This window comes from Paraburkholderia sp. UYCP14C, from assembly GCF_004197395.1.
GTDB lineage: Bacteria > Pseudomonadota > Gammaproteobacteria > Burkholderiales > Burkholderiaceae > Paraburkholderia.
This window is the reverse complement of sequence record NZ_SELS01000004.1, coordinates 1-115,343: the sequence shown is the minus strand read 5'-3', so window position 1 is coordinate 115,343 and position 115,343 is coordinate 1. Positions and strand designations below refer to the sequence as shown.

The 115,343-nt window shown below is 63.7% G+C and carries 96 protein-coding genes and 1 pseudogene; 65 read left to right on the top strand and 32 right to left on the bottom strand.

Features of this window, described 5'->3' with window-relative positions:
- The first annotated feature begins 171 nt into the window (after nt 1-171).
- From aspT (EVC45_RS04910) to EVC45_RS04895, 4 genes are all read left to right on the top strand, one after another.
- Complete coding sequence (gene aspT, locus EVC45_RS04910) at nt 172-1,854, top strand: aspartate-alanine antiporter (RefSeq protein WP_129956911.1); 1,683 nt, start codon at nt 172-174, stop codon at nt 1,852-1,854.
- A 134-nt stretch (nt 1,855-1,988) separates the two neighbouring features.
- Nucleotides 1,989-3,671 carry an aspartate-alanine antiporter gene (gene aspT / locus EVC45_RS04905; RefSeq protein ID WP_129956910.1) on the top strand — a complete coding sequence of 561 codons (1,683 nt, stop codon included), beginning with the start codon at nt 1,989-1,991 and terminating at the stop codon, nt 3,669-3,671.
- Nucleotides 3,672-3,808: 137 nt separating this feature from the next.
- On the top strand, nt 3,809-5,473 hold the full coding sequence (locus EVC45_RS04900; protein ID WP_129956909.1) for a bifunctional aspartate transaminase/aspartate 4-decarboxylase: 1,665 nt from the start codon (nt 3,809-3,811) through the stop codon (nt 5,471-5,473).
- A gap of 150 nt (nt 5,474-5,623) precedes the next feature.
- A complete protein-coding gene (locus EVC45_RS04895) occupies nt 5,624-6,847 on the top strand; it encodes an alanine--glyoxylate aminotransferase family protein (RefSeq protein WP_129956908.1) in 1,224 nt (407 codons plus the stop codon).
- Nucleotides 6,848-6,959: 112 nt separating this feature from the next.
- On the opposite strand, the gene EVC45_RS04890 is transcribed toward EVC45_RS04895, so the two are convergent.
- Nucleotides 6,960-8,171: an MFS transporter gene (locus EVC45_RS04890; RefSeq protein ID WP_129956907.1), complete on the bottom strand. Its 1,212-nt coding sequence runs from the start codon at nt 8,169-8,171 to the stop codon at nt 6,960-6,962.
- Between the two features lie 389 nt (nt 8,172-8,560).
- Here EVC45_RS04890 and xdhA point away from each other — a divergent pair, with 389 nt between their 5' ends.
- From xdhA to xdhC, 3 genes are read left to right on the top strand one after another with little or no spacing between them, the layout of a single operon-like run.
- Nucleotides 8,561-10,078 (top strand): xanthine dehydrogenase small subunit, encoded by a 1,518-nt coding sequence (gene xdhA, locus EVC45_RS04885; protein ID WP_129956906.1) that lies wholly within the window; start codon nt 8,561-8,563, stop codon nt 10,076-10,078.
- 34 nt (nt 10,079-10,112) lie between these two features.
- Complete coding sequence (xdhB, locus tag EVC45_RS04880) at nt 10,113-12,482, top strand: xanthine dehydrogenase molybdopterin binding subunit (RefSeq protein WP_129956905.1); 2,370 nt, start codon at nt 10,113-10,115, stop codon at nt 12,480-12,482.
- A 24-nt stretch (nt 12,483-12,506) separates the two neighbouring features.
- Entirely contained in the window at nt 12,507-13,145 is a 639-nt protein-coding gene (gene xdhC / locus EVC45_RS04875) for a xanthine dehydrogenase accessory protein XdhC (protein ID WP_129956904.1), read from the top strand.
- 90 nt (nt 13,146-13,235) lie between these two features.
- Here xdhC and EVC45_RS04870 read toward each other — a convergent pair whose 3' ends face one another.
- From EVC45_RS04870 to EVC45_RS04845, 6 genes are all read right to left on the bottom strand, one after another.
- Nucleotides 13,236-13,532, bottom strand: coding sequence for a hypothetical protein (locus EVC45_RS04870; RefSeq protein WP_129956903.1), 297 nt, complete (start codon nt 13,530-13,532; stop codon nt 13,236-13,238).
- Nucleotides 13,529-14,011, bottom strand: a complete 483-nt coding sequence (locus tag EVC45_RS04865; protein WP_129956902.1) for a DUF2778 domain-containing protein — start codon at nt 14,009-14,011, stop codon at nt 13,529-13,531. The genes EVC45_RS04870 and EVC45_RS04865 overlap by 4 nt, the downstream gene beginning before the upstream one ends.
- Before the next feature lie 9 nt (nt 14,012-14,020).
- Entirely contained in the window at nt 14,021-14,503 is a 483-nt protein-coding gene (tssD, locus tag EVC45_RS04860; protein ID WP_129956901.1) for a type VI secretion system tube protein TssD, read from the bottom strand.
- Between the two features lie 290 nt (nt 14,504-14,793).
- Nucleotides 14,794-15,762 carry a LysR substrate-binding domain-containing protein gene (locus tag EVC45_RS04855; protein WP_129956900.1) on the bottom strand — a complete coding sequence of 323 codons (969 nt, stop codon included), beginning with the start codon at nt 15,760-15,762 and terminating at the stop codon, nt 14,794-14,796.
- A 200-nt stretch (nt 15,763-15,962) separates the two neighbouring features.
- On the bottom strand, nt 15,963-16,619 hold the full coding sequence (locus EVC45_RS04850) for a 2-hydroxychromene-2-carboxylate isomerase (protein WP_129956899.1): 657 nt from the start codon (nt 16,617-16,619) through the stop codon (nt 15,963-15,965).
- A gap of 160 nt (nt 16,620-16,779) precedes the next feature.
- Entirely contained in the window at nt 16,780-18,183 is a 1,404-nt protein-coding gene (locus EVC45_RS04845) for a TAXI family TRAP transporter solute-binding subunit (RefSeq protein ID WP_129956898.1), read from the bottom strand.
- Between the two features lie 603 nt (nt 18,184-18,786).
- Between EVC45_RS04845 and EVC45_RS04840 the strand changes: the two genes are divergently transcribed.
- Nucleotides 18,787-19,125 (top strand): BON domain-containing protein, encoded by a 339-nt coding sequence (locus EVC45_RS04840; RefSeq protein ID WP_129956897.1) that lies wholly within the window; start codon nt 18,787-18,789, stop codon nt 19,123-19,125.
- 351 nt (nt 19,126-19,476) lie between these two features.
- Nucleotides 19,477-19,725 carry a hypothetical protein gene (locus tag EVC45_RS04835; RefSeq protein ID WP_129956896.1) on the top strand — a complete coding sequence of 83 codons (249 nt, stop codon included), beginning with the start codon at nt 19,477-19,479 and terminating at the stop codon, nt 19,723-19,725.
- Between the two features lie 24 nt (nt 19,726-19,749).
- On the opposite strand, the gene EVC45_RS04830 is transcribed toward EVC45_RS04835, so the two are convergent.
- A complete protein-coding gene (locus tag EVC45_RS04830) occupies nt 19,750-20,538 on the bottom strand; it encodes a sulfite exporter TauE/SafE family protein (RefSeq protein ID WP_129956895.1) in 789 nt (262 codons plus the stop codon).
- A 299-nt stretch (nt 20,539-20,837) separates the two neighbouring features.
- Nucleotides 20,838-21,491 carry a LysE family translocator gene (locus EVC45_RS04825; protein ID WP_129956894.1) on the bottom strand — a complete coding sequence of 218 codons (654 nt, stop codon included), beginning with the start codon at nt 21,489-21,491 and terminating at the stop codon, nt 20,838-20,840.
- A gap of 178 nt (nt 21,492-21,669) precedes the next feature.
- Here EVC45_RS04825 and EVC45_RS04820 point away from each other — a divergent pair, with 178 nt between their 5' ends.
- The 4 genes from EVC45_RS04820 to EVC45_RS04805 all read left to right on the top strand — a co-directional run bounded on the left by EVC45_RS04820 (nt 21,670) and on the right by EVC45_RS04805 (nt 26,667).
- The gene (locus tag EVC45_RS04820; RefSeq protein ID WP_129956893.1) at nt 21,670-22,563 is read left to right on the top strand and encodes a LysR substrate-binding domain-containing protein; all 894 of its coding nucleotides are present in this window, start codon (nt 21,670-21,672) and stop codon (nt 22,561-22,563) included.
- A 282-nt stretch (nt 22,564-22,845) separates the two neighbouring features.
- Nucleotides 22,846-23,862, top strand: a complete 1,017-nt coding sequence (locus EVC45_RS04815; protein ID WP_129956892.1) for a hydroxymethylglutaryl-CoA lyase — start codon at nt 22,846-22,848, stop codon at nt 23,860-23,862.
- Entirely contained in the window at nt 23,859-25,103 is a 1,245-nt protein-coding gene (locus tag EVC45_RS04810) for a CaiB/BaiF CoA-transferase family protein (RefSeq protein WP_129956891.1), read from the top strand. Before EVC45_RS04815 ends, EVC45_RS04810 begins: the two co-directional genes overlap by 4 nt.
- 61 nt (nt 25,104-25,164) lie before the next feature.
- Nucleotides 25,165-26,667, top strand: coding sequence for an MFS transporter (locus tag EVC45_RS04805; RefSeq protein ID WP_129956890.1), 1,503 nt, complete (start codon nt 25,165-25,167; stop codon nt 26,665-26,667).
- 29 nt (nt 26,668-26,696) lie between these two features.
- Here EVC45_RS04805 and EVC45_RS45510 read toward each other — a convergent pair whose 3' ends face one another.
- Nucleotides 26,697-26,846, bottom strand: a complete 150-nt coding sequence (locus EVC45_RS45510; RefSeq protein WP_168991408.1) for a hypothetical protein — start codon at nt 26,844-26,846, stop codon at nt 26,697-26,699.
- An 877-nt stretch (nt 26,847-27,723) separates the two neighbouring features.
- Between EVC45_RS45510 and EVC45_RS04800 the strand changes: the two genes are divergently transcribed.
- From EVC45_RS04800 to gmd, 6 genes are all read left to right on the top strand, one after another.
- On the top strand, nt 27,724-28,719 hold the full coding sequence (locus EVC45_RS04800; RefSeq protein ID WP_168991413.1) for a GlxA family transcriptional regulator: 996 nt from the start codon (nt 27,724-27,726) through the stop codon (nt 28,717-28,719).
- Between the two features lie 90 nt (nt 28,720-28,809).
- The gene (locus EVC45_RS04795; RefSeq protein ID WP_129956889.1) at nt 28,810-30,411 is read left to right on the top strand and encodes a sugar phosphate nucleotidyltransferase; all 1,602 of its coding nucleotides are present in this window, start codon (nt 28,810-28,812) and stop codon (nt 30,409-30,411) included.
- A 54-nt stretch (nt 30,412-30,465) separates the two neighbouring features.
- Nucleotides 30,466-31,851 (top strand): undecaprenyl-phosphate glucose phosphotransferase, encoded by a 1,386-nt coding sequence (locus tag EVC45_RS04790; RefSeq protein ID WP_129956888.1) that lies wholly within the window; start codon nt 30,466-30,468, stop codon nt 31,849-31,851.
- 40 nt (nt 31,852-31,891) lie between these two features.
- Nucleotides 31,892-33,034, top strand: coding sequence for a polysaccharide biosynthesis/export family protein (locus tag EVC45_RS04785; protein WP_211193368.1), 1,143 nt, complete (start codon nt 31,892-31,894; stop codon nt 33,032-33,034).
- Between the two features lie 49 nt (nt 33,035-33,083).
- Nucleotides 33,084-35,327: a polysaccharide biosynthesis tyrosine autokinase gene (locus EVC45_RS04780; protein WP_129956886.1), complete on the top strand. Its 2,244-nt coding sequence runs from the start codon at nt 33,084-33,086 to the stop codon at nt 35,325-35,327.
- Between the two features lie 116 nt (nt 35,328-35,443).
- Nucleotides 35,444-36,562, top strand: a complete 1,119-nt coding sequence (gene gmd / locus EVC45_RS04775; RefSeq protein ID WP_129956885.1) for a GDP-mannose 4,6-dehydratase — start codon at nt 35,444-35,446, stop codon at nt 36,560-36,562.
- A gap of 224 nt (nt 36,563-36,786) precedes the next feature.
- Here gmd and EVC45_RS04770 read toward each other — a convergent pair whose 3' ends face one another.
- Together EVC45_RS04770 and EVC45_RS04765 are read right to left on the bottom strand one after the other, a co-directional pair.
- Nucleotides 36,787-38,715 carry a hypothetical protein gene (locus EVC45_RS04770; protein WP_129956884.1) on the bottom strand — a complete coding sequence of 643 codons (1,929 nt, stop codon included), beginning with the start codon at nt 38,713-38,715 and terminating at the stop codon, nt 36,787-36,789.
- 80 nt (nt 38,716-38,795) lie between these two features.
- A complete protein-coding gene (locus tag EVC45_RS04765; RefSeq protein WP_129956883.1) occupies nt 38,796-39,440 on the bottom strand; it encodes a hypothetical protein in 645 nt (214 codons plus the stop codon).
- A gap of 260 nt (nt 39,441-39,700) precedes the next feature.
- On the opposite strand from EVC45_RS04765, the gene EVC45_RS04760 reads away from it, so the two are divergent.
- The 3 genes from EVC45_RS04760 (at nt 39,701) to groL (ending at nt 42,491) form a co-directional block, all read left to right on the top strand.
- Nucleotides 39,701-40,090, top strand: coding sequence for a hypothetical protein (locus EVC45_RS04760; RefSeq protein WP_129956882.1), 390 nt, complete (start codon nt 39,701-39,703; stop codon nt 40,088-40,090).
- 416 nt (nt 40,091-40,506) lie between these two features.
- Nucleotides 40,507-40,797, top strand: a complete 291-nt coding sequence (groES, locus tag EVC45_RS04755) for a co-chaperone GroES (RefSeq protein WP_008923887.1) — start codon at nt 40,507-40,509, stop codon at nt 40,795-40,797.
- A 53-nt stretch (nt 40,798-40,850) separates the two neighbouring features.
- Nucleotides 40,851-42,491, top strand: a complete 1,641-nt coding sequence (gene groL / locus EVC45_RS04750; protein ID WP_129956881.1) for a chaperonin GroEL — start codon at nt 40,851-40,853, stop codon at nt 42,489-42,491.
- 199 nt (nt 42,492-42,690) lie between these two features.
- Here the strand turns inward: groL and cysC are convergent, their stop codons facing one another.
- The 3 genes from cysC to EVC45_RS04735 all read right to left on the bottom strand — a co-directional run bounded on the left by cysC (nt 42,691) and on the right by EVC45_RS04735 (nt 45,743).
- Nucleotides 42,691-43,329, bottom strand: coding sequence for an adenylyl-sulfate kinase (cysC, locus tag EVC45_RS04745; protein WP_129956880.1), 639 nt, complete (start codon nt 43,327-43,329; stop codon nt 42,691-42,693).
- Between the two features lie 26 nt (nt 43,330-43,355).
- A complete protein-coding gene (locus tag EVC45_RS04740; protein WP_129956879.1) occupies nt 43,356-44,567 on the bottom strand; it encodes a sulfotransferase family 2 domain-containing protein in 1,212 nt (403 codons plus the stop codon).
- A gap of 312 nt (nt 44,568-44,879) precedes the next feature.
- On the bottom strand, nt 44,880-45,743 hold the full coding sequence (locus EVC45_RS04735; RefSeq protein ID WP_129956878.1) for a hydroxymethylpyrimidine/phosphomethylpyrimidine kinase: 864 nt from the start codon (nt 45,741-45,743) through the stop codon (nt 44,880-44,882).
- A 383-nt stretch (nt 45,744-46,126) separates the two neighbouring features.
- Here EVC45_RS04735 and EVC45_RS04730 point away from each other — a divergent pair, with 383 nt between their 5' ends.
- From EVC45_RS04730 to EVC45_RS04695, 8 genes are all read left to right on the top strand, one after another.
- Nucleotides 46,127-46,297: a rubredoxin gene (locus EVC45_RS04730; RefSeq protein WP_006047743.1), complete on the top strand. Its 171-nt coding sequence runs from the start codon at nt 46,127-46,129 to the stop codon at nt 46,295-46,297.
- Between the two features lie 366 nt (nt 46,298-46,663).
- Nucleotides 46,664-48,070, top strand: coding sequence for a hypothetical protein (locus EVC45_RS04725; RefSeq protein WP_129956877.1), 1,407 nt, complete (start codon nt 46,664-46,666; stop codon nt 48,068-48,070).
- A 310-nt stretch (nt 48,071-48,380) separates the two neighbouring features.
- On the top strand, nt 48,381-48,959 hold the full coding sequence (locus EVC45_RS04720) for a YqgE/AlgH family protein (protein ID WP_129956876.1): 579 nt from the start codon (nt 48,381-48,383) through the stop codon (nt 48,957-48,959).
- 10 nt (nt 48,960-48,969) lie between these two features.
- On the top strand, nt 48,970-49,410 hold the full coding sequence (gene ruvX, locus EVC45_RS04715) for a Holliday junction resolvase RuvX (RefSeq protein WP_129956875.1): 441 nt from the start codon (nt 48,970-48,972) through the stop codon (nt 49,408-49,410).
- Complete coding sequence (gene pyrR, locus EVC45_RS04710; protein WP_129956874.1) at nt 49,397-49,936, top strand: bifunctional pyr operon transcriptional regulator/uracil phosphoribosyltransferase PyrR; 540 nt, start codon at nt 49,397-49,399, stop codon at nt 49,934-49,936. The genes ruvX and pyrR overlap by 14 nt, the downstream gene beginning before the upstream one ends.
- Before the next feature lie 68 nt (nt 49,937-50,004).
- Nucleotides 50,005-51,030: an aspartate carbamoyltransferase catalytic subunit gene (locus EVC45_RS04705; RefSeq protein WP_008920711.1), complete on the top strand. Its 1,026-nt coding sequence runs from the start codon at nt 50,005-50,007 to the stop codon at nt 51,028-51,030.
- 56 nt (nt 51,031-51,086) lie between these two features.
- A complete protein-coding gene (locus EVC45_RS04700) occupies nt 51,087-52,367 on the top strand; it encodes a dihydroorotase (protein WP_129956873.1) in 1,281 nt (426 codons plus the stop codon).
- A 38-nt stretch (nt 52,368-52,405) separates the two neighbouring features.
- Nucleotides 52,406-53,263: a 1-acyl-sn-glycerol-3-phosphate acyltransferase gene (locus tag EVC45_RS04695; protein ID WP_129956872.1), complete on the top strand. Its 858-nt coding sequence runs from the start codon at nt 52,406-52,408 to the stop codon at nt 53,261-53,263.
- Between the two features lie 36 nt (nt 53,264-53,299).
- On the opposite strand, the gene EVC45_RS04690 is transcribed toward EVC45_RS04695, so the two are convergent.
- A complete protein-coding gene (locus EVC45_RS04690) occupies nt 53,300-54,169 on the bottom strand; it encodes a symmetrical bis(5'-nucleosyl)-tetraphosphatase (protein ID WP_129956871.1) in 870 nt (289 codons plus the stop codon).
- 196 nt (nt 54,170-54,365) lie between these two features.
- On the opposite strand from EVC45_RS04690, the gene EVC45_RS04685 reads away from it, so the two are divergent.
- The 13 genes from EVC45_RS04685 (at nt 54,366) to EVC45_RS04625 (ending at nt 69,066) form a co-directional block, all read left to right on the top strand.
- Entirely contained in the window at nt 54,366-55,277 is a 912-nt protein-coding gene (locus EVC45_RS04685; RefSeq protein ID WP_129956870.1) for a GDP-mannose 4,6-dehydratase, read from the top strand.
- Nucleotides 55,278-55,676: 399 nt separating this feature from the next.
- Entirely contained in the window at nt 55,677-56,738 is a 1,062-nt protein-coding gene (gene rfbB, locus EVC45_RS04680) for a dTDP-glucose 4,6-dehydratase (RefSeq protein ID WP_129956869.1), read from the top strand.
- Nucleotides 56,739-56,748: 10 nt separating this feature from the next.
- On the top strand, nt 56,749-57,642 hold the full coding sequence (rfbA, locus tag EVC45_RS04675) for a glucose-1-phosphate thymidylyltransferase RfbA (RefSeq protein ID WP_129956868.1): 894 nt from the start codon (nt 56,749-56,751) through the stop codon (nt 57,640-57,642).
- The gene (gene rfbC / locus EVC45_RS04670; RefSeq protein ID WP_129956867.1) at nt 57,627-58,178 is read left to right on the top strand and encodes a dTDP-4-dehydrorhamnose 3,5-epimerase; all 552 of its coding nucleotides are present in this window, start codon (nt 57,627-57,629) and stop codon (nt 58,176-58,178) included. The genes rfbA and rfbC overlap by 16 nt, the downstream gene beginning before the upstream one ends.
- Nucleotides 58,179-58,187: 9 nt before the next feature.
- The gene (rfbD, locus tag EVC45_RS04665) at nt 58,188-59,114 is read left to right on the top strand and encodes a dTDP-4-dehydrorhamnose reductase (protein ID WP_129956866.1); all 927 of its coding nucleotides are present in this window, start codon (nt 58,188-58,190) and stop codon (nt 59,112-59,114) included.
- A 277-nt stretch (nt 59,115-59,391) separates the two neighbouring features.
- A complete protein-coding gene (locus EVC45_RS04660) occupies nt 59,392-60,807 on the top strand; it encodes a mannose-1-phosphate guanylyltransferase/mannose-6-phosphate isomerase (protein WP_129956865.1) in 1,416 nt (471 codons plus the stop codon).
- A gap of 1 nt (nt 60,808) precedes the next feature.
- Entirely contained in the window at nt 60,809-61,627 is an 819-nt protein-coding gene (locus tag EVC45_RS04655; RefSeq protein ID WP_129956864.1) for an ABC transporter permease, read from the top strand.
- 4 nt (nt 61,628-61,631) lie between these two features.
- The gene (locus EVC45_RS04650; RefSeq protein ID WP_129956863.1) at nt 61,632-62,408 is read left to right on the top strand and encodes an ABC transporter ATP-binding protein; all 777 of its coding nucleotides are present in this window, start codon (nt 61,632-61,634) and stop codon (nt 62,406-62,408) included.
- Between the two features lie 204 nt (nt 62,409-62,612).
- The gene (locus EVC45_RS04645) at nt 62,613-63,995 is read left to right on the top strand and encodes a phenylacetate--CoA ligase family protein (RefSeq protein ID WP_129956862.1); all 1,383 of its coding nucleotides are present in this window, start codon (nt 62,613-62,615) and stop codon (nt 63,993-63,995) included.
- The gene (locus EVC45_RS04640) at nt 63,992-65,569 is read left to right on the top strand and encodes a polysaccharide deacetylase (protein WP_129956861.1); all 1,578 of its coding nucleotides are present in this window, start codon (nt 63,992-63,994) and stop codon (nt 65,567-65,569) included. Before EVC45_RS04645 ends, EVC45_RS04640 begins: the two co-directional genes overlap by 4 nt.
- Nucleotides 65,566-66,687 carry a non-hydrolyzing UDP-N-acetylglucosamine 2-epimerase gene (gene wecB, locus EVC45_RS04635; RefSeq protein WP_129956860.1) on the top strand — a complete coding sequence of 374 codons (1,122 nt, stop codon included), beginning with the start codon at nt 65,566-65,568 and terminating at the stop codon, nt 66,685-66,687. Before EVC45_RS04640 ends, wecB begins: the two co-directional genes overlap by 4 nt.
- Nucleotides 66,680-67,933 (top strand): glycosyltransferase, encoded by a 1,254-nt coding sequence (locus EVC45_RS04630; protein ID WP_129956859.1) that lies wholly within the window; start codon nt 66,680-66,682, stop codon nt 67,931-67,933. Before wecB ends, EVC45_RS04630 begins: the two co-directional genes overlap by 8 nt.
- Nucleotides 67,930-69,066 (top strand): glycosyltransferase, encoded by a 1,137-nt coding sequence (locus EVC45_RS04625; protein WP_129956858.1) that lies wholly within the window; start codon nt 67,930-67,932, stop codon nt 69,064-69,066. Before EVC45_RS04630 ends, EVC45_RS04625 begins: the two co-directional genes overlap by 4 nt.
- 51 nt (nt 69,067-69,117) lie before the next feature.
- Here the strand turns inward: EVC45_RS04625 and EVC45_RS04620 are convergent, their stop codons facing one another.
- From EVC45_RS04620 to EVC45_RS04605, 4 genes are all read right to left on the bottom strand, one after another.
- Entirely contained in the window at nt 69,118-69,531 is a 414-nt protein-coding gene (locus EVC45_RS04620) for a GtrA family protein (RefSeq protein ID WP_306770756.1), read from the bottom strand.
- Nucleotides 69,524-70,474, bottom strand: a complete 951-nt coding sequence (locus tag EVC45_RS04615) for a glycosyltransferase family 2 protein (protein ID WP_129956857.1) — start codon at nt 70,472-70,474, stop codon at nt 69,524-69,526. Before EVC45_RS04615 ends, EVC45_RS04620 begins: the two co-directional genes overlap by 8 nt.
- 182 nt (nt 70,475-70,656) lie before the next feature.
- Nucleotides 70,657-71,004, bottom strand: a complete 348-nt coding sequence (locus EVC45_RS04610) for a hypothetical protein (RefSeq protein WP_129956856.1) — start codon at nt 71,002-71,004, stop codon at nt 70,657-70,659.
- Nucleotides 71,005-71,382: 378 nt separating this feature from the next.
- A complete protein-coding gene (locus EVC45_RS04605) occupies nt 71,383-73,479 on the bottom strand; it encodes a hypothetical protein (RefSeq protein WP_129956855.1) in 2,097 nt (698 codons plus the stop codon).
- A gap of 241 nt (nt 73,480-73,720) precedes the next feature.
- On the opposite strand from EVC45_RS04605, the gene EVC45_RS04600 reads away from it, so the two are divergent.
- On the top strand, nt 73,721-74,938 hold the full coding sequence (locus EVC45_RS04600; RefSeq protein WP_129956854.1) for a glycosyltransferase family 2 protein: 1,218 nt from the start codon (nt 73,721-73,723) through the stop codon (nt 74,936-74,938).
- Between the two features lie 505 nt (nt 74,939-75,443).
- On the opposite strand, the gene EVC45_RS04595 is transcribed toward EVC45_RS04600, so the two are convergent.
- The 3 genes from EVC45_RS04595 to EVC45_RS04585 form a co-directional block, all read right to left on the bottom strand.
- Nucleotides 75,444-76,604 carry a methyltransferase domain-containing protein gene (locus tag EVC45_RS04595; RefSeq protein ID WP_129956853.1) on the bottom strand — a complete coding sequence of 387 codons (1,161 nt, stop codon included), beginning with the start codon at nt 76,602-76,604 and terminating at the stop codon, nt 75,444-75,446.
- A gap of 77 nt (nt 76,605-76,681) precedes the next feature.
- A complete protein-coding gene (locus EVC45_RS04590) occupies nt 76,682-77,755 on the bottom strand; it encodes a zinc-binding dehydrogenase (RefSeq protein WP_129956852.1) in 1,074 nt (357 codons plus the stop codon).
- A gap of 42 nt (nt 77,756-77,797) precedes the next feature.
- A complete protein-coding gene (locus EVC45_RS04585) occupies nt 77,798-78,754 on the bottom strand; it encodes a class I SAM-dependent methyltransferase (RefSeq protein ID WP_129956851.1) in 957 nt (318 codons plus the stop codon).
- Between the two features lie 513 nt (nt 78,755-79,267).
- Here EVC45_RS04585 and EVC45_RS04580 point away from each other — a divergent pair.
- Genes EVC45_RS04580 through EVC45_RS04565 form a run of 4 tightly spaced genes read left to right on the top strand, consistent with a single transcriptional unit; the run spans nt 79,268 to nt 82,818 of the window.
- Nucleotides 79,268-80,257, top strand: coding sequence for a glycosyltransferase family 4 protein (locus EVC45_RS04580; RefSeq protein ID WP_129956850.1), 990 nt, complete (start codon nt 79,268-79,270; stop codon nt 80,255-80,257).
- A gap of 49 nt (nt 80,258-80,306) precedes the next feature.
- Nucleotides 80,307-81,317: a glycosyltransferase gene (locus EVC45_RS04575; protein ID WP_248295033.1), complete on the top strand. Its 1,011-nt coding sequence runs from the start codon at nt 80,307-80,309 to the stop codon at nt 81,315-81,317.
- Nucleotides 81,318-81,322: 5 nt separating this feature from the next.
- Entirely contained in the window at nt 81,323-81,913 is a 591-nt protein-coding gene (locus EVC45_RS04570; RefSeq protein ID WP_129956848.1) for a histidine phosphatase family protein, read from the top strand.
- Nucleotides 81,910-82,818 (top strand): hypothetical protein, encoded by a 909-nt coding sequence (locus EVC45_RS04565; RefSeq protein ID WP_129956847.1) that lies wholly within the window; start codon nt 81,910-81,912, stop codon nt 82,816-82,818. Before EVC45_RS04570 ends, EVC45_RS04565 begins: the two co-directional genes overlap by 4 nt.
- Nucleotides 82,819-82,901: 83 nt before the next feature.
- Here the strand turns inward: EVC45_RS04565 and EVC45_RS04560 are convergent, their stop codons facing one another.
- From EVC45_RS04560 to EVC45_RS04545, 4 genes are read right to left on the bottom strand one after another with little or no spacing between them, the layout of a single operon-like run.
- A complete protein-coding gene (locus tag EVC45_RS04560; RefSeq protein WP_129956846.1) occupies nt 82,902-84,017 on the bottom strand; it encodes a glycosyltransferase in 1,116 nt (371 codons plus the stop codon).
- Nucleotides 84,014-87,268 (bottom strand): glycosyltransferase family 4 protein, encoded by a 3,255-nt coding sequence (locus EVC45_RS04555; RefSeq protein ID WP_129956845.1) that lies wholly within the window; start codon nt 87,266-87,268, stop codon nt 84,014-84,016. Before EVC45_RS04555 ends, EVC45_RS04560 begins: the two co-directional genes overlap by 4 nt.
- Nucleotides 87,261-89,456 carry a glycosyltransferase family 2 protein gene (locus EVC45_RS04550; RefSeq protein ID WP_129956844.1) on the bottom strand — a complete coding sequence of 732 codons (2,196 nt, stop codon included), beginning with the start codon at nt 89,454-89,456 and terminating at the stop codon, nt 87,261-87,263. The genes EVC45_RS04555 and EVC45_RS04550 overlap by 8 nt, the downstream gene beginning before the upstream one ends.
- Entirely contained in the window at nt 89,453-90,424 is a 972-nt protein-coding gene (locus tag EVC45_RS04545; protein ID WP_129956843.1) for a glycosyltransferase, read from the bottom strand. The genes EVC45_RS04550 and EVC45_RS04545 overlap by 4 nt, the downstream gene beginning before the upstream one ends.
- A gap of 509 nt (nt 90,425-90,933) precedes the next feature.
- Here EVC45_RS04545 and EVC45_RS47565 point away from each other — a divergent pair.
- The 4 genes from EVC45_RS47565 to EVC45_RS04530 are packed head-to-tail and all read left to right on the top strand — an operon-like array spanning nt 90,934 to nt 94,985.
- Nucleotides 90,934-91,065 (top strand): hypothetical protein, encoded by a 132-nt coding sequence (locus EVC45_RS47565; protein ID WP_306770755.1) that lies wholly within the window; start codon nt 90,934-90,936, stop codon nt 91,063-91,065.
- Nucleotides 91,062-92,021, top strand: coding sequence for an SDR family oxidoreductase (locus tag EVC45_RS04540; protein ID WP_129956842.1), 960 nt, complete (start codon nt 91,062-91,064; stop codon nt 92,019-92,021). The genes EVC45_RS47565 and EVC45_RS04540 overlap by 4 nt, the downstream gene beginning before the upstream one ends.
- A gap of 49 nt (nt 92,022-92,070) precedes the next feature.
- Nucleotides 92,071-93,093: a glycosyltransferase family 4 protein gene (locus EVC45_RS04535; RefSeq protein WP_129956841.1), complete on the top strand. Its 1,023-nt coding sequence runs from the start codon at nt 92,071-92,073 to the stop codon at nt 93,091-93,093.
- A gap of 11 nt (nt 93,094-93,104) precedes the next feature.
- On the top strand, nt 93,105-94,985 hold the full coding sequence (locus EVC45_RS04530) for a nucleoside-diphosphate sugar epimerase/dehydratase (protein WP_129956840.1): 1,881 nt from the start codon (nt 93,105-93,107) through the stop codon (nt 94,983-94,985).
- Nucleotides 94,986-95,050: 65 nt separating this feature from the next.
- Here the strand turns inward: EVC45_RS04530 and EVC45_RS04525 are convergent, their stop codons facing one another.
- The gene (locus EVC45_RS04525; RefSeq protein WP_129956839.1) at nt 95,051-95,743 is read right to left on the bottom strand and encodes a phosphatase PAP2 family protein; all 693 of its coding nucleotides are present in this window, start codon (nt 95,741-95,743) and stop codon (nt 95,051-95,053) included.
- A gap of 275 nt (nt 95,744-96,018) precedes the next feature.
- Nucleotides 96,019-97,119 (bottom strand): glycosyltransferase, encoded by a 1,101-nt coding sequence (locus EVC45_RS04520; RefSeq protein ID WP_129956838.1) that lies wholly within the window; start codon nt 97,117-97,119, stop codon nt 96,019-96,021.
- Nucleotides 97,120-97,525: 406 nt separating this feature from the next.
- Here EVC45_RS04520 and EVC45_RS04515 point away from each other — a divergent pair, with 406 nt between their 5' ends.
- From EVC45_RS04515 to gmhB, 6 genes are all read left to right on the top strand, one after another.
- Nucleotides 97,526-99,085 carry a methyl-accepting chemotaxis protein gene (locus EVC45_RS04515; protein WP_129956837.1) on the top strand — a complete coding sequence of 520 codons (1,560 nt, stop codon included), beginning with the start codon at nt 97,526-97,528 and terminating at the stop codon, nt 99,083-99,085.
- Nucleotides 99,086-100,004: 919 nt separating this feature from the next.
- Entirely contained in the window at nt 100,005-101,141 is a 1,137-nt protein-coding gene (locus EVC45_RS04510; protein WP_129956836.1) for a DegT/DnrJ/EryC1/StrS aminotransferase family protein, read from the top strand.
- Nucleotides 101,142-101,416: 275 nt separating this feature from the next.
- Complete coding sequence (locus EVC45_RS04505) at nt 101,417-102,451, top strand: dehydrogenase (RefSeq protein WP_129956835.1); 1,035 nt, start codon at nt 101,417-101,419, stop codon at nt 102,449-102,451.
- Complete coding sequence (locus EVC45_RS04500; RefSeq protein ID WP_373682990.1) at nt 102,436-103,035, top strand: SIS domain-containing protein; 600 nt, start codon at nt 102,436-102,438, stop codon at nt 103,033-103,035. Before EVC45_RS04505 ends, EVC45_RS04500 begins: the two co-directional genes overlap by 16 nt.
- Complete coding sequence (locus EVC45_RS04495) at nt 103,032-103,769, top strand: nucleotidyltransferase family protein (protein ID WP_248295031.1); 738 nt, start codon at nt 103,032-103,034, stop codon at nt 103,767-103,769. Before EVC45_RS04500 ends, EVC45_RS04495 begins: the two co-directional genes overlap by 4 nt.
- Complete coding sequence (gene gmhB, locus EVC45_RS04490) at nt 103,759-104,376, top strand: D-glycero-beta-D-manno-heptose 1,7-bisphosphate 7-phosphatase (RefSeq protein ID WP_129956832.1); 618 nt, start codon at nt 103,759-103,761, stop codon at nt 104,374-104,376. The genes EVC45_RS04495 and gmhB overlap by 11 nt, the downstream gene beginning before the upstream one ends.
- Here gmhB and EVC45_RS04485 read toward each other — a convergent pair.
- Nucleotides 104,354-105,658 (bottom strand): hypothetical protein, encoded by a 1,305-nt coding sequence (locus EVC45_RS04485; RefSeq protein ID WP_129956831.1) that lies wholly within the window; start codon nt 105,656-105,658, stop codon nt 104,354-104,356. The genes gmhB and EVC45_RS04485 overlap by 23 nt on opposite strands.
- 191 nt (nt 105,659-105,849) lie before the next feature.
- Between EVC45_RS04485 and EVC45_RS04480 the strand changes: the two genes are divergently transcribed.
- On the top strand, nt 105,850-108,054 hold the full coding sequence (locus EVC45_RS04480; protein ID WP_129956830.1) for a polysaccharide biosynthesis tyrosine autokinase: 2,205 nt from the start codon (nt 105,850-105,852) through the stop codon (nt 108,052-108,054).
- On the opposite strand, the gene EVC45_RS45505 is transcribed toward EVC45_RS04480, so the two are convergent.
- The gene (locus tag EVC45_RS45505; protein WP_168991407.1) at nt 108,045-108,242 is read right to left on the bottom strand and encodes a hypothetical protein; all 198 of its coding nucleotides are present in this window, start codon (nt 108,240-108,242) and stop codon (nt 108,045-108,047) included. The genes EVC45_RS04480 and EVC45_RS45505 overlap by 10 nt on opposite strands.
- Before the next feature lie 148 nt (nt 108,243-108,390).
- Between EVC45_RS45505 and EVC45_RS04475 the strand changes: the two genes are divergently transcribed.
- From EVC45_RS04475 to EVC45_RS45490, 6 genes are all read left to right on the top strand, one after another.
- Nucleotides 108,391-109,371: a glycosyltransferase gene (locus tag EVC45_RS04475; RefSeq protein ID WP_168991406.1), complete on the top strand. Its 981-nt coding sequence runs from the start codon at nt 108,391-108,393 to the stop codon at nt 109,369-109,371.
- A gap of 14 nt (nt 109,372-109,385) precedes the next feature.
- Complete coding sequence (locus EVC45_RS04470) at nt 109,386-110,822, top strand: DUF6418 domain-containing protein (protein ID WP_129956828.1); 1,437 nt, start codon at nt 109,386-109,388, stop codon at nt 110,820-110,822.
- On the top strand, nt 110,819-112,054 hold the full coding sequence (locus EVC45_RS45500) for a lipopolysaccharide biosynthesis protein (protein ID WP_168991405.1): 1,236 nt from the start codon (nt 110,819-110,821) through the stop codon (nt 112,052-112,054). Before EVC45_RS04470 ends, EVC45_RS45500 begins: the two co-directional genes overlap by 4 nt.
- The gene (locus EVC45_RS45495) at nt 112,051-113,286 is read left to right on the top strand and encodes a glycosyltransferase (RefSeq protein ID WP_168991404.1); all 1,236 of its coding nucleotides are present in this window, start codon (nt 112,051-112,053) and stop codon (nt 113,284-113,286) included. Before EVC45_RS45500 ends, EVC45_RS45495 begins: the two co-directional genes overlap by 4 nt.
- Nucleotides 113,287-113,489: 203 nt before the next feature.
- Nucleotides 113,490-114,782 (top strand): glycosyltransferase, encoded by a 1,293-nt coding sequence (locus tag EVC45_RS04460; RefSeq protein ID WP_129956826.1) that lies wholly within the window; start codon nt 113,490-113,492, stop codon nt 114,780-114,782.
- Nucleotides 114,783-114,998: 216 nt separating this feature from the next.
- A complete protein-coding gene (locus EVC45_RS45490; RefSeq protein WP_168991403.1) occupies nt 114,999-115,169 on the top strand; it encodes a hypothetical protein in 171 nt (56 codons plus the stop codon).
- On the opposite strand, the pseudogene EVC45_RS04455 reads toward EVC45_RS45490, so the two are convergent.
- Nucleotides 115,166-115,343, bottom strand: a pseudogene (locus EVC45_RS04455) (IS30 family transposase); the annotation flags it as partial. The gene EVC45_RS45490 and the pseudogene EVC45_RS04455 sit on opposite strands and share 4 nt — an antisense overlap.

Genomic DNA, 115,343 nt, shown 5'->3' with positions numbered 1-115,343 from the left:
GTTTTTCTGCTTCCCGCTATCGGCCATTTGATGTGCCATGCATCGCGCCTGCTGCGCGCGCGACGTCACCATCGCGTCACCTGCGTCACCTTGCGTCAGACGGTTTGATTCGGTTTTCGAGCGGTTGGTGTTCTGTTTTTCTTTAATCAACCAGTAAATCGTCGAGCCAACATGATTGGTGAATTGCTGAGATCGCAACCCGAAATCGCGCTTTTCGCGTGTCTCGCCATTGGCTATTTCATCGGCTCGTTTCGTATCGGCCCGATTCAGCTCGGCGGCGTGTGCGGCACGCTGATCGTCGCGCTGGTGCTCGGGCAGAGCGGCGCGCGCATCGCCCCCGACCTGAAGAACATCGCGTTCGCGCTGTTCATCTTCGCGCTCGGCTTTACCGGTGGGCCGCAGTTCTTCGCGAACATCGGGCGCGGCTGGCGCTATGGGCTGCTGTCGGTGATCGAAATCGTCTCGGTGCTGCTGCTGATCCTGATCGCGGTCAGCGTGATGCGGCTCGACGTTGGCACCGCGGCCGGACTGCTCGCGGGCGCGGCGACCGAGTCGGCGGTGATCGGCACCGCCTCCGAGGCGATCGCGCGGCTCGGTCTCGGCGACGCGGCCACGCAGCGTCTGCAGGCCAATATCGTGACCGCTTACAGCGTCAGCTACCTGTTCGGCCTGATCACGATCGTGCTGTTCACGAGCCAGTTCGCGCCGCTGCTGCTGCGCGTCAACCTGCGCGAAGAAGCCGAGCGCGTGTGGCGCAAGCTCGGCGGCGAAGGCGCGTTCAGCGAGGGGCAGAGCGCAGCGGCGCCGGCGCTGGTCGGCCGGGCGTTTCGCATCGGCAATGCGGCTGGCCTGACGGTGCGCGGGCTCGAGGAGCAATACGGCTACAACCTGACCGTCGAGCGGATCGAGCGCGACGGCGCGGACCTGCCGGTCGCCACGGAGACGCGGCTCGCGGCCGGCGATGTGGTGCTCGTCGCCGGCCGCCGCGCCGCGGTCGTCGCGGCGTCGGCCGGGCTCGGCGAAGAGGTGCTTGGCGCCGATTTCGCCCAGGTGTTCGCGCAACGGCTCGATGTGGTGCTGACGCGGCCCGACGTCAACGGCATGACGGTCGCGCAGCTACGTGCGCAGGCCAAGCCGGAAAACGCGCGCGGCGTTTATATCGCCGCGATCACGCGGCTCGAATCGACGATTCCGGCGCTGCCCGGCACCGAGCTGCATCGTGGCGACGTGCTGACGCTGGTCGGCGCGAAAACCGACGTCGAGCGCGGCGCGAAGCGGCTCGGCTACGTACTGCCGCCCACCCAGAAGACCGACTTCGTCTATCTTGGCCTCGGCGTGCTGGTCGGTATGGCGATCGGGCGGCTCGGCGGCACGATCGGCGGCGTGACGCTCGCGCTCGGCACGGGCGGCGGCTGTCTGCTGTCGGGGCTGCTGTTCGGCTGGGTGCGCTCACGCCATCCGCTGGTCGGCTCGCTGCCGTCGGCGGCCGCGCAGATCATCAAGGACTTCGGACTCGCGACGTTCATCGCCGCGGTCGGGCTGTCGGCCGGGCCAGACGCGATCAAGCTGGTGCGCGAATACGGACTCGCGCTGCCGCTCGCCGGCATCCTGATGGTGCTCGTGCCGGGGCTGCTGTCGCTGTGGATCGGCCGTGCGCTGCTGAAGCTCGAAGCGCCGATGCTGCTCGGGGCGATCGCAGGCCAGCAGTGCAGTACGCCGGCGATCAGCGCGCTCGTCGGCGTGACCGGCAACTCGACGCCGGTGATCGGGTACACGATCACCTACGCGCTCTCCAACATCCTGTTGCCTTTGATGGGGCCCGTGGTGGTGGGTCTCGCCGGCAAGCTCGGCTAGCCGGACTTGCCGCAGCCGCATGCCGCGCGGCGTTTCGCAGCTCGCGGCAAATCAGGCGCTCGCGCGGCACAGGCGCGCGCCGTACCCGTACCGGGTATCACCAACGAACCCGCCAACTACCTAGCGAGGGAACGATGGACTGGCTACACAACATCTTTCACAAGTCACCGGAGATGGCGCTGTTCCTGTCGCTCGCGGTCGGCTATTTCATCGGCCAGATCAACTTCGGCAAGTTCCAGCTGGGCGGCGTGGGCGGCTCGCTGCTGGCGGCGGTCGTGATCAGCCAGGCGGGCGTGACGGTCGACAACGGCGTGAAGGCGGTGATGTTCGCGGTGTTCATCTACGCGGTCGGCTACGACTCCGGGCCCGGTTTCTTCAATTCGCTGAACCGCAAGACGCTGCGTGAGATCGCGATGGCCGTGTTTCTCGCGGTCAGCGCGCTGATCACGGTGGTGGTGTGCGCGAAGCTGTTCCATCTGAACAAAGGGCTCGCTGCCGGGCTCGCGGGCGGCGCGCTCACGCAGTCGGCGATCATCGGCACCGCGGGCGACGCGATCGCACGGCTCGGCCTGCCCGGCGATCAGGTCAAATCGCTGCAATCCGATGTCGCGATCGCGTACGCGGTCACCTACGTGTTCGGCTCGCTCGGCGCGATCATCGTGTGCGTGAACATCCTGCCTAAGTTCATGGGCCAGGGCTTGCGCGAAGCGTCGATCGAGGCGGAGCGCGAGCTGTCGTCGGGCGCGCCGACGCGCGGGCCGAGCCAGGTGGCCGCGCTGCCCGAACTGGTCGGGCGCGCGTACCGGATCGACTTCAGCGCCGGCAAGACCGTGCAGGCGGTCGAGTCGTTGCACGGCGAAGGCCTGACGATCGAGCGCGTCAAGCGCGGCAGCCAGCAGATCGAGCCGACGCCCGACTTCGTGCTGCAACCCGACGACGTCGTGCTCGTCGTGGGCCGCCGCGAGGCGGTCGTCGCGTTCGGCGCGAAAGGCAACGAGGTCGGCGACGCCGAGGACATCGGCGTGGTGATGCAAACGCGCGAAGGCGTGTTCACGCGCAAGGGCATGAATCACACGACGATCGCGGCGGCGCGCCAGCTGATCGATCGCGACACGCGGCACGGCGTCTACGTGCAGAGCATCTCGCGCGCCGGGCAGCCGTTGCCGGTGCTGCCCGATACCGAGCTGCAGCACGGCGACGTGATCACCTTCTACGGCTCGCCGAAAGACACCAAACGCGCAGTGGAAACCGCCGGCTACGAGCTGCCGTACAGCAACAAGACCGACTTCATCTACATGGGCGTCGGTCTCGTGATCGGTCTGCTGATCGGGCTGATCGTCGTCAACGTGGGCGGCGTGCCGCTCACGCTCGGCTCGGGCGGCGGCTGTCTGCTGTCGGGTCTCGTGTTCGGCTGGATGCGCGGCAAGCATCCGATGTACGGCGTGATGCCGTCGGCCGCTTCGCAACTGCTGAAGGACTTCGGGCTCGCCGCGTTCGTCGCGGTAGTCGGACTGAACTCGGGCTTGCAGGCGGTCGTCACCGTCAAGCAGAGCGGCATGACGATTTTCCTGCTCGGCGTGTTCGTCACGCTGTTCCCGCTGCTGCTGACGATGCTGTTCGGCCGCTACGTGCTGCGCTACAACAACGCGGCGATTCTGGCCGGCGCGCTGTCCGGCTCGCGCAGTGCCAACCCGGCGTTCGGCGGCGTGCTCGACAAGGCCGAAAGCGCGGTGCCGACCGTGCCGTTCGCGATCACCTATGCGATCGCGAACGTCGCGCTAACGCTGCTCGGGCCGCTGGTGATCGGGCTCGTGTAGCACGCTGATTGATCGCACGTTTGGAGCATCTTTAGCGCACGGTGATCGAACGCGTTCCGTATCGATCTCGATAGCCGGCCGCAACCGGGACCCCTCGCCACGCCGGCGTGTTTCATCTCTTCACTGGAGAACGCATCATGGCAAAAGAGAAGGGCGACAAGAAACGCACGAGCGTGGACGCGGGTCTTGCCGCGCTGAGTCCGTTCGAGCTGAAGGACGAACTGATCAAGGCCGCCGGCGGCGGCGCGGTCGATCGGCCCGCCAACATGGCGATGCTCAACGCGGGCCGTGGCAACCCGAACTTTCTCGCGACGATCCCCCGCCATGGCTTCTGGCAGCTCGGCCTGTTCGCGATGCGCGAGTCCGAGCGCTCGTTCGCGTACATGCCGGAAGGCGTCGGCGGTTTTCCGCGCCGCGAGGGTCTTGGAGAGCGCTTCGATCTGTTCCTGCGCGAGAACAAGGGCGTGCCCGGCATCGACTTTCTGCACGGCGCGGTGTCGTACGTGCGCGATCAGATCGGGCTGTCCGGGACCGATTTTCTGTATGAGATGTGCGAGGGCATTCTCGCGTCGAATTACCCGGTGCCCGACCGGATGCTGAAGCTGTCGGAAATCATCGTCGGCCAGTATCTGCGCCGCGAGATGATCGGCAAGCATCCGTTCATCGGCGAGTTCGACATCTTCGCGGTCGAAGGCGGCACCGCGGCGATGACCTACATCTTCAACACGATGCGCGAGAATCATCTGATCAAGGCGGGCGACACGATCGCGCTCGGCATGCCGATCTTTACGCCGTACATCGAGATCCCGGCGCTGAACGACTATCAGATGAACGTCGTGCATATCAATGCCGACGTCGCGCACGGCTGGCAGTATTCGAAGAAAGAGCTCGACAAGCTGCGCGATCCGAAGGTGAAGGCGTTCTTCCTCGTCAACCCGAGCAATCCGCCGTCGGTGAAGATCGACGACGCGAGCCTCGAGTACGTCGCCGACATCGTCAAGGAACGGCCCGATCTGATCCTGCTGACCGACGACGTGTACGGCACGTTCGCCGATAACTTCGTGTCGCTGTTCGCGCTCGCGCCGAAGAACACGATCCTCGTCTACTCGTACTCGAAGTATTTCGGCGCGACCGGCTGGCGTCTCGGCGCGGTGGCGACCCATCGCGACAACGTGCTCGACAGGCTGATCGGCGAATTGCCGGCCAGCGCGAAGAAGGAGCTGCATCATCGTTACGAGTCGATCACGACCGAGCCCGACAAGCTGAAGTTCATCGACCGGCTCGTCGCCGACAGCCGCACGGTCGCGCTGAATCACACGGCCGGGTTGTCGACGCCGCAGCAGGTGCAGATGGTGCTGTTCTCGCTGTTCTCGCTGATGGACACGCCCGATGCGTACAAGAACGCGCTCAAGCGCCTGATCCGCAAGCGCAAGCAGGCGCTGTACGAAGAAGTGGGCATCGCGTTCGAGGACGACGATCCGAACAAGGTCGACTACTACACGATCATCGACATCGAATTCCTCGGCGAGAGAGCCTTTGGGCGCGAGTTCGTCGACTGGCTGCTGAAGAACACCGAGCCGTCCGAGATGCTGTTCCGGCTCGCGCGCGAGGCGCGCGTGGTGCTGTTGCCGGGGCGCGGCTTCGGCACGCAGCATCCGTCCGGGCGCGTGTCGCTCGCCAATCTGAACGAGTCCGACTACCGCAAGATCGGTCGCGCGATGCGCAGGTTGATCGAGGACTATGTCGAGCGCTACAACGCGGCAACCGGCAGCAAGCTCGACAAGACCAAGGTGATGAAGTAACTCACGCGGGCCGCGCGTCGCGCGCCCGCTACCCTGGCCAAAAAGCTTGCGCAATCGCGCGGTTCAGTGAATGATCGGACGAACGGCCTCGAGCGGCGCACCTGCCGCGAGGCCGTTCGTTCCTTTGCGCTTCACATTCACCCACCGATCATGCCGACTTCAACCTCCACTACCGTTGTCTCGTCCGTCCCCTGTCCGGTTGTCGAATCGCTCGACGCCATCCTTCCCGAAGAACCGCTGCTGATGATGGGCGCCGGCCCCGTGCCGATTCCCGCCGCGGTCGCGAAGGCCAATGCGATCGTGATCAACCATCTGGGCGGCACGATGGCGAAGGTGGTCAACCAGGTGAAGACGATGGCGCGCTACGTGTTCCAGACGCAGTCGAAGTGGGTGCTCGGCGTCGCGGGACCGGGATCGGGCGCAATGGAGATGGCGATCTCCAATCTCGCGTGGGAAGGCACGCGCATGCTGTGCATCAAGAACGGCTTCTTCAGCGACCGCATGGGCGAAATGGGCCGGCGCGTCGGCGCGCGCGTGAGCGTGCTCGAAGTCGCGGACCGCACGGTCGCGAGTCTCGACCAGGTCGCCGAAGCGCTGCGCCGCGAGCGTCCCGAGGTCGTCACGGTGGTGCAAGGCGAGACCTCGAACACCGTGTGGAATCATCATCTGAAAGACATCGCCGCGCTTGCGAAGGAAGCGGGCGCGCTCGTGATCGTCGACGCCGTCTGCACGCTGAGCACGATGCCGCTCGAAATGGACAACTGGGGCATCGACGCGGTGATTACCGGCGGCCAGAAGGGCTTGTCGTCGATTCCGGGCGTGTCGCTGATCGCGTTTTCAGACGCGGCGTGGGACCGCGTTAAAGGCCGCACGGCGCCCAATACCCACTGGTGCCTCGACGCGTCGCTGGCGGAAAACTTCTGGCACAACGCCGGCTATCACTACACGGCGCCGGTGTCGGGCGTGCTCGCGCTGCACGAGGCGCTGCGGCTCGTCTGCGCGGAGACGCTGGAGAAGCGCTTCGCGCGCCATCTGAAATGCTCGCTCGCGTTGCAGCAGGGCGTCACCGCGATGGGGCTGCAGCTTTATGCGCCGGAGAATTGCCGTCTGAATTCGGTGGTCGGCATCGAGGTGCCGGACGGCCTGAGTCCCGCCGACGTCTGCGCGCATATCTCGCGGCAGCATCAGGTGGAAATCTCCGGCTCGTTCGGTTTGCCGATCGTGCGGATCGGCCAGATGGGCGAGCAGTGTCGCGAGCACAACCTGTTTCGCACCGTGCATGCGCTCGGCCGCACGATGGTCGATCTCGGCGTCAAGGTCGATTTGCCGGCAGGTGTCGCGGCGCTCGAGCGAGGATTGAGCGAAGGGAGGTGAGCATTTAAGGGGGCAGGCGCTACCTGCTCCCTGTGCTCAATGAGAGGACTTTCTGTCCCGCGCGTAGGTGTGGAAGCAGGTGCCGCTCCCCACGGAGCAACCTGCACACACGTTAAGACGTCGCAGGCCCACTGGTTAGCCTGGCGTCGCGCAGATAAAGCACGGTGGAAAGCACCACCGCCGCCGCTGCGGCAATCGCCGCAAACAGAAACACGGAGCCGTAGCCGAACTCGCCGGCGATATAGCCGGCGAGCGGCCCGGTGATCCCCAGCGACAGGTCCAGGAACACCGAATAGGCGGACAGCGCCGCGCCGCGGCTTGCCGGCGGCACGAGCCCGACCGCCTCGACGCCGAGCGCCGGGAACACCAGCGCAAAGCCGAAGCCGGTCAGCGCGGCGCCCGCGAGCGCGATATGCGGCTCGGGTGCAAGCCACAGCATCAACAGACCCGCACATTCGAACGAAAACGACGCGATCGCGACGCGAAAGCCGCCGTAGGTCTTGATCGTGTTCGCGAACAGCAGGCGCGCGCCGATGAACAGCGTGCCGAACAGCGTCAGCGACAGGGCCGCGTTCGGCCAGTGCTTCGCCGCATAGAACAGCGTGATGAAGGTCGCGATCGACCCGAAGCCGGCCGAGCCGAGCGCGAGGCCCATGCCGTGCGGCAGCACGCGCGTGAACACGCTGCGATACGACATGCGCTCGCCGTGCACGAGCGGCACCGGCGCGATCAGACGCGCGAGGTAGTAGCCGAGCGCCGCGAGCGCCATCACCAGAATGCCGAGCGCGGTAAAGCCGATCGAGCGCGAGATCAACACGCCGAGCGGCGCGCCGATTGCCAGGGCGCCGTAGGTCGCGATGCCGTTCCACGAAATCACCCGGGCGTTGTTGGAGGTGCCGACCCGGCCGATTCCCCACAGGATCGCGCCGGTGCCGCACAGGCTCTCGCCGAAACCGAGCACGAGACGGCTGCACACCAGCACCGCGAGGCTCAACCCCGGCCACTGGCCGGTCAGCGCCGCGAGCAGCAGCAGCACACCGCTCGCCCCGCAGCCGAGCAGACCGATCGACACCGTGCGCTTCGGCCCGAGCGTATCGGCCGAGCGGCCCGCGAGCGGGCGCGACGCGAGCGTCGCGAGGTACTGCACGCTGATCGCCGCGCCGGCCAGCACCGCGCTGTAGCCGAGGTCGGCGTGCACGTAGCCGGGCAGCACCGCGAGCGGAATACCGATCGTGAGATAGCAAAGAAAGGTGAAAAAGACGACCGGAATGATCTGCAGGGTCGTCGCCAATTCGCTGCGGGCGGGCGCTGAGTCGGTAGACATCGGGAAAACGAGACTTGAAATCGGCGGGAAGGCGTGATTCTCCCATGGAACCGATTCCCTTGCAGCGCGTGCCTAAAAAATGGGACGAATAATTGGCGGCTTGTGACTCGATAAAGGTCCGTTTTTGCGCCGCCAGCGCGCGATTTTTGGGCCGCACCGCCGGGCACGTCGAGACCGGAGATGTCAATTAATCCACAAAAAAACTAAAAAAGCGGCAAAAACGTCCGATCAACATAAGTGTTGCCTTGCGCAAATCCATCTCGATATCGCGCGAAGAATATGTCCCCCATGCGATCCGAGCTATGGGTTGCGTTTATTGACGGTGATAGCTTTCAAACCATCGACGCGGCGGGTCCGCGCGAACCCAGATCAGACGAGAGCAACGAGACATGACCGAGCCGATTCGCTTCTATCACCGCAACGCGATCCGCGAAATCCAGGACGCGCCCGTCACCCGCACGGTGCTGCAGTATCTGCGCGAGGACGCGCATTGCACCGGCACCAAGGAAGGCTGCGCCGAAGGCGACTGCGGCGCCTGCACCGTCGTGATCGGCGAGCGCAACGCGGCGGGCGGCATCGACTTCAAGGCGGTCAACGCCTGCATCCAGTTCGTGCCGACCCTTGACGGCCGCGCGCTCTTCACGGTCGAAGACCTGCGCCAGCCGGACGGCTCGCTGCACCCGGTGCAGCAGGCGATGGTCGACTGCCACGGCTCGCAGTGCGGCTTCTGCACGCCGGGCTTCGTCATGTCGATGTGGGCGCTCTACGAGAAGCACGGCCACGAACATAGCTGCGCGAACCGCACGGTGCCGTCGCGCGAGGCGATCGGCAATGCGTTGACCGGCAACCTGTGCCGCTGCACCGGCTACAAGCCGATCGTCGATGCGGGCGAGCGCATGTTCGACGCACCCGCGCCGAAGGCGCCGGTCGACGTGAAGGCGCTCGCCGACACGCTCGCGACGCTCCAACGCCGCGACACGTTCCAGTACGAGCACGCGGGCCAGCGCTTCGCCGCGCCGCGCACGGTCGCGGCGCTCGCGCAGATCAAACAGGAGCAACCGGCCGCGCGCATTCTCGCGGGCAGCACCGACATCGGCCTGTGGGTCACCAAGCAGATGCGCGAGCTCGGCAACCTCGTCTACGTCGGGCAGATCGCCGAGCTGCAAAAGCTCGAAACGAACGAAGACTGGATCGAGGTCGGCGCGGGCGTCAGCGTCGAAAAAGCGTATGCCGAGATCGCGAAGCAGTACCCGGAGCTGACCGAAATGTGGCAGCGCTTCGCGTCGCTGCCGATCCGCAACGCCGGCACGCTCGGCGGCAACATCGCGAACGGCTCGCCGATCGGCGATTCGATGCCGGGGCTGATCGCGCTCGGCGCGCGCGTGATCGTGCGGGGCGGCGACATCGAGCGCGAGATGCCGCTCGAAGACCTGTACCTCGCGTATCAGAAGAAGGACATGGCCGAGCACGAGTTCGTCGTCGGCCTGAAGGTGCCCACCCGCGGCGGTGCGCGCGCGAACCTGCGGTTTCGTACCTACAAGCTGTCGAAGCGCTTCGATTCGGATATCTCGGCCGTGTGCGCGGCGTTCTCGTTCATCGCCGACGGCGACGTGATCCGCGAGCCGCGCATCGCGTTCGGCGGCATGGCCGCGACGCCGAAGCGCGCGCTCCATGCCGAAGCCGTGCTGCGTGACGCCGAATGGCACGAGGCGACCGCGCAGGCCGCAATGCTCGCGCTCGGCAACGACTACGCGCCGCTCACCGATATGCGCGCAACCAGCGACTACCGCCTCGAAGCGGCGAAGAACACGCTGTACCGCTTCTGGCTCGAAACGCGCGCGCAGCAGCCGCTGCTGAAGAGCGCACTCGACGTGCGCGCGGTCGCGCCGGCCGGCGCGAGCGTTTGAGCGCCGCGCTTCCAAGGATACGGAGAACCCAACAATGAACCAGCAAGCCGAACCGTTCCTGAAAGAGGTTCAGGATCTCGCCGACTTTACCCAGGTGCACGTGTCGCGTCCGCACGAGTCCGCGCATCTGCACGTGAGCGGCCGCGCCACCTACACCGACGACATCCCCGAGCTGGCCGGCACGCTGCACGCGGCGCTGGGGCTGTCGGCGAAGGCGCACGCGAAGATCGTGTCGATCGCGCTCGACAAGGTGCGTGCGACGCCCGGCGTCGTCGCGGTCTTCACCGCCGACGACATCCCCGGCGTCAACGACGTCGGCCCGATCGTGCATGGCGACGATCCGATCCTCGCCGATGGCGTCGTGCAATACGTCGGCCAGCCGATGTTCATCGTGGTCGCGAGCTCGCACGAGGCGGCGCGTCTTGGTGCACGACGCGCCGAGGTGGTCTACGAGGAACTGCCGGCGGTGCTGACCGCGCAGCAGGCGCGCGCCGCGAACCAGTTCGTGCTGCCGCCGATGAAGCTCGCACGCGGCGATGCCGGCACGAAGATCGCGCGCGCGACGCGTCGCGAGGCCGGTGAGATGCTGCTCGGCGGCCAGGAGCAGTTCTATCTGGAAGGGCAGATCTCGTACGCGGTGCCGAAGGACGACGACGGCATGCACGTCTACTGCTCGACCCAGCATCCGACCGAAATGCAGCACCTCGTCGCGCACACGTTGGGCGTTGCCTCGCACAACGTCTTGATCGAATGCCGGCGCATGGGCGGCGGCTTCGGCGGCAAGGAATCGCAGTCGGCGCTGTTCGCCTGCTGCGCCGCGCTCGCCGCATGGAAGCTGCTGTGCCCGGTCAAGCTGCGCCCGGATCGCGACGACGACATGATGGTGACCGGCAAGCGCCACGATTTCCATTACACGTATGAAGTCGGTTACGACGAGCAGGGCGTGATCGAAGGCGTCGCGGTCGACATGACCTCGCGCTGCGGCTTTTCGGCAGACCTGTCGGGCCCGGTGATGACGCGCGCGCTGTGCCACTTCGACAACGCGTACTGGCTGTCCGACGTATCGATCGACGGCTTCTGCGGCAAGACCAACACGCAGTCGAACACCGCGTTTCGCGGCTTCGGCGGTCCGCAGGGCGCGTTCGCGATCGAGTACATCATCGACGACGTCGCGCGCTCGTGCGGCATGGATTCGCTCGACGTGCGCCGCCGCAATCTGTACGGCAAGACCGAGCGCAACCAGACGCCGTACGGCCAGGTGGTCGAAGACAACGTGATTCACGAGTTGATCGACGAACTCGAAGCGACCAGCGACTATCGCGCGCGCCGCAAGGAGATCGACGAATTCAACGCGAACAACGAGATCCTGAAGAAGGGCCTCGCGCTGACGCCGGTCAAGTTCGGCATCGCGTTCAACGTCACGCACTTCAACCAGGCCGGCGCGCTCGTGCACATCTACACCGACGGCTCGGTGCTCGTGAATCACGGCGGCACCGAAATGGGCCAGGGGCTGAACACGAAGGTCGCGCAGGTCGTCGCGCATGAACTCGGCCTCGGCTTCAACCGGATTCGCGTGACCGCGACCGATACCAGCAAGGTCGCCAATACGTCGGCGACGGCTGCGTCGACCGGCTCCGACCTGAACGGCAAAGCCGCCCAGGACGCCGCGCGCCAGTTGCGCGAGCGGCTCGCCGCATTCGCGGCCGAGCGCTTCGGCGCGGGCAGCGTGAACGCGAAGGACGTGCGCTTCGCGCACGATCGCGTGGTGGTCGGCGAGGTGGCCGTGCCGTTCGAGGAAGTGGTCGCGAAGGCTTATCTCGCGCGCATCCAGCTGTGGTCCGACGGCTTCTACGCGACGCCGAAGCTCTACTGGGATCAGTCGAAGCTGCAAGGCCGGCCGTTCTACTACTACTCGTACGGCGCGGCGGTATCGGAAGTCGTGATCGACACGCTGACCGGCGAAATGCGCGTGCTGCGCGCCGATGCGCTGCACGACGTGGGCGCCTCGCTGAATCCGGCGCTCGACGTCGGCCAGGTGGAAGGCGCGTTCATTCAGGGCATGGGCTGGCTCACCACCGAGGAGCTGTGGTGGAACGCGGGCGGCAAGCTGATGACGCACGCGCCGTCGACGTACAAGATCCCGACCGTCAACGACGTGCCGCCGGTCTTCAACGTGAAGCTGTTCAGGAACCGCAACGTGGAGGACAGCATCCATCGTTCGAAGGCGACCGGCGAGCCGCCGCTGCTGCTGCCGTTCTCGGTGTTCTTCGCGGTGCGCGACGCGGTGTCGGCGGTGGGCGGCCATCAGGTCAATCCGCCGCTCAACGCGCCCGCGACCAGCGAGGAAATTCTGAAGGCGGTCGGCGCGGTGCGGGCCGCGACCGTGGCCGCGCGGCAGGCGTGATTGGCGAACGAGTGGGAGCGCGATATGGAAGCACGCCTGAATGATTGTCTGAACCGCGCCAGCGCCATCGACGCTGGCGCGCCGGTGCGGATCGGCCGGCGTTGCGCCGCGTCCGAGCCTGCCCTGCGGCCGGCGCCGATGCATATCGTGCTGTTCGGCGCGGGACACGTCGGCCATGCGCTGGTGCAACTGCTGGGCAGCCTGCCTTGCGTGGTCCAGTGGGTCGACGAACGCGACGAGCTGTTTCCCGACGAAACGCCGCCGAACGTGCAGGTCGAAGCGACCGACACGCCCGACGCGATCGTCGACGCGGCGCCGCCCGGCGCGTGGTTTCTGGTCATGACGCACAACCATGCACTCGATTTTTCGCTCGCCGCGCGCATCATGCGGCGGCGCGATTTCAGCTACTTCGGCATGATCGGCTCGAAGACGAAGCGCGTGAAGTTCGAGCGGCGTTTGCTGGCGCGCGGCGTGGAGTTGGAGCGGCTCGCGGACATGACCTGTCCGATCGGCGTCGAAGGGATCGTCGACAAGGCGCCCGCGGCGATTGCGATCGCGGTGTGCGCGCAGTTGCTGCGGATGAGGACGCACAAGGCTGCGGCGGTTGATGCTTTGGGACAGGCCACGAGCCACGTCCGCGCAACGGAGCAGATCGCGGTTTAGGCTGCACGGTGCAACGGGCTTGCGCGAGTGTTCGAGGGGGCTGAACTCATGCGGCGGCCCCTGTACGACCTCTTTCCGCTCGGTGCGTTGTTACACCCGCCGCATTCGAAAGTACCGGGTAACAGCAAACCATGCGACGCCCAACGATAGCGCGACCGCACCGCAGGACGTAATCGTTAGGGCAAACAGACAGAGCGTTTCAATATCGTCTTCGTCGTAGATCGCGACGATGTCACTTGCCCGAACGGCGGCACGCATTGCGTTCCATAGCCATTGTGGAATCCATAGCGACGTGTGAGAGATAAACGCCCCGAGGAACCAACCGCCAATGAGCGATGCGGAAATATAGGCGAGCACGCATGCAATGCGCTGAAGTCGTCCTTTCATCGAACGTCCACTGTTCCATAAGCACGCAACGCGGAACCCGGTACCGATAAGTCAGCCTTATGCGAGCGTATGAACCGCCGAAGCTGATCGAACTGCTGGTGACTGACGACCGTAATGCAACCTTCGCTTAAATGCTGTGGCCCTTCCGGGTGAAGACGAAAATTTCCGCGACGAATACCGTTGATTACTGTGGTGTCACCCGTGTTCGGGTTCCAAAGAGCAAACCATTTTGTCCGGTCCGTTGTTCCGTAGCCGTATTCAGACCACAAATCACGCGCCCAACCCAATGTTCCGCCCGACTGCCGGTCAACGATGTAATACGTGCCCTCTGGGATCGGTCCAATTTCCGGGGTCGCGGTTGCCATTGGATTATCGCGCCCCCACTTCTGACCTGAATAGGCCGTGACGGTGCCAAAGCCGGAACTGTACAGAGCGGAAGTCGTGTTGTTGTTTAGAGAGAACGTACATCGGACAGGCATCGCGTTCCCTTAGAACAGGTTCCAGGCATCTTTGAAAATCATGTTGCCTTCCGCATACGACCACGTTATTTCTTCGTAGCGCAATTCCAATACTTCGAAGTGGTTGCGTTGCTGACTAGTGGCTTCTTTAACGTTTGGTACTCGCGGCGATATTCCAACGACTTTGACGTTCTTCATGAATATCGAAAAATAGGCTTCCTCGCTGCCAGCGTCGTTCGCGCGATAAAACTGAATCTCGGCGGACTGCAAAGTTGTTCCGGTAGCCACGGCGCGATAAAGCAATGCGGATGAACGGTCGATTTCTTTTTCGATGACAAGTGGGCGATGCGAGCGGGTGCCCATTATCTTCCCAGTGTTTCCATCAGCTGGTATGTGTAGGCCATGCGTGAGGCTCAGAACCTCAATGCTCCCCTCACGACCGAACACTTCGCTTGACCCTCGAATATCCGCGCCGCCCTCATCCTTCAACCACAAATGCAAGGGAACTGCCATTTGAATCTCCGACAAAGAAGAGTCCGGGTATACCGGGGAGTCGACCTTGTAGCACGAATGCAAAACGGAGATTCTCAATAATGGTCAAATGGTTCGGTTTGCTATTTATCGAGAAATGCGCAATGAATGAACGCGCACGGCTACACCCTCTAAAGCTTCGACAACGCGATTCTGGTGCTGCTTTCAGCACTCGCGCATCGGCGCGGCAAAAACTCTGATGGTTTCGTAATGCACGCGGTGGGGTCGATCAAAAAGGAGTTTCGATTATCCGGAGACCGCCGCCCCCTGTTTTAGCCGCTGCGCAGCCGCCGTTGTCCCTTCACGCGCGGCGTCTTCCTCGCGACCAGCTCACCCGACACCTCGGACATCAACGTCCTCAGCCAGCTGATATCGCTCGGCCGATCCGGCTGCGGATGCCACAACTGATAGCAGCGGATGCGCGGAAACGCGATCGGCACGTCGACGACCGCGAGCGGCAACATGCTGGCGTAGTGCATCGCGAAGCGCCGCGTCGTCGTGAAGATCAGATCCGATTGCAGCAGCGTCTGCGCGACCAGCCCGAAGTAGGGCAGCGTCGCAACGATGCGCCGGCTCGCCTTCGCACGCGCGAAGCCGGTGTCGATCGCGCCGCCGCGCGCGCCGCTGTACGGTGTCGGCGCCAGATGCGGCGCGGCCAGATAGGCGTCGCGCGTGAGCGGCTCGCGGGTCAGCGGATGGTCCGCGCGCATCATGCACACGACGGTATCGGCGAACAGGTCGCTGCGCTCGAAGCGCGGGTCGGGCTTCGGCCAGTTGCCGATCACCAGATCGAGCTCACCGGTGTCGAGCGCGGACGAATGATCGAGCAGTGGCCCCAGCGATTCGATTTCGAGCCGCGCATGCGGCGCGGCTTCGCGAAATCGCGCGATCACGGTCGGCATGAAGAAGTCGTTCAGATAGTCGGGCGCGGCGACGCGAAACGTGCGGCGCGAGCGGCCCGGATCGAAGTCGCCGTGCGGCGTCGCGACGAAATCGACATCGCGCAGCACGCGCTGCGCGGCCGCGAGCAGCGACTCGCCGTATTCGGTCGGCACCATGCCCGCCTTGCCGCGCACCAGAATCGGATCGCCGAGCGTTTCGCGCAGCTTGCGCAGCGCGGTGCTGATCGCGGGCTGGGTCTGGTTCAGCCGCAACGCGGTCTGCGTGACGCTGCGCTCGACGAGCAGCGTGCGCAGCACGCGCACGAGCCAGATATCGAGTGAGGCGGCGGTGTCGTCCATGTTCGAAGTGGTGGCGCGGGCGCAGCCGATGAGCTCGCCGCGCGGCCCGCGCGTGGGGTGCAAAAGCCTATAACCTTAGGCCCGTTTGCGCTCCGGCGGCATAGCGGGCGCGGTATGGCCGGCATCAGTGCGGCGCTCGCCGGCGTCGAGTCGTTCGGACCGAAGCCGCAACCAGGGGGCGGCCTGCCGCCGCCGCCGGGTTATGCCGATGCCGGTTTGTCCGCCAGCCCCCACGGCAGGTTACTGATCCGCTTGACCTCGCGCGATTCGAGCCAATTCGGCGTGCGCGCGCAGTACAGCACCATCGGCAGCGCGTCTTCGCCCCAGAACAGCTGATCGTTCAAACGAAACGTCGGCACGCCATAGACGCCGAGATCGATCGCGTCGGCGGTATTGCGCTGCAATTGCGCCTTCACGGTTTCGGCCTCGATCAGTTCGCGGCCGTCCGGCATGCCGACGCGCTCGCACAGTTCGTCGAACGCTTCGTCGCTCGACGGATCGCGTCCCTCGCGCCAGATGAAGCGGAAAATCTCGCGCACGAATTGCACGTCGCCGTTCGCGGCGGTCGCGAGCAGCAGCGGCTTCATCGAATCGAACGGATGGGCGGGCGGCATTTTGTACGGAATGCCGAGCTGCTCCGCGCGAAACAGCGCGTGCCGGTACATGAAGGTGCGCTTGGAGGGGACGCTGTACGCGGAGCGCTGGCCCCAGTGGCGGTACAGATCGTTCAGCACGACCGGAGTGAACGCGAAGTCGAAGCCGGGCCATTTGTCGTGTTGCTCGAGCAACAGGTAGGTGAACGGCGAGACGAAGTCGTAAAACCACAGCGGCTGTTGGGCGTCGATGCCAACGGTCATAAATGTCTCCCGGATTGCCTGTGTCGGACGACGCGAAAGGGGGCGTCCGTTATCTCATCAAAATTGTAGCGATCTTACGCGGTGCGGTGCCGGCTTGCACCGGTCGATATCCCCTGGTGGCAGGCCCGGGGAACGGGTTTCGGCGGGGACGTCGGCGCGCTCAGCCTTTGACTTTATCGGCCGCCGGCTCGTCGGCCTCGTCCAGCCCGCCCTGGGTGTCGAGGCTTTCCGTGAGCCGCCGCCGCACGAAGCCGATGTGCTCGCGCAGCACGTAGAACTGGTCCGCGTACGCGAGCGGCATCTTCATGCCGTTGACCGAATCTTCGATCGTGTCGAGCCGCTCGATCAGCGACGTGCGTTCTTGCGCCGAATGTTCGCCGAGCGCGCTGCGCTCGATCGCGATCAGCGCGCCGTACCAGCGATAGATGCGCGACTTGACGCGCCACGCGTACAAGCCCGGCACGACCCGCAGCGCCGGCACCAGCAGCACGATCAGCGGCACGACGATCACCAGCAGGCGGTCCACGAGACTCGCGATCCAGAACGGCAGCGTGCGGTACAGGAAGCTCTTGCCCGACTTGTAGTAGCGCGCGGCGTCGTCGGAAAGCGGGAACTCGTGCGCGACCGGCGCGGGGAATTCGCCGGCGCGCTGCAGGGTCGTCGCGCCGCCATGCACCTCGCGGGCGGCCTCGATCAGCAGATCGGACAGCGCCGGATGCAGCGAATCGCGCGCGATCAGCTCGGCGGTCGACGCGATGATGTTGATCGAGTTCGCCGGCAGGTTCTTGCCGAGGTCGAACGCGCCCATCGGCACCTTCAACTGCGTCAGATACGGAAACCGGCGCGTGTACGCGTCGGCCTGCGTGAAATCGTAGAAGCGTATGTTGCCGGTGCGGTAGAGCTTGCCCATCACGGCCGGCTGCGCCGAATCGCCGGCGAGAAAGGTCGCGTCGATCTTGCCGTCGATCAGCGCGTTGGCGGCTTCGTCGCCCGTCAGCGGCAGCAGTTGGGTGGGACCGCCCGGCACGATGCCGTTGGCCTTCAGCAGCGCGAGCGCAAGCTCGCGCGTGCCGCTGCCCTCGGGGCCGATCGCGAGGCGCTGGCCCTTGAACCCGGACAGCCAGTCGACCGGCGCGCCGCGATAGAAGATCGCGAGCGGCACGTAAGCGACGCTGCCGAGCGACATCAGGTTTTGGCCCTTGTCGAGCCCGGCGGGCGTGACGCCGCTCTGCACGAAGCCGACGTCGACGTTCGCGTTCGGGTCCGACAGCCGCTTCAGATTTTCCTGCGAGCCCTGCGAGGCCAGCACGTTCACCGTAATGCGGTTGCGCGCGAGGATCGCCTTGTATTTCTGGGCGGCGATCCAGAACGTGCTGCCCTCGGGTCCGGCGCTCATCGTCAGCGTATTCGGCGGGGCCGGCTGGATCAGCCGCACGGCGGCCCAGATCGCGACGATCACGAGCAGCACGAGGGGGCCGAACGAGACCGCGAGGTCGCGCCACGAGATTGCGACGAAACGGGCGACGAGGTGGGTAGGGCGGGTGCGGCCGGTGTCAGGCTTCATCGGGTCATCTGAAAGCGGCGGTCGATCGGGCGCGAATGCGCGAAGGCGGCTTGGCGGCGCGCGGCGGTGCGCCGGCACGCGTCGCGCCGATGGTACCTGAGATTGGCGCAGCCGCGAAACGCGCAGCCGCCCGCCACGTCGACAAACGCGTAACAAATGGTGAGCGCTGCAGTGAACGCCGCGATGGGCGCCGCAACCTGCGCCAGCCTGAGCACCGGCACGACGCCCGAGCAAATTTCGCGCGACCACGGTGCGTGTGATGCGCCCCTATCCGGCACGCATCACGCACCCGCTGTCGGCGCGCCACGCCGCGCGCTAAACCCTTTGCGCTTCTGTCCCGGCTAGATTAAATTGGGCATCGCTTGCCGCGATCCAACGTTTGCGGCGCGATCCCGGCAAGACGGACAAGAACCGGGTGCGTCGGCGGACTTCGCGGTTTGACGGTTACCGGTTGCCGGTGACCAGCCTCTCTCGCCTCTTGCACAGCGTGCACAGCCGTTGTCGGCCGTCGCTCACGAGCGTTTCCCGTGATGACGCCCGCCCTTAGTCGTAACGAAGCCGCTTGTTCATGCGGTCCACTGTGAAACCAAGGAGAAGAGAGCTATGAAGACGGTCGGTTTTCTGAAAGCACTGGGTACGGTTGTGGCGATGGTGGTGGCGTGCAGCGTCTACGCCCAAAACTCTCCGGATACGGCGTCGGCGGCAGCCGCGGTCAAGTCCGGCAAGGCGGCGAATCACGAACTCAACCGTAAAGTACGCCACGCGCTGACCAAGACCCAGGGTCTCGACGTGTCGCACATCGCCGTGCGCGTGCGCGGCGGCGCGGTGACGCTCAGCGGCACGGTGCCGGACCAGGGCCAGGCCGATAAGGCCGCCGAAGCCGCCAAGGGTGTCGAGGGCGTGACGTCGGTGACGAACAAGCTGACGACGAAGGAGCAGTAAGCGGTGCGCGTGCGCGCGCGGCGCCGCAAGGGCCGCGTCGCGCGGCGGTGCGCATCGGCGTGGTGCATGGGCGCCGTCATCGGCGTCGCGCAGACGGTTTGACGTCGCGCCTGCATCGCGTCGCGAGAACTATTCATCAATCTCAAGGCTCCGGCATGATCGCCGGAGCTTTTTTTTCGCCACCGGTTTGGGCGCCTCGCACTCTGCGAGGTTTGCGGGGCCGCAGCAATGCGGCTTGCCGCACGTACGGGTCCTTAGCGGAGCCCGGCCGCCGCGGATTCGTGCGCTGCGACACATTGCCGATGCATCGCGGGGGGTACTGTGACGAGAAGGGTACGGGGAGCCAAGGTCATGGAAACCACGCAGTTTCGCTATATCGATCTGCCGATCGGCGATCGCGCGGCATTCGAACTGGTGTGCGCACGACACGGTTTCGCGCCCGCGCATTTCGACATCAGCGCGAGCGCGGCACCCGGTGAGCCGGCGCACGAGCGGCTCGTCACCGTGCGGCGCGGCCGCTGGTCACAGTCGTATCGCGACCGTCACGGCAAGTGGGTCCGGCAGTTCGAGGCGGATCTGACCTGCCGGTTTTTCAAATAGACACGGGTTGCGGGCTGCGGCGCATCACGACAACACCAGCCGCACACCGACCAGCGTCAGCGTCGCCGCAAGCAGATTGCGCAGCAGCGCCTCGGGCGCGCGCGAGGCCAGATAGCTGCCGATCGCGATGCCGGGCAGCGATCCCACCAGCAGCGACAGCAGCATCGACCAGTCGATCGAGCCGAGCAGCCAATGTCCGGCACCCGCGAGCAAGGTCAGCGGCACCGCGTGCGCGATGTCGGAGCCGACGATGCGTGTCGTCGGCAGCATCGGATACAGCAGCAGCAACACCGTCACGCCGATGGCGCCCGCGCCCACCGACGTCAGAGACACCAGCACGCCGAGAATCGCGCCGGTCAGCATCGTCAGCGCGAGCGTGCGTCCCTGGCTCGGCACGCGTAGCTTGCGCGCGCCGAGCGCCGCCAGCTGCGGACGGAACACCAGCGCGACCGCGGTAATCAGCAGCGCCACGCCGAGCACGACCTGGATCAGCCGGCCCGCGCCCGGCGTGTCCATCCCGTAGCGATGCAGCAGGATCAGCGTGATGGTGGCCGCGGGCACGCTGCCGGCCGCGAGGCGCAGCGTGACCTGCCAGTCGACCGAACCCTTCAGGCCGTGCACCAGCGTGCCGGTCGCCTTGGTGGCGGCCGCGTACAGCAGGTCGGTGCCGACCGCGGTGGCAGGGTGCACCTTGAACAGCAGGACGAGGATCGGCGTCATCAGCGAGCCGCCGCCGACGCCTGTCAGCCCGACCAGAAAGCCGACGAACAGGCCGGAGACGGAGTACAGCAGATCGATATGGGGTAGAGCCATTGAACGGACAGCTGACGCAGCGCGGGTGAAGGGTTGGGCGGCAAGGCCGGCGTACGCGCCGGGGCGGTTTGGTGCGGCGGCGTGCGGTGCGCGGTAGGGGCGCGTCGGCCGCCGCCGGTGCGGCGAAAGGCGCTATTGTCGCAAAACTGCCGCGCCTGCGTGCGGCTCGCACTCAGGGCGAGCGCGCCGCGGCTTGTGTCGGCTCCGTTCGGGGCCTGCAAAGCGAGTGCGCGCTATACGGCGCCGGGGGCCATCTGGTATGTCCGGCGCCGGGTATCGCAGGTCGTGCTGGGTGCCGCTCAGAGCGCGCGGCGGATTTCGACCACGCCGAACGCCGCCAGCGTGATGCCGACCACGCGATCGATCGCGACGCGCAGCCTGCTGCCGATCGCATGACGCGCGAGCGACACCACGGTCACCAGACAGCACCACCACGCGATCGAACCGGCGAACACGCCGCCGACCGTCGTCAGCGCGATGGCCGGCGAGAACGCGCCGCGCGGTGCGAGCGTCGTGAACAGCGCGGCGAACATGATGACGGTCTGCGGATTGGTCAGCGTCAGCAGCAGCGCGCTCGCGTAGGCGCGCAGCGCGCCGGCGCGGCCGATCTGCGCGAGCTTGCCGTCGCCATTGCCGTTGCCGTTGCCGTCGGCGGCGTCGGCGGGCTGCTTCTGCAGCAGCGCGCGCACGCCGAGATACAGCAGGAACAAGCCCGCGAGCAGATGCAGCGGACGATCGTAGGCGAGCATGAACTGCGAAATGCCGACGAGGCCGAGCGCCGCGATGAGGCCGTAGGCCGCGTCGCCGCTCGCGATGCCGAAGCCGATCGCGAGTCCCGCGCGCGGGCCGCCGGTCAGCGTGCGGCGGATGCACAGCATGCCCATCGGGCCGACCGGCGCGGCGATCGCGAGGCCGACGCCGGCAGCGGTGAAAAACAGACTGGTGGTGGACATGAGCAGGTTCTCGAACGTTGTTCTGGTTGGCGCAGCCGCCTGCGGACGCCGGCGCACCCGCCAGCATAGCCAGACCGAAAGTCGCGGGCAAGGGCGGGGACAGCCCAAACCCACTTCAGCGCCCGCCGTCCTCAGGGCATAATTTTCCCCACTCCCAACCCATGAATCCGCTGCGCCGATGTGGCAAATCGATCAGGTGACGCTGCGCTTGTTCATCGCCGTGTGCGAGGAAGGCACGATCGCGCGCGCGGCCGAGCGCGAGTTCATCGCGCCGTCGGCGGTCAGCAAGCGGCTCGCCGATCTCGAAGCGCTCGTCGATGTCGCGTTGCTGTCGCGCAGCCAGCGCGGGGTGCGCGCGACCGCCGCCGGCGAAGCGCTGTTGCGCCACGCGCGGCTCATCATGCGCGGCCACGAGCGCCTGCAGGCCGAGCTCAGCGAATATGCGGCCGGCGCGCGCGGGCATGTGCGCGTGCTGGCGAACGTGTCGTCGATGGTGGAGTTTCTGCCCGAGGCGCTGGCGGCGTTTTTGCAGGCGAATCCGGCGATTCGCGTCGATGTCGAGGAGCGCGTCAGCGCGGACATCGTGCGCGGGCTCGAAGAGGGCGTCGCCGATCTGGGCATCTGCCGCGACACGGTGCCGCTCGGCAGTCTCGACACGCTGCCGTATCGCGCCGACCATCTCGCGCTGATCGTGCCGCGCGCGCATCCGCTCGCGGGCGAGACGCAGGTGGGCTTCGCGCAGACGCTCGGGTTCGATCATCTGGGGCTCGCGTCGAATGCGTCGGTCAATGCGCTGATGCAGCGCATCGCGCTGGAGAAAGGCAGCGAGTTGAATTACCGCACCTATGTGTCGACCTTCGATGCCGCCTTCCGCTTCATCCAGGCGGGTCTCGCGGTCGCGATCCTGCCACGCGAGGCGCTGCCGCGCCATGCCGCCGACGAGTACGGCATCGTCGCGGTGCCGCTGCGCGAGGCGTGGGCCGAGCGGCGCTTCGTGATCTGCGTGCGCGATCGCGCGGCGTTGACGCTGGCCGCCGCGCGCTTGCTCGAGCATCTGCTGGGCGCGATGTAAGACGGGCGACGCGGTTGGACGCCCGTACCGGGAGCCCTCTACACGTGCCCCGGCAACGCACGCCGTCCGCCACCTCTCCAGACAAACCCCTAAGCATTTCACCCAGGCGAGCGCCAAAGCCCGCTCCATCTGCCTGAGCGGTCATCGCGAGCGGCGATGGTGTGCGTCGTCAAAGCAGACTTTGCCGCGCGTCGGCATGCGGGCACGCTGTGATCCAGTTAGCGCTTCCGTTCCATCCAGCGAGCACGCGAGGCTCGTGTCCACGACTCAGGATTCCAACCGATGAATGAAACCCGCGAGCGCGTCGTCGTGACCGAAGTCGGTCTGCGCGACGGTCTGCAAAGCATTGCCCGCATCATGTCCACCGACGACAAACGGCGCTGGATCGACGCCGCCTACGCGGCCGGCGTGCGCCACATGGAAGTCGCGTCGTTCGTGCCGGCCAGGCTGCTGCCGCAAATGGCGGACGCCGCCCAGGTAGTCGCCCACGCCCGTAGTTACGACGATCTGAGCGTCACCGCGCTCGTGCCGAACCTGAAGGGCGCGCAGCACGCGCTCGACGCCGGCGTGCAGCGCATCGTCGCGCCGATTTCCGTGAGCGTCGCGCATAGCCTCGCGAACGTGCGCAAGACGCCCGCCGAGATGATCGACGCGTTCGCCGCGATGCGTGAGCTGATCGACGGCGCGTGTTCGGCAGGTGGCCGCCGCGTCGAGTTAATCGCCGGTTTGTCGACGGTGTTCGGCTGCACGTTGCAGGGCGCGGTGCCCTATGCGGACATTGCCGCGATCGCGCGCGCCGCGGTGCAGGCCGGCGCCGACGTGATCGCGCTCGGCGACACGACCGGCGAAGCGACGCCGCGCCAGGTCGGCGAGGTCATCGAGCTGGTGCGCGACGTCGCGGGCGCCCGGCTGCGCTCGCTGCATTTCCACGACACGCGCGGCCTCGGGCTCGCCAACACGCTGGTCGCGTTGCGCCACGGCGTCCGCGAGTTCGATGCGTCGCTGGCCGGTCTCGGCGGCTGTCCGCATGCGCCGGGCGCGACCGGCAACCTCAATACCGAAGACCTCGTGTTCATGCTCGACAGCATGGGCTACGACACCGGCATCGACATCGCGCGGCTGCTCGCATCGCGCGCGGTGCTCGAGCAGGCGCTGCCGGGCGAGCCGCTGTATGGCTATCTCGCGCGCGCGGGATTGCCGAAACAGTTCGCGGACGCGCAACCGGTTGCGCGCGAAGCCGCCGGGCACGCCGAAGCTTTCCCTTGTTCCCATTGTTCCGTTCAGCAGGTGCCGCAATGACTCCGCTTTCCTCAGCTTCGTCTTCGTCGTCGACCTCTTCGCCGCAACCGGCCACGTTGCCGCTCGCGGGCATCCGCGTGATCGAGTTGTCGCATATGGTGATGGGGCCGACCTGCGGGATGATTCTCGGCGACCTCGGCGCCGAAGTGATCAAGGTCGAGCCGCCGCGCGGCGACGGCACGCGCTGGCTGCTCGGCACCGGCGCGGGCTTCTTCCGCACCTTCAATCGCAACAAGAAGAGCGTCGCGCTCGATCTCGACAGCGAAGCCGGTCTCGCCGCGCTGAAGCAACTCGTCGATAGCGCCGACGTCTTCGTCGAAAACTTCAAGCCCGGCCGCATGGCCAGTCTCGGCCTCGATTACGCGACGCTGCGCGAGCGCAATCCGAAGCTGATCTACGTGTCGCACAAGGGCTTTCTCAATGGTCCGTACGAACATCGTCTCGCGCTCGACGAAGTCGTGCAGATGATGGCGGGCCTCGCGTACATGACCGGGCCGGTAGGCCGTCCGCTGCGCGCGGGCAGCTCGGTCAACGACATCATGGGCGGCATGTTCGGTGCGATCGGCGTGCTGGCCGCGCTGCACGAGCGGCACGCGAGCGGTCGCGGCAAGGAGGTGCAGAGCGCGCTGTTCGAGAACTGCGTGCTGCTGTCCGCGCAGCATATGCAGCAGTTCGCGGCGACCGGTGTGGCCGCCGCGCCGATGCCGGAGCGCATCAGCGCGTGGGCCGTCTACGACGTGTTCACGCTCGCGCATGGCGAGCAGATGTTCATCGCCGCGACGGGCGACACGCAGTGGCGTGCGCTGTGCGCGATTCTCGAGCGCGACGATCTGCTCGCCGATGCGCGCCTCGCGACCAACAACGATCGCGTGCTCGCGCGCGGCTGGCTGCTGCAGACGCTCGGCGAAAGCCTGAACCGTTTCGACGGCGCGACGCTCGCGCCGCTGTTCGAGCGCAATCACATTCCGTTCGCGTCGATTACGAAGCCCGAAGAACTGTTCGACGATCCGCACCTGAACGCGAGCGGCGGCCTCGTGCCGCTGACGCTCGACGACGGCAGCGAAACCGCGATGCCGTTGCTGCCGATTTCGATCGACGGTGCGCGTCTCGGGCCGCGCCTGCCGATCGCGAAGATCGGCGAGCACACCGTCGAGGTGCTGCGCGAGCTCGGGTTCGACGATGCGCGGATCGCGGAGCTGGGCGGTGGCGTGCAAGCGCCGACGCCGCGCGCGGCTGCATGAGCGTCGTGCCGCGCTTCATCCGTTGCAACGGGCAATAGACCAAAAATTCTGGAGACAGACGATGAAATCGTCGAATCAGGCGGTGTACGCAACGGCGCTCGGCGATGCCGGCGCGCTCGATGGCTCACCCACGGACGCGGGCGCCGATGCGGCCGCAGCCGGCCGCGCCGGCGCGGTCGCGCTCGATGGCGCGCGCATTTCCGCGCGGCTCGACCGGCTGCCCGCGACTCGCACGATCTGGCAACTCGTGATGCTGCTGAGCTTCGGCATGTTCTTCGAGCTCTACGACCTGATGTACTCCGGCTATATCGCGCCGGGGCTCGTGCACAGCGGGCTGCTCACGGCGACGACGCACGGCCTGTTCGGCACCAGCGGCGTCGCGAGTTTCATCGCCGCGCTGTTCGCGGGCCTGTTCATCGGCACGGCGGCCTGCGGCTTTCTCGCCGACCGCTTCGGCCGGCGCGCGATCTTCACATGGTCGCTGCTGTGGTACACGGCGGCCAACGTCGTAATGGCGTTCCAGCACACGGCGCTCGGCCTGAACTGCTGGCGCTTCATCGCGGGGATCGGCATCGGCGTCGAGATCGTCACGATCGGCACGTACATTTCCGAACTCGTGCCGAAGCACATTCGCGGGCGCGCCTCGGCATGCTCGCAGGCGGTCGGCTTCTGCGCGGTGCCGATCGTCGCGTTCCTGTCGTATCTGCTGGTGCCGCAACGCGTGTTCGGCCTCGACGGCTGGCGAGTGGTCGTGCTGATCGGCGCGATCGGCGCGATCGTGGTGTGGTGGATTCGCCGTGGCTTGCCGGAGAGCCCGCGCTGGCTCGCGCAAAAGGGCCGCCTCGCCGAAGCCGACGCGGTGATGACGCGTCTCGAAGCACGCGTCGCGCGCGAGTATCAGCGCCAATGCGGCCTGCCGTTGCCCGAGCCCGCGCTGCCCGAACCGGTGCGCGCGCGGGCCGCGTTTCGCGATCTGCTGGTGCCGCCGTATCGCAAGCGCACGCTGATGCTGATCATCTTTCACGTGTTCCAGACGATGGGCTACTACGGCTTCGCGAACTGGATTCCGACGCTGCTGATCAAGCAGGGCATCACGGTAACGACCAGTCTGATGTACGCGAGCATCATCGCGATCGCGGCGCCGCTCGGGCCGTTGCTGGGGCTGCTGATCGCGGATCGCTTCGAGCGCAAGACCGTCATCATCTGCATGGCGGCGGTCAACGTCGTGTGCGGGCTCGCGTTCAGCCAGGCGCGCGAGACGGTGCTGCTCGTCAGCCTCGGCGTGTGTCTCGTGCTCGCGGGCAACATCATTTCGTACAGCTATCACGCGTACCAGGCCGAACTGTTTCCGACCGGCATCCGGGCGCGCGCGGTCGGCTTCGTTTATTCGTGGAGCCGGATTTCGGCGATGTTCTCGGCGTTCGTGATCGCCGCCTGCCTCGGCCGCTTCGGCGTGAACGGCGTGTTCGTGTTCATCTCCGGCGCGATGGCGGTCGTGATGGTCGCGATCGGTACGCTGGGGCCGAAGACGCGCGATGTCGCGCTTGAGGATCTTTCGAACTAGCCAGGGTTGGTTCGCGCTGGTAACGGACCCTAGGAGTCCTGGCGGGTCTCGTCGTTGCTCGACAGCCGGTCCGACACGTTGCCGAGCAGCAGCGCGAGCAGCACCGCGCCGATCATGGCGAACAGGAATCCGCCGATCATCGTGGCCAGTATCAGCGTGATCCATGACATGCCGTTCATGTGTGCGGTTCCAGCGCGTTGGTCGGGGGCATCGTAACCCGTTCACGGATCACTTCTCTGTGCGCCTGCCCGCCGTAAACCTGTCAGTCGACGCCGAACTATCGTCGCATCGTGCCACTACGCGGCGCGTTTTCAGCGGGTGTCGCCATCATCGCGTGACGGGATGGCGGACTTCGTTCAATGTGAGCGTCCACCCTTGCGGAAGCCGGATAGTGCATTTCCGCAATCCCCTGGCGGAAATGCACCGGGTCGCACCCGACCTATTCCGCCATTGGCCCGCCTATTGCGGAGGCGCTGAAGCCTTCCGATTTTCATGTTTCAGGTTTGAAACGTTAATCGTCGCCTTTATATTTCACTCGCCAATAAAAATCGATTAAATAATCTTTTCTGGCGCGGTGAGTGCTTGTATTGAACGGCGCAAGGGTCGGTCGCGCGGCGCTTGCGCGTACGGTCAGGGAAAGTTGCCGACGAAGCCAGGCATGCTCCGGAGGGCGGGGTAAATTTCACTCGGCAGCAGCCAATTCTAGCGAAAGAATCCTTTTTAAATACGCATTGGCAGGTGGATAAAGCGGAAGTGCGCCGTTTTTCGAGTGGCCCCGCAGTGTGCGCTGGCGTACGCATTCATTTTTTAAACTGCATTAAGATTCGCAAGTGCATATTCAACGATATGCGGATAGACGATTAATCCATTGAAAAGACGGTCGTTTCGGTATTGCCGAATTGCACTGGCTGATCACGTATTCATAGTGCCAATATGTCTGCACTTTCGGACATGGCGGCGGAGTGCCGGAGGCCGTCGCTATGATGCACTGCGCGGAGTTCGCATTGTGCGTGGTCGTGAAGGTGTAGTAGATCGTTTCCTGTCGAGAGGATGACTATGACCTGCGCGAGTATCGAGTCTGCAATGCTGCGCTGGGTGCATGCGCCGAACAAGGGCGTGCGTCGTGTCGCGATTCTGTTGTTCAACGACTGCTCGTTGCAGGGAGCCGGCGTGATCGCCGAGGTGTTCCAGGCTGCCAACGAACTCGCCACTTCCGGTTCGGGCGCGTGGGCGTACGACGTGTCGTTTTTGTCGGCCTCCGGCGGCATGGTGACCTCGTCGTCGGGTTTGCGCGTGTGGACCGACGGGCTCGACGCGCGCCATTACGGCGGCTTCGACGCGCTTTATGTGGCGGGCGGCAAGGGCGCGGCGTCGGCGGCGCGCGACGAGCGGCTCCTCGGATGGCTGCGGCGCGTGCGTCGCAACACCGCGATGATCCGGTCGATCGCCGAAGGGCGCGCGGTGCTCGATGCGGCGGCCCTGCCCGACGAGAAGGATGGCAGCGAGATGCGCCAGCCGGGCTTGACCACGAACGGCTCGCGCGCGGCCGAGCAAGGCGCCGTCGAACTCAGCGACCGGCTGGAATCGATGCGCAGCGCGCTCGCGATGATCAAGCGCGACCTGGGCAACGCGACCGCGCGCTCGGCTGCCGAACGGCTGCTGTCCGACTCGTGCGCGAACCTCACGCCGCTGCTCGGCGAGGACGGCGGCATGAGTCCCGGCGACAAGGTTCGCGCGGCGGCGCGCTGGCTGCAGGAAAACTGCCAGCAGGCGATTTCGATTGCGGATGCCGCGCAGGTCGCGGCGATGAGCGAGCGCAACTTTCTGCGCCGCTTCAAGATGGAAATGGGTATCACGCCGTCGAGTTTCCTGCTGCACGAGCGCCTCGCGGTGACGTGCAGCCTGTTGACCGAATCGGAATTGCCGGTCGACAAGATCGCGCGTCGCACCGGCATGGGCAATGGCGATCGTCTTGCGAAGGTGTTCCGCAAGCGGATGAGGATTTCGCCGACCGAGTTCAGGATTCAAAGCCGCCGCATGGCGGGCGAGTAGCGCAGACGGGGCCGATCCGGCAGCCGCGCAACAGATGCGGGGCCGGGTTCGCTGGTTGTCGTACCTTGCTGATCGATAAGGATTCCCGATATGTTGACGCAGGCAGGTGTGAGCGCACGATCCGTCGAGCCGAACGGCGCAGGCGCCGGGGTGGCTGGCGCGCGCTGCGCGCACATCGTCCCCGTCATTCTCGCGGGCGGCTCGGGCACGCGGCTGTGGCCGGTGTCGCGCGAAACCTTCCCGAAGCAGCTGATCGACGTGGTCGGCTCCGACTCGCTGCTGCAAGCGACCGCGCGGCGGCTCGAGGGTTTCCCCGCGGGCTGGAGCGTCGACGCATCGCCGATCGTCGTGTGCGGCGAGGAGCATCGCTTCGTGATCGCCGAGCAACTGCGCGAAAACGGCGTCGACGCACGTCTGATCGTCGAGCCCGCGCGCCGCGACACGGCGCCGGCACTGACGCTCGCGGCATCGCTCGCGTGCGCGGCCGGCGACGACGCGATCCTGATCGTGATGCCGGCCGACCACGCGATCGCCGACGTGCCCGCGCTGCAGCGCGCGCTAGCGTGCGCGGCGCACCACGCGAGCGAGGGCGCGATCGCGACGCTCGGCGTGCCGCCGACGCGTCCCGACACCGGCTTCGGCTATATCCGCATCGGCGCGGCATTGCCCGCCGGCGGCCACGCGATCGACGGTTTCGTCGAGAAGCCCGCCGAGGAAATCGCGAGGCAATACCTGAGCGCGGGTACCTACTGGTGGAATAGCGGCATTTTCATCGTGCGCGCGCGCGTGTGGCTCGACACGCTCGCGTCGCTGCGACCCGACATGCATGCGCCGTGCGCAAGCGCGTTCGCGAACGGCAAGCAGGACGGCGGAGTGTTCCGGCCGTCGCAGGAGGCGTTCGTCGACGTGCCCGCCGATTCGATCGATTACGCGGTGATGGAGCATCTGAGCGAGCCGCGACCGGCGCAAGACGACGGCGCGAGCAGCGCCGCAACGCAAGCCGCCGCTGAGAACGATACGCAAGCGCAAAGCCCGGCCGCGGCCGTTCCTCCCGGCGTCGTGATCCCGCTCGAAGCCGGCTGGTCCGACCTCGGCTCGTGGGACGCGGTATGGGCCGCGATGGAGAAAGACCCGAACGGCAACGCCGGGCGCGGCCGCGTGACCTTCGAAGGCGCGGTGTCCTGCTATGCGCATTCGGAAGGCCGGCTCGTCGCGTGCGTGGGCACCACGAACGTCGTCGTGGTCGAGACCGCCGACGCGGTGCTGGTGGCGGATCGCTCGCATGTGCAGGACGTCAAGGGGCTCGTGTCGCGCATCAAGGCGCAGCACGCGCCGGAGGCCGACGCGCACCGCAAGGTGCGGCGCCCGTGGGGCTTCTACGACTCGATCGATCATGGCGAGCGCTTCCAGGTCAAGCGCATCGTCGTGACGCCCGGCGCGAAGCTTTCATTGCAGCTGCATCATCACCGCGCCGAGCATTGGGTGGTCGTGCGCGGCACTGCGCTCGTCACGCGCGGCGAAGAGCAGTTCCTGCTCAGCGAAAACGAATCGACCTACATTCCGCTCGGCACCCGTCACCGCCTCGAAAACCCGGGCAAGGTGCCGCTCGAAATCATCGAAATCCAGTCGGGTACCTATCTCGGCGAAGACGACATCGTGAGGTTCAACGACAACTACGGCCGCTGCCCATGAGCAGCCCATGCACGCCCCATTAGAGAACAGGAAAGGCAGAACGAGGTAAGCAAAATGCGCAAGTTTCAGGATCTGATCGCGCGGATTTTCGATGTCGCTTTGGTATTGGCGGGTGCGGCCGTGGCGTCGCGGATCCGCTTCGACTATCTCGGCCAGTCGGGTTTCTACTGGGTGCTGGTGATGTTTTCGGCGGCGTTCGCGCTCGCGATCTTCCCCGCGTTCGGCGTCTACGAATCGTGGCGTGGTCGCTCGAAGCTCGGGCTCGCCGGACAGGTGTCGCTCGCGTGGCTGATCGTGCAGGCCTGCGCGCTCGTGCTGATGTACTCGCTGCATCGCATCGACTTCGTGTCGCGGCTGTGGTTCTCGTACTGGACCGCAACGACGGGTGGGCTGCTGATCGCGAATCGGCTGGTCACGCACGCGGTGCTCGCGCGGGCGCGCGGCGCAGGCATGAATCTGCATCAGGTCGCAATCGTCGGCAACGGTTCGCAGTGCGACGCGATCCTGCGCCGTATCGAGTCGGCGCCGACCGCCGGCTTTCGCGCGACCGCCGTCTACAACGCGCGCCCGGACGACTCCGCGGTGACGAATCCGCGCGTGCCGGTGTTCGATCGCGTCGATCTGCTGGCCGACTACATCCGCAACAACGACGTGCACGAGCTATGGCTGATGCTGTCGCTGTCCGAGGAACCGCTGATCTGCTCGCTGATCGACGAGTTTCGCGACGACCTGGTGAATATCCGCTTCATGCCGGACGTGCGCAGCCATGCGCTGTTCGAAGGCAGCGGCGTGGTCGATCTGCTCGGCGTGCCGGCGATCAATCTGGTCGCCTCGCCGCTGTCGGCCAACGCGATGCTGAAGAAGGAAATTTTCGACCGGCTGTTCGCGGCGGCCGCGATCGTTGCCGTCGCGCCGCTGCTGCTCGGCATCGCGATCGCGGTCAAGCTGTCCTCGCGCGGACCGGTGCTGTTCAAACAGAAGCGCAAGGGCGCGGACGGCCGTGTGTTCACGATCTACAAGTTCCGCTCGATGCGCGTGCATACGGAAGCGAAGGGCGTCTTGAGCCAGGCGACGCGCAACGACAAGCGCGTGACGAAAGTGGGCGCGTTTCTACGCCGCACGAGCCTCGACGAGCTGCCGCAATTTTTCAACGTGTTGCGTGGCGACATGTCGGTCGTAGGACCGCGTCCCCACGCGCTCGAGCACGACGACCTCTATCAGAAGGTGGTCGCGGGCTATATCAATCGCTACCGGATCAAACCGGGAATCACGGGCTGGGCGCAGATCAACGGCTTCCGTGGCGAGACCGACCGCATCGAGAAGATGGAGCGCCGCGTCGAACATGACCTGTACTACCTGGGTCACTGGTCGTTCGCACTCGACATGCGGATCATCGGCGCGACGATTGTCGCCGGACTGGTGCATCGAAACGCTTACTAGAAAGTCAATAACAACGCCTCGGGGCGAAGGAGTAAAGATCATGAGCTCACTTGGTTTTCGCACAGGAAGTCTTGTGGTTTTCGCTAGCGCAGCAGTATTGCTTTCCGGATGCCAAATCGTACCGGGACAACGGATGATCACGCCGGCTGCGCTGCAGGACACAGGTGGCGAATTCAGTACCGAAGCTTCGCAGCAGAAGCAGATCCCGATTACCGATATCAATCTGGCTTTGCTGAAGAAGCTGGGCGACGACCAGAAGGCTTCACAGCTGCCGCCGGAGACGCTGGCGCTGTTCGGCAAGCCGGGGCCGTACAAGCTGGGCCCGGGCGACGTGCTGCAGATCGTCGTGTGGGATCACCCGGAACTCGCTGCCGCGCTCGGCCAGCCGCCGACCAACGCGCGTACCAGCGATGCGATGCCGGGCTTCCTGATCGACGACGCGGGCAACATCCAGTTTCCGTATGCGGGCACGCTGCACGTTGCCGGCATGACCGTCTCGCAGATCCAGCGCGAGCTGAATCAGCGGTTGAGCAAGGTGTACCAGAAGCCTGAGGTGACGGTGCGCGCCGCGTCGTTCCGTAACTCGACGGTGTATATCGATGGCGAAGTGCGCACGCCGGGCACGCAATCGATCAACGATGTTCCGATGTCGCTGACGAACGCGATCGGCCTGGGCGGCGGCTTCAACTCGACCGCGGACCGCAGCCGGGTCGATCTGATCCGCAACGGCACGACCTATCGGCTGAACATCGACGACCTCGTCAAGCGCGGCCGCAATCCGTCGGAAATCTATCTGCAACCGGGCGATACCGTGCGCGTGAATGCGCGCGAGGACGCCGGCGTCTACGTGATGGGCGAAGTCAACAAGCCGGCTACGGTGCTGCCGTTGCGCAACGGTTCGCTGACGCTGTCGCAGGCGATCTCCGACGGCGGCAGTTTCGACTCGAACACGGCCTCGGGGCAGCAGCTGTTCGTGATCCGCAATTCGACCAGCGACTCGCCGCAGATCTATCACCTCGATGCGACCTCGCCGGTGGCGATGCTGCTCGCGAACCAGTTCGAGCTGCAGCCGAAGGACATCGTGTACGTCGGTCAGGGCGGTCTGGTCCGCTTCAACCGCGTGCTGAACCTGTTGTTGCCGGCGATCAACGCGGCGGTGACGGGCGTCGTGTTGACGAAGTGACGTAGACGCGACGCGATATCAGAACCGGCAGGCCTTGTTGGGTGAAAACATGGCGATCAATTACGAAAACCGCTACGCCGGCGTGTATGAACCGGGGCAGTTGCATCTGTCGGACTACGTCCGCACGATCGTGCGCGGTTGGCGCACGGTCCTGACGGTGACGCTGATCGCGCTCGCGCTCGGTTGCGCGTACGCGTTCCTCGCGCCGCCGGTCTATCGTGCGGACGTGCTGTTTCACGTCGAGGACAGGACGTCGAACGCGGCGAACGTCAATTCGAACGGCCGGGATGCGGGGTCGCCGCTTCCCGGCGCGTACGATTCGAAGCCGTCGACGTCCGCACAGATCGAGCTTCTGAAGTCGCGTCTGGTCACCGAGGAGGCGGTCCGTGCGCTGCACCTCGACATCACCGCGAAGCCGCGTTATTTGCCGGTGCTCGGCAAGAAGATCGAGGGACTCGTGAACGGGCGCTGGTGGTTCCGGCTGCCGTCGTTCATCAACCTGTCCAGGTTCGCGTGGGGCAACGAGAGCATCGCGGTGTCGCGCTTCGACACGACGAAGGACTTGTATGGCGAGACCTTCACGCTGGTCGCGGGCGCCGACAACACCTTCATGCTGCGCGATCCTCACGGCAGCGCGATCCTGTCGGGGCGCGTCGGCGAAACCGTGCAGACCGATACCGCGGTCGGCCCGATCACGCTGCACGTCGACAGCCTGGTGGGCGCACCCGGCTCGCGTTTCGAGCTGACGCGCGCGTCCACGCTCGGTACGGTGGACCGTTTGGCGAAGACGATGGTGGTGCAGGAAACCGCGGAAGATTCCGGCGTGATCCGCGTGAGCCTCGAAGGCCCCGACCCGGCGCTGACCACGGCGATCGTCAACAACGTGGCGCACCAGTTCGTGCGTCAGGACCTCGCGAGCCGTTCGACCGAGTCCGACCACACCCTTGCGTTTCTCGAACAGCAGCTCGCCGACGTGCGCAAGGCGCTCGACGACGCGGAAGAGCGCTACGGCAAGTTCCGCAATACCCATGGCAGCGTCGATCTCGGCGAGCAGAGCAAACTGCTGCTGCAGCAGATCGTCGACAACAAGACGAAGCTGCTCGATCTGCAGCAGCAGCGTGCGCAGCTGTTGCAGCGCTTTACGCCGAGCCATCCGATGGTCGCCGCGCTCGACGCGCAGATCGCCGCGCTGCAGGGCGCGCAGGGCACCATGAACCGCAGCGTCTCGACGATGCCGGACACCGAGCAGACCGCGCTACGTCTGCAGCGCGACGTGCACGTGAACACCGAGCTGTACACGAGTCTGCTCAGTAGCGTGCAGAGACTGCGGGTCGCGCAGGCGGGACAGGTGGGCGGCGTGCGGGTGGTGGACTTCGCCGAAGTGCCCGACGATCCGGTGCGGCCGAGGCGCATGTTGGTGATCCTGATCTCGCTCGGCGCCGGCCTCGCGCTCGGCTTGCTGCTGGTCGTCCTGAAGCGCGCGATGCGCGGCGGCGTCGAGCGGCCCGACGACCTGGAAATGATCCTCGGCGTGCCGGTGTTCGCGGCCGTGCCGCGCAGCCAGACCCAGCTGCGCCTGCAGCAGAGCGTGGCGCACCGCCGCCGCGGACAGCACGTGCTTGCGCAGCAGGCGCCCGGGGATCTCGCCGTGGAAGGAGTGCGCAATCTGCGTACTTCGCTGCAGCTGTCGCTCGATCACGCAGCCAACAACGTGGTGATGATCACCGGCTCGCGGCCCGATGCGGGCAAGTCGTTCCTGTCGGTGAATCTGTCGACGCTGGTCGCGTCGGCGAACAAGCGCGTGCTGATCATCGACGGCGACATGCGGCGCGGCGACGTGCATTCGCATTTTGGCATCCCGCATCAGCCCGGGCTCTCCGACGTGCTGCTCGGCGCCGATCTCGGCACGGCGATCCAGCACGACGTGCTGCCCGGTCTCGACGTGATCCCGAAGGGCAGGTTGCCGACGCACCCGGCCGAGCTGCTGATGAGCAAACGCTTCGAAATGTTGCTTGACGAACTGAAGCCACGATACGACCTGGTTATTGTCGATACGCCGCCGGTGCTGGCGGTGACTGACTCGACGCTGATCGGCAAATACGCGGGCACCACGCTGCTGGTGGTGCGCCACGGCCGCCAGCCGCTGCACGAGATCATCGAGACGGCGAAACGGTTGCGCAATGGCGGTGTGGCAATGCGTGGCGTGATGCTGACCGATGTGCCGCAGGAAGCCGCGTTTCTCGGTTCGGGATATCAGGGCGGCTATTACGGCTACGACAGCATTGCTGGTTGAAGGCACGGCCTTCGGCGGAACGCCGGACCATACCACGGCGTTTGTCTACGGATCGAGAGCAGTGCGGGTTCGGGGTTCGGATACGTATCGGGAAACTTTATCTGGGAGAAGGTTCGATGAAACGCAAGGTTGCGCTGATCACCGGCATTACGGGACAGGACGGCTCATACCTGGCCGAGTTGCTGCTCGCCAAGGACTACATCGTACACGGCATCAAACGCAGGGTGTCCCTGTTCAACACGGACCGGATCGATCATCTGTACCGCGATCCGCATGAACCGGAGCAACGACTCTTTCTGGACCACGCCGATCTGACCGACTCGACCAGCCTGCTGCGCGTGATCCAGCGCGTCGAGCCGGACGAAATCTACAACCTCGCGGCTCAGAGCCATGTCGCCGTGTCGTTCGAGGAGCCCGAATACACGGCCAACACCGACGGTCTTGGCACGTTGCGCATTCTCGAAGCGATCAGAATTCTCGGCATGCAGCAGAAAACGCGCTTTTATCAGGCGTCCACGTCGGAACTCTATGGGCTCGTTCAGCAGGTGCCCCAGAACGAGAACACGCCGTTCTATCCGCGCAGCCCGTATGCGGTCGCCAAGCTGTTCGCCTACTGGACCACGGTCAACTATCGCGAGGCTTACGGGTTCTACGCGTGCAATGGCATCCTGTTCAATCACGAATCGCCGGTGCGCGGCGAGACCTTCGTGACGCGCAAGATCACGCGCGCGATCGCGCGTATTGCGGTGGGCACCCAGAAGATGCTGTATCTCGGCAATCTGTCGGCGCTGCGCGACTGGGGCCACGCCCGCGATTACGTGGAAATGCAATGGATGATGCTTCAGCAGGACCAGCCGGAGGATTTCGTGATCGCTACCGGCGAGCAATACAGCGTGCGTCAGTTCGTTCAGAAGGCGGCTGCTGAACTCGGCATCACCGTACGCTTCGAAGGCAGCGGCGTGGATGAAGTCGGCATCGTCGAAAAGGTCGAAGGGCGGGAGATCAAGGTGTCGCCCGGCGACGTGATCTTGCGGGTCGATCCGCGCTATTTCCGTCCGGCCGAAGTCGAAACGCTGCTGGGCGATCCGTCGAAGGCGCATGCGCGGCTGGGCTGGAAGCCGACCACGTCGTTCGATCAACTGGTCAAGGAAATGGTGCGCTCGGACTACCAGATCGCACGCCGCGACGCACTCGTCACGCTGGCTGGATTTACTGCACTGGAGCATCACGAGTAACTGCCATCATCTGGCGGCCGGCGGTATGGCGGCCGGCTGAGGTGATGCGCTGCGCGCCCGTAACCGTCGGCTTGTCGCCGACGGTTACGGGCGCGCGTTTTTTGTTTGCGCGATTGCGCCTGCCTTATAGAAAGGTCCGTGGTTTCTCGCCAGCTTCCCCCGGCACTACGTTGCGACGCGCATGCATGGGCTTCGCGCGTCGCTCGCCGCTTGCGGGCGCAACCTCAATGATGCAGGTAGCGCACCTGGGGCATTGGCTGGGTCACGTCGTCGGCTGACGACACGATCTGCAGTGCGGATTCGCGCTCGGCCCGTGTCGCCAGACGCCGTGCATCCTTGCTACTCGAATCGATTTGCAGCGCGATGCCAGCGTTGCGCGACGTGCAGTCCAGGTGGTCGATGGAACGGCAGCCGCGCGCGAGGCTGAGTAGCGCATCGCGCTGCTGTTCGAGCGTATGCACCGTGGAGCGCAGGCGCAGTGCGTCGCGGTTGTCTGGTTGGACGGCGAGGGCCGCGGCGATCCGCGATTTCGCGACCGACAGATTGTTCGCCTTCAGACTGACACGTGCCGCTTTCAGATACCTGGCCGCATCGGCGCGTCGTTGATCTTCAGCGCTAATCGGCTGCGGTGCGATGGCGCGCGACGCATCCGGCGTTGTCGACGCGATCAAGCGCTGCCCGGATGGCGACGCGGCCGGTGGCGTGGGTGCTGCAGGCCGAACCGACGCGAGGCGTTGCGTGACGATGGCGGGTTGTTGCTGCGCGGAGGCGCTCGGCCGAGCATCGGCGCGCGGATTGTTTTGCGCGCCAATCGGCTGATTGACAGTGGCGCGCGCGGTATCCGGCGTTGTCGACGCGATGCGGTGTTGCTCGGGTGGAGATGCGGCCGGCGGCGTGGGCGCTGCAGGCCGAACCGAGGCGAGGCGTTGCGTGACGATGGCGGGTTGTTGCTGCGCGGAGGCGCTCGGCCGAGCATCGGTGCGCGGATTGTTTTGCGCGCCAATCGGCTGATTGACAGTGGCGCGCGCGGTATCCGGCGTTGTCGACGCGATGCGGTGTTGCTCGGGTGGAGATGCGGCCGGCGGTGTGGGCGCTGCAGGCCGAACCGATGCGAGGCGTTGGTCGACGGTGGCGGGTTGCTGCTGCGCGGAGGCGCTCGGCGGAGCATCGGCGCGCAGTTTATTTTGCGCGCTTAGCGGGTGATCGGTAGTCGCGCGCGCGGCATCCGGCGTTGTCGACGCGACGCGAGGTTGCTCGAGGGGTGATGCGGTCGGTGGTGTAACTGGCGAGGGCCGGACCGATGCGAGGTGTTGCTCGACGGCGGTCGGCGACGCGGCCGTGCGCAGTTTATCTTCGGCGTCAACCGGCGGAGCGACAGTCACGCGCGCGGCATTCGGTGCTGTCGACGCGATGCGGTGTTGCTCCGGCGGCAATGCGGCCGGGGCTGTAACGGGCGAGGACCGGACCGGAGCGGGCTGCTGCGCGATCTCAGCGGGCGGCTGCTGCGAGCTGCCGCTCGGCCGGGTATCGACGCGCAGCTTATCGTTCGTGTCAGTCGGCTGAGTGGCGGTGACTCGCGCGGCATCTGGCGTTGTCGTCACGGCCTGGCGCTGCTCGGGTGTCGATGCGGCCGGTGGGGAAACTGGAGTAGCCGGCGAGGACGGGACCGACGCAACGCGTTGCGCCACGTCGGCTGTCTGCTGTTGCTGCTGCGCGACGCCGCTCGGCAGCAATTGTTTGCCTGCTGCCCCGGAGTCGCCGGCAGCCGCAGCGGGGGCCTTGCCGTTTTGTGCGGACACGAGGCCGGTAGACGCGAGCGGCACACCCAAGCGCAACTCGTCGCCGTGAATGCAGGCCAGATACACAGCGGAACTCACCGCCAACACCGACACGGCCAGCGCGATGCGGCCGCGTGAGCGCCGTTTGGCTTTCGCGACCAACTCGGCTTCGTCGATCGAATCGTAGGGATAGACGAGCGTGCCCGGCGACGGCTGCCAGATTCTGCGCGGCGGCAGTTTGACCGCATCTGCACCGAACGCGTCGAGCGCGACCGAATGGCACGCAAGACAAGGCGAGAAGCGGCCGGCCAGAGGCGCACCGCAGTTATCGCAGCGTCGGGGATCTTGCTGATTGGCAGTGATATCCGTGGACATGGCCGGCCCCTAACGGGCGTCTTATGACGACGCCTCGGTCAAAGAAACACGAAACGGCAACGAGACTCGCAAGCAGTGAATTACTGCGCGACGGCGTACCCTCGCGCCTGCATGCACGCGGCGTAGGCGGCCCAATAGCGCGTCATCGGCGGCTCGGGCGCGGGCAGCGGCGGCAGCTTGACGTCGGATGCCGCGTTGGCCTGCAACGCTGCGTCCGATGCCGCCGACGCGCCGATTGCTTCGCTCGCGCCTGCGGCCGCAGTAGTCTTTGCTGTTGACGCACCTGCTGCTCCTGCGGTGGCCGAGGCACGCGCACCAGCGGCGGCGGCGGCAGCGATGGCCGCGTCCGTCGCGTTTGCCGACGAAGCGCCGGTGGGCGCGCCCGCGATCGGCATGCTCGCGCCGGCCGGCATGCTGGCACCGTCCGGCATGCTTGCCGCGGCGTACGGCAGTGGTGTGGCGGAGAAGGAACTGGGTGGTAGAGGCGGCTTCGACGGCGCGCCCGTCGACGAGCCTTTCGCTACCGGCGTTGGGCGCACAGGGATCTGCGGCTCGCGACGGATGTCGACCTTGCTGACGCGGCTCGCTTCCGCGTAGCACATCGCGTTGTCGACACCGCGCTCATAGGGGCTCTGACTACGCATCGGATAGGTGAGTGGCTGCCACGCGAACGCGGCACTGCTCGTCACCAACAGCGTTAGTACGGTATATGTTTTAGATGGCATCGCAGTCACTCCCGCAGCGATGTTTCGCCGATTGTTAGTGTTGTCCTTGAGCACTTTCGTGGTCTGCCTTTTGCCGGCGCGCTGCCGGTCAGGCTATCGAAGGCTGGTCCAACGAGCGTAACACTCGCTAGTCGCGATGCGACGCATCGGATAGCGCGCGAAAACGCCATCGTGCAGTGCAATCAGGACACAATTGGCGAACCCGCGTTGAAGAATCGGGACAATCCCTGGCCGCCACGAAGGATCGTCAGGAGTCGAAGATGAAGAACCTATCGTATCGCTATCGGCCGCTTTGCGCAGCGCTCTGTCTGTCGATGCTGTCGCTCGCTGCGCCGCTGGCGGGCGGCGCGAGCGACGCCAACATGAGCGCGGAGACGGCGGGCGAGCGCGCGAACTTCGCGCAGGCGTTTTGCGACGTGTCGCCCGAGCGCATCGGCGCCTATAAGGAGCGACTCCGGAAGGTGCTGACCGGTGCGACCAATTTCGATCAGCACTGGGACGCGGGCTGGCATCGCGCGGACAACATCAATAGCCAGATGAACGCGCTGCGCGAGCGCGATCCGAAGGAATTCGCGGCGCGCATGAAGGTCAACTGCGAACGGCTCAAGTGGATGGCGGGCAATGCGCTGCACCCGCCAGCGCCGAAGTGAGTTGAACGGGACGAGCCGGTCGGTGTCGGAGACTTCTGCACCTTGCGACCTTATGCTCAATCGGCCGAGGGTATTCCCTGGGAATAGCGGATTCGGTGGTATCGATTGCGGCGCGTGGCTGAGATTTGGCTGCCATATCGCTCCCGCGCAGCGTGGCTGCAAGCCTTGAATCGCGCTGCAAGTGATTGTTTTTGCTCGAATTCGCCTGTGGCGCTCACCGCTGCGCCGCGGCGCCCGTGCCGCGGCGGCCGTGGCAAAACCCCGCCCGCGGCGGCGCTGCTCCCCACTTCTTGAATTTGTCACCACCCGTCCATATAATTAGCACTCGCTGCACGAGAGTGCTAACAACATCTCCGGTTGGCTCGGCCAGCCGGGTTTTCTCAGCGTTCTTCAGTCTCAATCAGAGAGGAGTATGTATGAACCTTCGTCCTTTGCATGATCGCGTGATCGTCAAGCGTCTGGATCAAGAAACCAAGACCGCGTCGGGCATCGTGATCCCCGAAGCCGCAGCGGAAAAGCCGGATCAAGGTGAAATCCTCGCAGTCGGCCCGGGCAAGCGCGACGACAAGGGCGCAGCCATTGCGCTCGACGTGAAGGTCGGTGACCGCGTCCTGTTCGGCAAGTACGCAGGCCAGACCGTCAAGGTCGACGGCAACGAACTGCTGGTGATGCGCGAAGAAGACATCATGGCCGTGGTGCAGAAGTAAGCGCAAGGTCGCTACTTCCCCGGTTATATCCACAGTATTCAAGGAGTTAGAAGATGGCAGCTAAAGACGTCGTATTCGGTGATTCCGCCCGTGCCAAGATGGTCGAAGGCGTGAACATTCTCGCCAACGCTGTAAAGGTCACGCTGGGTCCGAAGGGCCGCAACGTGGTCCTCGAGCGCAGCTTCGGCGGTCCGACGGTCACCAAGGACGGTGTGTCGGTCGCTAAAGAGATCGAACTGAAAGACAAGCTCCAGAACATGGGCGCGCAAATGGTCAAGGAAGTTGCTTCCAAGACCAGCGACAACGCAGGCGACGGCACGACGACCGCTACGGTTCTCGCGCAATCGATCGTCCGCGAAGGCATGAAGTACGTTGCATCGGGCATGAACCCGATGGACCTGAAGCGCGGCATCGACAAGGCTGTTGCAGCCGCAATCGAAGAACTGCGCAAGATCAGCAAGCCGTGCACGACCAACAAGGAAATCGCTCAGGTCGGCGCGATCTCGGCGAACAGCGATTCGTCGATCGGCGATCGTATCGCTGAAGCGATGGACAAGGTCGGCAAGGAAGGCGTGATCACCGTCGAAGACGGCAAGTCGCTGCAAGACGAGCTGGACGTCGTCGAAGGTATGCAATTCGACCGCGGCTACCTGTCGCCGTACTTCATCAACAACCCGGACAAGCAAGTCGCCGTTCTGGACAACCCGTTCGTGCTGCTGCACGACAAGAAGGTGTCGAACATCCGTGATCTGCTGCCGGTGCTCGAGCAAGTCGCGAAGGCTGGCCGTCCGCTGCTGATCATCGCTGAAGACGTCGAAGGCGAAGCGCTCGCAACGCTGGTCGTCAACAACATCCGCGGCATCCTGAAGACCGTCGCCGTCAAGGCTCCGGGCTTCGGCGATCGTCGTAAGGCGATGCTGGAAGACATCGCGATCCTGACCGGCGGTCAGGTCGTCGCCGAAGAAACCGGCCTCACGCTCGAGAAGGCTACGCTGGCTGAACTGGGCCAGGCGAAGCGCATCGAAGTGGGCAAGGAAAACACCACGATCATCGACGGCGCTGGCGAAGCAGCGAACATCGAAGCTCGCGTCAAGCAAGTGCGCAAGCAGATCGAAGAAGCGACCTCGGACTACGACCGTGAAAAGCTGCAAGAGCGCGTTGCCAAGCTGGCAGGTGGCGTTGCGGTGATCAAGGTCGGTGCTGCGACCGAAGTCGAAATGAAGGAAAAGAAGGCACGTGTCGAAGACGCACTGCACGCAACGCGCGCAGCTGTGGAAGAAGGCATCGTCGCTGGTGGTGGCGTCGCGCTGATCCGTGCACGTACGGCGATCGCTGGCCTGAAGGGCGCTAACGCCGATCAGGACGCAGGTATCAAGATCGTTCTGCGCGCAATGGAAGAGCCGCTGCGCCAGATCGTCACCAACGGTGGCGAAGAAGCGAGCGTCGTGGTGGCAGCGGTTTCTGCTGGCAACGGCAACTACGGCTACAACGCGGCGACCGGCGAGTACGTCGACCTGGTCGACGCAGGTGTCGTGGACCCGACGAAGGTGACGCGCACGGCGCTGCAAAACGCAGCTTCGGTCGCTGGCCTGCTGCTGACGACCGACGCAGCTGTCTGCGAACTGCCGAAGGAAGATGCTCCGATGCCTGGCGGCATGCCCGGCGGCATGGGCGGCATGGGCATGGACATGTAATTCCGCTCGGGCCTCGTGGTCCGGCCGCGTGGTTGAACCACCGCGGCTGGGTCACGGACGAGGCCCGGCTGGAAGTCCCTGCCGGGAGTGCGCCGCGAGGCGTATTCCCAAACGAAAAAACCCGCTTATGCGGGTTTTTTCGTTTGGAGCCGGTGCGATGTGAAGATCGGCGGGTGCTTGCGGAAATGCTTCGTGCGGATCAGGCGCCTGCCGTGTGAACCAAACGATGAGTCGAGGTTCCGAGACACTTTTCGCGCAGGTATTGGAAGATCTGCGCGACGCTTTCCGTGGGGCTCAGCGTGCCGGTGTCGACGTGCAGGTCCGGATCGATCGGCGCCTCATAGGGTGCCGATACGCCCGTGAACGAGCTGATCTCGCCAGACCTCGCTTTCGCGTAAAGACCTTTGGGATCGCGGCTCGCGCAGGTGGCGAGCGGGGCGGACACGAAGGTCTCGACGAACTTGTCGGGGCCGATGATTTCGCGCGCCATCGCCCGGTCTTCGCGGATCGGCGAAATCAGTGCGGTAATCACGATCAGGCCGGCGTCGTTCATCAACTGGGCGACATGAGCGACGCGGCGGATGTTTTCGCGCCGGTCGTCGCGCCCGAAGCCCAGGTCGCTCGCCAGACCGTGGCGAACGTTGTCGCCGTCGAGCACATAGCAGGCATGACCGAGCGCGATCAACTGCTCCTCGAGCGCGAACGCGAGCGTCGATTTGCCGGCGCCGGACAGGCCGGTCAGCCAGATCGTGGCGGGCGTCTGATCGAACAGGCGTATGCGGTCCTGCACCCCGATATTGCCGTGGAAGCGTTGTACGAAGCTCGGCGGCTCTTTCATGGATAAGTTCTCCTGATTCTTCCAGCTTACTCGCAGTGCCAGCCTTGCCGCCACGTCCCTGCGTTGTGCAGGCTTTCGGTGGAATCGGCGATGGTAACGCGAAAGCCTTCCCGATTCCCGTCTGGCAGCGCAATCGAAAATCCGCTGTGCGAATTCCGATAACCGGCACTCGCTACATCGGGCCGCGGGTCGCCGCTGTGGCCAGTCGCGACGATTTGCCCATCGACCCGCACCTCCAGCGGTACCTGCCGCTCCGGCTGGCTCAGATTGACGGCCCAGCCGTACACAACGCCATCCTGCACGGTGTCGACGAAGCCGTCGAACAGGTCGACCGGACGACGCTGGCGGCTTTGCGCGAACTGCAGATAAGTGTCGATCGGCGTCAGATCGAAGCGGCGGATCACCTCATGCACGCGCGACAGGAATGAGCCGTCGAAGCCGAAAACCGGCGAGGTGTAGACGTGCGGATTCTCGAGCCGATTGATTTCGGACTGAATCACGCGGACCAATTCGAGCGCATTCGAAAAGACCTCGCCGGTTTCTTTAGCATAGGCTTCGACGATCCGGCTCGCGTCGCGGAACAGCTCGTAATCAAAGCTGTTGTCCTCGATGAACTTTTGTCTGGCCGCGTCGCTGATGTGCCCGTTGCCTTGCGGCGTGCCATTGGTGCGATTCGTTTCGAAATAGAACGGCAATTTCATCCCGGTCGAACCGCAGAGCCGCAGCAGGAATTCGCTGATGTCCTCGCAAACGCCGACGGTGCCGATCTGCTCGCGCAAATGGATTCGCGCGATGGAGAGACTCGCTTCGTTGACCACCGGCTCGCCGCTCAGCATCTGCACGAACAGGTTCCGGCCGCCGATCGATTCGCGGACCCACTCGTCGAGCGACAGCACGCCTTGCTGCGCCAGCGCCTCCGGCGTCGATACGCTGACGCCGCGCGTGACCTCGCCGTTCTTGCCGTTCGCCGCATACCGGTAGTGCGAGATCTGGCGTGCGAGCGGATCGCGCAGGATCGTGCAGTAGTTGACCGGATGTTTGATCACCCGATGAATGCCGTACGGTTGATGGCCGCCACCGACATGAGTCTCGAGCAGCTTTGCGCGACAGTTTCCCCAGCCATCCTGATCCCAGACAAAACTAATGAATTGATCATTCCCTTTATTCAAATCAAAACACGAAATGACGGTCGACCCGCCGCATTTCGGTAGATGGATGAAAAAGGTAGGTAAAGACATGTGGGGACATATGGATTGTTAAGAATTCGTTAAGTCTAGACAAAGCGAGTCATCGACGTTGTAACGTTTGATTACGCCGTAGAACGTCCGGTTACATTGGCCCCAAAGCAAAATTCATGCTCTCATGCGAAATAGATAAACTACAAAACTCACGATATGCACGGGCCGCGGCAGTATCGATAGCGAAATTCGAATTGCGTTATTCATTTACCGATAAATCGAATGAAAATTCGCGGAAATCGCGAAAAAGACGTTGAATGAAAAAAACCCGCCTGGACGCGGGTTTTTAGTCAATACCGGTGAATGGCGCGGTCAGTGCCGCGCTTCCCCTGGCGCCGCGCCCTTGCCTTGCGCGGGCGGCGTTTCGTCGTCGTCGCTGCTGCGCGCCCAGAAGAAGCGATCGGGCATGTACGCCCCCATGCCTGGCCGGAATGCATTGCGCACCGCCTGATACAGGTACTCCTGGCTTTCGCGCACCGCTTCCGCCGGCTCCTGGCCGTTGGCCAGCAACGCCGCGATTGCCGCGCCGAGCGTATCGGTCAGGCCCGTCAGCCGATGCGGCACGCGGTCCCACATGTCCTGACGCACCTGGCCGTCTTCGCTGAAGAGGGTGTTGACGAGCCGATGCGTGCCGGTTTCGGTCGACAGAATGTACTCGCAGCCCTGCGACAACAGGTGCGAGATCGCCGCGTCGAGGCTCGGCGCCTCCGCGTCGCCGTCGGGCTGCGCGAGCGCGAGCAGGGTGGCCGAGTCGGCGACCAGCAGCGTGGTTTGCGGCGCGAGCAGATCGGCGATCGCTTCGCGCAGTTCGTCGGCGGCGAGCACGTGTTCGTCGTCGAGCGTGAAGTCCGGGGCGAGGATCAGCGGGATGTCGTCGTAGTCGGCGACGACTTCCGCGATCGCGCTCACCACTTCGGCGCGCGTGCACGCGCCGACCTTGAATGCGGCGATCGGCATGTCCTCGAGCAGCATCCGCGCCTGCGTTGCGACGACTTCGGGGTCGAGCCCGGTGACTTCGTCGCAGCTCGCCGAGTCGCGCACGGTATAGCCCGTGAGCACGGAAACGCCGTGGCAGCCCATGCTGGCAAGTGTCATCAGGTCCGCCTGCAGGCCGGAGCCGCCGGTGGGATCGGAGAGGCCGAAGGTGAGGACGATCGGAGGCGTGTCGCTGGGCATGAAAATGGATAAGGAAAGCAGGATTTCGGCGCAAAGTGCGCAATTGGCTCAATTATGCGGCCTAAACCGCGCAGAGGGCGTTTTTTCGCGCGGCAGGGCCCGTTCGAGGCTGCCTCGCGGCCCGCTGATCGGGTGGGCCGTCGCGGATCGTTTTGAGGTTGCCGCGCTGGCGCCGCGAGCTTGACCGAGGGCGCGCTCTACCGTTTGCCGGGTCGCCGCTATCGCGTGGCATGACGTCGCAAGCGGTGCCTGCGCGGCATGCGGGCGCACCGCCGAAGGCCGGTCCACGCTACGATTGCGCGTTTTCGATTGCTAGGCATGGGGGCGGCAACACGGTACCATCATGGCTCCCGCTTCCACGGACTCAACGACGCGACAAAAGAATGGAATATCAAAGCTGGATGTGCCTGATTTGCGGCTGGATTTACGACGAAGAGGCCGGCTTGCCCGACGAAGGCATTGCGCCGGGCACGCGCTGGGAGGACGTGCCCATCAACTGGACGTGTCCGGAGTGCGGGGCGCGCAAGGAAGACTTCGAAATGGTCCAGATCTGAGGTTCGGCAAGCCGACGGCGTCGGTCGTTTGCGTCGCTTGATCGATGGTTCCGGCGCCGCGCTCTGACGGGTTCGTGCGGTACGCCTGAAGCTTTGGCCCCAACACCGGGCCCGAGGTTCGGTCCCGAACCTGAACCCTGAGCTTCGCTCCCGAAAGTCTGCGGTGTCATCCACCGCGTAACTGCTGCAATCGCTTGATGCGTCCGGCGCGCCCGGCGCCTGTCTGAGCGCGCCGGCGCGGAACATCGTCGGACGCGTCGTGTCGCAACGGTAGTCTGTCATTGTCCTGTCGCCGGTTCGCGCGTTGGCCGCTCACTCAGCACGCGGCGCGAAGCGACGGCCCCGTCAGCTTCGTGTCGCCTGCCCATGACTCTTCGATCCGCAGCACCCCTTTCCATCGATGCACTGCCGAATCCGCGCGGCGGCGCGGTCCGCCCTGCGGAACTCGCGCTCGCCGAGGCGTCCCTCGCGTTCGAGCAGCGCAACGAGAGCGGTGCCGCGCTGCTGCGCGCGTCGCATGCTTTGCGCACGGCGGGCTGGCTCAGCGCGCAGCGTTTCGCCGACGCGCTCGTGCGGCTCTCGCCGCTCGCGAGCGGCGAGCCGGCCGAAGCGGACAGCGCGCGGCCAGTGTTCGGCGCGGCGCTGCGCGACTTCCGCACGGCGCTCGAACGTCACAATCTGCGCGAGCTCAGCTGCTCGCCGACGCTGTTCAACCACTATCGCGAGCTGTGCGCGCAACTCGTCGAACCTACGCCGGGCTCCGCCGTCGCGTTCGAAGACCTCGCGTTGTGCGCGCGGCCGGTGCCGCCGGCTTCGCTCCACGCGCAATCGGCCGATCAGCTTGCACATCAGCGGGCGCGCTACGAGCGCGCCTTGCTGCCGGTGCTGCGCTCGCAGGCCGACACGGGCAGCGCGGTGGCGCTGGCGGTCACGAACGCCGCGCTCGACGAGCTCGACGCCGTCTTCGCCGAACTCGCCGGCCCTGATCCCTACGACTTCTGGCGGCTCGCACGCGCCTGCGCGCAGGCGCTGCGCGCGCGCGGCCACGCGATCCGCGATGTCGACGCGCGGCGCTTCTACGCGCGCTGCAACCTGGCGCTCGCGGATCACGCGCGCGGCATCGAGCGCGCGCCGCGTTCGCTGGTGCGCGCGACGCTCGCGCTGCTGTGGCGCGACTACGCGCTGTTCGGCGCGGCCGCGCAAGACGCCGACCAGGTCGAAGTGCTGCACGACTACGGCTTGACCGTCGGCTGGCACGTGGCCGGCACGCAGTCGTCGGAGGCGCTGTGGGAGGCCGGTGCGCGCGAGGCGCAGGCGCTGCCGCACACGCGCGATCTCGGCGTGCTGAGCGTCAACGCAAACGCGTACGAGGACTTTCTGCAGACCGCCGACGCGTCGATCGAGGCGCTCGCCGCACATGCCCGCGCAGCTGATCAGCCGGAGAAAGCCGATCCTGGCGAAGCGCTGCAGGCGGGTGACGCCGCCTACCGGCTCGGCTCGGCCGCCTGCGCGCTCGGCCTCGGCCACGTGGCGCTGCTCGCCGACGCGCTCGGTCTCGCGTGGCGGCGTCGCGCGCATGCGGGCGTCGCCACGCCGGCGGTGCGCGCGCACGTGATCGTCGGCGCGCCGCCGGCCGACACGCTCGAACAGGCCGCCGAGGCCTTGCGCGCGACGCTGCACAAGGTCGCCGCGGGCGTTGGGCCGGCGGGCCGCAGCTTCAACCAGGCGGCGCTCGCCGCCCTCACCCGCGCGATCGAGCAGGGCGGCGCGTGAAGCGCAAGCCGGCTCGAACCAGACGCGCGAGGTGGCGCGCGAATTGCATCCGCAACGCCTCGACTGACGCGCGCCGGACCCGCTGAATCCCATTGTGACAAGTCACAATCTCGCCGCTGCGCGAGGCGCGCCGAACCTGCCGTTGTACGCGGTGTTTCGGCGCCTGATCGCGGCATGGCACGAGTCGCGCGCGTGATAGAGTGCAACTTGAACCGGCGTCGATGGCGCGGCACGCAGCGTGCAACCGCAACGTGCGGCAATGCTCAAAGCAGCCCCGCCATCCCGCATCGTCTTTGCTAAAATCCGAACTATGTCCAAGAGTACCGATCGCATCAATCTGACCAACCAGTTCCTGATCGCCATGCCGAACATGGCCGATCCGACGTTTTCAGGAACGGTGGTCTACCTTTGCGATCACAGTGAGCGCGGCGCGCTCGGCCTCGTGATCAACCGGCCGACCGATATCGACCTGCAGGCGCTCTTCAATCGCATCGATCTGAAGCTCGAGATCGAACCGCTTCTCCATGTTCCCGTGTATTTCGGCGGCCCGGTGCAAACCGAGCGCGGCTTCGTGCTGCACGATCCGAAAGGCGGTAACTCATACACGTCGTCGATGTCGGTGCCGGGCGGGCTCGAAATGACCACGTCGAAAGACGTGCTCGAGGCCGTCGCGAGCGGCACCGGTCCGGAGCGCTTTCTGCTGACGCTCGGTCACGCTGGCTGGGGCGCCGGTCAGCTCGAGGATGAGATCTCCAAGAACGGCTGGCTGACCGTCGAGGCCGATCCGAAGATCGTCTTCGACGTGCCGGCCGAAGATCGTCTCGAAGCGGCGCTCGCGCTGCTCGGCGTGTCGCTGTCGATGCTGTCGGGCGAGGCCGGGCACGCATGAGGGGCCGCGCATGAATCTGCCGGCCGGACGTGAGGCGACGCTGCTTGCGTTCGACTATGGCGAGAAACGCATCGGCGTGGCGGTCGGCAATTCGCTCACGCGTCGCGCGCGGCCGCTCGTCGTCGTGCAGAACCGCAGCAAGGATTACCGCTTCGAAGCGCTCGGCAAGCTGATCGCCGAATGGAAACCCGATGCGCTGGTGGTCGGCTTGCCGATGCACCCCGACGGCACGCCGCACGAGCGCACGCAACTCGCGAAGCGCTTCGGCAACCAGCTGAACGGCCGCTTCAATCTGCCGGTCACGTGGGTCGACGAGCGCTACTCGTCGGTCGAGGCCGAGGCGGAAATCCGCGCCGGCAACGCCCGCGCCGACATGCTCGATGCCGAAGCCGCAAGCATCATCCTCCAGCAATATCTAGACGGACTTTCCGACAATCATGAGTTCCATTGACGCCGAAGCGTTGTATCGCGCGTTGCTCGACCAGATTCGCGCGGCGTATGGCGATCAGCTTGTCGCCTCGCAAGACGATGCGGAAGCGGCGGTACTCGCCGGCATCCATAGGGGCGGCGCGTGGCTCGCCGAGCGCCTCGCGCACGACCTGAAGCTGGCGAGCTTCGGCGTGGTGAACGTCGCGCTGCATCGCGACGACTACGCGAAGAAAGGACTGCACGCGCAGGCGAGCCCGACCTCGCTGCCGTTCGCGGTCGACGGCCGTCGCATCGTGCTGGTCGACGACGTGCTGTACACCGGCCGCACGATCCGCGCGGCGGTGAACGAGCTGTACGACTATGGCCGGCCGGCCTCGGTCGAACTCGCGGTGCTCGCCGATCGCGGCGGACGCGAGTTGCCGGTGGCGGCGCGCTTCGTCGGCGGCATGGTCGACGTGCCGGCCGACGCCACGCTCGTGCTGGCCCACGAAGACGACGGCGCGGGCGGCCAGCGGTTCTCTTTTCACACTGAAGCACGCGTCGATTGAAACGCGCGCGAGCGGCGTGTCGACGCAACCTCGATCACGTTGAAGCCCGTATTTGAAGCAGGTACATCATGAACACCGCCACCCAGGCTCCGCAAGATTCCTCCGCTAGCGCCTCCGAGCGCTTTCGCTACGGCTTCCTGAAGGGCAATCCGCAGCTCACGAAAAATGGCGAGCTCAAACATCTGCTGTCGATCGAGGGGCTGCCGAAGGCCATCGTCAATCACATTCTCGAGACCGCCGACCAGTTCGTCAGCGTGACCGATCGCGAAGTGAAGAAGGTGCCGCTGCTGCGCGGCAAGTCGGTGTTCAATCTGTTCTTCGAAAACTCGACGCGCACGCGCACCACGTTCGAGATCGCGGCCACGCGGCTGTCGGCCGACGTGCTGAACCTGAACATCAACGCGTCGTCGACGAGCAAGGGCGAATCGCTGCTCGACACGATCAACAATCTGTCGGCGATGCACGCGGATCTGTTCGTCGTGCGTCACGCGTCGAGCGGTGCGCCGTTCCTGATTGCGCAGCACTGCGCGCCGCACGTGCACGTGATCAACGCCGGCGACGGCCGTCACGCGCACCCGACGCAGGGTCTGCTCGACATGTACACGATCCGCCACTACAAGAAGGATTTCACGAAGCTGCGTGTGGCGATCGTCGGCGACATCCTGCATTCGCGCGTCGCGCGCTCGGACATTCATGCGCTGACCACGCTCGGCGTGCCCGAAGTGCGCGCGATCGGTCCGCGCACGCTGCTGCCGGGCGGCCTCGAACAGATGGGCGTGCGCGTGTTCCACAACCTCGACGAAGGCCTGAAGGACGTCGACGTGATCATCATGCTGCGCCTGCAGAACGAACGCATGAGCGGCGCATTGCTGCCGTCGTCGCAGGAGTACTTCAAGAGCTGGGGGCTGACGCCCGAGCGTCTCGCGCTCGCCGCCCCCGATGCGATCGTGATGCACCCCGGCCCGATGAACCGCGGCGTCGAGATCGACTCGCAGGTTGCGGACGGCCCGCAATCGGTGATCCTGAATCAGGTCACGTTCGGTATCGCGGTGCGCATGGCGGTGATGGGGATCGTCGCGGGCAACAACGACTGAACGACTGATCAGGAAGCCGAAGCACAGGCTGAACCAAGGTTTAACAAAGGCAGCGCATGAAGATGCATATTCAAGGCGGCACGCTGATCGATCCGGCAGCGGGCACCGAACAGCGGCAGGACATTTTTATCGAGGCGGGCAAGATCGCCGCCCTCGGCCAGGCGCCGGCCGGCTTCCAGGCGGAGCGCACGATCGACGCGAAGGGCCTCTTCGTCGCGCCGGGTCTCGTCGACCTGTGCGCGAGATTGCGCGAGCCGGGCTATGAGCACAAGGCGACGCTCAAATCGGAAATGGCCGCGGCGGTCGCGGGCGGCGTGACGAGCCTGGTCTGCCTGCCGGACACCGATCCGACGCTCGACGAGCCGGGCCTCGTCGAGATGCTGAGGTTCCGCGCGCGCAATCTGAATCAGGCGCACGTGTACCCGCTCGGTGCGCTGACGGTCGGTCTCAAAGGGCAGGTCATCACCGAGATGGTCGGGCTGACCGAAGCGGGCTGCATCGGCTTTTCGCAGGCCGACACGCCGATCGTCGACACTCAGGTGACGATGCGCGCGCTGCAATACGCGAAGACCTATGGCTTCACCGTGTGGCTGCGTCCCGTCGATGCGTACCTCGGCAAGGGCGGCGTCGCCGCGAGCGGTGCGCTCGCGTCGCGGCTCGGATTGTCGGGCGTGCCGGTGGCCGCTGAAACGATCGCGCTGCATACGATCTTCGAACTCGTGCGAGTGACCGGCGCGCGCGTGCATGTTTCGCACGTGTCGTCGGCGGCTGGCGTGGCGCTCGTGCGCGCGGCGAAGGCCGAAGGCCTGCCGGTGTCGTGCGACGTCACCGTGAATCACGTGCATCTGATCGACCTCGACATCGGTTATTTCGACTCGCAGTTCCGGCTCGATCCGCCGCTGCGTCAGCAGCGCGATCGCGAAGCGATCCGCGCGGGCCTCGTCGACGGCACCATCGACGCGATCTGCTCCGCGCACACGCCGGTCGACGACGACGAAAAGCTGCTGCCGTTCGCCGAAGCGACGCCCGGCGCGACCGGCCTCGAACTGTTCCTGTCGCTGACGGTGAAGTGGGCCGACGACGCGGGCGTGCCGCTCGCGACCGCGCTCAATCGCATCACCGCGGCGCCGGCGCAGGTGCTCGGCCTCGAAGCGGCCGGCCGCATCGCGGTCGGCGCGGTGGCCGACCTGTGCGTGTTCGACCGTCACGCTCACTGGCGCGTCGAGCCGCGTGCGCTGAAGAGCCAGGGGCACAACACGCCGTTCCTCGGCTACGAGCTGCCGGCCCAGGTGCGCGCGACCGTCGTGTCCGGGCAGCTCGCCTACGAGCAGCGCTGAGCGGTATCGTTTCGGTCCAGTCAAGGAAAGCTCCGCCCATGAAGCTCGCGTTACGCAAGGTCCGTCTGATCACGCATCTGCTGCACGGCATGTGGACCGTCGCGACGCGCTTTCCGAACGCGAGCGCCGAGCGGCGTCACGCGCTCAATCGCGCGTGGTCGCTGAAGATGCTGCGGCTGTGCGGCATGCGCCTCGTCGTGCACAACGATGCGGCGCGGCTCGATCGTGGCACGCTCGTCGTCGCCAATCACATCTCGTGGATCGACATCTACGTGATCAACGCATGGCGGCCGACGCCGTTCGTGTCGAAGGCGGAGATCCGGCAATGGCCGGTGGTCGGCTGGCTCGCGCAGCAGCTCGACACGGTGTTCATCCAGCGCGAGAAGCGCAGCGACGCGAAGCGCATCATGCACGAACTCGCCGCCCGGCTCGGGGCGGGCGAGCTGATGTGCGTGTTCCCCGAAGGCACGACGTCGAACGGGCTCGAGTTGCTGCCGTTTCACGCGAACATGTTCCAGGCAGCGGTGTCGGCCGGTGTGCCGGTGCAGCCGCTGTGCATCATGTACGAGGACGCGCACGGCCGACAGTCGACGGCACCCGCGTATATCGACGATCTGTCGTTGTCCGACTCGCTCGATATGCTGTTGCGTGGCGGTCCGCTGACCGCGCACGTGTACGTGGGCGCACCGCTCGCGTCGGACGCCGACCGGCGGGTGCTTGCGGCGCAGGCCCAGCAAGTTGTGGCGAGCGTGCTGCGCGAGATGCAGGCCGGTAACGCGGTGGCGGGGACGGTCGCGCAAGAGGGCGACGTGGTGGCTGCGGCGTCGTCGGGTGACGCTGCTGCGGCGGCGCAAACGCTGATCGAGCCCGTCGATCAGCCGCGCCGCTCGGCTTGAGCGGTGGCGCCGCCGGGCAGCGCCAGCGTCTTCTGTTTAGTTGCCGTCGTGCGGCACGCGGCAGGAATCGCAATCGACCTGCGTCAACGTCCGCTCCGCGGGATTGACCGCGAGCCGTACCGCCGATAGCTTTTCCCCCCACACGCAGCCCGAATCGAGGCCGATCAGGTTGTCGCGCAGCATCAGGCCCAGCGCGGCCCAATGACCGAACACGACGGTCACGTCCGCGGTCTGGCGCGACGGCGCGTCGAACCACGGGATACAGCCGCTCGGCGCGGAGTCGAGCGTGCCGCTGCTGCTGAAATCCATCACCCCATCGGCCGTGCAGAAGCGCAAGCGCGTCAACGCGCTGCACGTGACGCGCAGACGCTCGATACCCTTCAGGCCCGGCTTCCAGCGGTTCGGCTCGTTGCCGTACAGGCCGGCCAGCGTTTCTTTCCAGTTCGGCGCCCGCAGCGCGCGTTGCAACTCGTCGGCGAGTTCGAGCGTGAGCGTCGCATCCCATTGCGGCAGCACGCCCGCATGCACCATCAGCATGCCGTTGTCGAAATGCGCGAGCGGCCGGTGGCGTATCCACTCGAGCAGATCGGCGGCGTCGGGCGCGGCGAGGATCTGTTCGATCGTGTCGCCTTTCTTCGACTTGCGAATCCCCGCCGACACCGACAGCAGATGCAGATCGTGATTGCCGAGCACCGGCACCGCGCGCTCCCCGAGCGCGATCACGTCGCGCAAGGTGTCGAGCGAGTCGGGGCCGCGGTTGATCAGATCACCGGCGAACCACAGCGGGGTGCCGTCCGGCGGCGCGGCTTTGGCCAGCAGTTGCTGAAACGGTGCGCGGCAGCCTTGCAGATCGCCGAAGGCGAGCGGAACCAAAGGGGACACATCGGGAAGGGCGAAGGGCGTCATCGGGCGAAGCGGAAAAGTTCGAAATTTGCCGTAAGCGACGGGCGTGCTGCGTTTTGGCGGTGCAACATCCCAGGGTGACATAATATCCATCCGTTCGAAGTACCGATACCACGGCCGCTGGTCTAGCGCAGCCGTAAGCCTGCAGATCCGGCGATGTTGCACTACAACAGGACGATCTCCCGTGGAAGAAGCAAGCATGCCCTTTTTTCAGGCGGCGCCACTCGCCCGCACTCTGGTGACCGGTGCGAACGGTTTCACTGGCCGTTACCTGGTCGAAAAATTGCGCGCTGGTGGCCATACCGTGATCGAGACGACGGACGTCCACGACGAGCCGGAAACTTCGACGCGGCTGTACCTCGACATTACGTCGCACGACGCGTGCCGGCGTGTGATCGATCGGGTGCGACCCGATTACATCGTGCATCTGGCCGCGATCAGCTTCGTCGGCCATGACGAGCCTCTGGACTTTTACCGCGTGAACGTGATGGGCACGCGAAATCTGCTGGAAGCCTGCGTGCAAGTGGGCCATACCCCGAGCAAGCTGCTGATTGCGAGCAGCGCCAACGTCTACGGCAACGTGGCCAGCGACGCGATCGACGAAACTTTCCCGCTGCGGCCAGTCAATCACTACGCGGCGAGCAAGGCGGCGATGGAAAAAATGGTGCATGCCTGGTTCGACCGGTTGCCGATCCTGATCGTACGGCCGTTCAACTATACGGGCCGCGGGCAGAGCTCGAATTTCCTCGTGCCGAAAATCGTCGAGCATTTCACGGGCCGTGAGCCGTCTATCCAGCTGGGCAATATCGATGTGGCGCGCGATTTTTCCGATGTGCGATACGTGGCGAGCGTGTACGAAGCGCTGCTCGATTCCGACGCTGCGGCGGAGACGGTCAACGTCTGCTCGGGCACGCCTTATACCGTGCGCGACATCGTGTCGTCGGCGAGCGAACTGACGGGCCATGAGCTGGAAATCCACGCTAATGCCGAATTCGTCCGGCAAACGGACGTGAAGATGCTGGCCGGATCGCCGGCCAAGTTGCACTCGCTGGTGCCGAGCGTCGAGTCCATCCCTTTCGTCGACACTTTGCGCTGGATGCTCGTGTCCTGACGGACTGGATCCCGTCCATCGGTCTCTCCTCCGTCTGCCGTGGCCTTGCATTGGGCTGCTCAAATCAGGTTTTCCCAGCAAGTTTTCTCGTTCCGCCACCCCTCTACGGAAGTGCCAGCCGGCTTGTCCCTGCGCTCGCGGGCCGTGAGCGCGCGCGTTCCATTCTGGCGGCAGTCGAAAATCGATTCGCGTCGGTAACTATTTTGTCAAGCTGTTTCAAGTTGTTAGGGTTCTAGTTTTTGCACCGGGCAGCTTTATAATTGGGGTTTCATAAAATTGGTGTCTGAGTGTCCACTCTCCGTGGGCGCGACAGACGGCTAGAGAAACCAACGCCATCATACGGGGTGAGCAGGTCGCAAGCTCTTGGCTGCCTGTCACCATCATCGACAAGGGAATTACATGATCCTGGTAACGGGCGGCGCCGGCTTTATCGGCGCTAATTTCGTGCTCGACTGGCTGAATGCGTCGGACGAAGCGGTGCTCAACGTAGACAAGCTGACCTACGCCGGCAACCTGGGCACGCTGAAGTCGCTACAGGGCAATCCCAAACACATTTTCGCGCGCGTCGACATCTGCGACCGCGCCGCGCTCGACGCGCTGCTGGCCGAACACAAGCCACGCGCCGTGCTGCATTTCGCGGCCGAGAGCCATGTGGATCGCTCGATTCACGGTCCGGCCGATTTCGTGCAAACCAACGTGGTCGGCACTTTCACGCTGCTCGAAGCGACCCGCAGCTACTGGAACACGCTCGGCGAGGCGGAACGCGCCGCGTTCCGCTTCCTGCACGTGTCGACCGACGAAGTGTTCGGCTCGCTGTCCGCAACCGATCCGCAATTCTCCGAAACCACGCCCTACGCGCCGAATAGCCCCTATTCGGCGACCAAGGCCGGCTCGGATCACCTCGTGCGCGCCTACCATCATACGTATGGCCTGCCGGTGCTGACCACCAATTGCTCGAACAACTACGGCCCGTACCAGTTCCCCGAAAAGCTGATTCCGCTGATGATCGCCAACGCGCTCGGCGGCAAGCCGCTGCCGGTGTATGGCGACGGCCAGAACGTGCGCGACTGGCTGTACGTCGGCGACCACTGCAGCGCGATCCGTGAAGTGCTCGCGCGCGGCACGCCGGGTGAAACGTACAACGTCGGCGGCTGGAACGAGAAGAAGAATCTCGAGGTCGTGCACACGCTGTGCGACCTGCTCGACCAGCAGCGTCCGAAGGCGGCCGGCTCGTATCGCGACCAGATCACCTACGTGAAGGATCGTCCGGGTCACGACCGCCGTTACGCAATCGATGCCCGCAAGCTCGAGCGCGAACTCGGCTGGAAGCCGGCGGAAACGTTCGAGACGGGTCTCGCCAGGACGGTTCAGTGGTATCTGAGCAATCAGGCATGGTCTGACGAAGTCGCTTCGGGCGAATACCGGAAGTGGGTCGAGACCAACTACGCGCAGCGCGCGTAAAGGCACGGCAATGGCGCGCAAAGGCATTATTCTCGCGGGCGGCTCCGGCACCCGCCTGTATCCGATCACGCACGTCGTCTCCAAGCAGCTGCTGCCGGTGTACGACAAGCCGATGATCTACTACCCGCTGTCCACGCTGATGGTGGCGGGCATTCGCGATGTGCTGATCATCTCCACGCCGCAGGACACGCCGCGCTTCGAGGCGATGCTCGGCGACGGCAGCCAGTGGGGCATGAACATCCAGTACGCGGTGCAGCCGTCGCCGGATGGGCTCGCGCAGGCGTTCATCATCGGCCGCGAGTTCGTGAACAACGATCCGTCGGCGCTGATTCTCGGCGACAACATCTTCTACGGTCACGATCTGGCGAAGCAACTCGAACGCGCCGACGATCAAACCGACGGCGCTACCGTGTTCGCATATCACGTGCAGGATCCGGAGCGCTACGGCGTGGTCGAATTCGACAAGCAGTTCCGCGCGTTGTCGATCGAGGAAAAGCCCGCGAAACCGCGTTCGAACTACGCGGTCACGGGTCTGTACTTCTACGACAAGCAGGTCTGCGACATCGCCGCGGATATCAAGCCGTCCGCGCGCGGCGAGCTCGAAATCACCGACGTGAACTCGCGCTACCTCGCGAACGCGGCGCTCAACGTCGAGATCATGGGCCGTGGTTATGCGTGGCTCGACACCGGCACGCACGATTCGCTGATCGAAGCCGCGACCTTCATCGCGACGCTGCAGAAGCGCCAGGGTCTGGTGGTCGCGTGTCCGGAAGAGATCGCGTACCGGCGTCAGTGGATCGACGGCGAGCAACTGCTCGCGCTCGCCAAACCGCTCGCGAAGAATGCCTACGGGCAATACCTGCAAAACATTCTCACGGATCACGTCGCATGGCCATCCAGGTAACCGCAACCGCGCTGCCCGAAGTCAAGATCATCGAGCCTAAGGTGTTCGGCGATGCGCGCGGCTTCTTCTTCGAAAGCTTCAATGCGCTCGAATTCGCCGAGAAGGTCGAGCCGGGCGTCGAGTTCGTGCAGGACAATCACTCGCGTTCGGCCCGCGGCGTGTTGCGCGGTCTGCACTATCAGATCCAGCATGCGCAGGGCAAGCTCGTGCGGGTGGTCGAGGGCGAGGTGTTCGACGTCGCCGTCGACATCCGCAAGAGCTCGCCGAACTTCGGCAAGTGGGTCGGCGTGACGCTGTCGGTCGAGAACCATCGGCAACTGTGGGTGCCGCCCGGTTTCGCGCACGGCTTCGTCGTGGTGTCGGAGTCCGCGCAGTTCCTCTACAAGACCACGGATTACTGGTTCCCCGAGCACGAGCGCAGCATCGTGTGGAACGATCCGGCGATCGGCATCGAATGGCCGGTCGACTTCGAGCCGCTGCTCGCGGCCAAGGATGCGGCGGGCAAGCGTCTCGCCGACGCCGAAGTCTACGCATAAGGGAAACGCATGAGCGCACACGACGCTAACCGCACGATTCTCGTCACCGGCGTAAACGGCCAGGTCGGCTACGAACTCGCGCGCACGCTGCAGGGGCTCGGCAACGTGGTCGCGGTCGACCGCTCGCGGCTCGATCTGTCGAACCTCGAGCAGATCCGCGCGGTGGTGCGCGACGTGCGTCCCGCGCTGATCGTCAATCCGGCCGCCTATACGGCGGTGGACAAGGCCGAAGAAGAGCGCGATCTGGCGATGCGCATCAACGGCGAAGCACCGGGCGTGCTCGCTGAAGAAGCGAAAAAGCTCGGCGCGGCGCTGATCCACTATTCGACCGACTACGTGTTCAACGGCACGAAACAAGGCGCTTACGTCGAAGACGATCCGACCGATCCGCAAAACGTCTACGGCGCCACCAAGCTCGCGGGCGAGCAGGCGATCGCGGCGAGCGGCGTAAATCACCTCGTATTGCGCACGAGCTGGGTGTACGGCACCCGCGGCAAGAACTTTCTGCTGACAATGCTGCGGCTCGGCGCCGATCGCCCCGAGTTGAAGGTCGTCGCCGACCAGTTCGGCGCGCCCACCTGGTGCAACACGATCGCGACGCTGACCGCCCATCTGTGCGCGCAGTCCTTCGCCGCCGACGACAGCGCGAAGTGGTGGAGCGAGCGTTCGGGCATCTATCACCTGTGCGCGGGCGACTCGACGTCGTGGCACGGCTTCGCGTCGGCGATCTTCGAGCTCGCGGATTTGCCGAACAAGCCGAACACGCTACCGATTCCCGCGTCGGATTACCCGACGCCCGCGAAGCGTCCAGCCAATTCCAGAATGTCGAACGACAAGCTGGCGCGCGTGTTCGGGCTCGCCGCGCCGCATTGGCGCGATGCGCTGAAGCTGTGCCTGACTGACGGTTTTCCGAAGTCGCCGGCGGCGCGCGCCTGAGTCGCGGTTGCGACGTGACGGCTCGCGAGCGCCGATGCGGCCGGGCAAACATGCCGCATCGGACGCCCTGCTGCGCACGTCGCTCGCCAGCACTTCGTCGTGATCTGGTCCCGACCGGTACGATTGTTCCCTAACAATCGTGAAAGGGGGCGGCGGTAGAATGTCGCTCGTTCCAGGCGCGGTTTTAACGTTCTATGCGCAGTAGATTGCAAACGTGTGCGTCAACGGTGTGCAAGCCAGTATGGCCGCGTCATAAATACGGTATTGAGAGGCATCTGTGAGTTTGTTACCGATCATTCTGTGCGGCGGAGCGGGATCGCGGCTCTGGCCGGTTTCGCGCGAATCGCACCCGAAGCCGTTCATCCGTCTCGCGGACGGCGAAAGCCTGCTGCAGAAAGCCTTCCTGCGCGCGGTCGCGTTGCCCGGTGTGAAGGAAGTGCTCACGGTAACCAACCGTGAGCTGTTCTTCAAGACCGAAGACGACTTCCGCGAGGTGAACGGCAAGAACATCGCGACCTCGTTCATTCTCGAACCGTTCGGCCGCAACACGGCCGCGGCGGTCGCCACGGCGGCCTTGCACACGGCCAAGGCGCACGGCGACGGCACCGTGATGCTGGTGCTCGCCGCCGATCATCTGATCGCGGATCAGACCGCGTTCGCGGCGGCGGTCGCGCGTGCGCAGACGCTTGCGCAAGCGGGCAAGGTGGTCACCTTCGGCATGCATCCGGACACGCCCGAAACCGGCTACGGCTATATCGAAGCAGATGGCGAGCGGGTCGTGCGCTTCGTCGAAAAGCCGTCGCTCGAGAAGGCCCGCGAGTATCTGGCGTCGGGCAAGTTCGTGTGGAACTCGGGCATGTTCTGCTTCACCGCGGGCACGATCCTGAAGGAAATGCGCGAGCATTGTCCGGACATTCTCGATGCCGCGGCCGAATGCATGGACAAATCGCCGTCCGCCGAAGGCAAGAGCGGTGCGCAGGTGCGGCTCGAGCCGAACTGCTTCGGCGCGGTGCCGGAGCTGTCGTTCGACTATGCGGTGATGGAGAAGTGCGAGCATGCGGCGGTCGTGTGCTGCGATCTCGGCTGGACCGACGTCGGCTCGTGGACCGCGCTGTCCGACCTGTCGCCGGCCGATGCCAGCGGCAACCGCGTCGAAGGCGAGGCGCTGCTCGTCGACGTGAAGAACTCGTATCTGCGCAGCGGCGGACGCCTGATCGGCGCGGTCGGCATCGACAACCTGATCGTGATCGACACGCCCGACGCGTTGCTCGTCGCGCACAAGGATCGCGCGCAGGACGTGAAGCAGATTTTCGCGGAGCTGAAGTCGCGCGGCCACGAGACCTACAAGGTGCATCGCACCGTGCATCGGCCGTGGGGCACGTACTCGGTGCTCGAAGAGGGGCCGCGCTTCAAGATCAAGCGCATCGAGGTGAAGCCGGGCGCGAGCCTGAGCCTGCAGATGCATCATCACCGCAACGAGCATTGGGTCGTGGTGAGCGGCATGGCGAAGGTCGTCAACGGCGAGAAGGAATTCTTCGTGTCGACCAACGAGTCGACCTATATCCCGGCGGGTCACAAACATCGCCTCGAAAATCCGGGTGTGGTCGAGCTCGTGATGATCGAAGTGCAAAGCGGCGAATATCTGGGCGAAGACGATATCGTTCGCTTCGAAGACATTTACGGACGTACTTGAGATGGATATCAGTTTTACCAACGACTCGGAAGACCTGACACGTCACAACGAGCGCAACGACCTGCTGGTCGGCATGAAAGCGGTGCGGGTCTGGGGCACGCTCGGCTGGCACGACATCCGGCAGCGTTATCGCCGCTCGGTGCTCGGGCCGTTCTGGTTCACGCTGAGCACGATCATCATGGTGGTCGTGCTCGGCGCGTTGTACTCGACGCTGCTGCACCAGGAAATCTCCGACTATCTGCCGTATCTGGCGGTGGGTCTGGTGGTGTGGGCGTATCTGGCGTCGGTCGCCAACGAGGGCTGCATGGCCTTCATCGGCTCGGCCTATCTGATCAAGCAGATCAGGCTGCCACTCACCGTCCACGTATGCCGCATCGCGTGGCGCAACTTCGTGATCCTGCTGCACAGCCTGCCGGTCGTCGTCGTGCTGCTGATCGTGTTCGGTCACTGGCCGGGCTGGGAAATCGTGCTGGTGCCATTCGCGCTCGTGATCCTGCTGATGCACGGCGTGTGGCTCGGCGTCACGCTCGGCGTGCTGTGCGCGCGCTTTCGCGACATTCCGCCGATCGTCACGAACCTGATCCAGGTCGTGTTCTTCTTCACGCCGGTCATGTGGTCGCCGGAAATCCTGAAGGACCGCGCGTGGGTCGCCGAATACAACCCGCTCTATCACCTGATCGAAACCGTGCGCGCGCCGCTCACCGGTCGCCCGACCCACTGGGAGTCGTGGGCGTGGTCGATTGGCCTGCTGATCGTCGGCTTTGCGTTCTCGCAGATGCTGATGAAGCGTTTCCGTAATCGCGTTCCTTACTGGCTTTGATATTGTGAGTTCTTCATCGATTGTCGCTCGTAACATCTCCGTCGAATTTCCGATTTACGAGAACTCGCATCGCTCGCTCAAGAAGGCGGTGCTCAATCTGACGACGGGCGGCCGGATCGGCCAGGACGCGGGTCGCCATGCGATCGTCCGCGCCATCGACGACCTGAGCTTCACGTTCGGCGAAGGCGAGCGCATCGGCCTGATCGGCCACAACGGCTCGGGCAAGACGACGCTGTTGCGCACGCTGTCGGGCGTCTATGCGCCGGTGCGCGGCGAGCTGAAGGTGCAGGGCAAGATCGCGTCGCTGCTCGACGTGTCGATGGGCCTCGACCCCGACGCGACCGGCTTCGAAAACATCTATCTGCGCGGCATTCTCGACGGGCTGAAGCCCGCGCGCATCCGCAGCAAGATCGACGAGATCGCCGACTTCAGCGAACTCGGCGACTACCTGAATCTGCCGGTGCGCACCTATTCGAGCGGGATGATGCTGCGCCTCGCGTTCGCGATCTCGACGAGCGTCGAAGCCGACATCCTGATCATGGACGAATGGCTGAGCGTCGGCGACGCCGAGTTCAGCGTGAAGGCTGCCGTGCGTCTGGAAGGCCTCGTCGGCAAGGCGGCGCTGCTGGTGGTGGCGTCGCACGATCCGTCGCTGGTCGCGCGCGTATGCAACCGCAAGATCTCGATGGAGCACGGCAAGATGGTCGCCGACGAACCCGTGCTGCCGCCGGAAAAAACCGACGAGCCGCTCATTACCCACGCCGCGCAGTTGCCGCACTGAGCACGCGGGCGCGCGACCGCCCTGGCGGTTGCTGCGCCTGCGGCACACGCGCCGGGAAGCGACGTGCGACCCGAGAACGCGACGGCGGCAGGCAAAATTCCATCGGCTCATCGGCTACACCGCGCTCCGTCGCAAGCCAGTCCAGTCCCGCAGTTCAGCAACACCCTCGTGGCAGACCCCGAGGCGTAACAAGGTTCGAATTTGATGCGAGCTAATCACCCATTTCTGCGCTACTCCGAATCCCTGCTCGTGCGTCAGCCGTTTCGCACGCTGAAGGGTTTCGCGGGCGGCTATATTGCGTATCCGATCGCGGAGAACGCCGAAAAACGCAATGTGCGCCCGAAAATCCGCGAGCTGCGCGAGCACTATTCGCTGCCGATGCCGCATCGCCGCCGCATCGCGCTCGAACGGCTGGTCGCCACGCTCGAATTCGCCGGCGCGACGGTGCCTTACTATCGCGACCTGTTCCAGGCGAAGCAGTTCGATCCCGCCAGGGTCAAGGACGACCCGCGCTACCTGGAAGAGCTGCCGTATCTGACCAAGGACATCATCCGCGAGCAGGGGCCGCGTCTGCTGTCGGGGCCGCTCGTGGCGGGCCAGCACCACGCGTGCAAGACCGGCGGCTCGACCGGCCTCTCTACGACGATCTACTACGACCAGCAAGGCGCCGATTATTCGTCGGCGGTCACCAACTATTGCCGCGAGCGGATCGGCAAGCTGCGCCATCGCTCGGAGCTGCACTTCGCATGCCGTTTCCCGGATCAGGTGGTGCCCGAGTGGCCGTCGCGCGAAGACTTCAAATGCTTCGCGATGAACCGCAGCAACATCTTCTTCGACCGTATCGACGATCAGGGCCTCGAGGAAATGTGGCGCACGTTGAAGCGCCGGCGCCCGTATCTCGCGCACTCGCATCCGTCGACGATGTACGCGCTCGCCTGCTACGTACAACGCAAGTACGGCGGCGGCAAAGCGTTCCAGGTGTTCGAATCGAGCGGCGAGCTGCTCGAGCCGCATGCGCGCGAGATGATCGCGAAGGCGTTGCGCTGCCGCGTGATCGACCGCTACGGCCTCGCCGAGCTCGGCGTGATGGCTTACGAGCTCGACGGTCATGAAGGCGGCTTCCAGATCCTCGAATCGGAAGGCTGGCCGGAAAGCCGCGTCGCGCCCGACAACCCCGACGGCGCGCACGAGCTCGTGTTCACCGGTTTCCGCAACCGGCTGATGCCGTTGATCCGCTACACGACCGGCGACCTCGCGCGCGTGCAGGAGACGGACAAGGGCTTCTTCCTGACCGACGTGGTCGGCCGGATTCACGACGTCGTGCCGATCAACGGCGTCGCGCATCCGACGCACCACATCCAGGACATGCTCGATCACCGCGTCGGCGGCATCCAGGAATTCCAGATCGATCTGCGCACGACGCCGCCCACGTTGCGCATCGTGCTCGAACCGCACGCGAACGCGGAGGAGACGACCGCGAAGCTGCGCCACTTCTGGCAGGACGCGTTCACGATCGCCTACGTCGGTCACGACGATTTCGTGCGCGTGGGCAGCCGCGCCAAATTCCGCCACGTGGTGAGCGCATGATCGGCGTCGCGTTTCCCGATGCACGCGCCGACGCTGGCCAATACGTGCTGGCGGCGCTGCGGCGCTCGGTCAGCGCGACCCAGGCCGAGGCGATCACGCGCAACCTGCTGCACGAGATCGCGCCCGACGTAGTAGTCGCGGTCGACGCGCCCGACGCGTGGAGCGCCGACCTGATCGCTTACGTGAATGAGCGGCCGCGCAAGCTGATCGTGTTCGGCCATATGCCGATCGCGCTCGCGGACTATCTGCGTTATCGGCCCGCGGCGCTGCCGCCCGAGCTGGCGCAAGCGAGCCGCAGTGCATCGGCGCCTTCGGGCGAGTCGCGCGAAAGCGCGGCGGCGGTGCGCTACGGCGCGCTCGCGCGGACACTCGGCGGCGCGGCATGGCATCGTCCGTTCGAGCGCTTCGATTTCACCGACGAATGGAACAACCTCGGCTACGGCGCGATTCGCGCCGACGGCTCGATCTGGGCGCTCGCGCAAGCGCCTGACGTACCGGCCGAAGCGGAGTTGGCCGCGGTCGTCGTCAACGGCGAGCGACAGTTCGCGTACGCGGCGCTGTGGGATGCCGGCGCCTCGGGCGTGCTGTGGTTCAACCGGCCGGTCGGCCCGTGCGATTCGTTCGAATGGCGCCTCGTCGAGCAGTTTCTGTCTGATTACCGGTCCGATGCGCTGCCGTGTCAGCCGGTGCTGAGCGAACTGCCGTGGGGCTACGATGCGGCGATCACGTCGCGGCTCGATTGCGACGAAGACGTCGAATCGGCGCGCCCGCTATGGGACGCGTATCGGCGTCTCGGCGTGCCGTTCACGCTCGCGGTACACACGCAGAATCTGCAACGCGGCGGCCAGCACGACATCCTGCGCGAACTGCTCGCCGACCGGCAGCAGGGCGCGGTGCTGTCGCATACGGCGACGCACTCGCCGAACTGGGGCGGCAGCTACGACACTGCGATCGCGGAAGGGACGCAATCGGCCGAACTGCTCGAACGCGCGACCGGTGTGCCGGTGCGCTACGCGGTGTCGCCGTTTCACCAGTCGCCGCCGTACGCGATGCGCGGTCTTATCGATGCAGGCTACGCGGGCTGCATCGGCGGCATCATCCGCAACGATCCCGAGTTTCTGAGCGCACGCGGCGGCGCGATGGCGGGACTGCCGGCGGGCTTCGTCGGCCATAGCCAGCAGTGCATGCTGCACGGCGACTGCATGCTGAAAGAGGGCGATCCGCTCGCGGTTTTCAAGCAGGCCTTCGACTACGCGTACGCGACCAACACGCTGTTCGGCTACCTCGACCATCCGTTCTCCGAGCGCTACGCGTACGGCTGGTCCGACGAGGCGGCGCGCATCGACGCGCACGAGCAGTTCATCGCCTACATCCGCGCCAACGCGCAGCGGCCGCTGTTCCTGCACGAAGAAGCCGCGCTCGATTTCCTGCGCTTCAGATCGCTCGCGCAAATCGTCGAACACGACGGCGCCTTTCGCGTCGTCACGCCATTCGCCGACACGACGCCGCTCTCGCTCGGCGTCGAGTTCCGGGGCGCTCATACCAAGGTCGAGGCGGGGAAAGCACTGCAATGAAAGTCATGGTGGTGATGGGCACGCGGCCCGAGGTCATCAAGCTTGCGCCGCTCGTGCGCGCGTTGCGCGGCGAGTTCGACACGATCGTCTGCGCGAGCGGGCAGCACAAGGACATGGCCGCGCAGGCGCTCGAATTCTTCGGCATCGAACCGGACATCACGCTCGACACGATGCACCCGGGTCAATCGCTGAACGCGCTCGCGGCGCGCCTGATCGCCGCGCTCGATCGCGCGCTCGACGAAACGCGCCCCGACTGGGTGATCGTGCAGGGCGACACGACGACCGCGTTCTGCGCGGGCTTCGCGGCGTTCCAGCGCGGCATCCGCGTCGGCCACGTCGAGGCGGGGCTGCGCACCGGCGATCTGGCGAGTCCGTTTCCCGAGGAAGCGAACCGCAGCCTGCTCGGCCGTATCGCGACGCTGCATTTCGCGCCGACTTCGCGCGCCCGTGACAGCCTGCTCAGCGAGGGCGTCCCGGCTGAAAGGATCGTCGTGACCGGCAACACGGTCGTCGATGCGATCGGCGAAGTGCGTGCGAGCTGGAGCGCCACGCCGCCGGCGAGTCCGCTGCCGGCATGGCATGGCGCGCAGCAACAGCACGTGCTGGTCACGTGTCACCGTCGCGAGAACTTCGGCGACGTGCTGCAGGACATCTGCCGCGTGCTGCGCGATCTGTGTCAGCGCTATAGCGATTACCGCTGGGTGTTCCCGGTGCATCTGAACCCGGCGGTACGCGAGCCCGTCCATCGCGAGCTCGACGGCATTCCGAACCTCGCGCTGATCGAACCGGTCGACTATCCGACGAGCCTCCATCTGATCAGCGGCAGCGCCGTCGTGGTCAGCGATTCGGGCGGCATCCAGGAAGAAGCGCCGACCTTCGGCGTGCCGGTCGTCGTGATGCGCAATCACACCGAGCGCCGCGAGGGCGTCGATGCCGGCTTCGCGACGCTCGCGGGCCAGAGCGCGGCCAGCATCGAGAGCGCGGTGATCGGCTGGCTCGACGATCCGGCACGGCGCGCCGCGCTGCGCGATCGCGCCAATCCGTACGGCGACGGGCTGGCGTCGCGGCGCATCGTCGATAGCCTGCGCGGCCGACCGGTCGAGGTGTTCGTTGGCTGACGGCAAGAACCCCGTGCTTGCCCCGCAAGACTGCGTGCTGTTTTCGACCGCCGACTGGGACGAACCGTACTGGACCAACAAGCAGCACACGGCGAGCATCCTCGCCGCGCGCGGCTGGCGGATTCTGTATGTGGAGAGCGTCGGCTTCCGCTCGCCGAAAGTAGGCAGCGGCCGCGACTGGTCGCGGCTGTGGCGGCGCCTGTGGCGCGGCGTGCAGTCGCTCGTGCTCGGCCCGCCGCGCCGCGCCGACAACATCTGGGTGTTGTCGCCGCTGATGGTGCCGGCGGGGCATCATCTGCCGTTCGTGCGCTCGCTGAACCAGGCGATGCTGCGCTTTTCGGTGAACCGTTTCGCGCGGTCGCATCGCTACGACAAGCCGGTCGTGTGGACCTATCACCCGTACATGCTCGATGCAATCGCCACGCTGCCGCGCGGGCCGTTGGTGTATCACTGCGTCGACGATATCGCGGCGATTCCGGGCGTCGACGTCGACGCGTTCCGCAATGCGCAGCAGGATCTGCTCCGGCGCTGCGAGGCGGTGTTCACGACCGCGCAGTCGCTGAAGGACGTGTGCCTGCCGTTCAACTCCAATACGCATTTCTTCGGCAACGTCGTCGATGAAGCGCACTTCGGCGCAGCTCGCGCCGATGGGCCGTTGCCTGCCGAACTCGCCGCGATCGACGAGCCGCGGCTCGTGTATCACGGCGTGCTGTCGGACTTCAAGGTCGACCTGCCGCTGCTGCTGCAGACCGCGCAGGCGCGGCCGCAGTGGCAATGGGTGATCATCGGCGAGGAGCGCGAAGGGCAGCGCAGCGACCTGCTCGCGCAGCTCAAGCGTCTGCCGAACGTGCATCTGCTCGGCTACCGGCCGTATCGCGTGCTGCCGCAGTATCTGCGTGGCATGCGGGTCGGCGTGCTGCCGACGCTGATCAACGCATACACGCACTCGATGTTTCCGATGAAGTTCTACGAATATCTGGCGGCCGGTCTGCCGGTCGTATCGACACCGCTCGATTTCGCGAAGGAGCCGCGCGCGGGGCTCGAAGTGGGCGGCGATACCGACGCGTTCATCGCGGCGATCGAAAAGCAGCTTGCACGCGGCAAGCTGAGCGCGGACGAAGCGCGCGCGGCGGTTGGCGAGAATACGTGGGAAGCGCGGCTGGACAAGATGCTGGCGATCACCTTCCACTACCCGCAAGCGGGCGGCAGCAGCGCGCAGCCACACGGCGCGGAGGTGCGCACGTGAGAGTCGTCCATGTGTACCGCACGTACTTCCCCGACCCGCCTGGCGGCCTGCAGGAAGCGATCCGCCAGATTGCGCTATCGACGCGCGAACGCGGCGTCGAACCGCGCATCCTGACCCTGTCGCCGACGCCGACGCCGACGGTGGTCGATTATCCCGAAGGCCAGGTGGTGCGCGAGAAATCGTGGGCCGCGCCGGCATCGTGCGACCTCGGCGGCCCGTGTTCGGTGATGAAGTATCGCGAGATGGCCGATTGGGCCGACGTCGTGCACTTCCACTTTCCGTGGCCGTTCGCCGATGTATTGCATCTGCTCGGGCGCACGAAGAAGCCGACGGTGATGACGTACCACTCGGACATCGTGCGGCAGAAGCTGCTCGGCAGCATCTATGGACCGCTGATGCGGCGCACGCTGCGCAGCATGTCCGCGGTGGTCGCGACGTCGCCGGCCTATGCGCGGACCAGCGAGACGCTCGCCGCCTGCGTGTCGAAAGAGCGGCTCAACACGATTCCGTTGGGCATCATCGACTATCGCGACGAACCGCAGCCGCTCGACACGCAGCGCAATCTCGAGGGCCGACTCGGTCTCGCGCCGGGCGAGCCTTATGTTCTGGCGCTCGGCGTGTTGCGCTACTACAAGGGCCTGCATACGCTCGTCGAGGCCGCGCGGCAGGTGCGGGCGAAAATCGTCATCGCGGGTTCGGGACCGGAGCGCGAGCCGCTCGCCGCATTGGCGCGGCAGCATGGCGCGAGCAACGTCGTGTTTGCCGGGCAGGTCACGCATGAGGAAAAGGTCGCGCTGCTCAAGGGCTGTCGCGCGATGGTGCTGCCGTCGCATTTGCGCTCCGAAGCGTTCGGGATGGTGCTGGTCGAAGCGGCGATGTTCGGCAAGCCGATGGTGTGCTGTGAGATCGGGTCCGGGACGTCGTTCGTGAACGAGGATGGCGTGACGGGGTTCGTGGTGCCGCCCGAGACCCCGGAGCAGCTTGCAGCCGCGATCAACCGGCTGGCGCTCGATGAAGCGCTGGCGCACCGCATGGGGGCGGCGGCGCGCGATAGGTATGAACGGCTGTTTTCGGGGCCGGCGTTGGGAGCGGCCTACAAAGCGCTATATCAGCAGGTTGTGGCCGCCACCTGAGTCGTTATTTTTGTTATTGCCGAATGTGGGCGCGGCCGCGATCGCAGCGACTCACTTCGCTTCGTTTTTTGGCGCGGCTCGGAAGACCCACAGCTTCGCCGTCGCGAAGTTCACGAACATACCGGCGATGGAACCGGCCGCAACGGCCAGCAAAGGACTCGCCGGGCCGCGCGGCAGCAGATGCAAAGTGAGCACATAGGCGCCGTAGTTGCACGCGCCGCCAAGCGACATCGCGGCCAGATACTGACACCATTCGCGCCACAGCGATGTGCCCGCCGCCGCGGTGAACGTGATGCGCCGATTGATCTGCCACGTGACGAAGGCGGCACACAGGAACGAGATCAACCGTCCCACATACGGGCCGCAACCGAACGCCAGTGCCGCATAGAGCACGCCGGCATCGACGCCGAAGCCGACCGCGCCGGCGATCGCAAACCAGATGAATTCCCGGTGCAACTTAGCCACCGTGGCTCCGCGACTTCAGGGCAGGGATCGCGAGATAGGCGATGCGCTTCAGCTCGTTTCTGCCGCGCGTGACCGTATCGAGAACGATGCCGCAGATCAGCAGGATCGCACCGAGTAGCATCAGCACGGCGCTGAAAATGAAGGTTGGAATGCGCGGCACGAGGCCGGTTTCGAAATAGGTCGTGAAGACCGGGATGGCGAACGCGATCGACAGCAGCGTGCAGATCGCGAAGCCGGCCGTGAAAAACGCGAACGGCTTTTCCGACTTGAAGAGCTTCAGGATCATCATCAGGATTCTGAAGCCGTCGCGATACGTGTTGAGTTTGCTTTCCGAGCCTTCGGGACGCGACGAATAGCGTGTTTCGACTTCCGCCACCGGCATGCGCATACCGAGCGCGTGGACCGCCAGTTCGGTTTCGATCTCGAAGCCTTTGGAGTGCGCGGGGAAGGTCTTCGCATAACGGCGCGAGAACACGCGATAGCCCGACAACATGTCCTTGAAGGTCTTGCCGAAAATCGTCGCCGCGCATTGCGTGAGCAGCACGTTACCGAAGCGGTGGCCCAGCCGATATGCGGTTTGCTCGTCGCTCAGACGCGAGCCGACGACCATATCGAGTCTGTTTTCGATCAGCAGGTCGACGAGCATCGGGGCGGCCGCCGCATCGTAGGTTGCGTCGCCGTCGACCATGACGAATACGTCCGCGTCGACATCCGCGAACATGCGGCGCACGACGTTGCCCTTGCCTTGCAGCGGTACTGCAATGACCTCGGCACCGGCCGCGCGCGCGACCTCGGCCGTGTTGTCTTTCGAGTTATTGTCGAATACGACGATGTCCGCGGTGGGCAGGCTTTTGCGGAAGTCGCTGACGACGGTGCCGATCGCGGCCGCCTCGTTGTAGCAGGGAATGACGACGGCAATTCGAACAGCAGAGGTGTCAACCATATGCGATGAGGTCTTTTGCAGGTTGCGTCCTGTCGTGTGCGCAGGCCGCCTGTGAATGAAAGGCGCCGAAAGCTTGCGTCTTTTTCTGTAATTTTACCTGAAGCCGTAGGGCTTCCCGGCGGCACATCGTAAGCCGATGCCGCGCGACGCATGCGCGGCATCGGCAATCACGCCGCGTGCGGTCAGCGGACCTTGCCAGCGCGACAGCCGCGCACCAAGTCGAATCCGAACGCGAGGCCGCCGAACAGAAGCGCCAGGTACGCCCACTTCATATGCATCGGCAAGAAGCGGAACTGGATGTCGGAGCTGCCGGCGGGCAATTCGATTTGCTGGAAGACTTCGGCGTTGCGTGCAATCGGCGTGTCGTTGCCGTTCACCGTGGCGCGCCAGCCCGGCATGAACAGTTCGAGACGCGACAGCTTCGACGGCGCATCGCATTGCACGTGAGCCGCGTCGCGATCCTTCGGCGTGACCGTACAGCCGGGCGCATCGAAGTAGGGCGCCGGCGCGGGCAGTTCGAAAATCCGCATGACCTCGTCGCGATAGACCTCCTTCAGGCCGGGAGTCGGCGCGCTTTGCAGATAAGCGCGCAGCTTCGCGAAATCGGGGCCGTCGATATTGTCGGCACGACCGCGTAGCGCACGCCGATGCGTTCGTAGGCTTCCATGTTCGCGATCAGGCTATCGGCCGCGGACGGCCCGTTCGGGTCGTGCCGCGTGACGCCGAAATTGGGTCCTGGTTGCTGCCGAGATGCGTGTTGAGGTAGCGGGTCCAGTCGGAAGGGGCGGGCAGATCGTTGTAATTGATCGACGCAATGCCGAAATACGAGCCGTGGGCGATAACCCGCTGCCTCGCTGGGTCAGGCCGGACTCACGATATACCTGACCCGAGACGCTGGACGAGCCGGTTTATCTATTCGGCGCTCGAAATCCCTTCAACGCCTGGAGTCCGACATAAATTCCAATTACCGTGAAAAGGAGAGCAAAAGGCAATGCCGGTGACGCGTAGAGCAAATTGACTGCGGGCATCGACGTGACCTCCAGGTAAGACAGCAATGCGATCCGGGTTCCTGTTGCAACGAGGCTTGCCGAGGCAAGCACGAACAGGGCCGCGGACTTGCCTTTCAGGAAGCCCGGTATTCCGAGCAGGAGGCCGATTGCTGCGATAACGCTGAGCACGGGGCCAGCAGTCAAATAAAGATGCTGGATGACGTGCGCAAGCTTCTCTTGGATGCGTTGCCTCGACTGGGAAACGGCACCGCTCTCGGTGATCGAATCGACCAGGACAGTCGCTTGGGGCGAGTCGATCAATTTGCCGGGTCGCAATGCTACCTTGGCAGAAAAGTCATCCTTTTGTACGACCAAGCTAGCTTCGCTCACAGGCGAAGAGAGGGCTGCGTCGAATCGCACGGCACTGAGCCCCGGCAATGCGGTTTCCACATCCGGCGCTTTGTCGAACCGGATCGTTGCGGTCTTGCCTTGTGCGTCCAGAATGCTGACATCTGGAGCGGCGCCGGGGCCGGCGGCCCAACCCGAGATCCACGTTACGGTGCTTTCGCTGGTCGGGGAACCAATGCCCACCATGTCCTGGAAATAAGCCATTTGAGAGTCTGATGCCTGGCTGGTCGGAGAGCCGAATTGGCCATCGCCCGATCGGAAAATTATTCGGAACAGGCCGGTCGACGCCTTGAGCGCATCGGGTAAGTAAGTCCAGCGGAATGGTGGTATTAGCGTCGCCCGGCGCGCCGTGCAGCTAATTTGATCAGCGTCGCAAGCCGAGTTGATCTCGTCAGCCAAGCGATCATAAAAACGAGAGGCATCCTGTGCGCTTTTGTGGTGGTCAGCTGCATTAGCGGCGTCTCTCAGCGCCCACATGAACCAGCCAGACAAAATTTCCGGGCAGGGACTCGTTTGTGTCTGAGAGCATCCTATCTGGCGCCAGCGTTCGCCGTTCGGACCGTCCAGCGACGGTTTCAACTCCCTGGCCGCAGCACTTACCTTGTAGGCCCGAAGACGTGCATCTTTCGGGAAAACGACAAAACGCTGCCAGTTATCGTGATGGATGCGGGCGAGCGCGCCATATGCTTTTAGGAAACTGCCTCCCTGGAATTCGGTCAGTTCGAAAGTCCCGTAGTGACGGAGATTAAGAACTCTTACGGTGCCGGTAACAAGCCCAAATCCGACAGTGGCAATTGCGATTGGGACTACCGCGCGGAACATCGCCAATCTGAAAAGCGAAGCCGTGCTGTTGGCAGCATTTGATACCCGCGAGGCGATTACGCCACGCAGGGAGGTCAGACAGATAACGGTAAAAATAGCGGGCAGTATCCAGACCCCTTCTTCACGCGTTAGCCAGAAGCAGCCGAGCACGAGACCGGCCGCAAACGCCCTTGACAGGCGGGCAGAAGAGGTGGGCCGCGTTGTTTCTACCGGGAACGCGGCCATCACGCTCAAGACCAAAACCGCGAGGGACAGTGACAGATAAATGGCTTCGCGGATGACGCGGGCCAGCGAAGGCGTCCAGAAGACCGGATTGAAGGCGAGAACCGCGAAAGTCAGTAACCCCCACAGGCGGTTTTCGCTTTTGCGTTCTACATATTTCGCTGTGAGCAGACACACCGCCAGATACAGAAAATGCTCCGCGATCTTGAGGGGCAAGCCAATCCATGCCGAAGCTGCAATGAAAAGCGGATAGAACATTCCCTTGATTAGTGTTAGCTTGTCGTAAGGTCCGAGCCATTGACCAGCAAAGAGATATTCTGCCTGTCGACGAAACAATTCGTCGTCGAATACCGCATTACCCAGAATCCATGCGGGAAAGGCCTGTTTAAGCCAGAGACTCAGGAGCGCAACAATGGTGTACAAGGCGGCGATCACGCGCACCGATCGTCTCGTGACATTGCGCTCTTCGGTTGAGCCGATGATTCTGGAATCGCGGTTGCGTGACCAAGAGGAAGCCGATAAATTTGCGTCGGCAATCGAACGACCGTCCTGAAGATCCTGCATTGTTCTATTAGTCCGTGGAATAGATGTGGCGTGGCGAGGGGCCGGTAGACGAATCATACCGGGACAGCCCAGCAGGTGCCGAACACTCGCGATTACATTAATCTTGCAGATTTGATCACGCTGCGCGGTACCACTTGGTGCAAAGGATTCGTGCCGTGACTATCTTGGGGCATAATGCACAATTCCTTACGTTCGGCCACGCTGGCGTCAGCGCGAAATCCGGACCTCATTTCCGTCTTCTATGAGTACAACCGCTTCCGAGTTTATCCCCAAGACCTTGACCGACATTTCGTCAATAGAACTGACTATCCTCATGCCGTGTCTGAATGAGGCCGAGACTGTCGAAACCTGCGTGACGAAGGCGATCTCCTTTTTGCGCTCGCGAAACATCAGCGGCGAGGTACTCATCGCAGACAACGGCTCGACAGACGGGTCCCAGCAGATCGCGACCTCCGCGGGCGCGCGTGTCGTAGCGATCAAGGACCGAGGATATGGAGCGGCACTCATCGGCGGTATCGAGGCTGCTCTTGGGCGTTACGTGATTATGGGCGACGCGGACGATTCGTATGATTTTTCGTCGCTTGACGCATTTGTCGACAAATTGCGATCCGGCACCCAAGTTGTAATGGGGAATCGCTTTCGAGGCGGTATCCAGCCCGGGGCGATGCCATTCCTGAATCGCTACCTTGGCAACCCAGTCCTGTCTTTCCTCGGGCGCGCATTTTTCAGGTCCGATATAGGCGACTTTCATTGTGGCCTGCGCGGGTTTGATCGGGCATCCATCCGTGAATTGCGCCTTTCCACGAAAGGTATGGAGTTTGCGAGCGAAATGGTCGTTAAGGCGTCGCTTGCAGGCCTGTCGATTGCGGAAGTGCCTACGACGCTGAGCAAGGACGGAAGAAACCGGCCGCCGCATCTGCGTCCATGGCGCGATGGATGGCGACATCTGCGTTTCCTGCTGTTGTTTGCGCCGCACAAGCTGTTTTTCGTGCCGGGATGCGTGCTTGGTGGTCTTGGCTTGCTGGGTTCTCTGCTTTTATTGACGGGCCAGATTCAGTTCGGCGCGGTTACGCTAGACACTAGTTCCCTGCTGTTTTCTGCAAGCATGGTCGTGATTGGTGTTCAATTGCTGCTTTTCTATTCGACAGCGCGGGCAATTGCGGATAGCTTGTTCGCCAGTATCAAGTCGGTTCGAAATCAGCATCATCTCGAACCACGTCTGATCTTCGGTGTGCTTCTGTTTCTAGTAGGCTTCGCTCTCGCGATCTGGGCGGTAGCATATTGGAGCGCGCGTGATTTTCACGGACTGGATCCGTCGAGAGTGTTGCGCATGACGATTCCTGCCGCGACCTTGATGGTCATTGCCTTGCAGATAATTTTTACTGCGTTTCTGCATTCCATGCTTCACATTACCGGTAAGTTCGATGAGCCGGCGGAAGCCGTTTCCAAGGCTCAGTGATAAAAAAGCAGAATGGAAAGTCAATCCCATCACACAGTATTTCCGTTTTGCGATCGTAGGCGGTGGTGTTGCCGTTTTTACGAGCGACGTTCGCGAATTGATCGAGTTGATACTGCCGGCTGGTGGGGCCACTTTTGACTCCAGCATCGCCTTGGCTTGGGCGTCGGGGACGATCGTTAGTTATCAGATTTAGCGCAAGGTGACGTTTGGAAACGAGGCAGCGCGCTTCGACAAGTTCGCGAAATTCTGTTTCGTTTCCGTCATTGCCGGCGGCTTCTGCGTTGTCGCGACGAACGGCGCAATTCGGGCGCTTACCACGCTCTTTTCCCAGCCGATCGTCGCGCATACGGTGGCATACGTGATTGGAAATCCACTCGCTTCGGTTTTGAGTTTTGGCCTTTACCGCACGCTGCTATTCGGCAAGTCCCGCGACCAGAAATAGCAGCTTCGGTTCTGCGGAACTTGCTGGTGTCGTACGTTCGATGCCGAACTTGCGCCGAAGTACTCAGCCGGCGCCAAGCATAGCTGCCGTTCGGATCCTAGTAGCTTCGGATGCCGGCCGCAATGCCCGGCCTTCCCGCCACCCATATTGCAGGTAATGCTGACCCGCATTCAACCCTGCCGCCGCCACATCCGTATTGACGGCGAGATATTCCTGTTCGTTGAAACTCGGCGGCAATTCGACCGCCACGTCCGGGTCCAGCTCGCTGGGCTGTCCGCTCACGCGCGGCGTGCTCTTGACGGCGTTCTGCTGGGCGCAGAGTTCCTCGAGTTTGCGGTGCGTCCGCCAGAATGGCACGGCGGGCGTCGAGTCGTTGGCCTCCCGTTCCATGCGCCGCCAGCTGTCGGCGACATATTCGCGATCGCGCGAGCGTCTCATCACGACGGAAAACTCGATATCGTTGTGCAGCGTGTCGTTGAAATCTTCACAAGCGAAATCGATCAGATCCATTTTGCATAGGTCGGCTATCAGTTTTGCAAACGAGCGCGGCGTGAAGACCCAGCAGTGAACATCGTGATAGGTGCCGTTTTCGAACGCGTCGCGTGCGATATGCATTGCGCCCTGCCACGAATGGAGCCGCTTGACCGAACGCGGGTCGATCCGCTTTTGCCATGCTTCCAGCGTCGAGATGTCGGCAGCGGACAGGCAGTGATCGAGCAGCGAGTAGGACTGAGGTACCCGGGCACGCGCGATATAGCTTGCCAGCACTTCGGGCAGCCGGCTTTCGCGCCGCAAATAGTCGAAGGTGAAGCGCCGGTCGGGCACGGCGAGCCGCACTTCGCCGGTTCGCTTGAGGACCGTGGCCAGTTCTCTTAGCCAAGTCACCAGATCGGGCACATGCTCGATGACATGAGAGGCCACCACGTAGTCGACATAGCGGCCATTGATCGCCTCGTGCAGCGTATTGCGCCCCCACACCGCGTCGACATCCACGATCTCGTTGACGTCGAGATTGGGATCGTCCTTGTACTTCTGCCGCAGATGGGACGTGTCCGTATGGTCAACGTAGACGATCTCACCGCCGTCGCTGCGTCGCACGAGAGGCCAGCAAAGCGGGCCTATTTCCACGCCGACGCTATCCTTCACGTTCAGTCCCTTGAGTAGACGGCGACGCCGCTGATCTCGAAAATCATCGATGCTTGGAGCATTGTCTTCCTTCGCCATGTTGCCTCCTCGTATTGGCCGGCACCGCTTTCAGTGATGACCGATGTTCACCGCATTGCGCGCGATCACTTACACGTTCAGGTCCGCATCTGCACCTTGATGGAGTCTGAGCCTTTGTCGCTGGCCAGACGGAAGGCCTCGTCGACGTCGTCGAGGCTCAGCTCGTGCGTGATCATGGCGCGCAACGTATCGCCCTTGCGCGCCAGCAGTTCGATTGCCAGCGCGAAGTCGTGTTGACCGTCGATGTAGCCGTAACAGTTCGGCAGGTGAATGGTCAGTTCCTTGATGTGCGGCTTGATGATTTCGATATTCCTGAAGCCGTGGTCGAAGGCACCCAGCACGCTCACGTGACCGAGCGGGCGCACGAACTGACAGGCGAAGTCGAACGTGTCGGCCGTGCCGCCTACGGCTTCGATCGCATAGTGCGCACCCAATCCGCCGGTTGCCTGTTCGACCATGGCGAGCGCTTCGGCGCGATCGGCCGGCAGGATCGCGGTGGCGCCGATCGCCAGCGCCGCGCGCGCCTGAGCCGCATGTCGTGCGACCACGTAGACTTTATCGCTGCCGGCGTCCAGCGCCGCGGCGAGTGCCGCGAGGCCGATCGTGCCCGCGCCGATCACGACGCCGACCGAGCCGCGCGCGATCGGCATCTTGCGACACCCGTGGATGCCGACCGCCACCGGCTCGACGATGGCGCCGAGCTGATCGTCGACGGCATCGGGCAGCGGGAACACACCCGATTCCTTGGTGCGCACGTATTCGGCAAAGCCGCCGCCGAACGGAAATTCGCGCGCGCGGCAGTGAATCGGCGTGCCGAGCTTGCAGTACTCGCATTTGCCGCATGCGGTGCCCATCACCATGTCGAGCGTGACGCGCTGGCCGACGCGCACGCTCGTCACGCCTTCGCCGATCTCGACCACGGTGCCGCTCAGTTCGTGGCCGTTCGGAAAGCTTTGGTGGACGTCGACGTTCCGGTAGGCGTGCAGATCGCTGCCGCAGATGCCGACGCTCGCCACCTTCACGATGACGGTGCCGGGCAGCAGTTCAGGCACCGGGATGCGGCCGACCTTCATTGCGCGCACGCCGTCCTGCAAGCCGGCTCGCATGGACGCGCCTTCGGCGCGATGCTCGAGCGCGTTCGTCGAAGTCATCTATGAATCTCCGCAAAAAGTGAAACGTTTGCGTCGCGGCGCCTAACGTGTCTTTCGAATCCAGAAGCTCGCGCCGGGATTGCGCATGAAGAGCGGCATCCGCGCGTTCATCAGATCAGCGTGAAAGTGTCCCATGAAGGTATTCATCAGGACAACTTCGAAAGCGCTGTTGTACTGGAGGAAGGCGCGCAACAGATAGGCTTCGTTCCACGCGCGACCTTCGTAGATCCACTGCGGCGGGTATTCGAGCGGCAGGAACACGTCGTGAAAGTGCACGTGCACGCCGGGCGCGAGGATCGGCAGTATCTCGAACACGATGCGGTTCACGTCGCTGCCGATCTTGCTCACGTGCGAGGAGTCGACGAACAGGATGTCGTTTGCTTCGAGCTCAGAGAATACCGACAGGTCGACGTCCTGCGCTAGCGATTTGACGATCTTTGACGTGACCTTGTCCTTCTCCGTCAGCAGCGACAGCAAGCGCTCGTTGTTCGGCTCGACGAAGGTGCACTGGATCTGGCCGTCGAAGAACAGGTCGTTGGTATCGAGCGAAACGGCGGATGAGAAGCCCGAGCCGATCTCGACGATGCGGCGCGGCCGCAGGTGGCGAATCATGCAGTACAGCGACGTCGCGTCTCCATACGAGAACATCACGTTCTCGAAGTAGAAGCGCAAACCGTCTTTCTTGTGCGGCTCGAACGGCATCTCGCCGTAGTACCTGTCGGCGAACTCGCCGACGAGCCGCACCTGCGCCTCTTCGTTGAACTCGATGCCGGGCAGCGTGCGCGAAACGTTGCCGAACAGGCGTGCTTCGTCTTGCTTGATATCGGCGATCGACGGGATCGGCGAATAGTAGTGGCCCGGAGGCACGTCGCCGAGATTCGAAAAGTGCGGAATGTTGACCTGAAGCGCGTCGCGATACTTGTCCCGTTCAGCGATCAGTTCTGCAATCTCGGGATGCTGTGCGGCAAGTGAATCGAGAACTTCGGGCGATGCCGACATCTTGTTTCTCCGCTTGAAGGAATTTGCAAAAAGCCATGACAGAAGCGCGGACCTGTAACGATATGCGGACTGGCTGGCGGCCCGGCGGTCACGGCTGGCCAGTCTATCGTACCGCCAGTATTCTGCACGCCCAATATTTCCTGATGTTCCGACATCAGCGAGCATTTACCGTTACTTACAAATTATTCGTCGGAGCAATCGGCACGGCCGCGAGCCCGAAGGTAGCGTGCTCTCCGCTTCCCGCGGATGGGGCGCGCGGGTTGCGATTGCGCGGCGCACAGGGCGGGGCGGCTGCCGTTTCCGTAAGCCACGTAAGGAGTTTCGAAAGCCTGGCGCAGAGTGCTCGCCGCGTCGCCGGGACGGCCGATTGCGTTACGATTTGGCGTAAAATCAAGCCCCTGCCGATAACGGTCGCGCCAGGTTCGCAACTGGCGCGAACGCGTGAATTCCGCACCGTCCGGCGGACGGCAGCAGCGCCCACGATACGGGACGATTCGGGACGGAGCCCGCAATATGCATTTTAAAATTCTCCTGACCACTCACAGTACCGCGTTCATGACGAGCGGTGGTGGCGAGTCGGAACTGGTGCAGGTCGCCGAACTTCTCAACGATTCGGACGTACAAGCCGACATTTACGGCATTCGCAGCCGGCCGCTACGCTTTTACGACGCGGTGATGCACTTCTCCGTCCATGCGGACGGCGAAGCGATCGTTCGCGAAACGGTGAATCAGGGCAAGAAGCTGTTCCTGTGGCCGAACGTCTGGTGGTTGAGCGCGCCCGACGCGGCGGAAATCAGCCGCATCGAGGCGTTCGTGCAGCGTGCCGAGCGGCTGCTCTTCAAGTCCTCGACCGAGCTCGCGCACTTCAACGCGTACATCACGGTCGATCCGGGCAAATGCGTGGTGGTGGGCTCCGGCATATCCGACCGGTTTCTGCTGCCCGCCGACAAGGATTTGCTGCCCACCGTTTGCGACGTCTCGGACTACGTGCTGTGCCTCGGCCTGATCGAGCCGATCAAGAATCAGCTCGAACTGATCCGCGCGCTGAACCAGCTCGACATGAACGGCCTGATGGTCGGCGGTTTCCGGGACGAGGAGTACTACCGGCAGTGCGTGCGCGAGGCGCGTCGCGGCATCCATTTCCTGCCGTTCATCCAGCCGTGCAGCGCGCTGTTGCGCTCGGCGCTCGCCAGCGCGCTGGTGGTGGCGGAGCCGAGCTTCGACCCGCCCGGGCGCTCGTGCCTCGAAGGCGCGTTCGTGAAGAAGCCGCTCGTCATGGTTGATGGGGATTGGCAGCGCGAGCACTTCGACGACAATGTCTGGTACGCGGCTTCTACCCGCGCGCCGGACATCGTTCCCGCCATTCAGGCAGCCCTGACCGACCCGGCCAGGGACAAAAAGATTGAAAGCAACTACGAACGCGTCTATGCACGGCACTCGTCGAGCACGGTAGCAGCAGACCTAATCAGAACCCTGATCGATGCCGGCCTCACAAATTACTAAGATTCCCCGACTGCTCGTCGTACAGCGGCGCTCCATGACCGATGGGCGAATGAATTCGCGCACCATCGGCGCGCGCTTTGCGCCTTTGCTTTCGTACATGCAGCGCCACCAGCTGATCGAGTGGGAGCAGATTTCGGAGGCGGACGTTGGCGTCAGCCATCTGCATCGCTTCGACGTCGTGCTGTTCAACAAGCACGTGTCGAACCTGTCGCTGAAGATCATGCGGATGGCGAACGAACTCGGCCTTCATACGATTTACGATCTCGACGACTGGCTGCTCGATCTGCCGTCGTGGAGCGTGCTCGAAATGAACGAGGACGTGCTCTACAACGTGCTCGCGATGATTCGCGAAGCGAGCGCGGCCACGGCGTCGAATCAGCTGTTGCAGGAGCGCATGCGCAAGGTGCGGCGCTCGGACGACGTGCTGATCATCCCGAACGGCTTCGACGATCAGGCGTTCGACCTGTCGCCGGAACTGTGGACCGAAGCGCAGCCGCCGAAGATCATCTTCTCCAATCTCGACGGCATCAAGCTCGTGAGCTTTCGCAAGGAGTTTTTCGGCACCTTGCGCAGCTTCCTCACGCGTCACGAAAACGTGTCGATCGACTTCTGGGGCGATCCGTTTCCGGAGCTCAACACGATTCCGCGCATGACGCATCGCGGCAGCCGCGGCAACCTCGAATACAAGAAGGCCATTCGCGACGAAGGCTACACGTTCGCGATCGTGCCGCTCGGCGCCGAAGAGGATCCCGAGACGCTGTTTTTCAACTCGTGCAAGTCGCCGATCAAATACGCTGACTACGGCAGCCTCGGCATCCCGAGCATCTATTCCGATTGCCCGACCTACCGCGAAAACGTGAAGCATCGCGAGACGGGCTACATTGCGTCGAACACGGCCGAGAGCTGGGCACGCGCGCTGGAGGACATGCTGGCCGATGCGCAACTGCGCCAGTCGATCCGCCGCAATGCCTATGCCGACGTGTTCGACCGTTTCAGCGTGCGACGCATCTCGTCGATGTTCCTGAAGGCTTTGCCCGCCCCCAAGCCCCAAAACAGCTAACACCTATGGATCTTCTTCTGATTCGCCATGGCCAATCGCACGCCAACGTGGCGGGCCTGTTGAATTCGACCGAGCAGGACGAGTTGACCGAACATGGCCTGCAGCAGGCCGCGAAGCTGCGCACGCTGATGCAAAGCCAGGGTTTCGCGCCCGAGCGCGTTTTTTCGAGCCCGTGGCGGCGCGCATTGCAGACCACTGAAGTGCTGTTCAAGGACAAGGGCGACTGGACCGTCGACGCCCGTCTCGGCGAAACCAATGCGGGGCGGTTCGCGACCTGGAAGGCCGAAGATTTTCGTCTGGCGTTTCCCGACTGGGGCAAACATCTGTCGGACCGTTACGAGGGCGGTGAGTCGCATCTCGAACTGGCCGCGCGTTCGGTGAACTGGCTCGAGGAGGAAGTGCTGCGCTACGCGGAGCAGCCGGGCCTGATCGCCGCCGTGTGTCACGCGGGACCGATCTCGGTGATCTCGCAATACCTGCTGAACGTGCCGTTGTCCCGCTTTCCCAACGTGCTGGTGCCGAATGCGTCGCTCACGCTGTTCCGGCGCAACGTGCATACCGGAAACTTCTATCTGCAGATCGCGGGGCTGTCATGAGTGCATCGATCAAGATTTTCGAGCCGCTTTACGCGCCGGGGCAGGTGCTGTCCGAACAGGCTTTTCATCCGCTCGAGATGCGCGACAACGCTCACGCCGCGTGGCGCGAGTTCTATATTCTGGTCGACATGTACCGCAAGGGCGTGCATCGGCAGCAGCAGATCACCGGCCTTTTCTCGCCAAAATTCGCGCTGAAGGCGCGCATAGACGGCAGCCGCTTTCTGGAGTTCGTGCAGGCCAATGCCGGCGCCGACGTCTGGATGATCAATCCGTTTCCGCAGCTCGCGTATTTCTCGTACACCGCGTGGATGCAGGGCGAGCATGCGCATCCGGGGCTCGTCGAGCGCAGCCAGCAACTGCTCGACGCCTGCGGCATCGCGTGGAATCTGCGTGAGGCGCCCCGTCAGTCGCCGCATACGCTGTGCTACTGCAATTTCTGGGTTGGTTCGGAGTCGTTCTGGGAGAACTACGTCGGCAAGGTGCTCGAGCCGATTGCCACGTTCCTCGAAACACAGAGCGGCACCGAAGCCGCGCGCGGCGTGCTGGAACCCACGGTCCACTCGGACGACGCACCGTTCCTGCCCTTCGTCGCCGAGCGTCTGTTCAGCACGTATCTGTCGCTGCATCCCGAACTGAAGGTGGCCGCTTATCCGATCGAAGGCGACCAGGTGCTCGAATATTGCGTCAGCGATTTCGAAAAAGACATCGTGCGCTACATGCAAAAACCGATCGACGCGGCGGACCGCGCGCCGGTCTTTCCGTCCGAGCAGATTGCGTTGATGGATTTGCTGTGCACGCTATCGCAGAAGTACGTGCGCGCGCATTTCTCGTTCACGCCGCATCCGCATACCGGGCAGCCGATCGACTTCGACAGGGCCGGCAAGCCGCCTGTGACGAACGAGTGACGCGGCGCGATCGGATTGGATCGCGCCGATCGATGTACGCCAATACGCGCCGCGATGCGTTGGTGAGCGGCGGCGCTGACTCTCTATCGCTTCTCGGTGGAAACGCTCGCCGTACTCGCACGCGCGTGCGTTGACGCGGCCGGCATGCCGACCCCGGCGCTGACGAAAATGTTGCGCCATACCTCGTCGCTGGCACGTTGCAGCACGCCGTCGGCGTGCTTGACGAAGGACGCGTCGATCGGGCTGCGGCCGTGGGTTTGGCCGACGCGCTGCGTGATCGCCGGTATCCAGGCGGCGAGTTCGGCATCGGCGTCGAATACGCAGTCCGGCGGGCAGATCTCCTGAGCGGCCGTGCCGCCGCGTACGAACACCGGTTTGCCGTAATGCATCGCTTCGAGCACCGGCACGCAGAAGCCTTCGTGGCGGCTCATCGCGAGCAGCGCGTGGGTTGACTCGTAGCACTCGAACAGATCGGCGTCATCGAGCATGCCCTTGAAATCGACCTGCTCGAGCACGCCGAGACGGCGCGCGTGATTGATCAGAAACTTCAGGTAATCGTAGTTCGGCGTGCTGCCGACGATGCTCAGCGTCGCGCCGAAATTGCGCTGTTTCAGCAGCGACAGAATCTCGATGCCGTCTTCGATGCGTTTATGCGGCACCACGCGACCCACCATCAACAGGTTCGGCTCGGGGCGCTTGCGGCCCTTGCGCGGCCCTTCGCGCTGGAACACGTACATGTCCGGGAAGATCGGCGGCACGACCTTGATGGCGTCTGCCGCGACGATGCCGGCGAGGCTCGCCGCGGTGCCCCGTGAATTCGCGACGACGGCGTCGAAGCCCGCGAGCAGCGGCAGTTGCGCGAGAGCCTTGTCGCACAACTGCGCGGTGCGCGGTTCCAGCGCGCGCAGCAGCTGCGGGTCCGTCACGCCATGGAAGTAGCAGATCTTCTTGCAGTCGAGCGCGAGTATCCGCTCGAGGTACGGATCGTAGATCGAATAACTGAGCAGGACCACATCGTCGCGAGTGACCTCATCGAATAACGCGTCAAGCGGGCGCACTCCATTCGTTCCCTCCTCGAAACCGCTTGCATACAGCTCGGCCCTCATGCCGAGACGTTCAGCCATGCGTACGAAACCGATGCAGTGGTTACCCACCGCATCGCCTGAGAAAATGTCCGGAGCACATACCCGCAGCGTCATATCTTCTTCGCCTCCGCAATGTCGTTCAATCGTCGCGCATACGCGCGTGCGACTGCCTCGACTGAGTAATCGCGCTCGATGCGCGCCTTCCCCGACAGTGCGATGCGCTCACGGAGTGGCGCATCGTCGATCATGCGTTTGAGTTGTTCCGCCGCGATCGATACATCCGGATCGCACCAGTACTGACCTTCGGCGAACAGGTAGTCGCCTGGACGCAGCGGCACGAGTTCGCCGTCTACGAGGAAAGCGGTGTCGGGTTCGCAGAAGTCGACGTTGCCCGAGAAGTTCGTGACCACGACCGGCTGTCCCAACGCCATTGCCTCGGCGATCACGCGGCCGAAGCCTTCACTACGGTGCAGCGAAATGTAGGCATCGCAGCAGGCCATGAAGTCAGTCGAATCCTGGCGGCTCAGTCGCTCGGACACGATGTGGATACGGCTATCGCCCGCGGCGAGGTCGAGCACGGCGCGCCACACCGGGTCGTCGTCGCGCACGTTCATCGCCTTGATGACGAGCCCGACGCCCGGCGAGCTGCTGCCGAACGCCTGCTTGAACGCCTGCACGCCGGCGAGCGGGTTCTTGCGGCTCAGCCACGAGTTGCCGTCGAACATCAGGTAGAACAGGAACTCGTTGGTCGGCAGGCCGAAGCGCTCGCGCTTCGGCTCGAGCGGCGCGGGCACCTCGACCGCCATCGGCATCTGGTAGACCGGCGTGTTGCCGAGCCGGCTGTAGACGCTTTGCACGAAGCGGCTTTGCGCCCAGATTTCGTCGACCATCTGATGCACGTTGCCGAACGCATTCGGCCAGTGGGGCAGCTCCCACGGCCATGCGCCGATCTTGTGGGTGGGCGCGTCGATCAGCTTGCGGCCGCCTTCCAGCGCGAGCCGCACCATTTCCGGCGCCGGCAGACAGATCAGGCTGATGTTGTACTTCAGCTCGTCGCTGATCAGGTGGTCGACCGAGTGTTCGAGACGCGCGGGCCCCGCCATCGGCGCGTTGAGCAGCGTGACCGGCGTCGAGCCGAGTTGCAGCACGCGTGCGGCCATGCGCGCGTCTTCGCCGAGGCCGAGCACGCCTTGCGGGAAGCCGATGATGTTGACGCCGAACCCGTAGCCGACGCCTTCGACGCGCGCGTGATAACGGGCGGGCTCGCGCGCGTCGTCATCGGGTTCGTCGTCGATGCTGTCGGTGCTGTCGGACGATTCGGCCCAGCGTACCTTCAGCGAGCCGACGAGCGGATATTCAGCCGACCCCCACTCGTTCCACCAGCGCACCAGCTGGTCGCGGCCTGCGGCGGTGGTCAGGTCGAATGCTTCGCGCAGATCCTTGCGGTCGCTCGCGATCATCGTCAGGAAGCGCGGCAGCAAGGTGTCGTCGGCCGGCTGCGCGTCGTCGATTCTCGCGAGCTCTTCGGCGAGATGAGTCGGCGACCACTTGATCGCGTAGTACTCGTCGTGCCCGTGCTTGTCCCACCACGAGATGAAGCCGAGCCGCTCGCTGAAGCTGCTCAGATTGAACGACGCCTGCAGGTCGGGCCGCTCGTTCCAGATCAGCAGCAGAAAGCGCGGCAGCAGCGGCAGCGCGCCTTCCTCGCCCGCTGCCGCGCCGAACAGACTGTCGGGCAACGGCGGGATCACCCAGTGCAGCGCCGGATACTGGTGCTGCCCGTGTTCGATCCACCACGACAGGCACTTCAGGCGCCCGGTGAAGCTGTCGAGCGAGCAGAGTGCCTGCAGATCCTCGCGCTCGCCGTGCAGCAGCCGCAGGAAGCGCGGCACCGGCAGCCAGTCGGCGTGCGTGCCCCATTCGGGCTCGAACATCAGCGCGGGCGTGGTGGGCGGCACCCATTTGATCGACGGTTCTTCGGCGAGATGAGTCGGCGACCATTTGATCGCGTAGTACTCGTCGTGCCCGTGCTTCTCCCACCACGAGATGAAGCCGAGCCGCTCGCGGAAGCTGCTCAGATTGAACGATGCCTGCAGGTCGGGCCGCTCGTTCCAGATCAACAGCAGAAAGCGCGGCAGCAGCGGCAGCGCGCCTTGCTCACCGGCTTCCATGCTGAACAGGCTGTCGGGCACCGGCGGCACGCCCCAGTGAATCGCCGGATACTGGTGCTGGCCGTGCTCGATCCACCACGACAGGCACTTCAGGCGCCCGGTGAAGCTGTCGAGCGAGCAGAGCTCCTGCAGATCCCGGCGCTCGCCGTGCAGCAGCCGCAGGAAGCGCGGCACCGGCAGCCAGTCGGCATGCGAGCCCCATTCGGGCTCGAACATCTGCGCGGGCGTGGTGGGCGGCACCCATTTGATCGCGCGGTACTGATGCTGGCCGTGTTCGATCCACCACGACAGGCAGCTGAGGCGCCCCCGCAGGGATTGCAGCTGGAAGGTCGCCTGCAGGTCCGGGCGGTCCTTGTAGATCTCGCAAAGGAAGCGCGGCACGTAAGGGCCGCCGTCCGCGGGAGGCACCTCGGGCTCGAGCATGAAGCCGCCGATCGGCGGCTGCGACCACTTGATGCGCGGATACTCGCGCTGGCCGTGGTCTTCCCACCAGCTGAGCGCGTTGAGCCGCGAGGTGAAGCTGTTCAGATTGAACGCGCTGCTCAGATCGGGCCGCTCGGTCGTGATCAGCGCGAGAAAGCGCGGAAACGGCATCGCGCTCGAGTCGGCCGGATCGATCGGTTCCAGCAGTGCGGGCCACGCGATCGGCGGGCGCCACGTCACGCGCGGACAGGTGGTCTGGCCATGCAGCTCCCACCAGTCGAGGCAGTTCAGATAGCCGGTCAGCGAGTTCAGGTTGAATGCCTGGGACAGATCGCCGCGATTGCGCACGATCATCGTCATCAGCTTCGGCAATTGCAGGCCGGCTTCTTCGAGCACCGTGACGGGCTCGTGCAGCGTCTCGCTCAGATGCTTCGCATCGAGCACGCTCGGTTTGGTCGAGCCGAGCCAGTACGTGACGGCGTCCGGATGACGCTCGATCAGCGTGTCGTTATCGAGCTGACGCAAATATTCGAGGTCTTCCTGCCGCAGTACCCAGTTGAAGTCCGGATACGTTTCGCGTGCCGACATTTCCCACCAGAAGTACAGCGTGACCCGGTCGTCCAGCACTTTGGAATTGAAGCGCGCGAGATCGGCTCTGAACTTCATCAGAAAGTAGATCGCGCTCGGCAGGCAGAACAGTTCCCCCGGCGATGGATGGCGGTACTCTGCCAGCCATCCGGTCTTGTTTTTTTGGGGTCCCAGATTAATCAAGATTTGCAATCCTTGAAGGCCAAGCAAAGGAAAAGTCGTCGGCGGTCAGTGTCAGATTGGGTGAATAGCACGGGTCGTTCATCAACAGATGCCCCCAGCGCTGTCTGACCAACTCGGATTCCTGGTTGAAGCGGCTGATTTTTTCCGGTGTGTCTTCGGCGCCGCGGGTTGCCGATTCGTGATGATAAAGCTCCGCGTAGGGCGTCCACACATTGCGGTAGCCCGCTTGCCGCACGCGCAGGCAAAAATCGATGTCGTTGTAAGCGACGTGTAACTGTTCGTCGAGGCCCCCGACTTCCTTGTAGATCGACTGGCGGATCAGCAGGCACGCGGCGGTCACCGCGCACATCACGTTGCGCAGGCGCGCGCGCGCGAAGTAGCCCGGGTGCGTATTGGGGAAGTGCTTGTGCGCATGGCTCGCGATACCGCCGACGCCAAGCACCACGCCGCCGTGCTGGATCGTGTCGTCCGGATACAGCAGCTTCGCGCCGACCGCGCCGACCTTCGGCTGCAGCGCGACCGACACCATTTCCTCGAGCCAGTCGGCGTTGATCACTTCGATGTCGTTGTTCATCAGGCAGACGAAGTCCGCCGTGCTCGCGAGCGCGACGCGGTTGTTCAGCGCCGAGTAGTTGAACGGCGAAGCGTCGCGCACGACCTTGATGCGCTCGTCCTCTTGCAGACGCGCGAACAGGTCGTGCGTTTCCTGCTTGACCGAGCCGTTGTCGATGATCGTGATGCGGAAGTTCGGGTAGCTCGATTTCTGCCGCACCGATTCCACGCATTGCTCGACGAGTCCGGCGGAATCGCGCGTCGGAATGATGATCTCCACCGACGGCAGCGCCTCGGGCAGGTCGTATACGACCTTGTTGAACGCGTCGGTGCCCGGCGCGTGCTCGGTGTGGGCGTTGATGCCGTTGCGCGCGAGGTGTTCGTCGAGCGCGCGCATCGCCGCGATATGCGCGTACGGCTTGGCCTCATGGCCGGCCGCCGTGCTCTCGGGAATCATGCGCCAGTGGTACAGCGCGCGCGGCACGTGATACACCGTGTGATGACCCGCGCGATCGATCACGCGCAGCGCGAGGTCGTAGTCCTGCGAGCCTTCGAAGCCGGTTCTGAAGCCGCCGACCTCCTTCATGACCGAAGTCTTGTACACGCCGAAATGCGAGATCATGTTCTGGCTCAGGAACAGATCGTAGTTGAAGTCGCATTTGAAGTACGGGTCCGAGCGGACTCCGTCGATCGAGATCTTGTCTTCGTCGCTGTAGATCACCGTCGCGTCGGGATGCGCGTTGATCAGTTCGGCGACGCAGTAGAGCGCGAGCGGATGCAGTTCGTCGTCGTGATCGAGCAGGCCGACGAATTCGCCGACGGCAAGCTCGAGCGCCGTGTTGCTGGAGTTGCTGATGTGGCCGTTGGTCGTGCGATACGCGACCTTGATGCGCGGATCCTTCGCGACGTAGCTGTCGAGCACCTCCTTGACCTCGGGGTTCGTCGAGCAGTCGTCGGCGATGCAGAATTCCCAGTTTTCGTAGACCTGGTCGACGACCGAATCGATCGCCATGCGCAGCCATTTGGCCGGCGTGTTGTAGGTCGGCATCACGATGCTGATCAGCGGCTGCAGCGCCCACTCCTTCGAGCGCGCGCGCAGTTCCGGGTAGTGCGACGCGGGCGGCTCGTGCCGCTCGATCCATTCCTGATAGGTGTGACCCACGGTGGGAGCCGGCGCGGGCTGCGCGCCGCCGCCCCATGACGCCATGCGCCGTGCGCGTTCGAGCAGCTCCGTCGGGCAGTCGGCGTCGGCCACCAGTTCGACGTTGAAGCCGTTGACCGAGAACAGTCCCGAGCGCGCGATCGGATCGAGGCGCAACGGACCGACGAGCGGCGGAAACGCGACGACCTGATCCACCCGGCCGTGCGCATCGACCACGAGACCGATCGTCGCGTGCTCTGACATGCCCGCGCCCGCATCGAAATAGATCATGCACGGCGAAGCCGGCATGTCTTCTTTCGCGAGCTCGAACGAAATACGCGCGGCGCGACCCGACAGCTCTTCCCATCCCGTCAGCTCGAACTGCGGATCGCTGTTCGTCGCGCTCCACGCGAAGCCGGAATCGGAGGACGCCTCGACGTTATTCAGGGGACGAAGTTCGAAGTTCTTCATGAGGTTCGTCACGGGTTTTGTCATTTCGTCTGCAGGGAATCGTAGAGGTCTTTCAAGGGCGACAGGACGGCCTGCCAGGTCAGATCTCGCGTCGGGGCCGCGACAGCGCCGCGCGGTTGCGCGAGCGCCGCGCGAATCGATCCAATGATGCTGTCGACGTCGAACGGATCCAGGTAGGCGACATGCTGCGCGAAATATTCTTCGGTAGAGCCAACTTTTGTGACCGCGATGCGCGCGCCGGCGGCGTGCGCTTCGAGCGCGGCGAGCCCCGGCGTTTCGAGCGTGCTCGGCAGCACGAACGCTTCGCAGGCCGCGTAGGCGGAGCGCAGCAGCGGCGAGTCGTGAGGCAGCGTGCCAGCGTAGACGACCTGCTCGCCGCCCTCGTCGAAGCACGCCTTCGCATATTCGGGATCGCGCTGATGGCCGATCAGCACGAGCTTCAGTTCGGGGAACGACTTCATCGCCCGGATCAGCGCGAGCTGGTTCTTGCGCGGCTCGATGTTGCCGACGTTCAGGATGAAGCGGCCCTCGATACCGTATTCACGGCGGAACGACTCCGCCGCGACCGGCTCGTAAAAGCTCTGTTCGACGCCGTTCAACACGCTCGCGAACTTCTCGCGCGGCAGATCGAAGATGCGCGCGAGCGTGTCGCACTCGATCTCGGAGTTCGCGACCACGCGATCCGCCAGAGAAAACTGATGATGGATCTCGCCGATCGGATAGAGATGTTTCGTTTCCTCCGTCACCCACAGGCTCGACGACACGACGAGCGGCAAGCCGAGTTGCTTGACGAAGTTGCAGAAGTGCACCGAGCCACCGACGCACGAGAAGAAATGCACCACGTCATGTTCGAGAAACCGCGGCTTCCACGGATCGAACAGCGTGACGTCGACGCCGTGCGCGGGCAGATGCTTGTGATACGCAAGCAACTGGATTTCTCCGCCGCCAGGGGTATGGAATGCCATCGGGTAGGTGGCGAACAATACTTTCATAGGTGGGACTCTAGTCGCTCAAACAGTTCTTTTCTTCAGACCAGCACGCTGCCGGCACGCCGCTGCGCGCAACGCGCGGGATCGGCGGCGGGACCGGGCGGGATTCAGGGCATTCACGTGGATGCGCGCCGCGCGGTTGCGCGGCCTTCAGGCGCTGGCTTGCCGGTGCGCCGGCCGAAGCCCGTTCGCACGGCCAGCGACCGGGCCTGAGTGTGCTGTTGTCGAGCACGTCGGATCGATACCACGAATTCCACATGCGCGAATATGTTTGAGTTGTTACGAAGTGTACGAACGACGTGCCAGCGGGCGCAGGTCCGTTTTATTATCACGGCCCGACGTTCGTGCCGCGTGTTGGGGCTGCCGGCGTGGTCGCGGCAGCGCAGCCATTCTAGCGCCCAGGTGGCCCGCTGCCATCCCTTACGATTCGCGGGCCGCGACGGGTGTCGCCCGAATACAATACGTTCCCAGCCAGACTTCCTGAGAAAGCACCGCCGATGCCAGATTGTATCGTGTCTGATCCGCCTTTCCCGCCGTTTGCGGCCGCGTCGAATCCCGACGACGATCGTCTGTTTGCGTGGACCGCGCGGCATGGCGTCGGCGAAATCGTGCGCCGCGACGTGCGTGACGGGGCAGTGCGATGAGTCTGCAAGTTCTCGTCACCGGCGCCAACGGCTTCGTCGGCCAGGCGGTGTCGCGCGCGCTGCTGCGGCGGGGCGATCGCGTGACCGGCGCGGTGCGCCGGCCGCAGACGGCCGCCGAGGGCGTGCGCGAATGGCTGCTCGATACCGAAGACTTCGCGGGCATCGACCAGCGCTGGCCGGTCGCGCTCACTTGCGATGCGGTGATCCACCTGGCTGCGCGCGTGCACGTGATGCAGGAAACCTTGACCGAGCCGCTGGCCGCTTATCGCGCAACCAACGTCGAGGGCAGCTTGCGCGTCGCGGCCGCGGCGCGGCGCGCGGGTGCGCGGCGCTTCGTGTTCGTCAGCAGCATCAAGGCGATGGGCGAGGCGAGCAGCGGCCGGCCGATTGCCGAAACGGATCAGCCCGCGCCGTCCGATGCATATGGCATCTCGAAACTGGAAGCAGAACGCGCGCTGTTCGACTACGGCCGCTCGACGGGTCTCGAAATCGTCGTGGTGCGCCCGCCGTTGGTCTACGGGCCGGGCGTGCGCGCGAACTTCCTGCAGCTGATGAACGCGGTCGCGCGCGGCATTCCGTTGCCGCTCGGCGCGGTCAATGCGCGTCGCAGCCTCGTGTTCGTCGACAACCTCGCGGACGCGCTGGTGCATTGCGCGACCGATCCGCGCGCGGCCGGCGAAACCTTCCATGTGACCGACGGCCGCGACCTCAGCGTGCCTGAGCTCGCGCGCCTGCTGGCCACGCAGCTGCACGTGCCCGCGCGGCTCGTGCCGGTGCCGGTCGGCGTGCTGCGTCTCGCGGGGCGCCTGACCGGCCGCTCGGCGCAGATCGACCGGTTGATCGGCGAGCTGTGCGTCGACGGCTCGCATATCCGCGCGTGCCTGAACTGGTATCCGCCGCATACGGTCGAGCATGGGCTGCTCGAAACCGCGGCGTGGTATCGGTCGACGCATTGACCCCGCATTGAGCCCGCCCTGACTCCGACCTGAACCGCTAACTTTATCGATGCCGCTCGCTTCACATTCCGCCTCTTCCATCGTCTCTCTGCTGCCGTGGGGCGTCGCCGCGCTCGCCGCCTGTGCGGCGATCCTGTGGACGCTGCTGCGCACCGGCCTCGCGTGGCGGCTCGCCACCGATATCCCCAACGACCGCTCGCTGCACACGCGCCCGACGCCGCGCGTCGGCGGCTGGGGCATCGTGCCGGTCGCGGTGCTGCTGATCGCGCTCGCGGCGCCGTCGCTGTGGCTGCCCGCGCTTGCCGCGGCGCTGCTCGCGGCGCTGTCGCAGATCGACGATCGCCGCGGCCTGCCCGCGCGCGTGCGCTTCGGCGGCCACGCGGCGGCAGTGGCGGCGCTGATCGCCGTCTATCCGGCCGACGTGCCGTGGTGGGCGCTCGCGTGCATGGCGGTTCTGCTCGTGTGGCTCGTCAATCTTTACAACTTCATGGACGGCTCGGACGGCCTCGCGGGCGGCATGGCGTTGTTCGGCTTCGGCGGCTATGCGGTGGCCGCGTCGCTGTCGTCGCATGCGGACCCGGCGCTGGCGACGGCGAGCCTGATCGTCGCGGGTGCAGCCGCGGGCTTTCTGCTGTTCAACTTTCACCCGGCGCGCATCTTTCTCGGTGACGCCGGCTCGATCCCGCTCGGCTTTCTGGCCGGCGCGCTCGGCTACTGGGGCTGGCGCGAGGGCGTCTGGCCGGTGTGGTTTCCGGCGCTGTGCTTCGCGCCGTTCATCGGCGATGCGTCGGTCACGCTGCTCAAGCGCCTGCTGCGCGGTGAAAAATTTTGGCAGGCGCATCGCGAACACTACTATCAAAGACTGGTGCAGTCGGGTTTGGGGCACGCATCGACCGCGTGGATTTGGTATTTGTTCATGGTGGCGGGCATAATGCTTGCTATCTTGGCGCTACAATTCGCTCTTCTGTATCAATGGCTGGTTGTCGTCGCATGGGCTGTCGTGCTGGTGATCGCGGGGCTGTGTATTGATCGCCGCTGGCGGCGCCATGTGTCCCGTTCCGGGCCAATCTGAGGTTCTGCGCAATGAAAAGCTTCAAAGCCAGATGGCTTTCGTTCAGTGCGTTTGCGTTCGACCTGTGCGCGGTGGCCATGGCCTGGTTGCTGGCCTATGTGATCCGGTTCAATGGGCCGGTGCCCGCGCCGTTCTGGTCGAGCGGGCTGCATGCACTCGTCTGGGTGCTGCTGATCTACGCGGTGATGTTCCGCAGCTACGGCCTCTATCGCGGCATGTGGGTGTTCGCGAGCCTGCCCGACCTCGTACGGATCGCGAAGGCGATCGGCGTCGGCGCGCTCGTCGTCGTGATCGGCTCGGCGCTGTTGCAGCCGGCGCCGGTGGTGCCGCGCTCGGTGCTGATCGTGTCGCCGATGCTGCTGTTCCTGACGATGGGCGGCTCACGCGCGCTGTATCGCGCGGCCAAGGAGTTCTATCGCTACGGCGGTCTCGTCGGCCAGGGTAAGCCGGTGCTCGTGCTCGGCGCGGGCAATGCCGGCGCGAACCTCGTGCGCGAGTTGAAGCGTTCGGGCCAATGGCGCCTCGTGGGTTTACTCGACGACGATCCGATCAAGCAGGGCCGCGAAATCTACGGCTATCGCGTGGTCGGCGCGATCAGCGATCTGCAGAAAATCTGCACGGAGCTGAAGGTCGAGCATGTGATCATCGCGGTGCCGTCGGCATCGGTGGAAGCGCATCGGCGCATCGCCACGCTGTGCGTGCGCGCCGGCGTCCGCGCGATGACGCTGCCCGCGCTGACCCCTCTCACACAAGGCCAGGCGTTCCTGTCGCGGGTGCGGCAGATCGATCTCGAAGACCTGCTCGGCCGCGACCCGGTGACGATCGACACCGAGCACGTCGCCGCGCTGCTGAAAAACCGCGTCGTGATGGTGACGGGCGCGGGCGGCTCGATTGGCTCCGAGCTGTGCCGGCAGATCCTGCGCTTCGGTCCGGTGCAACTGGTCGCTTTCGACATCTCCGAGTTTTCGATCTATCGACTGAACGAAGAGCTGCGCGACAAGTACCCGGAAGTGTCGGTGGTGCCGATCATCGGCGACGTGAAGGACTCGCTGCTGCTCGATCAGGTGATGGCGCGCTACTGTCCGCACATCGTGTTTCATGCGGCGGCTTACAAGCACGTGCCGCTGATGGAAGAGGTCAACACGTGGCAAGCGGTGCGCAACAACGTGCTCGGCACCTACCGCGTCGCGCGCTCGGCGATCCGCCACGACGTCGCCCATTTCGTGCTGATTTCGACCGACAAGGCCGTCAACCCGACCAACGTGATGGGTGCGAGCAAGCGGCTCGCGGAGATGGCGTGCTCGGCGCTGCAGCAGCAGGGTGCGCGGCGCACGCAGTTCGAGACGGTGCGCTTCGGCAACGTGTTGGGCAGCGCGGGCAGCGTGATTCCGAAGTTCCAGGAGCAGATCGCGCGCGGCGGCCCGGTGACGGTCACGCATCCGGAGATCACGCGTTTCTTCATGACGATTCCGGAGGCTTCGCAACTCGTGTTGCAGGCGTCGAGCATGGGGCGCGGCGGCGAGATCTTCATTCTCGATATGGGCAAGCCGGTGCGGATCGCCGATCTGGCGCACGATCTGATCCGCCTGTACGGCTTCACCGAGGAGCAGATTCGCGTCGTGTTCACGGGCCTGCGCCCGGGCGAGAAGCTCTACGAGGAACTGCTCGCGGACGACGAAACCACCACCCGTACGCCGCACCCGAAGCTGCGGATCGCGCAGGCTCGCGAAGTGCCGGACAGCCTGATCGACAACCTGCTGCCGTGGCTGATGCAGCATCGCGTGCCGGCCGACGACGAAGTGCGGCGCGATCTGCGGCGCTGGGTCCCGGAGTATCTGCCGGCGACTGCCACTACGCTGCGCAGCGTGATGCCGGCGACGAAGGCTTCTTAAGAGGGAATTCTCAGCCGGGGGGTTCGCCGTATCGTTCAACCCGGCCTACGCCCGCCACGCGCGCTCTATAGATGTTTGAGCAGACCGCCCGCCACCTTGCGCAGTTCGTCGAACTGCGTGACGAGCTGGATGCACACTATGAAGGCCACCGTCGCTGAAGGCCCCGGATAGCGTTCCATCCATCGCAGCATCGGAGTCGCGTAGCGCGCGCGGATCGCGTCTCGCGTCATGATCAGGGTAATCACCACTCCCACCGCGGCGCCCGCGATCAAATCGGTCGGATAGTGAAAACCGAGCCAGGCGCGCGGAAGACAAATGACGAGTGCGGTATAGATCATCGCCAGTAAACCGATGCCCCGCCACACCAGGAATATGCCGGTGGCGATCGCCATCCATAGCATCGCGTGGTCGCTGGGGAAGGAACTCCAGTTTGACAGCTGCGCATCGTTGGTCGCGCCGGCTGGAAAGTGCAGATGCAATTCAGTGTTAAAGATGGGGCGCACCCTGAACGGCAACACATGAGTCAGCAGTCTGCCGACGAAGAGCGCCACGAGGCCGCTCACCAGCGTGGAGAGAACAATCTCCCGTCGCCATTGGAGGCGCTCGTTCGGCTGAAACCAGATCCAGCACAGCACGGGAATCAGCAGGAGACCCTTGAACGAGTAGAAGTCGGTGATGACCTCGATCGATTGGGTCGCGAAATGATTGCAGTGTATGCCGGACAGATATGTTTCGATGGAAGAATCGAACCTGTTCATTATTTTGTAATGAAAATGAGCTAGTCGATCAAGGCTAACATAACCCGAAAGATTTGCCGCATTTTCTATGTTTGTTTCCGCACAGCAGTTTTTACCGCGCCATCTTGTTGTTAGTTATCGAGGACAATTCATATCTGTGAGTTTTAATTCTGGCTTTCAATCAAAGACCGTCGCCTTTCAAAAAATCCAATAGTCTTTTAACTTCGATTAATGCGGCGTGATAGCCTGCTGGCGAATCGCTCGGTCCCGCGCTAACGACGAGCGGGTCCGACGCATTACCGCTTCACCTTCCTCACCACCATCCATCTCGGCGACTTGAAGCGCACAATGCTTACATAAAGCCAGACATAGGTCGTCGCGAACACCACCACGAAGCAGAACAGATGCAGCGTGTGGCGCCAGAACAGCGTCGCCGGCACCACCGCGATCAGACACAGCAGCCACAGGTAAGGCGACGTCAGCGAGTTGCGCCGCGTCAGTTCGCGCGCGGTGCGCGCGCCGACTGCCCAACGCATCAGCCGTTTGTAGACCAGCATGTGCAGATGCACGCCGTCCGGGATGCCCGGCGACATGCCGCGAATGAACTTCTTGCGGTAGATCGAGAAGCACGTCTCGAAGATCGGGTACATGAAAAGCAGCACTGGATACCATGCCGACACGTCGCGGTTGCGCATCACGAGCAGGATCGACAGCTCGGCGAGCATGAAGCCGATGAAGTACGCGCCGCCATCGCCGAGAAAGATCAGCCCGGCCGGGAAGTTCCAGATGAAGAAGCCGAGCACCGCGCCCATCATCATGAACGACGCGGACAGCACGACCGGGTCGTGCACCTGGAATGCGACGTACGCGAGCGACGCGAACATCATGAACGCGACCATCGACGCGAGGCCGTTGAAGCCGTCGATGATATTGATCGCGTTGGCGAGCGCCGCGACCGCGAGCACCGTGACCGTGAACGAGATCGCCGCATATGACAGCAGAAAGTCGAGCGGCGGCACGCTGATGCGCGTGACCGCGATGTCGAGAAAGAACCACGCGAGCGCGGCGGCCGCCATCGTGCAAATGAGGCGGGCGAGCGGCGACACGCGCTTGGTCAGATCCTCGATCAGCCCCGAGCCGAACGCCGGCATGCCGCACGCGATCAGCCCGAGAATGCCGCCCGACACGGCCGGATACGCGCGATGCAATTGCACCGCGGAGACGATCAGCCCGATCAGAATTCCGGTCCCGCCGATACGCGGCACCGGACGCACGTGAAATTTCTGCACGCCCGCCAGATCCGTATCAGTCGAGAGTTTTTCATGCAGATGCGCATAACGCACGATCAACAAAGTGATCAGCAGGGAGACGAGAAAACCGAGCGCAAAACTGAGCATGAAAGTTGGCCTGAGCGAAGACCCGGAATTATACAAACGAAACGCGCCGCATCCGGCGCGCGCCAAGGCGCCGAAGCGCCGATGCGCGGCCCTGAGAATCCCAGATAGTGATGTGCGGATCGGCCGCTGAGGCCCGTCAGCGCTCGCTCCTCATGGATTCCCCCTATGCGGCGCGCGCGCGCCACGACCGTAAACCTGGATGCGACGAAGTGTAAGTCGCGCGCAACTGCGCGGAGCGATCCGCGAAACGATCCGCCGTATCAATCGCCGAATCATTTCGTTGCCAGCCATCGTCGAGCCTTCGCGCTTGACGGCGGCCGTTGGCGGCTTCGGTGAGTGCGGATTCGTCGGCGCGTGCGGCTCTCATTTGTATCGTCGCAGCCAGACCAGACGTTCCGGAGACCCAATGCTAAACAACATCACAATTCGTGGCGGACTGACGCTCGTGATCAGCGTATTCGTCGCTTTCCTTCTGACGGTGATCGCCGTCGGTTACGGCGCGCTGAAGCTCGCCAACGACAGCCTCGACGACACGCAGCGCAGCGCCGTCGCGCTGTCGCATCTGAAGGCGAGCTCCGAGAAGCTTCTGCAGGTGCAGCTCGCATTGGGCACCTATCAGACGCTGTTCAGCGTCGGCAAGCAGACCGACGATCTGTTGCCGGCCGCGCACAAGGTGCTGCTCGAATCGAACAACGACTTCCGCAACTACATGGCCGGCCCGTTCGAGAGCGACGCCGAGCGCAAGCTCGCGCAGAGCGTCGGCGACGCGCGCACGGGGCTCGTCGACAAGGCGATCGAGCCGGAATTCAAGGCACTGACCGACTTCGACTTCAACACCTTCCGCAACATCCAGGGCGAAACCGCGAACAGCCTGTACGCGTCCTACTCGAAAGCGATCGACGCGCTCGAAAAAGCGCAGATGGACAATCAGCATCAGCAGGCCGCGACCGGCGCGCGACGCTTCCAGCTCGCGACGACGCTGTTCGGCGCGATCGCGGTGATCGCACTGGTGATCGCCGTGGGCGCGCGCGTCGCGTTGTCGTCGGCGCTGATCAAGCCGGTCAACGCGACGGTCAAGCACTTCGAGCGTATCGCAGCCGGCGACCTGAGCGTCGCGATCAAGGTGAAGTCGCGCAACGAGATGGGCCAGCTGCTCGGCGCGCTGACGCGCATGCGCGACGGTCTCGTCGAAACGGTCGGCAAGGTGCGCGGCAGCACGAGCGCGATCACCCAGGGCGCGAACGAGATCGCGTCGGGCAATGCCGACCTGTCGGCGCGCACCGAGCAGCAGGCGGCCGCGCTGCAGGAGACCGCGGCGAGCATGGAGCAGCTGTCGGCGACCGTGAAGCAGAACGCCGACAACGCAAAGCAGGCGAACCGCCTTGCGCACGGCGCGCTCGATACGGTGACCCGCGGCGGCCAGGTGGTGTCGCGCGTGACGGAAACAATGGACGGCATCAGCGAGTCCTCGCGCAAGGTCACGGAGATCATCGGCATGATCGAAGGGATCGCGTTTCAGACCAACATCCTCGCGCTGAACGCGGCCGTCGAAGCGGCGCGCGCGGGCGAGCAGGGCCGCGGCTTCGCGGTGGTCGCCTCGGAAGTGCGCAGCCTCGCGCAGCGCTCGGGCGCGGCGGCCAAGGAGATCAAGGAGTTGATCGGCGAATCGGCGGCGAAGGTCGACGAGGGCTCGTCGCTGGTGTCAGATGCGCAGAGGACGATTCAGGAAGCGATGAAGGCTGTCGAGCGCGTGACCGGCGTGATGAGCGAGATCGAGGCGTCCGCACTCGAACAGAGCGACGGCATCGAGCAAGTCAACAAGGCGGTGTCGCAGATCGACGAGGTCACGCAGCACAACGCGGCGCTCGTGGAGCAGGCGGCGGCCGCGGCGAAGTCGCTGGAACAGCATGCGGTGGCATTGCGCGACGCAGTGTCGGTGTTTCGGCTCGACGCGCAAGCGGCGTAGCCCGGACGATTGTTAGCGCGCGACTGGCCCGCTGCGAAGAGGGCATCGCAGCTAAAGACGGCGAGTTGATCGACCGCAGCAAATAGTGCCGCCCGACTGCTGGCGCGGGCGGCCTGAGAATGAATGCATCTATCCGCGGGATACAGTCACGATGCAGTCCAGCAGCCGGTAAGTTTTGCCGAGATTGCGGCTGGGGTAAGACGGCCGCATCCGCGCATCGTCACGGAAAAATAGAAAAGATCTTCGTGAAAAGGGGCTTGCGTTCCCGTCACGCAGAAGAGACTGCGTGGCTTGTCGTGTCCGCTCATTACGCATGCCGTTTCACTTGCCACAGGTTCGTTCGGCAATCCTTGCCATTATTCCGGAGTGACAGCGCTTCCATCGGCGGAGCGTTCGTCGAGCCGAGAAAAAAACGAACCTGAACCATGCGTCTTCCGCCAATCCCGCTCGCTCTGCGTTGAACCTCTGAGCAGCATCGGGTCGATTCGGCCATCGCCAGCCGCCGTCGGCAATACACGGGCACACCTCGACCGTCCAACTTCATGTAGTCGCTGCGTCAGCGCGAGTCTCGCAGGCCGCGGTAGCGCGTGTTGTGTTGTGCAACGCACGGATGGCGCGGGCCTCGGACCCTAAGCTAGGTCTCACGGTTAAAACGAAGAACCCCTATTTCCTGCACAAGGTTGACCAATCGGTGCGCGGGTACGCCACACATACGAGCATACCCTCGCGACCGATCTTCCAACTCGCCGCAGCAAACAAGAGAACCAAGACGCAAGTCCTTGACGATAGGGGCGGCACCCACAGTCCAAAGCGACCGGGCGGCGGGCGTTGAAAGCGAGCGGCAGTAATCCGCAAAGGGTTCGCCGCTCCAACATTTCTTCATATCGTTAGTCCGGTCGTATGACAACAGGAAGCGACTATGAATCTTAGATACCCCGTCTATGCCCCGTACCTCAACGGTCGCGAGAAGCATTTGGTCATGGACTGTCTGGAATCGACGTGGATTTCTTCGAAGGGCAAGTACGTAGGCCAGTTCGAGGAATCGTTTGCAGCCTGGCTGGGCGCGCGGCATGCGATCACGGTCAGCAACGGCACGGTCGCGCTGCACGTCGCACTCGCCGCATTGGGCATTGGCCCGGGTGACGAAGTACTGGTTCCGACCCTGACCTATATCGCGTCCGCGAATGCCGTGAAGTACACCGGCGCAGATGTGGTGTTCGTCGACAGTGAGCGCGACTACTGGCAGATCGACGTCGAAGATGCCGAGCGCAAGATCACCAGCAAGACCAAGGCCATCATGGCCGTGCATCTCTATGGTCAGGCGACTGACATGGAAGCGGTCATGGCATTGGCGAAAAAGCACTCGTTGTATGTGATCGAAGACTGTGCCGAAGCAATCGGTACGCGATTCGACGGCGCAAATGTGGGCACGTTCGGCGATATCGGCTGCTTCAGCTTTTTCGGCAACAAGACGATCACGACCGGCGAAGGCGGCATGGTGGTCACCAACGACGCCGAACTTGACCGGAAGATCCGGCATCTGCGCAGCCAGGGCGTGAGCAGCGAGCGCGAGTACTGGCACGACGCAATCGGCTTCAACTATCGGATGACGAATCTGGCCGCGGCAATCGGCTGCGCGCAGATGGAGTCCGTCGACGACCTCATCGCGAAGAAGCAGCAAATCGCCGAATGGTATCGGCAGAGCCTTGCCGGCTTGCCGTTGCAGGTACACAGCACTCATCCGCGAACGCTACACAGTTACTGGATGGTGTCGATCCTCGTCGAGGACGCGAGCCAGCGTGACCCTTTGCGCGCCGCGTTGCTGCAAGACGGTATCGAAACCCGTCCGCTCTTTTACCCGGTTCATCAAATGAAGATGTATGCGGCGCCCGGTCAGCATTTTCCGGTGGCCGACGAGATCGCCAGCCGAGGCATCAACTTGCCGAGCTACCCGGCACTGATGCGCGATGACATCGCGTTCATCTGCGAACGCGTGCGCGATTTCCTCGCCCGGCAGGAATCGAACAAGGAGCCTTTGCTGGAAACAAAAGCCTGAAGGCCCGATTGCGGGCGCCGGACGCCCGCTCGGGTTTCATCCTGACCAGGCGTTGCAGTGGAGGAAACGCCGCACAGATAAATTCGTAGTACTGATGCAGTTGGTTGCGGTGTGGTTTCGTAGGTTTGCTTGGCCGTTAGTAGTCGACGGAAAAAAGCGATTGGTGCACGGAGATTGACGAAGATTTCTTACGCCCATCAATAGATTACGGACCAAAAATCGCTGTCTGTTCAAACAGCCTGACATGGCGTTGCATCGCCGAGAAAGGACAAATCATGACGCACTTTATCGCCCGCTCCCGCGCACCCCTGCGGCTTGGACTGGCCGGCGGCGGAACCGATGTCTCCCCATACTCCGATCGTTTCGGCGGACTCACGCTCAACGTCACGATCGACCGGTTCGCTTACGCCTCGATCGTGCCGCGCGACGACGGCAAGATCGAGCTGACCGCTGCGGATACACAGGTGCGCTGGACCGGAGAAATCTCGCCCGAGCTCCCGCCGATCAACGGCCTTGGTTTGCATGTCGGCGTCTACAACCGGATCGTCAGGCAATTCAACGACGGCCATCCTCTCGCCGTATCGATCACCACTTTTTCCGAGGCGCCTCCGGGATCCGGATTGGGCTCATCGTCGACCGTGGTCGTGGCGCTCGTGCAGGCATTTTGCGAGCTGCTTTCGCTGCCGCTCGGCGAATACGATGTCGCGAAACTCGCTCACGACATTGAACGGATCGATCTTGCGCTAGCGGGCGGCAAGCAGGACCAGTATGCGGCGACCTTCGGCGGCCTGAACTTCATGGAGTTCTACGGCGACAAGGTCATCGTGAATCCTCTGCGAATCAAGCAGGACACGAAGGCCGAGCTCGAAGCGTCGCTCGTGCTGTTCTACACCGGGGTCTCGCGCGAGTCGGCCAATATCATCAAGGAGCAGAGCAACAATGTGGTGGAAAACCACATGGATCCGCTTGCAGCGCTTCACGAAGTCAAGGTTGAGGCGACCAGAATGAAGGAAGCGGTTTTGCGTGCTGACTTTGCCGGCATCGCCGCCTCGATGAGGGACTCGTGGGAATCGAAGAAGCGCATGGCCAAAGGCATTTCCAATCCGTCGATCGACGAGTTGTGGAGGGTCGCGACCAACGCGGGCGCGAAAGCCGGCAAGGTTTCCGGCGCGGGAGGCGGCGGCTTCATGATGTTCTTCGTCGACCCGATCGACCGCCCGGCTGTGAGCCGCGCGCTGGCCGGCCGCCAAGGTCAGGTCATGTCCTGCACGTTTACCGACATTGGTGCCCAGTCCTGGAGAATATCGTGAGCATTTCCGTCACCAACGAAATCGAAAAAACAGTCGCGGTTCTGAGCGCGCTCGCAGGTAGCCCCCAGGTGATCGAACAGGTCGAGGCATTGGCGCGGCAGGTCACCAAAGCGCTGCGCGCCGGTAACAAGGTATTGCTTGCCGGCAACGGCGGCAGCGCGGCCGACGCGCAGCATATCGCCGGAGAATTCGTCAGCCGGTTCAACTTCGACCGACCCGGATTGGCGGCATTCGCGCTGACCGTCGATACCTCCGTGATGACGGCGATCGGCAACGACTACGGCTATGAAAAGCTGTTTGCGCGGCAACTCGAAGCGGTCGGCCGCCGCGGCGACATTTTCTGGGCCTATTCGACCTCCGGCCGCTCGCCGAACATTCTGCGCGCCCTCGAGGTCGCGAAGAAACTCGAAATGTTCAGCGTCGGCTTCACTGGCAGTCATCCGGAGGGTGTGGCGGCGATGCGGGAGCGCACCAATCTGTGCATCGAGATTCCGTCCACGTCCACGCCGAAGATTCAGGAGGGCCATCTGGTGTGCGGCCATATCGTGTGCGGCATCGTGGAAGAGAACATCTTTGCATCATGAGCAAGATGCTTCCGTGCATGATCCTCGCGGGCGGTCTCGGTACGCGGTTACGGCCGGTTCTCGGCGAAGGTCTTCCCAAGGCGATGGCGAGCGTCGATGGCCAGCCGTTTCTCGCGTGGATGCTCCGCTGGCTGGAGCATCAGCGCGTGACGGACGTCGTGCTGTCGCTGGGTTATGGATGTGGCGAGATCACGGGTTGGCTGGCACGGCAGTCGCTGGGGCTGTCCGTGACCGTCATCGAAGAGGACAAGCCGCTCGGGACGGGCGGCGCGATCATGCATGCGCTGCGCACCTGCGGCGCCCCGCGGATGATCGTGCTGAACGGCGATACGATCACGGATCTGGACCTGTCCGCCTTCACCGACTTTTTCAACGCCGCGGGTGCCGACCTGGCGATCGCGGCAACGAACGTGCCGGATGCGTCGCGGTATGGAGCGCTCGAATTCGACGCCGGTTCGAAGCGCCTGATCGCGTTCGAAGAAAAGAGGCCGGTGGAGGCGCCGGGTTTCATCAATGCCGGCATATATGCGGTCGATGCAGCCCGCTTGCTCCGATTCGACCTGCCTGAACGTTTTTCATTCGAAGACGATTTCCTGCGCCGCCAGGTCAGCACGCTCGACATCCGGGTCTTTCCTGCGATCACCGAGTTCATCGATATCGGCATTCCGTCGGACTATGCGCGAGCCCAGCAACTCGTGCCGCTCATGTGTGAGCAATCCGCCCATGACTCGTAAAGCGCTATTCCTCGATAGGGACGGCGTCGTCAACATCGATACCGGATATCTGCACGAGCCGAACGAATGCGTATTCGTCGAAGGTATCTTCGAACTCGTCAGCGCGGCGAATCATGCCGGCTGGCCGGTGGTTCTCGTCACCAACCAGGCCGGCATCGGGCGCGGCTATTTCACGGTCGCTCAGTTCCAGGCGTTCACCGAGTGGATGCTCGGCGAATTTCAGAGCAGAGGTGCGCGGATCGACCGGGTTTACTATTGTCCGCACCACCCGGAGTTCGGGCTTGGAGAGTACCGACAGGCCTGCGCTTGCCGTAAGCCGCAGCCCGGTATGTTCGTACAGGCGCGCGCGGACCTCGATCTGGACATGGAAGGCTCATTGATGATCGGCGATAAGCCGTCGGACCTGCTTGCCGCGGCGCGAGCCGGGGTCGCGCATCGTTTCCTGTTCGCGCCGGCGGGCGAGTTCGATCTCGAACTTACCGAATCGCTTGGCTCGCGCATCGACAGTCTGTCGGAACTGCCCGGATGGTTCGGACAGGATCGGTTGCGCGAGCCGCAGCCTCAGTCGGACGTCATTGCCGATCTCAGTCCTTCCGCCCGACCGTGATGGGGGCTGAAACAACGTTTTTGAAGAACGGTTTGCCGACCGCCTTGACGTAAAAGGTGCCCGAGCTGCCAGCCGGTAGCGCGATCGTGGCGGTCGCCGGCGCGTACCGGTTGATCAGACGAAATTTGCCGTCCGCTAACGACTGATAAAGCTCGAGATGATCGACTGTCTCCGCATGCGATAGCGTGAGGCCCAGCGCATTGCCGGAAAGACTCGTCTGCAACGTCACGCAGTTGTCGATTCCGGATTCGAGCGCCGTGCCTTCTTCGTAGTCGTTCCAGGTGATGAGCTGGAGGAATGGCAACTGGCGTGCCGTGCTGTAGTTCTGGTTGATGACATCGAAGGTTTGCAGCCACGTATCGCCACAAGATTGCGGCATGTAATGCTTTTCATTGGGCTTCGCCCACGCGGCAAGCAGGTCGTCGAAACCCTTGAACACGCCGCCGGTTGCTATCTTCGCCGGCTCCGTGCGCGCATATCGATAGAACTCCTTTAGCTCGGCGAGATCGGCGACCTTGGGCTTTTGCCTCGCAAAGCCAGAGCTGACCCAGACAAAGGCGCCAGCGCTGTAGTCGCGGTCAAAGCCCTGCTTGTGGATGTGAACCCAGGAGATGTCGCGATGCGCTGCCTGAATGCGTGACCAGTCGACCTTGCCGGACCAGTCGAGGCCAAATTCGTACACCACCGGATGGCCGTCATATCTCAGGTATTGCGGGGAGGAAAAATAGGTGCGCGACAGATAATCGAGTTGGGAAATGACCGTCTGGGTGACGTCGCAGCCCTTGCAATGATTGAAGTTGTAGGTGCCGGCGTCGACCATGATCGAGAACGACATATCGGGAAATTTGGCCAGTTCCGGCATCGACTTGCGCCACGCGACATCGATGGGCTCGGGCTGGCCATTGCCATCCTTCTCACCGTACCAGTCGACGATCACGCCATCGACGCCGCGCGCGTGCATGTCCTTGAACGTGCGCAACGCCTGGGCCGGATCGTCCGAGCGATAGCCGACCACGACGCCGCGCGATTCCGGATCGAACCACCACGGTAAATAGTGCGCAAGGACTTTGGTCGTGTGCCCCGGATAAAGCAACGTATGGATATTGACGTCGGAAACGGAGGTCGACCCGCCGAGATTACCGTTGCGCGTCGCCGCAAAAGTATGACTTGCCGACGTGTTTGGCGACGCCAGGCTGGCCGCCGGCTCTTCACAGGATGCAGTGAGGGGTAGCGCACTGAGGCAGAGGGTTAACGCGGGCAGTATCCGTTTACCTGTTGTCATGACTGATAGGCTGGACAGAAAGTCTGCATTCTATGAGTAATTCGCGGACCTTGGCATCTCAGTCGAATAAGGCTGGTTAATGTCTGTTTTATCTTTTGGACGCATAGGCGCATAAGCGTCGGTGTCCCCGAGCACCGCCTAGCGGAGCCTGCCCGGCGCCGGCACAGCGTTTAAATCATTGGAGTTTGCATATGCGTAACGATGTCGGTCGCGAGCGAAGCCCCGCTGTCCAGAACGTGTCGGCACTCTCGGTGTTCGACGTGCTCGAAAATGTTCTGACTTATCGCTACCTGTTTCTTTCCGTGCTTTTGTCCGGACTTCTGTTGGGATGCGTGTATGTGCTGTTTGCCTCGCCCATGTATTCGGCAAACGCCTTCATCCAGATCGAAGACAAGAAAAGCAGTGCGTTGGGCTCTTTGTCCACGGTGACACGCGCTCTCGACGTCAACGGCTCACCGATTCTCGGCGAGATCGACGTCGCGCGCTCGCGCACGGTCGTCACCGAGGCGGTCGAAGCTGCGGCCGCCCAGACGTCCGTCACGGTCAAGAACACTTTCCCGATCGTGGGCCGCTGGCTCGCCACGGTGCTGCCGCGGGATCCGGACGGACTCGCCAGCGCGCCCCTCGACATGACGCACTGGGCATGGGGTGGCGAAAACCTGACGATCGGCTCGTTCGATGTTCCCGCGGTGCAGACGGGCAAGCCGCACAAGCTCGTCTACGACGGCGACGGCAAATGGACGTTGCACGATCGCACCGGCAATGAGGTGCTGAGCGGCAAGGTCGGCGAGCTCGCCGCGTCGGGTGACTATCGGCTTCTCATCAAGGCGGTGGTGGCGCACCCGGGCACCGAATTCGGCCTCGTCAGGCACGGGACGCAGACGACCGTCGACCGGATCATCAAGAAGCTCAACGTGGCCGAGACCAAGCGGGAATCGGGCGTCTTCGAGCTGCAATACAGCGATGACAACCCGTTCTATGCGGCACGCCTCGTCAACGCGATTGCTGATGCGTATCTGAAGAACAACGTCACACGCCGCGCTCAGGAGTCGGAACGGAGCTTGAGCTTCCTCAACTCGCAGATGCCGGTCGTACGGGCGCGACTGCAAAAAGCGGAAGACGCGCTCAACGCGTTTCGCCTGCGGGCAGGCAGCATCGATGTGGGCGGCGAAATCAAGGAGTTGCTCGACCGGTCCGCAACGATCGAGAAGGCCAGACTGGAAACCAACCTGGCTTACCAGGACATGCGCTCCAAGTACCAGCTCGGTCAGGCGCCGCTCGACGCGGTACTGGGCAAGCTCAAGCAACTGGATCTCGCATCGCATCAGCTATCCGACCGGATCGCGCAACTGCCTGGCTTGCAGCAGGAATACCTGCGGCTCTCGCGCGATGTCGATGTCGAGAATTCGCTGTATGTGGGTCTGATGAACAACGCACAACAGTTGCAGATCGCGACGGCGGGTAGTGGCGGCAATGCGTCGGTCGTGGACTATGCGGAGGTCGCGGAAAAGCCGGGTCGTCCGAACGCGATTCTCGCACTGGCTATTGGCGGCCTGGCGGGCGCGCTGTTCGGCCTCATTGCGACGCAACTGAAGTCGCTCGGCGCGGGCCGGATTCGTGACCCGAAGAGACTCGAAACGGTGGTCGGTATCGATACGCTCGGCGTGCTGCCGATTTCGCCGGCCCAGAAGATCGCGGCAGGCAAGCCGGAGCATACGTTCCTCATCAGCGCGGAGGAAAGCGAAACGCCGATTGTCGAAGCGATGGAAAGTCTTGCACTGGCGGTGCAATGCTCGCTGGCCGAGAAACCGGATGGCAAGGTCGTACTGATCACGTCTGCGGTGCCCAACCAGGGGAAATCGTTGATCTCGGCCAACCTCGCGTATTTGCTGGCCGAAAAGGGGCTCAAGACCTTGCTGCTCGATGCGGATATGCGTCGATCCAGGGTCCATCGCTATCTTTCAGGCGATACCAGCAACGGGTTGTCCGGGGTTCTCGACGGTACGTTCGACTCGGCCGAGGTCATCAGCAAGCCGTCCGACAATTTCCACGCGATGCCGGCTGGCAAGAAGACGAAGCATGCCGCCAAGCTGTTGCGCGGCGACAACTTCGGGCCGCTGATGGCGACTTTGCGTGAGGAATATGACGTCGTCATCGTGGATTCTCCGCCGGTTCTTCCGGTACTTGATGCGGCCGCCGTGTCGAGATTCGCGGACATGACGCTGTTCGTCGCGCGGCAAGGGGAAGTGAGCTACGCGGAAGTCGCCGAATCGATGTCGAGGCTTGCCAAGGTCGGCACGGCCGTGGACGGCCTCGTGTACAACGGCTTCGCACCGTCACCGCTGCGTTACGGGTATTACTCGAATGCTTACCGGTACATGTCTGCTCAGGACTGAATAGCGTCGACAGGCTGCCTGGCAACTTCAGGCTGATCACAAAACAGACGCATGTTGTCGCAATCGGGGATATTCATGGGGCTCTTTTCGATGCAGATGGGACCGGCAACCAGAGGATTGGACAACCAGAGCTCGCCACGGCGCGCGGCTCCGAGTGCAAGCGGCGATCTGCAGGTGGTCTGGTTCATGGGCCCGCGCTCGAGCAGCTGGAACGGCGTGGGTCAACACAGCCTGATATTTATTCGGGCCTTGAACAGGAGCGCCGGATTCAATGTCGAGGTGATCGATATTCCCGCGCCAGCCCGTTCGCTGAAGCGCTACTGGTGGCAGTTCGCGGTGTACCCGCTGCTGGCGATCCGGGCGGCCCGGTCGTGCGATATGGTCGTCCTGTATCAGGAGGATCTGAGCTTCCTCGTGCCGTTCGTCCGTCTTGCCGGCGGCAAGGTCTGCGTGCTGTTCCATCACGTTTCACGCCCAGGGCAAGCGCGTGGCGTCCTGGAGCGGCTCAAGGAGTTGTATATCCGCGCGATCCGGCGGCAGGTCGCATGGTCGAATCTGGTGCTCGTCGAAAGTGAAGTGACGGCCGCGGAGTTGCTTGAAGTGGTGCCGGTCCCACCCGAACGCATGCAGATCATGCCTTGCCCGTTCGAAGATAAATATTCGCCGCTCGGTGGGCCGACGCCACGCGTTGCGCGGGCTCGTGCGCGGGAGATTCTGAAGGAGCGCATCGGTCTGGATATCGGCGATGCGATCCTCTTGCTAAACGTCGGCTCGGACGAGACTCGCAAGAACAACGTAACGGTGTTTCGCGCGTTGGCCCGGATGAAGCGCAAGGATCTGGTCATCGTTCGCGCCGGCAAAGCATTCAATCTCGCCAATCGCAAGGAATGCGCGACGCTGGCGAGCGACATGGGCATCCGTGCTCATTTTCTCGATTCCGTCAGCGACGAAGATCTCGGCTACCTCTACCAGGCCGCGGACATGTACGTGTCTGCGTCACTGCACGAGGGTTTCGGCCGGACCGTGATCGAGGCGCAGATCGCCGGAACCCCGGTGGTTGCTTCGAACATGCCGGTCTATCGGGCGACGATGGGGGATTCATTTCTACCGGTCAGTGATCCGGCCGATCCCGACGCATGGGTAACCGCAATCGACCGCCTCGCGAACGACCCTGTGCTGGCGGAGCGTCTCGTCGAACGCGGCAAGATCAACGCGCGGCAGTACTCGTCGGACGTGCTCTGCGCTTCGTTGCGTGAGGGGCTGTTGAGAGCGACCGGCGCTGACACTGTCGACGGTAAGCACACCTCTGCAGAATAGAAAGCGGACAGGCCATGCAAATTCAACAGGCTGGCGAGCCGACCATTTCTCTGACACACCTGATCGTCCCGATCGTGGCGGTGTTTGCCTTGTCGTTCAATACGGCGCTGCCATACCTCGGCTACGCGCAGGCGAGCGCGACATGGACCTTCGCGCTGGCGGCGCTGGCGGTCATCTATCTGGTGGCAACGCGACCGCTCTTTTCGGTGTCGATGTTGTATTTCATGATGATCGGGATGACCGCATTCGTCGCCGGCATCGGCATCGAGGCGGGCGGTCTGATGATCGAAACGGCGGTCCAGGGCGAACCGAACGGTTCTTTCAGCCGGCTCCTTCTGTTCTATGCACTGTTCGTCACTTGTGCGCTTTACAGCTTTAATCGCTCCTTTAACATCCGCAATCCGAACGTACCCGTCGCGCTGATCACCGTCGACGCGCGCAGCGTGGTGTTGGGATTCACGCTGGCGCTTGCGATCATCGGGGCCGGCGTGGCAGCTGGGCTGACTCAAGGTTTCGCGCTGATCAACGGCGTGAACCGGTACACCATTCGCAACGAAAGTACCGGCTCCGATAGTCTGTTGTTCAACACGTTTCTGAACAACGCGGTTTTTCTCGCGCTGATTCTCGGCGCGCTCGCCACCAGCAAGAACCAGGCGGTCAGGTGGTTTTCGATCTTGCTGATCATCGGGGCGACAGGTCTCTACATCCTTCACGGCGAGCAGTTCATGTCCGTGCTGCACTTCCTTCTGTCGGTGCTCGCTCCGGTGATTGCGGTGTTGCTGATGCGAGGCAAGCCGGTTCTGCGGTATATGGCAATCGGCGGAGGCGCCGCGCTGATCATCGGTATCGCTTCGGTATTTTCCGCCTACGAGGGGCAGGGGCTCGATGTGCAAAACACGATGACGGATCGCTCGCTATTGCAGGGGCAGGTCTGGTACGTGGTCGACTACGACGCGCATCTGTTCACCGCGCCTCCGGCGGGCGGCGCACCGGCCTTCTGGCGCTTCGCCGACTCGCTGCTGTCGATGAACCAGCCCACCTTCGACGACAGCTTCGGCTACAGCGGCTTGCGCGACGTGATGATCGCGTACGGCGAGCCGCAGCTGATGCACTCGTATATCAAAGACGACATCACCTTCACGATGGGGCAAATGGCGATCCCCGTATTCTGGTTTGGTCTCGTCGGCGGCGCGTTGTTCATTGCGTTCACGGGCTTGATCTATGGGGTGCTTTGCGCATTGCAGATCGTGTTCGCGCTGCGTGGCGGCGTGATCATGCTGTGGCTGATCGTCAAGTTGTTCAGCTACGCGAGCGCCGGGATCCAGCAAGGCGATTACTGGTCTTTCTTTAGTGTTCGGACGCTGATGTACGTGGCGCTGACTTACCTCTGGTGGGTGCTGATCGATTCGAAAGCCGCGCCGATCAAACTGAAGCGGCTGGTGACACAGTGAAATCCTTTCGAACCCTGCTGGTTTCATCGCTGTCCGGCGTAGTGTGCGAGAAGGTGATCGGCGCACTCGCGGCGGTCGCGAGTAATCACCTGTTCGCGACGCTGTACGGCGCTCACTTCTTCGGCGAATTGCAGTTCGCGTTGTCGCTCGCGTACGTCGTCAGCAGCGCTGCGTTGATCTTCAGCGCTCAGGCCGTAGCACCGATCTTCGGCAGACATCCGCGGCTGCGGCACCTCGTGTTCTATCGTGCGTTCCGGTTGCGTCTGGGTTCCACGCTCAGCGTGACGCTGCTGTTTCTGGTCGTCGTCGGCTTGCTGACGCAGTCCTCGAACACCGCGCTGATGCTGGTCGCCGGACTGGTGATGCTGTGCGAGCCCATCGCGCTCGGCTCGCTGATGGCCTACGCCGAAACCAAGCCCTGGGTGATCACGCGGGCGAAAGCGTACGCGAGCGGTGTGCGGGTGCTGTGGCTACTGGGCGCCGCGCACGCGTCGGTTGGCGCGGTCGTCGCGTCGTTTGCATGGCCGCTCGAAGCTTATGTGGCCGTTGCCGCGCCGTTCACCCGTTATCGAACTCTCGCGTTCCATCGGCCACCGTCCCTGCACGGTTCGGAAACGATCAAACGAACGCTGATCGTTCGTGGACTCAGGATGTGGCCGGCGATTGCCGCGAGCGTGCTGGTGTTGCGAATGGACCGCCTGTTGCTCGGCACGCTGATGTCGAGAACGGATCTCGGTATCTATTCGGCTGCGGCGTCGCTCGTCGAGCAGTGGAACTCGGTTGGCACGACGCTCGCACTGGCTCTTGCGCCGGCCATGGTGTTCGTCGCTCGCGGCGAGGACCAGCTGCGCAGCAAGGCGATCAAGCTCAGCGCGTATCTGGCGGCGATCGCAGCGGTGGCACTGGTCGGGAGCCTGTTCATCGGGCGGCCCGTGTTCCTGCTGATTTATGGACCTGCGTTCGAAGCCGGCATCCCCGTGATGATTTTCGGCACCGCCTGCTCGATCGCGACGTTCGTGGACGCCGGGCTCACGACGTGGCTTATCGCTGCGCGGCGTTACCGGCTGATGACGATCAAATTGCTCGTGACGATCGCTGCGATCGGTGTGGCGCCATTCGTGATGCCCACGACGCTGATGATGTATTCACCGGCGGTGGGGACGGCCCTGTCGATCGTTCTGTTCTGGGGTGCCGTCTTCGGACAGGGGCAACGCTTAAAGGTGGCGCAATGAAAGTCTGCCTCTGCAATAACCGCTTTCCGCCGAATGTTGTCGGCGGCACCGAGATGGTCGTCTACGATCTCGCGGTTCAGCTGCGTGATCGGGGGCATGACGTTTCCATTTTCACCCTGTCGGATTCGCGCTCGACTGAAACAGCGGTCGTGGACGGTCTTCGCGTGCACAGCATGCCGAACACGAACATCTACAACCAGTTCTCGCACGCTGAGCGCAGCGGGCTGAAAAAGTCCTTGTTCGGTGCATTGGATACATTCAACCCGCTCGTGTTCTTCTATGCGTTGCGCCATTTGCGTGGCCTTGGTATCGACGTGCTGTGCACGAACAACCTCAAGGGAATGGGGCCGGCGATCTGGCTCGCTGCATGGTGTTTGCGGATTCCAGTGGTGCATGTGCTGCATGACTACTGGCTGATATGTCCGACCTCGACGATGTTCCGCGACGGCCGCGCGTGTGAGCGGGCATGCAGCGGATGCCGGACCGTTTCAGCTCCGAAGGCGTGGTTTTCGCGGCTGGTCGGACACGTGGTTGGAGTCAGCGACTTTGTGCTGGAACGCCATCGACGGCAGAATTTCTTCGGCGCTGCGCAGCCCTGCGTCATTCATAACGCGCGGCAACCGTTCAGCGCGGTCCCTTCGACCTTCTCCGAACCGCGCAAACCTTTCCGGATTGGCTTTATTGGGCGCACCGACGCGACCAAAGGTATTCGCGAGTTTTTTGCGGGCGCGGCCGCGGCACAAAGAGGCGATCTCGAACTGCATATCGCGGGCCGGGACAACGAACAGATTCTGGATCAATTGATCGCGGAATACCCCGATCTGCGAGTCGTTCGGTATGGCTTCGTTCCAGCGAAAGACTTTTACCCGCTTGTCGATCTCGTGGTCGTTACGTCGATGTGGAACGAACCGTTCGGAATGGTCGCGTTCGAGCCTTGGGAATTTTTCAAGCCGTCCATCGCTTTCACCTCCGGCGGATTGCCCGAAGTATTCAGCGCCTTTCCCGAGTTGACCGTCCCGCGGGGCGACGTCGCGGCGCTCGGAGCGCTCATCCGCCGATTCATCGACGATCCGGGTTTCTACCGCGGGATGGCCCACCGTTGCCACGATCAGCGCAATCACTTCCTGCCGCCGCGACAGTTGCAGCAATTCGAAGCGGTTCTGAGGGCTGCTGCGAGACAGGATCGGCGCGAGGGAGGCGTGGGTGTGATCGGTGTAGATCGGGACGCTTGACTCGATGAAGTAAAGAGATTGACGGAAAGGTCGGCCGCCAATCTGGCAAGAATCGAAATTAGCATGCCGAATCATCTAAGGATAATGGCGAGCCTCTGAGGATGACGGTAAAGATTTTCCATTGGCAAATGCGGCACTTCACATCTGAACTTGCTTCCGTAGCTGCTGGAATGATTTAAGAAACCTCTCCATTCGGAGGATTCATGAGAAAGCGCGTATTGATGGTGATGACCCGGGATATTCCTCGGTCTGCGTCCAATGGACGCGAACGCACGTTGTGCTACATCCGCAACGCTATCGGCATGGATGCGGACGTACGCGAACTCAAGATTCACTCCGTATTCGAGACGGGTACGCTCGCGTCGAAGCTGCGCGCGGGCCTGAGGATCGGGGCAGGTCTGGTTACAGGCAGACCTTGCGCACTGCAGGTCGCCATGTTTGCCAGTGGTGATGGAAAGAAGCGACTGGTCGACGCGATTGAAGACTATAAGCCCGACGTCATCTATTTCGACGGAATCCGGATGGTCGATTACGCCGCATTCGTTCGCCGACGCTATCCGTCGAGCCACATCATCTGCGATCTGGACGACCTGATGTCGCGGCGCGCCAATATCCTGAGAACCGGCAACTTTGCATTGTCCGTAGGCTACCTCGCAAAATCGATTCCTAAGGTAGTCGTCTCGCTGATCAATTCGCGATTCAGTCGCAATCTTCTGCTCAGATATGAGGAGTATGCGCTGAAAGGCCATGAGCGGCGGGTGACGGCCTCGTCGAATGCCGTGACGCTGGTTTCGACGACGGATGCCGACGCGTTGGAGCGTATCCTGCCCGATGCAATCAAAAAGCGAGTACATGTGATCGCCCCGCCAGTCGACTCGGTCAAGCCGGTGCTGCGGCCCGTCGATCCGGTTCGGTTCGTATTCGTCGGCGCGGACAGCCAGTTGCAGAACCGGCTCGCAATCGAGTACCTGGTGGCGTCGTGGAAGAAACTCGAGTTGAGTTTGCCGCTGGTCATTTACGGACGTATGTCCCGTCAATACGAACCCGTGCCGAACGTCGTGTTCGCCGGCTTTGCAAAGACGCTCGACGAAGTCTATACCCCTAACTCGATTGCGCTATGCCCGACATTTTTGCGCGGCGGCATCAAGTCGAAGGTGCTCGAAGCTGTCTCGTTCGGTTGCGTGCCGGTCGGCAATGATGCCGCGTACGAGGGTCTGAATTTCGAAGATGCGGCGCTCGCGATGGACGAAGGGCGGTTGCATCGTTTCCTTGACGACCCCTCTGCGGATCTGAATGAAGTCATGGAGGCGGCGACGCGGTTTGCTGCTTTCTGCGAACGCAATTTCAGCATGCCGGTGTTTGCGCGACGCTGGGGCGACCTACTCCGGCCAGTGTACGTTCCGAAGACGGAGACGAATGTCGTTGTAGGCGACGGAAAAATGTCCCCTATTGCAATAGACGTCGTGCAGCGTAGTACCCCTGCCAAGCAGCCGTGAAAACGGCGGGCGCCTCGCGGCGAACCGCGAGGCGCGCCATGCTCCGGCCAGATCGGTTTCAGATGGATTGCCCTGCTTGAGCGGGAGCGGTGGGCAAATGGACGTCTGCGGATCGTGAATAGGTTGGCGTCTTTTTTTGAACAATTTCTTTGCAGCGTGTAAGGAGCGGTTGAATCAACAGAATAAGGCGGTACATTAAAATCGGGAAAATAAGAAATGATTTCAATTCAAATGCTTCGGGGGCTGGCGGCATTTGTTGTCGTCCTCTATCACATTGCAAAGAAGGGTGTGGTTTCGGGAGATTATCCATTCAATTTATTTGAATTCGGGCAATTTGGGGTGGAGATATTCTGGCGGTTTCAAGCCGAAGTGCAACAAGGGGGTTAATGTTTAGCGTCTTGGGGTTGACTTGCTGAGGCGAGCGTAGCGGCGAAGACCTCGAACGGTGAATGAAACGCGTGAGTTGCGCGCGGCCGGTTGTTCAAGCTGTCGGCGATAGCATCGAGTTCGTCTTGTGTGTAGACCGAGAGGTCGGTTCCCTTGGGAAGGTACTGCCGCAGC

Excerpts from the sequence above, each read along its gene's own strand:
- EVC45_RS04780 (WP_129956886.1), top strand. The coding sequence starts at position 33,084 with ATGGCGATCAATTACGAAAACCGCTACGCCGGCGTGTATGAACCGGGG.
- EVC45_RS04805 (WP_129956890.1), top strand. The coding sequence starts at position 25,165 with ATGAAATCGTCGAATCAGGCGGTGTACGCAACGGCGCTCGGCGATGCC.
- EVC45_RS45495 (WP_168991404.1), top strand. The coding sequence starts at position 112,051 with ATGAAAGTCTGCCTCTGCAATAACCGCTTTCCGCCGAATGTTGTCGGC.
- EVC45_RS04735 (WP_129956878.1), bottom strand. The coding sequence starts at position 45,743 with ATGCCCAGCGACACGCCTCCGATCGTCCTCACCTTCGGCCTCTCCGAT.
- EVC45_RS45505 (WP_168991407.1), bottom strand. The coding sequence starts at position 108,242 with ATGAACCAGACCACCTGCAGATCGCCGCTTGCACTCGGAGCCGCGCGC.
- ruvX (WP_129956875.1), top strand. The coding sequence starts at position 48,970 with ATGAATCTGCCGGCCGGACGTGAGGCGACGCTGCTTGCGTTCGACTAT.
- EVC45_RS04515 (WP_129956837.1), top strand. The coding sequence starts at position 97,526 with ATGCTAAACAACATCACAATTCGTGGCGGACTGACGCTCGTGATCAGC.
- rfbA (WP_129956868.1), top strand. The coding sequence starts at position 56,749 with ATGGCGCGCAAAGGCATTATTCTCGCGGGCGGCTCCGGCACCCGCCTG.
- EVC45_RS04485 (WP_129956831.1), bottom strand. The coding sequence starts at position 105,658 with ATGACAACAGGTAAACGGATACTGCCCGCGTTAACCCTCTGCCTCAGT.
- EVC45_RS04815 (WP_129956892.1), top strand. The coding sequence starts at position 22,846 with ATGAATGAAACCCGCGAGCGCGTCGTCGTGACCGAAGTCGGTCTGCGC.
- EVC45_RS04870 (WP_129956903.1), bottom strand. The coding sequence starts at position 13,532 with ATGAAAGGACGACTTCAGCGCATTGCATGCGTGCTCGCCTATATTTCC.
- EVC45_RS04575 (WP_248295033.1), top strand. The coding sequence starts at position 80,307 with ATGAATTCGCGCACCATCGGCGCGCGCTTTGCGCCTTTGCTTTCGTAC.
- EVC45_RS04570 (WP_129956848.1), top strand. The coding sequence starts at position 81,323 with ATGGATCTTCTTCTGATTCGCCATGGCCAATCGCACGCCAACGTGGCG.
- EVC45_RS04615 (WP_129956857.1), bottom strand. The coding sequence starts at position 70,474 with ATGGTTGACACCTCTGCTGTTCGAATTGCCGTCGTCATTCCCTGCTAC.
- pyrR (WP_129956874.1), top strand. The coding sequence starts at position 49,397 with ATGAGTTCCATTGACGCCGAAGCGTTGTATCGCGCGTTGCTCGACCAG.
- EVC45_RS04720 (WP_129956876.1), top strand. The coding sequence starts at position 48,381 with ATGTCCAAGAGTACCGATCGCATCAATCTGACCAACCAGTTCCTGATC.
- EVC45_RS04740 (WP_129956879.1), bottom strand. The coding sequence starts at position 44,567 with ATGTCTTTACCTACCTTTTTCATCCATCTACCGAAATGCGGCGGGTCG.
- EVC45_RS04820 (WP_129956893.1), top strand. The coding sequence starts at position 21,670 with ATGTGGCAAATCGATCAGGTGACGCTGCGCTTGTTCATCGCCGTGTGC.
- groES (WP_008923887.1), top strand. The coding sequence starts at position 40,507 with ATGAACCTTCGTCCTTTGCATGATCGCGTGATCGTCAAGCGTCTGGAT.
- EVC45_RS04825 (WP_129956894.1), bottom strand. The coding sequence starts at position 21,491 with ATGTCCACCACCAGTCTGTTTTTCACCGCTGCCGGCGTCGGCCTCGCG.
- EVC45_RS04695 (WP_129956872.1), top strand. The coding sequence starts at position 52,406 with ATGAAGCTCGCGTTACGCAAGGTCCGTCTGATCACGCATCTGCTGCAC.
- EVC45_RS04505 (WP_129956835.1), top strand. The coding sequence starts at position 101,417 with ATGACGCACTTTATCGCCCGCTCCCGCGCACCCCTGCGGCTTGGACTG.
- EVC45_RS04495 (WP_248295031.1), top strand. The coding sequence starts at position 103,032 with ATGAGCAAGATGCTTCCGTGCATGATCCTCGCGGGCGGTCTCGGTACG.
- EVC45_RS04655 (WP_129956864.1), top strand. The coding sequence starts at position 60,809 with ATGGATATCAGTTTTACCAACGACTCGGAAGACCTGACACGTCACAAC.
- EVC45_RS04865 (WP_129956902.1), bottom strand. The coding sequence starts at position 14,011 with ATGCCTGTCCGATGTACGTTCTCTCTAAACAACAACACGACTTCCGCT.
- EVC45_RS04835 (WP_129956896.1), top strand. The coding sequence starts at position 19,477 with ATGGAAACCACGCAGTTTCGCTATATCGATCTGCCGATCGGCGATCGC.
- EVC45_RS04785 (WP_211193368.1), top strand. The coding sequence starts at position 31,892 with ATGAGCTCACTTGGTTTTCGCACAGGAAGTCTTGTGGTTTTCGCTAGC.
- EVC45_RS04900 (WP_129956909.1), top strand. The coding sequence starts at position 3,809 with ATGGCAAAAGAGAAGGGCGACAAGAAACGCACGAGCGTGGACGCGGGT.
- EVC45_RS04535 (WP_129956841.1), top strand. The coding sequence starts at position 92,071 with ATGCCGCTCGCTTCACATTCCGCCTCTTCCATCGTCTCTCTGCTGCCG.
- EVC45_RS04795 (WP_129956889.1), top strand. The coding sequence starts at position 28,810 with ATGTTGACGCAGGCAGGTGTGAGCGCACGATCCGTCGAGCCGAACGGC.
- gmd (WP_129956885.1), top strand. The coding sequence starts at position 35,444 with ATGAAACGCAAGGTTGCGCTGATCACCGGCATTACGGGACAGGACGGC.
- EVC45_RS04685 (WP_129956870.1), top strand. The coding sequence starts at position 54,366 with ATGCCCTTTTTTCAGGCGGCGCCACTCGCCCGCACTCTGGTGACCGGT.
- groL (WP_129956881.1), top strand. The coding sequence starts at position 40,851 with ATGGCAGCTAAAGACGTCGTATTCGGTGATTCCGCCCGTGCCAAGATG.
- EVC45_RS04460 (WP_129956826.1), top strand. The coding sequence starts at position 113,490 with ATGAGAAAGCGCGTATTGATGGTGATGACCCGGGATATTCCTCGGTCT.
- EVC45_RS04520 (WP_129956838.1), bottom strand. The coding sequence starts at position 97,119 with ATGCTCAGTTTTGCGCTCGGTTTTCTCGTCTCCCTGCTGATCACTTTG.
- EVC45_RS04600 (WP_129956854.1), top strand. The coding sequence starts at position 73,721 with ATGAGTACAACCGCTTCCGAGTTTATCCCCAAGACCTTGACCGACATT.
- EVC45_RS04565 (WP_129956847.1), top strand. The coding sequence starts at position 81,910 with ATGAGTGCATCGATCAAGATTTTCGAGCCGCTTTACGCGCCGGGGCAG.
- EVC45_RS04690 (WP_129956871.1), bottom strand. The coding sequence starts at position 54,169 with ATGACGCCCTTCGCCCTTCCCGATGTGTCCCCTTTGGTTCCGCTCGCC.
- EVC45_RS04850 (WP_129956899.1), bottom strand. The coding sequence starts at position 16,619 with ATGACCGTTGGCATCGACGCCCAACAGCCGCTGTGGTTTTACGACTTC.
- EVC45_RS45490 (WP_168991403.1), top strand. The coding sequence starts at position 114,999 with ATGATTTCAATTCAAATGCTTCGGGGGCTGGCGGCATTTGTTGTCGTC.
- EVC45_RS04550 (WP_129956844.1), bottom strand. The coding sequence starts at position 89,456 with ATGACAAAACCCGTGACGAACCTCATGAAGAACTTCGAACTTCGTCCC.
- EVC45_RS04700 (WP_129956873.1), top strand. The coding sequence starts at position 51,087 with ATGAAGATGCATATTCAAGGCGGCACGCTGATCGATCCGGCAGCGGGC.
- EVC45_RS04800 (WP_168991413.1), top strand. The coding sequence starts at position 27,724 with ATGACCTGCGCGAGTATCGAGTCTGCAATGCTGCGCTGGGTGCATGCG.
- EVC45_RS04560 (WP_129956846.1), bottom strand. The coding sequence starts at position 84,017 with ATGACGCTGCGGGTATGTGCTCCGGACATTTTCTCAGGCGATGCGGTG.
- EVC45_RS04725 (WP_129956877.1), top strand. The coding sequence starts at position 46,664 with ATGACTCTTCGATCCGCAGCACCCCTTTCCATCGATGCACTGCCGAAT.
- EVC45_RS04790 (WP_129956888.1), top strand. The coding sequence starts at position 30,466 with ATGCGCAAGTTTCAGGATCTGATCGCGCGGATTTTCGATGTCGCTTTG.
- EVC45_RS04510 (WP_129956836.1), top strand. The coding sequence starts at position 100,005 with ATGAATCTTAGATACCCCGTCTATGCCCCGTACCTCAACGGTCGCGAG.
- EVC45_RS04470 (WP_129956828.1), top strand. The coding sequence starts at position 109,386 with ATGCAAATTCAACAGGCTGGCGAGCCGACCATTTCTCTGACACACCTG.
- EVC45_RS04840 (WP_129956897.1), top strand. The coding sequence starts at position 18,787 with ATGAAGACGGTCGGTTTTCTGAAAGCACTGGGTACGGTTGTGGCGATG.
- gmhB (WP_129956832.1), top strand. The coding sequence starts at position 103,759 with ATGACTCGTAAAGCGCTATTCCTCGATAGGGACGGCGTCGTCAACATC.
- EVC45_RS04480 (WP_129956830.1), top strand. The coding sequence starts at position 105,850 with ATGCGTAACGATGTCGGTCGCGAGCGAAGCCCCGCTGTCCAGAACGTG.
- EVC45_RS04585 (WP_129956851.1), bottom strand. The coding sequence starts at position 78,754 with ATGTCGGCATCGCCCGAAGTTCTCGATTCACTTGCCGCACAGCATCCC.
- aspT (WP_129956910.1), top strand. The coding sequence starts at position 1,989 with ATGGACTGGCTACACAACATCTTTCACAAGTCACCGGAGATGGCGCTG.
- xdhB (WP_129956905.1), top strand. The coding sequence starts at position 10,113 with ATGAACCAGCAAGCCGAACCGTTCCTGAAAGAGGTTCAGGATCTCGCC.
- xdhC (WP_129956904.1), top strand. The coding sequence starts at position 12,507 with ATGGAAGCACGCCTGAATGATTGTCTGAACCGCGCCAGCGCCATCGAC.
- EVC45_RS04770 (WP_129956884.1), bottom strand. The coding sequence starts at position 38,715 with ATGTCCACGGATATCACTGCCAATCAGCAAGATCCCCGACGCTGCGAT.
- EVC45_RS04810 (WP_129956891.1), top strand. The coding sequence starts at position 23,859 with ATGACTCCGCTTTCCTCAGCTTCGTCTTCGTCGTCGACCTCTTCGCCG.
- EVC45_RS04830 (WP_129956895.1), bottom strand. The coding sequence starts at position 20,538 with ATGGCTCTACCCCATATCGATCTGCTGTACTCCGTCTCCGGCCTGTTC.
- EVC45_RS04730 (WP_006047743.1), top strand. The coding sequence starts at position 46,127 with ATGGAATATCAAAGCTGGATGTGCCTGATTTGCGGCTGGATTTACGAC.
- EVC45_RS04545 (WP_129956843.1), bottom strand. The coding sequence starts at position 90,424 with ATGAAAGTATTGTTCGCCACCTACCCGATGGCATTCCATACCCCTGGC.
- EVC45_RS04530 (WP_129956840.1), top strand. The coding sequence starts at position 93,105 with ATGAAAAGCTTCAAAGCCAGATGGCTTTCGTTCAGTGCGTTTGCGTTC.
- EVC45_RS04640 (WP_129956861.1), top strand. The coding sequence starts at position 63,992 with ATGATCGGCGTCGCGTTTCCCGATGCACGCGCCGACGCTGGCCAATAC.
- EVC45_RS04580 (WP_129956850.1), top strand. The coding sequence starts at position 79,268 with ATGCATTTTAAAATTCTCCTGACCACTCACAGTACCGCGTTCATGACG.
- wecB (WP_129956860.1), top strand. The coding sequence starts at position 65,566 with ATGAAAGTCATGGTGGTGATGGGCACGCGGCCCGAGGTCATCAAGCTT.
- EVC45_RS04890 (WP_129956907.1), bottom strand. The coding sequence starts at position 8,171 with ATGTCTACCGACTCAGCGCCCGCCCGCAGCGAATTGGCGACGACCCTG.
- cysC (WP_129956880.1), bottom strand. The coding sequence starts at position 43,329 with ATGAAAGAGCCGCCGAGCTTCGTACAACGCTTCCACGGCAATATCGGG.
- EVC45_RS04590 (WP_129956852.1), bottom strand. The coding sequence starts at position 77,755 with ATGACTTCGACGAACGCGCTCGAGCATCGCGCCGAAGGCGCGTCCATG.
- EVC45_RS04645 (WP_129956862.1), top strand. The coding sequence starts at position 62,613 with ATGCGAGCTAATCACCCATTTCTGCGCTACTCCGAATCCCTGCTCGTG.
- EVC45_RS04760 (WP_129956882.1), top strand. The coding sequence starts at position 39,701 with ATGAAGAACCTATCGTATCGCTATCGGCCGCTTTGCGCAGCGCTCTGT.
- tssD (WP_129956901.1), bottom strand. The coding sequence starts at position 14,503 with ATGGCAGTTCCCTTGCATTTGTGGTTGAAGGATGAGGGCGGCGCGGAT.
- rfbB (WP_129956869.1), top strand. The coding sequence starts at position 55,677 with ATGATCCTGGTAACGGGCGGCGCCGGCTTTATCGGCGCTAATTTCGTG.
- EVC45_RS04610 (WP_129956856.1), bottom strand. The coding sequence starts at position 71,004 with ATGCGGATTTTCGAACTGCCCGCGCCGGCGCCCTACTTCGATGCGCCC.
- EVC45_RS04845 (WP_129956898.1), bottom strand. The coding sequence starts at position 18,183 with ATGAAGCCTGACACCGGCCGCACCCGCCCTACCCACCTCGTCGCCCGT.
- rfbC (WP_129956867.1), top strand. The coding sequence starts at position 57,627 with ATGGCCATCCAGGTAACCGCAACCGCGCTGCCCGAAGTCAAGATCATC.
- EVC45_RS04595 (WP_129956853.1), bottom strand. The coding sequence starts at position 76,604 with ATGGCGAAGGAAGACAATGCTCCAAGCATCGATGATTTTCGAGATCAG.
- EVC45_RS04765 (WP_129956883.1), bottom strand. The coding sequence starts at position 39,440 with ATGCCATCTAAAACATATACCGTACTAACGCTGTTGGTGACGAGCAGT.
- rfbD (WP_129956866.1), top strand. The coding sequence starts at position 58,188 with ATGAGCGCACACGACGCTAACCGCACGATTCTCGTCACCGGCGTAAAC.
- EVC45_RS04525 (WP_129956839.1), bottom strand. The coding sequence starts at position 95,743 with ATGAACAGGTTCGATTCTTCCATCGAAACATATCTGTCCGGCATACAC.
- aspT (WP_129956911.1), top strand. The coding sequence starts at position 172 with ATGATTGGTGAATTGCTGAGATCGCAACCCGAAATCGCGCTTTTCGCG.
- EVC45_RS04895 (WP_129956908.1), top strand. The coding sequence starts at position 5,624 with ATGCCGACTTCAACCTCCACTACCGTTGTCTCGTCCGTCCCCTGTCCG.
- EVC45_RS04540 (WP_129956842.1), top strand. The coding sequence starts at position 91,062 with ATGAGTCTGCAAGTTCTCGTCACCGGCGCCAACGGCTTCGTCGGCCAG.
- EVC45_RS04705 (WP_008920711.1), top strand. The coding sequence starts at position 50,005 with ATGAACACCGCCACCCAGGCTCCGCAAGATTCCTCCGCTAGCGCCTCC.
- EVC45_RS04605 (WP_129956855.1), bottom strand. The coding sequence starts at position 73,479 with ATGCAGGATCTTCAGGACGGTCGTTCGATTGCCGACGCAAATTTATCG.
- xdhA (WP_129956906.1), top strand. The coding sequence starts at position 8,561 with ATGACCGAGCCGATTCGCTTCTATCACCGCAACGCGATCCGCGAAATC.
- EVC45_RS45510 (WP_168991408.1), bottom strand. The coding sequence starts at position 26,846 with ATGAACGGCATGTCATGGATCACGCTGATACTGGCCACGATGATCGGC.
- EVC45_RS04855 (WP_129956900.1), bottom strand. The coding sequence starts at position 15,762 with ATGGACGACACCGCCGCCTCACTCGATATCTGGCTCGTGCGCGTGCTG.